At 68.7% G+C, this 113,061-nt stretch carries 100 protein-coding genes and 2 tRNA genes (2 of these 102 running past the window's edge); 65 read left to right on the top strand and 37 right to left on the bottom strand.

The genetic code is table 11. The features are described from left to right. From uvrB to iscX, 11 genes are all read left to right on the top strand, one after another. Positions 1 to 1,891 carry the 3' portion of an excinuclease ABC subunit UvrB gene (gene uvrB, locus K7G19_RS21710; RefSeq protein WP_149319316.1) on the top strand. Its footprint begins 206 nt before the window's first position, so the window shows 1,891 of its 2,097 coding nt (coding positions 207-2,097); the start codon falls outside the window, past its left edge; its stop codon occupies positions 1,889 to 1,891. An 11-nt stretch (positions 1,892 to 1,902) separates the two neighbouring features. Beyond that, a complete protein-coding gene (locus K7G19_RS21705) occupies positions 1,903 to 2,379 on the top strand; it encodes a low molecular weight protein-tyrosine-phosphatase (RefSeq protein ID WP_149319315.1) in 477 nt (158 codons plus the stop codon). An 88-nt stretch (positions 2,380 to 2,467) separates the two neighbouring features. After that, the gene (locus tag K7G19_RS21700; RefSeq protein WP_226109118.1) at positions 2,468 to 4,741 is read left to right on the top strand and encodes a site-specific recombinase; all 2,274 of its coding nucleotides are present in this window, start codon (positions 2,468 to 2,470) and stop codon (positions 4,739 to 4,741) included. Between the two features lie 129 nt (positions 4,742 to 4,870). Further along, a complete protein-coding gene (gene iscR / locus K7G19_RS21695) occupies positions 4,871 to 5,440 on the top strand; it encodes a Fe-S cluster assembly transcriptional regulator IscR (RefSeq protein WP_150081799.1) in 570 nt (189 codons plus the stop codon). A gap of 64 nt (positions 5,441 to 5,504) precedes the next feature. After that, the gene (locus tag K7G19_RS21690) at positions 5,505 to 6,722 is read left to right on the top strand and encodes an IscS subfamily cysteine desulfurase (RefSeq protein WP_149319312.1); all 1,218 of its coding nucleotides are present in this window, start codon (positions 5,505 to 5,507) and stop codon (positions 6,720 to 6,722) included. A gap of 48 nt (positions 6,723 to 6,770) precedes the next feature. Further along, entirely contained in the window at positions 6,771 to 7,175 is a 405-nt protein-coding gene (gene iscU / locus K7G19_RS21685; protein WP_053821503.1) for a Fe-S cluster assembly scaffold IscU, read from the top strand. 23 nt (positions 7,176 to 7,198) lie between these two features. After that, complete coding sequence (gene iscA, locus K7G19_RS21680) at positions 7,199 to 7,519, top strand: iron-sulfur cluster assembly protein IscA (RefSeq protein WP_023263777.1); 321 nt, start codon at positions 7,199 to 7,201, stop codon at positions 7,517 to 7,519. Between the two features lie 114 nt (positions 7,520 to 7,633). Continuing rightward, positions 7,634 to 8,152, top strand: coding sequence for a Fe-S protein assembly co-chaperone HscB (gene hscB, locus K7G19_RS21675; RefSeq protein ID WP_149319311.1), 519 nt, complete (start codon positions 7,634 to 7,636; stop codon positions 8,150 to 8,152). A gap of 126 nt (positions 8,153 to 8,278) precedes the next feature. Next, positions 8,279 to 10,144: a Fe-S protein assembly chaperone HscA gene (gene hscA / locus K7G19_RS21670; protein ID WP_150081805.1), complete on the top strand. Its 1,866-nt coding sequence runs from the start codon at positions 8,279 to 8,281 to the stop codon at positions 10,142 to 10,144. A gap of 54 nt (positions 10,145 to 10,198) precedes the next feature. Further along, the gene (gene fdx / locus K7G19_RS21665; protein WP_053821506.1) at positions 10,199 to 10,537 is read left to right on the top strand and encodes an ISC system 2Fe-2S type ferredoxin; all 339 of its coding nucleotides are present in this window, start codon (positions 10,199 to 10,201) and stop codon (positions 10,535 to 10,537) included. A 66-nt stretch (positions 10,538 to 10,603) separates the two neighbouring features. Beyond that, on the top strand, positions 10,604 to 10,798 hold the full coding sequence (gene iscX / locus K7G19_RS21660) for a Fe-S cluster assembly protein IscX (RefSeq protein ID WP_149319309.1): 195 nt from the start codon (positions 10,604 to 10,606) through the stop codon (positions 10,796 to 10,798). 162 nt (positions 10,799 to 10,960) lie between these two features. On the opposite strand, the gene lysS is transcribed toward iscX, so the two are convergent. From lysS to prfB, 3 genes are all read right to left on the bottom strand, one after another. Further along, positions 10,961 to 12,493: a lysine--tRNA ligase gene (lysS, locus tag K7G19_RS21655; RefSeq protein WP_149319308.1), complete on the bottom strand. Its 1,533-nt coding sequence runs from the start codon at positions 12,491 to 12,493 to the stop codon at positions 10,961 to 10,963. 40 nt (positions 12,494 to 12,533) lie between these two features. After that, complete coding sequence (locus tag K7G19_RS21650; protein WP_226109116.1) at positions 12,534 to 13,328, bottom strand: SDR family oxidoreductase; 795 nt, start codon at positions 13,326 to 13,328, stop codon at positions 12,534 to 12,536. A 109-nt stretch (positions 13,329 to 13,437) separates the two neighbouring features. Continuing rightward, positions 13,438 to 14,542, bottom strand: a protein-coding gene (prfB, locus tag K7G19_RS21645; protein ID WP_149319307.1) for a peptide chain release factor 2 whose coding sequence is annotated in 2 segments (ribosomal slippage) — positions 13,438 to 14,460 and positions 14,462 to 14,542 — 1,104 coding nt in all. Because the reading frame shifts where the segments join, the coding sequence is not laid out codon by codon here. A 330-nt stretch (positions 14,543 to 14,872) separates the two neighbouring features. Here prfB and K7G19_RS21640 point away from each other — a divergent pair. Continuing rightward, the gene (locus tag K7G19_RS21640) at positions 14,873 to 15,619 is read left to right on the top strand and encodes a M23 family metallopeptidase (protein WP_226109114.1); all 747 of its coding nucleotides are present in this window, start codon (positions 14,873 to 14,875) and stop codon (positions 15,617 to 15,619) included. Positions 15,620 to 15,735: 116 nt separating this feature from the next. Here K7G19_RS21640 and recJ read toward each other — a convergent pair whose 3' ends face one another. Then, positions 15,736 to 17,433, bottom strand: coding sequence for a single-stranded-DNA-specific exonuclease RecJ (gene recJ, locus K7G19_RS21635; RefSeq protein WP_149319305.1), 1,698 nt, complete (start codon positions 17,431 to 17,433; stop codon positions 15,736 to 15,738). 262 nt (positions 17,434 to 17,695) lie between these two features. Next, complete coding sequence (locus K7G19_RS21630) at positions 17,696 to 18,865, bottom strand: hypothetical protein (RefSeq protein WP_226109112.1); 1,170 nt, start codon at positions 18,863 to 18,865, stop codon at positions 17,696 to 17,698. A 213-nt stretch (positions 18,866 to 19,078) separates the two neighbouring features. Between K7G19_RS21630 and K7G19_RS21625 the strand changes: the two genes are divergently transcribed. The 4 genes from K7G19_RS21625 to K7G19_RS21610 all read left to right on the top strand — a co-directional run bounded on the left by K7G19_RS21625 (position 19,079) and on the right by K7G19_RS21610 (position 24,823). Continuing rightward, entirely contained in the window at positions 19,079 to 20,329 is a 1,251-nt protein-coding gene (locus K7G19_RS21625; protein WP_226109110.1) for a lipoprotein-releasing ABC transporter permease subunit, read from the top strand. After that, positions 20,322 to 21,068, top strand: coding sequence for a lipoprotein-releasing ABC transporter ATP-binding protein LolD (lolD, locus tag K7G19_RS21620; protein ID WP_149319301.1), 747 nt, complete (start codon positions 20,322 to 20,324; stop codon positions 21,066 to 21,068). The genes K7G19_RS21625 and lolD overlap by 8 nt, the downstream gene beginning before the upstream one ends. Positions 21,069 to 21,094: 26 nt before the next feature. Further along, positions 21,095 to 21,937 carry a TatD family hydrolase gene (locus K7G19_RS21615; RefSeq protein WP_226109109.1) on the top strand — a complete coding sequence of 281 codons (843 nt, stop codon included), beginning with the start codon at positions 21,095 to 21,097 and terminating at the stop codon, positions 21,935 to 21,937. Positions 21,938 to 22,153: 216 nt separating this feature from the next. Further along, entirely contained in the window at positions 22,154 to 24,823 is a 2,670-nt protein-coding gene (locus K7G19_RS21610; RefSeq protein ID WP_226109108.1) for a DNA internalization-related competence protein ComEC/Rec2, read from the top strand. Positions 24,824 to 24,950: 127 nt separating this feature from the next. Here the strand turns inward: K7G19_RS21610 and K7G19_RS21605 are convergent, their stop codons facing one another. Beyond that, positions 24,951 to 25,934, bottom strand: a complete 984-nt coding sequence (locus K7G19_RS21605; protein ID WP_226109107.1) for a MurR/RpiR family transcriptional regulator — start codon at positions 25,932 to 25,934, stop codon at positions 24,951 to 24,953. A gap of 295 nt (positions 25,935 to 26,229) precedes the next feature. Here K7G19_RS21605 and edd point away from each other — a divergent pair, with 295 nt between their 5' ends. The 11 genes from edd to ftsB all read left to right on the top strand — a co-directional run bounded on the left by edd (position 26,230) and on the right by ftsB (position 38,453). Then, on the top strand, positions 26,230 to 28,098 hold the full coding sequence (gene edd / locus K7G19_RS21600) for a phosphogluconate dehydratase (protein WP_149319296.1): 1,869 nt from the start codon (positions 26,230 to 26,232) through the stop codon (positions 28,096 to 28,098). A 230-nt stretch (positions 28,099 to 28,328) separates the two neighbouring features. Further along, on the top strand, positions 28,329 to 28,838 hold the full coding sequence (locus tag K7G19_RS21595) for a gluconokinase (protein ID WP_149319295.1): 510 nt from the start codon (positions 28,329 to 28,331) through the stop codon (positions 28,836 to 28,838). 210 nt (positions 28,839 to 29,048) lie between these two features. Continuing rightward, complete coding sequence (locus K7G19_RS21590) at positions 29,049 to 30,521, top strand: circularly permuted type 2 ATP-grasp protein (protein ID WP_226109106.1); 1,473 nt, start codon at positions 29,049 to 29,051, stop codon at positions 30,519 to 30,521. 98 nt (positions 30,522 to 30,619) lie between these two features. Further along, positions 30,620 to 31,573, top strand: coding sequence for an alpha-E domain-containing protein (locus tag K7G19_RS21585; protein WP_150081839.1), 954 nt, complete (start codon positions 30,620 to 30,622; stop codon positions 31,571 to 31,573). A 71-nt stretch (positions 31,574 to 31,644) separates the two neighbouring features. After that, positions 31,645 to 32,463 (top strand): transglutaminase family protein, encoded by an 819-nt coding sequence (locus tag K7G19_RS21580; RefSeq protein ID WP_187829265.1) that lies wholly within the window; start codon positions 31,645 to 31,647, stop codon positions 32,461 to 32,463. Between the two features lie 207 nt (positions 32,464 to 32,670). Continuing rightward, positions 32,671 to 33,492, top strand: a complete 822-nt coding sequence (locus K7G19_RS21575; protein ID WP_149319291.1) for a peptidase — start codon at positions 32,671 to 32,673, stop codon at positions 33,490 to 33,492. Between the two features lie 136 nt (positions 33,493 to 33,628). Next, on the top strand, positions 33,629 to 35,284 hold the full coding sequence (locus K7G19_RS21570; RefSeq protein WP_149319290.1) for a CTP synthase: 1,656 nt from the start codon (positions 33,629 to 33,631) through the stop codon (positions 35,282 to 35,284). Between the two features lie 24 nt (positions 35,285 to 35,308). After that, on the top strand, positions 35,309 to 36,178 hold the full coding sequence (gene kdsA / locus K7G19_RS21565; RefSeq protein ID WP_226109105.1) for a 3-deoxy-8-phosphooctulonate synthase: 870 nt from the start codon (positions 35,309 to 35,311) through the stop codon (positions 36,176 to 36,178). A gap of 147 nt (positions 36,179 to 36,325) precedes the next feature. Continuing rightward, entirely contained in the window at positions 36,326 to 36,616 is a 291-nt protein-coding gene (locus K7G19_RS21560) for a DUF1330 domain-containing protein (protein WP_006576078.1), read from the top strand. Positions 36,617 to 36,740: 124 nt separating this feature from the next. Then, positions 36,741 to 38,030, top strand: a complete 1,290-nt coding sequence (eno, locus tag K7G19_RS21555) for a phosphopyruvate hydratase (RefSeq protein WP_149319288.1) — start codon at positions 36,741 to 36,743, stop codon at positions 38,028 to 38,030. Between the two features lie 81 nt (positions 38,031 to 38,111). Then, entirely contained in the window at positions 38,112 to 38,453 is a 342-nt protein-coding gene (gene ftsB / locus K7G19_RS21550; RefSeq protein ID WP_149319287.1) for a cell division protein FtsB, read from the top strand. 166 nt (positions 38,454 to 38,619) lie between these two features. Here the strand turns inward: ftsB and K7G19_RS21545 are convergent, their stop codons facing one another. From K7G19_RS21545 to K7G19_RS21535, 3 genes are all read right to left on the bottom strand, one after another. Next, positions 38,620 to 39,024 (bottom strand): hypothetical protein, encoded by a 405-nt coding sequence (locus tag K7G19_RS21545; protein WP_150081843.1) that lies wholly within the window; start codon positions 39,022 to 39,024, stop codon positions 38,620 to 38,622. A 205-nt stretch (positions 39,025 to 39,229) separates the two neighbouring features. Continuing rightward, on the bottom strand, positions 39,230 to 40,258 hold the full coding sequence (locus tag K7G19_RS21540) for an Hsp33 family molecular chaperone HslO (RefSeq protein ID WP_150081846.1): 1,029 nt from the start codon (positions 40,256 to 40,258) through the stop codon (positions 39,230 to 39,232). 37 nt (positions 40,259 to 40,295) lie between these two features. Continuing rightward, positions 40,296 to 40,820, bottom strand: a complete 525-nt coding sequence (locus K7G19_RS21535; protein WP_149319284.1) for a gamma carbonic anhydrase family protein — start codon at positions 40,818 to 40,820, stop codon at positions 40,296 to 40,298. A gap of 189 nt (positions 40,821 to 41,009) precedes the next feature. On the opposite strand from K7G19_RS21535, the gene K7G19_RS21530 reads away from it, so the two are divergent. Next, positions 41,010 to 41,894 carry a ferritin-like domain-containing protein gene (locus K7G19_RS21530; protein ID WP_150081848.1) on the top strand — a complete coding sequence of 295 codons (885 nt, stop codon included), beginning with the start codon at positions 41,010 to 41,012 and terminating at the stop codon, positions 41,892 to 41,894. 110 nt (positions 41,895 to 42,004) lie between these two features. Here the strand turns inward: K7G19_RS21530 and K7G19_RS21525 are convergent, their stop codons facing one another. Next, complete coding sequence (locus K7G19_RS21525) at positions 42,005 to 43,759, bottom strand: acyl-CoA synthetase (RefSeq protein WP_226109104.1); 1,755 nt, start codon at positions 43,757 to 43,759, stop codon at positions 42,005 to 42,007. A 288-nt stretch (positions 43,760 to 44,047) separates the two neighbouring features. Here K7G19_RS21525 and K7G19_RS21520 point away from each other — a divergent pair, with 288 nt between their 5' ends. Continuing rightward, complete coding sequence (locus K7G19_RS21520) at positions 44,048 to 44,941, top strand: alpha/beta fold hydrolase (protein ID WP_226109103.1); 894 nt, start codon at positions 44,048 to 44,050, stop codon at positions 44,939 to 44,941. Positions 44,942 to 44,972: 31 nt separating this feature from the next. Here the strand turns inward: K7G19_RS21520 and K7G19_RS21515 are convergent, their stop codons facing one another. After that, positions 44,973 to 46,070, bottom strand: coding sequence for an NAD(P)/FAD-dependent oxidoreductase (locus K7G19_RS21515; RefSeq protein WP_370639588.1), 1,098 nt, complete (start codon positions 46,068 to 46,070; stop codon positions 44,973 to 44,975). Between the two features lie 319 nt (positions 46,071 to 46,389). Between K7G19_RS21515 and K7G19_RS21510 the strand changes: the two genes are divergently transcribed. From K7G19_RS21510 to K7G19_RS21475, 8 genes are all read left to right on the top strand, one after another. Then, positions 46,390 to 47,235, top strand: a complete 846-nt coding sequence (locus tag K7G19_RS21510; protein WP_226109100.1) for a 3',5'-nucleoside bisphosphate phosphatase — start codon at positions 46,390 to 46,392, stop codon at positions 47,233 to 47,235. A 16-nt stretch (positions 47,236 to 47,251) separates the two neighbouring features. Beyond that, positions 47,252 to 47,875, top strand: coding sequence for an L-threonylcarbamoyladenylate synthase (locus K7G19_RS21505; RefSeq protein WP_150081858.1), 624 nt, complete (start codon positions 47,252 to 47,254; stop codon positions 47,873 to 47,875). A gap of 82 nt (positions 47,876 to 47,957) precedes the next feature. After that, the gene (locus K7G19_RS21500) at positions 47,958 to 48,623 is read left to right on the top strand and encodes a site-2 protease family protein (protein WP_149319278.1); all 666 of its coding nucleotides are present in this window, start codon (positions 47,958 to 47,960) and stop codon (positions 48,621 to 48,623) included. 40 nt (positions 48,624 to 48,663) lie between these two features. Next, the gene (locus tag K7G19_RS21495; protein ID WP_149319277.1) at positions 48,664 to 49,866 is read left to right on the top strand and encodes a tryptophan--tRNA ligase; all 1,203 of its coding nucleotides are present in this window, start codon (positions 48,664 to 48,666) and stop codon (positions 49,864 to 49,866) included. A gap of 44 nt (positions 49,867 to 49,910) precedes the next feature. Further along, a complete protein-coding gene (locus K7G19_RS21490; protein ID WP_226109098.1) occupies positions 49,911 to 50,504 on the top strand; it encodes a bifunctional 2-polyprenyl-6-hydroxyphenol methylase/3-demethylubiquinol 3-O-methyltransferase UbiG in 594 nt (197 codons plus the stop codon). A 160-nt stretch (positions 50,505 to 50,664) separates the two neighbouring features. Next, positions 50,665 to 51,549: a 4-hydroxy-tetrahydrodipicolinate synthase gene (dapA, locus tag K7G19_RS21485; RefSeq protein ID WP_149319276.1), complete on the top strand. Its 885-nt coding sequence runs from the start codon at positions 50,665 to 50,667 to the stop codon at positions 51,547 to 51,549. 58 nt (positions 51,550 to 51,607) lie between these two features. After that, positions 51,608 to 52,843, top strand: coding sequence for an outer membrane protein assembly factor BamC (bamC, locus tag K7G19_RS21480; RefSeq protein ID WP_149319275.1), 1,236 nt, complete (start codon positions 51,608 to 51,610; stop codon positions 52,841 to 52,843). A 115-nt stretch (positions 52,844 to 52,958) separates the two neighbouring features. Beyond that, positions 52,959 to 53,747: an MBL fold metallo-hydrolase gene (locus tag K7G19_RS21475; protein WP_226109096.1), complete on the top strand. Its 789-nt coding sequence runs from the start codon at positions 52,959 to 52,961 to the stop codon at positions 53,745 to 53,747. 144 nt (positions 53,748 to 53,891) lie between these two features. Here the strand turns inward: K7G19_RS21475 and K7G19_RS21470 are convergent, their stop codons facing one another. After that, positions 53,892 to 54,128, bottom strand: a complete 237-nt coding sequence (locus tag K7G19_RS21470) for a hypothetical protein (RefSeq protein WP_043437644.1) — start codon at positions 54,126 to 54,128, stop codon at positions 53,892 to 53,894. Positions 54,129 to 54,327: 199 nt separating this feature from the next. Next, positions 54,328 to 55,536: a cupin domain-containing protein gene (locus tag K7G19_RS21465; protein ID WP_317845723.1), complete on the bottom strand. Its 1,209-nt coding sequence runs from the start codon at positions 55,534 to 55,536 to the stop codon at positions 54,328 to 54,330. An 11-nt stretch (positions 55,537 to 55,547) separates the two neighbouring features. On the opposite strand from K7G19_RS21465, the gene K7G19_RS21460 reads away from it, so the two are divergent. Then, positions 55,548 to 56,075 carry a peptidylprolyl isomerase gene (locus tag K7G19_RS21460; protein ID WP_006576455.1) on the top strand — a complete coding sequence of 176 codons (528 nt, stop codon included), beginning with the start codon at positions 55,548 to 55,550 and terminating at the stop codon, positions 56,073 to 56,075. A gap of 78 nt (positions 56,076 to 56,153) precedes the next feature. Here K7G19_RS21460 and K7G19_RS21455 read toward each other — a convergent pair whose 3' ends face one another. The 3 genes from K7G19_RS21455 to K7G19_RS21445 all read right to left on the bottom strand — a co-directional run bounded on the left by K7G19_RS21455 (position 56,154) and on the right by K7G19_RS21445 (position 60,943). Then, entirely contained in the window at positions 56,154 to 57,269 is a 1,116-nt protein-coding gene (locus tag K7G19_RS21455; protein ID WP_226109095.1) for a hypothetical protein, read from the bottom strand. Further along, positions 57,266 to 59,950 (bottom strand): DNA mismatch repair protein MutS, encoded by a 2,685-nt coding sequence (gene mutS, locus K7G19_RS21450; RefSeq protein ID WP_226109094.1) that lies wholly within the window; start codon positions 59,948 to 59,950, stop codon positions 57,266 to 57,268. Before mutS ends, K7G19_RS21455 begins: the two co-directional genes overlap by 4 nt. Positions 59,951 to 60,124: 174 nt before the next feature. Continuing rightward, a complete protein-coding gene (locus tag K7G19_RS21445; protein ID WP_149319271.1) occupies positions 60,125 to 60,943 on the bottom strand; it encodes an inositol monophosphatase family protein in 819 nt (272 codons plus the stop codon). 196 nt (positions 60,944 to 61,139) lie between these two features. Here K7G19_RS21445 and K7G19_RS21440 point away from each other — a divergent pair, with 196 nt between their 5' ends. Further along, positions 61,140 to 62,135, top strand: coding sequence for an RNA methyltransferase (locus K7G19_RS21440; RefSeq protein ID WP_226109093.1), 996 nt, complete (start codon positions 61,140 to 61,142; stop codon positions 62,133 to 62,135). A 387-nt stretch (positions 62,136 to 62,522) separates the two neighbouring features. Beyond that, entirely contained in the window at positions 62,523 to 63,266 is a 744-nt protein-coding gene (gene cysE, locus K7G19_RS21435; protein WP_149319424.1) for a serine O-acetyltransferase, read from the top strand. 62 nt (positions 63,267 to 63,328) lie between these two features. Here the strand turns inward: cysE and K7G19_RS21430 are convergent, their stop codons facing one another. The 4 genes from K7G19_RS21430 to K7G19_RS21415 all read right to left on the bottom strand — a co-directional run bounded on the left by K7G19_RS21430 (position 63,329) and on the right by K7G19_RS21415 (position 66,304). Next, positions 63,329 to 64,111: a UDP-2,3-diacylglucosamine diphosphatase gene (locus tag K7G19_RS21430; protein WP_149319268.1), complete on the bottom strand. Its 783-nt coding sequence runs from the start codon at positions 64,109 to 64,111 to the stop codon at positions 63,329 to 63,331. A 115-nt stretch (positions 64,112 to 64,226) separates the two neighbouring features. Continuing rightward, positions 64,227 to 64,727, bottom strand: a complete 501-nt coding sequence (locus tag K7G19_RS21425) for a peptidylprolyl isomerase (RefSeq protein WP_023264649.1) — start codon at positions 64,725 to 64,727, stop codon at positions 64,227 to 64,229. A 12-nt stretch (positions 64,728 to 64,739) separates the two neighbouring features. Next, positions 64,740 to 65,348 carry a peptidylprolyl isomerase gene (locus K7G19_RS21420; protein ID WP_283949977.1) on the bottom strand — a complete coding sequence of 203 codons (609 nt, stop codon included), beginning with the start codon at positions 65,346 to 65,348 and terminating at the stop codon, positions 64,740 to 64,742. A 152-nt stretch (positions 65,349 to 65,500) separates the two neighbouring features. After that, on the bottom strand, positions 65,501 to 66,304 hold the full coding sequence (locus K7G19_RS21415) for a tetratricopeptide repeat protein (protein WP_226109092.1): 804 nt from the start codon (positions 66,302 to 66,304) through the stop codon (positions 65,501 to 65,503). A gap of 239 nt (positions 66,305 to 66,543) precedes the next feature. Between K7G19_RS21415 and cysS the strand changes: the two genes are divergently transcribed. The 6 genes from cysS to K7G19_RS21385 all read left to right on the top strand — a co-directional run bounded on the left by cysS (position 66,544) and on the right by K7G19_RS21385 (position 73,203). Beyond that, entirely contained in the window at positions 66,544 to 67,932 is a 1,389-nt protein-coding gene (cysS, locus tag K7G19_RS21410) for a cysteine--tRNA ligase (RefSeq protein WP_226109091.1), read from the top strand. Further along, positions 67,917 to 68,825 (top strand): DNA-3-methyladenine glycosylase, encoded by a 909-nt coding sequence (locus tag K7G19_RS21405; RefSeq protein WP_149319264.1) that lies wholly within the window; start codon positions 67,917 to 67,919, stop codon positions 68,823 to 68,825. The genes cysS and K7G19_RS21405 overlap by 16 nt, the downstream gene beginning before the upstream one ends. 146 nt (positions 68,826 to 68,971) lie before the next feature. Further along, positions 68,972 to 69,943, top strand: coding sequence for an acetyl-CoA carboxylase carboxyltransferase subunit alpha (locus K7G19_RS21400; RefSeq protein ID WP_023264370.1), 972 nt, complete (start codon positions 68,972 to 68,974; stop codon positions 69,941 to 69,943). Then, positions 69,909 to 71,417: a tRNA lysidine(34) synthetase TilS gene (gene tilS / locus K7G19_RS21395; protein ID WP_255650874.1), complete on the top strand. Its 1,509-nt coding sequence runs from the start codon at positions 69,909 to 69,911 to the stop codon at positions 71,415 to 71,417. The genes K7G19_RS21400 and tilS overlap by 35 nt, the downstream gene beginning before the upstream one ends. A gap of 306 nt (positions 71,418 to 71,723) precedes the next feature. Then, positions 71,724 to 72,974: an aspartate kinase gene (locus tag K7G19_RS21390; protein ID WP_149319263.1), complete on the top strand. Its 1,251-nt coding sequence runs from the start codon at positions 71,724 to 71,726 to the stop codon at positions 72,972 to 72,974. Between the two features lie 135 nt (positions 72,975 to 73,109). Then, positions 73,110 to 73,203, top strand: a tRNA-Ser gene (locus tag K7G19_RS21385). A gap of 120 nt (positions 73,204 to 73,323) precedes the next feature. On the opposite strand, the gene K7G19_RS21380 is transcribed toward K7G19_RS21385, so the two are convergent. After that, positions 73,324 to 74,481 (bottom strand): mechanosensitive ion channel family protein, encoded by a 1,158-nt coding sequence (locus K7G19_RS21380; RefSeq protein WP_226109090.1) that lies wholly within the window; start codon positions 74,479 to 74,481, stop codon positions 73,324 to 73,326. A 342-nt stretch (positions 74,482 to 74,823) separates the two neighbouring features. Here K7G19_RS21380 and K7G19_RS21375 point away from each other — a divergent pair, with 342 nt between their 5' ends. Both K7G19_RS21375 and K7G19_RS21370 read left to right on the top strand, forming a co-directional pair. Then, positions 74,824 to 76,017: an acyl-CoA dehydrogenase family protein gene (locus K7G19_RS21375; RefSeq protein WP_226109089.1), complete on the top strand. Its 1,194-nt coding sequence runs from the start codon at positions 74,824 to 74,826 to the stop codon at positions 76,015 to 76,017. A gap of 10 nt (positions 76,018 to 76,027) precedes the next feature. Beyond that, a complete protein-coding gene (locus K7G19_RS21370) occupies positions 76,028 to 76,876 on the top strand; it encodes an IclR family transcriptional regulator (protein WP_226109087.1) in 849 nt (282 codons plus the stop codon). Here the strand turns inward: K7G19_RS21370 and K7G19_RS21365 are convergent. From K7G19_RS21365 to wrbA, 8 genes are all read right to left on the bottom strand, one after another. Then, positions 76,844 to 77,194: a hypothetical protein gene (locus tag K7G19_RS21365; protein WP_149319259.1), complete on the bottom strand. Its 351-nt coding sequence runs from the start codon at positions 77,192 to 77,194 to the stop codon at positions 76,844 to 76,846. The genes K7G19_RS21370 and K7G19_RS21365 overlap by 33 nt on opposite strands. A 9-nt stretch (positions 77,195 to 77,203) precedes the next feature. Beyond that, positions 77,204 to 78,559 carry an acyclic terpene utilization AtuA family protein gene (locus K7G19_RS21360; RefSeq protein ID WP_226109199.1) on the bottom strand — a complete coding sequence of 452 codons (1,356 nt, stop codon included), beginning with the start codon at positions 78,557 to 78,559 and terminating at the stop codon, positions 77,204 to 77,206. A 121-nt stretch (positions 78,560 to 78,680) separates the two neighbouring features. Continuing rightward, entirely contained in the window at positions 78,681 to 79,676 is a 996-nt protein-coding gene (locus tag K7G19_RS21355) for a tripartite tricarboxylate transporter substrate binding protein (RefSeq protein WP_226109085.1), read from the bottom strand. Positions 79,677 to 79,871: 195 nt separating this feature from the next. Continuing rightward, positions 79,872 to 80,528, bottom strand: a complete 657-nt coding sequence (locus K7G19_RS21350; RefSeq protein ID WP_226109083.1) for a hypothetical protein — start codon at positions 80,526 to 80,528, stop codon at positions 79,872 to 79,874. After that, the gene (locus K7G19_RS21345; protein ID WP_226109081.1) at positions 80,525 to 81,934 is read right to left on the bottom strand and encodes a selenium-binding family protein; all 1,410 of its coding nucleotides are present in this window, start codon (positions 81,932 to 81,934) and stop codon (positions 80,525 to 80,527) included. The genes K7G19_RS21350 and K7G19_RS21345 overlap by 4 nt, the downstream gene beginning before the upstream one ends. Before the next feature lie 162 nt (positions 81,935 to 82,096). After that, entirely contained in the window at positions 82,097 to 83,530 is a 1,434-nt protein-coding gene (locus K7G19_RS21340; RefSeq protein ID WP_149319255.1) for an FAD-binding oxidoreductase, read from the bottom strand. Positions 83,531 to 83,578: 48 nt separating this feature from the next. Further along, positions 83,579 to 84,034 (bottom strand): DUF2069 domain-containing protein, encoded by a 456-nt coding sequence (locus K7G19_RS21335; protein WP_149319254.1) that lies wholly within the window; start codon positions 84,032 to 84,034, stop codon positions 83,579 to 83,581. After that, the gene (gene wrbA, locus K7G19_RS21330) at positions 84,031 to 84,651 is read right to left on the bottom strand and encodes an NAD(P)H:quinone oxidoreductase (protein WP_149319253.1); all 621 of its coding nucleotides are present in this window, start codon (positions 84,649 to 84,651) and stop codon (positions 84,031 to 84,033) included. Before wrbA ends, K7G19_RS21335 begins: the two co-directional genes overlap by 4 nt. A 232-nt stretch (positions 84,652 to 84,883) precedes the next feature. Between wrbA and K7G19_RS21325 the strand changes: the two genes are divergently transcribed. Beyond that, complete coding sequence (locus K7G19_RS21325; RefSeq protein ID WP_149319252.1) at positions 84,884 to 86,254, top strand: YihY family inner membrane protein; 1,371 nt, start codon at positions 84,884 to 84,886, stop codon at positions 86,252 to 86,254. Between the two features lie 122 nt (positions 86,255 to 86,376). Here the strand turns inward: K7G19_RS21325 and K7G19_RS21320 are convergent, their stop codons facing one another. Both K7G19_RS21320 and K7G19_RS21315 read right to left on the bottom strand, forming a co-directional pair. Then, positions 86,377 to 87,204: an alpha/beta fold hydrolase gene (locus K7G19_RS21320; RefSeq protein ID WP_149319251.1), complete on the bottom strand. Its 828-nt coding sequence runs from the start codon at positions 87,202 to 87,204 to the stop codon at positions 86,377 to 86,379. Next, the gene (locus K7G19_RS21315; protein ID WP_226109078.1) at positions 87,204 to 88,550 is read right to left on the bottom strand and encodes an O-acetylhomoserine aminocarboxypropyltransferase; all 1,347 of its coding nucleotides are present in this window, start codon (positions 88,548 to 88,550) and stop codon (positions 87,204 to 87,206) included. Before K7G19_RS21315 ends, K7G19_RS21320 begins: the two co-directional genes overlap by 1 nt. 297 nt (positions 88,551 to 88,847) lie before the next feature. Here K7G19_RS21315 and K7G19_RS21310 point away from each other — a divergent pair, with 297 nt between their 5' ends. From K7G19_RS21310 to aroC, 3 genes are all read left to right on the top strand, one after another. Then, positions 88,848 to 89,294 carry a CBS domain-containing protein gene (locus K7G19_RS21310; RefSeq protein ID WP_149319249.1) on the top strand — a complete coding sequence of 149 codons (447 nt, stop codon included), beginning with the start codon at positions 88,848 to 88,850 and terminating at the stop codon, positions 89,292 to 89,294. Positions 89,295 to 89,513: 219 nt separating this feature from the next. Then, positions 89,514 to 91,421, top strand: coding sequence for an MFS transporter (locus K7G19_RS21305; RefSeq protein ID WP_226109076.1), 1,908 nt, complete (start codon positions 89,514 to 89,516; stop codon positions 91,419 to 91,421). 124 nt (positions 91,422 to 91,545) lie between these two features. Further along, positions 91,546 to 92,658, top strand: coding sequence for a chorismate synthase (aroC, locus tag K7G19_RS21300; protein ID WP_149319247.1), 1,113 nt, complete (start codon positions 91,546 to 91,548; stop codon positions 92,656 to 92,658). Positions 92,659 to 92,771: 113 nt separating this feature from the next. Here the strand turns inward: aroC and K7G19_RS21295 are convergent, their stop codons facing one another. Both K7G19_RS21295 and K7G19_RS21290 read right to left on the bottom strand, forming a co-directional pair. Continuing rightward, positions 92,772 to 93,992 carry an NAD(P)/FAD-dependent oxidoreductase gene (locus K7G19_RS21295; protein WP_226109197.1) on the bottom strand — a complete coding sequence of 407 codons (1,221 nt, stop codon included), beginning with the start codon at positions 93,990 to 93,992 and terminating at the stop codon, positions 92,772 to 92,774. After that, positions 93,988 to 94,707, bottom strand: coding sequence for a FadR/GntR family transcriptional regulator (locus K7G19_RS21290; protein ID WP_226109074.1), 720 nt, complete (start codon positions 94,705 to 94,707; stop codon positions 93,988 to 93,990). Before K7G19_RS21290 ends, K7G19_RS21295 begins: the two co-directional genes overlap by 5 nt. Positions 94,708 to 95,207: 500 nt before the next feature. Here K7G19_RS21290 and K7G19_RS21285 point away from each other — a divergent pair, with 500 nt between their 5' ends. Continuing rightward, entirely contained in the window at positions 95,208 to 96,083 is an 876-nt protein-coding gene (locus K7G19_RS21285; RefSeq protein ID WP_150082188.1) for a flagellar brake protein, read from the top strand. Between the two features lie 159 nt (positions 96,084 to 96,242). On the opposite strand, the gene K7G19_RS21280 is transcribed toward K7G19_RS21285, so the two are convergent. After that, positions 96,243 to 97,931 carry an electron transfer flavoprotein-ubiquinone oxidoreductase gene (locus K7G19_RS21280; protein ID WP_226109072.1) on the bottom strand — a complete coding sequence of 563 codons (1,689 nt, stop codon included), beginning with the start codon at positions 97,929 to 97,931 and terminating at the stop codon, positions 96,243 to 96,245. A 420-nt stretch (positions 97,932 to 98,351) separates the two neighbouring features. Between K7G19_RS21280 and K7G19_RS21275 the strand changes: the two genes are divergently transcribed. The 5 genes from K7G19_RS21275 to K7G19_RS21255 all read left to right on the top strand — a co-directional run bounded on the left by K7G19_RS21275 (position 98,352) and on the right by K7G19_RS21255 (position 103,108). Continuing rightward, entirely contained in the window at positions 98,352 to 99,137 is a 786-nt protein-coding gene (locus K7G19_RS21275) for an SDR family oxidoreductase (protein WP_006578585.1), read from the top strand. A gap of 407 nt (positions 99,138 to 99,544) precedes the next feature. Further along, positions 99,545 to 100,150 (top strand): TRAP transporter small permease, encoded by a 606-nt coding sequence (locus K7G19_RS21270; protein ID WP_149319242.1) that lies wholly within the window; start codon positions 99,545 to 99,547, stop codon positions 100,148 to 100,150. Continuing rightward, complete coding sequence (locus K7G19_RS21265; protein ID WP_226109070.1) at positions 100,147 to 101,451, top strand: TRAP transporter large permease; 1,305 nt, start codon at positions 100,147 to 100,149, stop codon at positions 101,449 to 101,451. Before K7G19_RS21270 ends, K7G19_RS21265 begins: the two co-directional genes overlap by 4 nt. An 88-nt stretch (positions 101,452 to 101,539) precedes the next feature. Then, a complete protein-coding gene (locus K7G19_RS21260) occupies positions 101,540 to 102,568 on the top strand; it encodes a DctP family TRAP transporter solute-binding subunit (RefSeq protein WP_149319241.1) in 1,029 nt (342 codons plus the stop codon). Positions 102,569 to 102,694: 126 nt separating this feature from the next. Beyond that, complete coding sequence (locus K7G19_RS21255; protein ID WP_149319240.1) at positions 102,695 to 103,108, top strand: thioesterase family protein; 414 nt, start codon at positions 102,695 to 102,697, stop codon at positions 103,106 to 103,108. A gap of 58 nt (positions 103,109 to 103,166) precedes the next feature. Here K7G19_RS21255 and K7G19_RS21250 read toward each other — a convergent pair whose 3' ends face one another. After that, positions 103,167 to 103,712, bottom strand: a complete 546-nt coding sequence (locus K7G19_RS21250; RefSeq protein ID WP_226109068.1) for a PAS and helix-turn-helix domain-containing protein — start codon at positions 103,710 to 103,712, stop codon at positions 103,167 to 103,169. 173 nt (positions 103,713 to 103,885) lie between these two features. Between K7G19_RS21250 and K7G19_RS21245 the strand changes: the two genes are divergently transcribed. The 3 genes from K7G19_RS21245 (at position 103,886) to K7G19_RS21235 (ending at position 107,782) form a co-directional block, all read left to right on the top strand. After that, the gene (locus tag K7G19_RS21245; RefSeq protein WP_226109066.1) at positions 103,886 to 104,587 is read left to right on the top strand and encodes a CoA transferase subunit A; all 702 of its coding nucleotides are present in this window, start codon (positions 103,886 to 103,888) and stop codon (positions 104,585 to 104,587) included. A gap of 18 nt (positions 104,588 to 104,605) precedes the next feature. Continuing rightward, entirely contained in the window at positions 104,606 to 105,244 is a 639-nt protein-coding gene (locus K7G19_RS21240; protein ID WP_149319238.1) for a CoA transferase subunit B, read from the top strand. A 477-nt stretch (positions 105,245 to 105,721) separates the two neighbouring features. Next, entirely contained in the window at positions 105,722 to 107,782 is a 2,061-nt protein-coding gene (locus K7G19_RS21235; RefSeq protein ID WP_226109064.1) for a hypothetical protein, read from the top strand. 22 nt (positions 107,783 to 107,804) lie between these two features. Here the strand turns inward: K7G19_RS21235 and K7G19_RS21230 are convergent, their stop codons facing one another. Together K7G19_RS21230 and K7G19_RS21225 are read right to left on the bottom strand one after the other, a co-directional pair. After that, a complete protein-coding gene (locus K7G19_RS21230) occupies positions 107,805 to 108,323 on the bottom strand; it encodes a DUF411 domain-containing protein (RefSeq protein WP_226109061.1) in 519 nt (172 codons plus the stop codon). A 22-nt stretch (positions 108,324 to 108,345) separates the two neighbouring features. Continuing rightward, entirely contained in the window at positions 108,346 to 109,122 is a 777-nt protein-coding gene (locus K7G19_RS21225; protein WP_149319234.1) for a 3-hydroxybutyrate dehydrogenase, read from the bottom strand. A gap of 205 nt (positions 109,123 to 109,327) precedes the next feature. Between K7G19_RS21225 and K7G19_RS21220 the strand changes: the two genes are divergently transcribed. From K7G19_RS21220 to K7G19_RS21205, 4 genes are all read left to right on the top strand, one after another. After that, complete coding sequence (locus K7G19_RS21220) at positions 109,328 to 110,218, top strand: alpha/beta fold hydrolase (protein ID WP_150082172.1); 891 nt, start codon at positions 109,328 to 109,330, stop codon at positions 110,216 to 110,218. Positions 110,219 to 110,274: 56 nt separating this feature from the next. Further along, on the top strand, positions 110,275 to 110,637 hold the full coding sequence (locus K7G19_RS21215; RefSeq protein WP_149319232.1) for a RidA family protein: 363 nt from the start codon (positions 110,275 to 110,277) through the stop codon (positions 110,635 to 110,637). Positions 110,638 to 110,736: 99 nt separating this feature from the next. Further along, positions 110,737 to 112,965: a bifunctional (p)ppGpp synthetase/guanosine-3',5'-bis(diphosphate) 3'-pyrophosphohydrolase gene (locus K7G19_RS21210; RefSeq protein WP_226109059.1), complete on the top strand. Its 2,229-nt coding sequence runs from the start codon at positions 110,737 to 110,739 to the stop codon at positions 112,963 to 112,965. Positions 112,966 to 112,986: 21 nt separating this feature from the next. Beyond that, positions 112,987 to 113,061 (top strand) — tRNA-Val (locus K7G19_RS21205); it runs 2 nt beyond the window's last position.

Raw genomic sequence — 113,061 nt, 5'->3', positions numbered from 1 at the left:
CTTCACGATGGCCAATGTGATCGCCCGGATGGGGCGGCCGGCCATCGTCTTTGCCCCGAACAAGACGCTGGCCGCCCAGCTCTACTCCGAATTCCGCGAGTTCTTTCCGCGCAACGCGGTCGAGTACTTCGTCAGCTACTACGACTACTACCAGCCGGAAGCCTACGTCCCGCAACGCGATCTGTTCATCGAGAAGGACTCGTCGATCAACGAGCATATCGAGCAGATGCGGCTGTCGGCGACCAAGAGCCTGCTGGAGCGGCGCGACACGATCATCGTGGCGACGGTGTCAGCGATCTATGGTATCGGCAACCCGAACGAATACCATCAGATGATTCTGACTCTGCGGGCCGGCGACCGCATCAGCCAGCGCGACGTGATCGGGCGGCTGATCGCGATGCAGTACACCCGCAACGACACCGATTTCCAGCGCGGCACCTTCCGCGTGCGCGGCGACACCGTCGACATCTTCCCGGCCGAACACGCCGAGGTGGCGGTGCGGGTGGAGCTGTTCGACGACGAGATCGAGTCGCTGCAGTACTTCGATCCGCTGACCGGCAAGGTGCGGCAGAAGATTCCGCGCTTCACGGTCTATCCGTCGAGCCACTACGTGACGCCGCGCGAGACGGTGCTGCGCGCCATCGAGGCGATCAAGGCGGAGCTGCGCGAGCGGCTCGATTTCTTCTACAAGGAAAACAAGCTGGTCGAGGCGCAGCGGCTGGAGCAGCGCACGCGCTTTGACCTCGAAATGCTGGCCGAGCTGGGCTTCTGCAAGGGCATCGAGAACTATTCGCGCCATCTGTCCGGCGCCCGTCCCGGCGACCCGCCGCCGACGCTGGTCGACTATCTGCCGCCCGACGCGCTGATGTTCCTGGACGAATCGCACGTGCTGATCGGCCAGCTCAACGCGATGTACAACGGCGACCGCTCGCGCAAGACCACGCTGGTCGAATACGGCTTCCGGCTGCCGTCCGCGATGGACAACCGGCCGCTGAAGTTCGAGGAGTTCGAGCGCAAGATGCGGCAGGCGATATTCGTCACCGCCACGCCGGCCGACTACGAGCGCGCCCATGCGGGCCAGGTGGTCGAGCAGGTGGTGCGGCCCACGGGCCTGGTCGATCCGATCATCACCGTGCGTCCCGCCGTGTCGCAGGTCGACGATCTGCTGTCGGAAATCCATTTGCGGATCCAGGCGGGCGAGCGCGTGCTGGTGACCACGCTGACCAAGCGGATGGCCGAGCAGCTGACCGAATTCCTGTCCGAGAACGGCATCAAGGTCCGCTACCTGCATTCGGACATCGACACGGTGGAACGGGTCGAGATCATCCGCGACCTGCGCCTGGGCGCCTTCGACGTGCTGGTCGGCATCAACCTGCTGCGCGAGGGCCTGGATATCCCCGAGGTCTCGCTGGTGGCGATCCTCGATGCCGACAAGGAAGGCTTCCTGCGCGCCGAGCGCTCGCTGATCCAGACCATCGGCCGCGCCGCGCGCAACGTCAACGGCACCGCGATCCTGTACGCCGACCGCATCACCGATTCGATGCGCAAGGCCATCGACGAGACCGAGCGCCGCCGCAACAAGCAGATCGCCTTCAATACCGCCAACGGCATCACGCCGCGAGGCGTGGTCAAGCGGATCAAGGACATCATCGACGGCGTCTACGATCCGAACGAGGTCAAGGCCGAGCTGATGGCCGCCGAGGAGCGCGCCCGCTACGAGGACATGAGCGAGAAGCAGGTCGCCAAGGAAATCAAGCGCCTCGAGAAGAAGATGCTCGACCATGCCAAGAACCTGGAGTTCGAGCAAGCCGCGCAGGTCCGCGACCAGCTGAGCAAGCTCAAGCAGCAGGTGTTCGGCGCGGCGGGCGAGGGCGGGGCGCTGCCGGCGTGAGATTGGAAACCATGAAACGCTTTGCCATTTTGATGTGTTGCATGGGCAACATATGCCGCTCGCCGACCGCGGAAGGCGTGCTGCGCGCCAAACTCGCCCAGGCCGGCCTGGCCGACGCCGTCGAGGTCGATTCGGCCGGCACCCACAGCTATCACCTGGGCCATGCGCCCGACCGCCGCGCGCAGCAGCATGCGCTGGCGCGCGGCTATGACCTCGCCGGGCAGCGGGCGCGGCTGGCCGCGGTCGAGGACTTCGCCCGCTTCGACCTGGTGCTGGCGATGGACCGCGACAATCTCGCGCGGCTGCAGGCCCTGTGCCCGCCCGAGCATCGCCACAAGGTCAAGCTGCTGATGCACTTCGCCACCCGGCACGATGCCGACGAGGTGCCCGATCCCTACTACGGCGAGGGCGACGGCTTCGAGCGCGTGCTCGATTACGTCGAGGACGCCTGCGAGGGCATCGTCGCAATGCTGCGCCAGCGACAATGACCGCGGGGGCCGCGCCGCGGCCCGTCTGCCTGCCTGATCACCGGCGTGCGTCCGACCCGATTCGCGCCAGTCTTTCCCTTCCTTCCCGATGTTCCGAACCCTGCTTCGCAAATGGCGCGAGTCGCGCAATGCCAGCCTGCAGCTGGACGCCATCCTGTCCGCGGCCAATCCCGACGGCGCGCTGGCCGAGCGCAACGGCTGGCTGATCGAATTGGGCTATTGGCTGCGCCGCGATGGCTGGCCGGCTACGGGCGCTGCCCCGGCCGCCGGGCCGACCTCGGGCGACGACGTCTGGCCCGAGCACGTCCGGCTGCGCTATCTGCTGCAGGTGCTCGAACGCAATCCTGACCTGGCCGCACGCTTTGCCCGTACGGTCCGCACGATCCTGCGTGACAACGATCCGACCGGGCTCTTCTGCGACACCGGCGTGGCCTCGCACCCGGGCTTCTGGGGCGAGATGATGGACCGCCTGCAGGCGCGCTTCCTGTCGCCGCCGCCGAACCGCGGCGACATGGCCGATCTGTTCGCGCTGCTGTTCGTCGGCGAGCGCGACGCCGACTGGGTGGCGGCGCTCGATGCGGAGCTGCTCGAACGGCTCGGCGCGCTGCTGATGTTTGCGCCGGACGAGGCCGCCGGCGAAGGCCCGGCTGACGGCGCGGGTGAAGGGGTGGATGAAGGGGCGGCTGACGGCGCGGGTGAAGGCGCGGGTGAAGCGGCGGCTGAAGGCGCAGACGCAGTGGGGATTGCAGGCACAGGCGCAGGCGAAGGCCCGGTCGAAGGCACGCGCGATGGCCAAGCCGCCGCCGCACGCCAGACCCTGCCCGCCCGCTACTGGGACCATCTCGAGCGCACGCTGGCCAGCAGCATCCAGGTGCTGGCCAGCCAGGTGCGCGCCACCGGGCTCAGCCAGGCGATCCGCGCGCGGCTGCCGGGCCGGGTCGACGACACGCCGTTCTTCCGGCTCGGCCCCGCCGTGGCGGCGCTGTGCGAGGAAGGGCTGGTGCGCGACAGCGATGTCTTCCTGCACCGCCTGAACTACTGCCGTGCGCTGCTCGACGGCTGCCACGACGCCGCGCGCCATGTCTACGCGGATCTCGAGGAGAACGGCGTCTCCGTCGAAGTGGTGTTCCAGATCGAGCGGATGAAGGTGCGGCTCGCCCGTATCGACATGCTGCTCGCCGCCTGGGCCGACCCCGCGCGCCGCGGCAAGGTCGCGCAGCTGGCCGGCGAACTGATCCGTTCGACGCAGGCGCGCCGCAGCGTCAAGCATCTGGCCGCGGAATCGTTCTCGCATCTGGCGCGCAAGGTGGTCGAGCGCTCGGCCGAGACCGGCGAGCACTACATCACGCGCGACCGCAAGGAGTACGGCGAGCTGGTGCGGGCCGCGGCCGGCGGTGGGCTGATCACCGTGGCCACGGTCTATCTGAAGTTCCTGATCTATGGCTTGCACCTGGACAAGTTCATCGAGGGGCTGCTGGCGTCGCTGAACTATGCCGGCAGCTTCCTGGCGATCCATTTCGCGCATTTCACGCTGGCGACCAAGCAGCCGGCGATGACCGGTCCGGCCCTGGCGCATCGGCTCGATGCGGTGGGGCGGCCGGAGGGCAGGGAGGCCTTCGTCGACGATACCGTCGCGATGATCCGCTCGAACGCGGCGGCCATCGTCGGCAATCTGGCGGTGGTGTTTCCGGTGGCGCTGGCGATCCAGTGGCTGGCCGGCAAGCTGCTGTCGGTCAACCTGATCACCCCGGCCAAGGCGATCGCCACCATCGAGTCGTTCTCGATCCTGGGTCCGACGCCGCTGTACGCGATCTTCACCGGCGTGCTGCTGTGGCTGTCGAGCCTGATTTCGGGGTGGGCGGACAACTGGTTCGCGCTGCACCGCGTGCACGACGTGCTCGCCTACCATCGACGGCTGCGCTATGTGCTGGGCGAGCGGGGCGCCATGCGGCTGGCCGACTTCTGGAAGCGCAACCTGTCCGGCATCGCGGGCAATGTGTCGCTGGGCTTTCTGCTCGGGCTGGGGCCCGAGATCCTGAGCTTCTTCGGTCCGCATATGGAGGTGCGCCACGTAACGCTGTCGACAGGCTCGGTCGGTACCGCGATCGGCGTGCTGGGCCTCGATGCGCTGCGGATGCCGGCGCTGTGGCTGGCGGTGGCCGGCATCGCGCTGATGGGCCTGTTGAACGTTGCGGTCAGCTTCGCGCTGGCCTTTTACATGGCACTGCGCTCGCGCAATCTGCGCCGGGTGGACCGGCGTGCGCTTAGCGCCGCGGTGCGGGGGCGCATCCTGCGCCATCCGCTGTCGCTGATCGTGCCGCCGCGCCAGGCGCCGGCTGACGCGGAGGCAGGCCGAGCCTGACCGTCCCCGACTGCGGCAATGCCCTTGCCATCACCAGGGGATCTGCCGAAGAAGTGACATGGGGTAGTTGACCGATTTAGTCGGGAAATTTATACTTGACGAAATTCATCAGGTATTACCCCCGCAATCATGAGATTGACGACCAAAGGCCGCTTCGCGGTCACCGCCATGATCGACCTGGCCATGCGCCAGGACCAGGGTCCGGTGACGCTGGCCGGCATCAGCCAGCGCCAGAAGATCTCCCTGTCCTATCTGGAACAGCTGTTCGCCAAGCTGCGCCGGCATCAGATCGTCGAGAGCGTGCGCGGCCCGGGCGGCGGATACAGCCTGGCGCGCAAGTCCGAGGACGTGACGGTGGCCGACATCATCATCGCGGTGGACGAGCCGCTCGATGCCACCCAGTGCGGCGGCAAGGGCAATTGCAATGGCGACGAGAATACCGGCCGCTGCATGACCCACGAACTGTGGGCGACCCTGAACCAGAAGATGGTCGAGTATCTGGACTCGGTCTCGCTGAAGGATCTGGTCGAACAGCAGCGCGCCCGCCAGCCCGGCGTGCTGCGCGACATGCGCGAGGAGGGCGGTGTCCGCCAGAGCGCCCCGGCGGCGCGGACGGCGCAGCCCGGCGCGGCGGAAAAGGCGGACAAGCCCGCCCGGCCCAAGATGGTGAATTCGGTTTTCAGCCTGGCGCAGTCCTGAGCGGGACTCCAGCCAGGCGACGCACAGTGTCCCACCAGGCAGTCAAAACAAGGCAGTGACAACGATGAGCACCCCACATTTCCCGATCTACATGGATTATTCGGCCACCACGCCGGTGGACCCGCGCGTGGCGGACAAGATGATTCCGTATCTGCGCGAGCAGTTCGGCAATCCCGCGTCGCGCAGTCACGCCTACGGCTGGGAAGCCGAGAAGGCCGTCGAGGAAGCGCGCGAGCAGGTGGCCGCGCTGGTCGGCGCCGATCCGCGCGAGATCGTCTGGACTTCCGGCGCGACCGAGTCCGACAACCTCGCCATCAAGGGCGCGGCCAATTTCTACTCGGGCAAGGGCAAGCACATCATCACGGTCAAGACCGAGCACAAGGCGGTACTCGACACCACGCGCGAACTGGAGCGCCAGGGTTTCGAGGTCACCTACCTGGACGTGCAGGAAAACGGCCTGATCGACATCGAGGTGTTCAAGCAGGCGCTGCGCCCGGACACCATCCTGGTCTCGGTGATGCTGGTCAACAACGAGATCGGCGTGATCCAGGACATCGAGCAGATCGGCGAGATCTGCCGCGAGAAGGGCATCATCTTCCATTGCGACGCTGCGCAGGCCACCGGCAAGGTCGCGATCGACCTGTCGAAGCTGAAGGTCGACCTGATGTCGTTCTCGGCGCACAAGACCTATGGCCCGAAGGGCATCGGCGCGCTGTACGTCCGCCGCAAGCCGCGCGTGCGCATCGAGGCGCAGATGCACGGCGGCGGCCACGAGCGCGGCATGCGTTCGGGGACGCTGGCGACGCACCAGATCGTCGGCATGGGCGAGGCCTTCCGCATCGCCCGCGAGGAAATGGCGACCGAGAACGAGCGCATCCGCATGCTGCGCGACCGCCTGTGGAACGGCCTGTCGGGCATGGAAGAGGTCTATCTGAACGGCGATTTCGAGCGCCGCGTGCCGCACAACCTGAACGTCAGCTTCAACTTCGTCGAAGGCGAGTCGCTGATCATGGCGATCAAGGACGTCGCGGTGTCGTCGGGCTCCGCCTGCACCTCGGCCTCGCTGGAGCCGTCCTACGTGCTGCGCGCGCTGGGCCGCAACGACGAACTGGCGCACAGCTCGATCCGCTTCACCGTCGGTCGCTTCACCACCGAACAGGAGATCGATTACACGGTCGAACTGTTGAAGAGCAAGATCGGCAAGCTGCGCGACCTGTCCCCGCTGTGGGAGATGTACAAGGACGGCGTGGACCTGAATTCGATTCAATGGGCGGCGCATTGAACGCTGTCCAACCGACCCCATAAAAGATACGTCACAGAGGTAGCCAACATGTCTTACTCCAACAAGGTACTCGACCACTACGAAAACCCCCGTAACGTCGGTTCGTTCGACAAGAACGACGACGCCGTCGGCACCGGCATGGTGGGCGCGCCCGCTTGCGGCGACGTGATGAAGCTGCAGATCAAGGTCAACGAGCAGGGCGTGATCGAAGACGCGAAGTTCAAGACCTACGGTTGCGGCTCGGCGATCGCCTCGTCGTCGCTGGTGACCGAGTGGGTCAAGGGCAAGACCGTGGACCAGGCGCTGGAGATCAAGAACACCCAGATCGCCGAGGAACTGGCGCTGCCGCCGGTCAAGATCCACTGCTCGATCCTGGCCGAGGACGCGATCAAGGCCGCGGTCGAGGACTACAAGAAGAAGCACGCGGGCGCCCCGACGCAACAGGCCGCCTGAGCGATCGAAGGGAAGTGGTAGCGATGATCACATTGACCGAAAAAGCCGCGAAGCACGTTTCGCGCTATCTGGACCGCCGGGGCAAGGGCATCGGCCTGCGGCTCGGCGTCAAGACGACCGGCTGTTCCGGCCTGGCGTACAAGCTCGAGTATGTCGACGAGCTGCAGCCGGAGGACCAGGTGTTCGAGTCGCACGGCGTCAAGGTGGTGGTCGATCCCAAGAGCCTGCCGTACATCGACGGCACCGAGCTCGACTTCGCCCGCGAAGGGTTGAACGAAGGCTTCCGCTTCAACAACCCGAACGTCAAGGACGAGTGCGGGTGCGGCGAATCGTTCCGCGTTTAAGGCCGGCGGCCTGAGCGTGTGCCTCTCCCGCTGGCGGGAGAGGGCCGGGCACGGCGGTGGCGCCTCACGGACGAGGCACCGCCGCCTCCGCCATAGCCTTCCAGCAGGACTACCTTGAAAGACGATTACTTCGCCCTGTTCGGGCTGCCGGCCCGCTTCACCGTCGACGAGGCAGCGCTCGACGCCGCCTACCGCACGGTGCAATCGCAGGCCCATCCGGACCGCTTCGCCCATGCCGGCGACGCCGAGCGGCGCGTCGCGATGCAATGGGCCGCGCATGCGAACGAGGCCTACCGGACCTTGCGCCAGCCGCTCAAGCGCGCGATCTATCTGCTGTCGCTGCGCGGCATCGATATCCAGGCCGAGAACAATACGGCCATGGCGCCCGACTTCCTGATGCAGCAGATGGAGTGGCGCGAGGCGCTGCAGGACGCGGTACAGCAGCGCGACGCCGCGGCGCTGGACGCGCTGCTGCGCTCGCTGCGCCAGGAGAAGCGCGAACGCCAGAGCGCGCTCGGCGGCCTGCTCGATGCCGGCGACGACGAGGCCGCGGCCGCCGCGGCGCGCCAGCTGATGTTCGTCGAGAAGATCGAGCACGACGCGAGCGAGGCGATCGACCGCCTCGAAAGCTAGCGCGGCAGGCACCATCGCGGGGGCCATGACACAATGGCGCCCCGGCAAAAGCGGGTAATCCGGCGGCGCGCGCCCAGGACCTTCGCCCGGCCATCGCGCCGCTCGCCCCGACAACAGAAGATTGACATGGCACTGCTTCAGATTTCCGAACCCGGCATGTCGCCGGCACCCCACCAGCGACGGCTTGCGGTCGGTATCGACCTCGGCACCACCAACTCGCTGGTGGCGGCCGTTCGCAACAGCATTCCCGAGGTGCTGGCCGACGAGAGCGGCCGTACGCTGCTGCCGTCGGTGGTGCGCTATCTGCCGAACCAGACCGCGCAGATCGGCTTCCGCGCCCAGGAAGAGGCGGTGCGCGATCCCAAGAACACCATCGTCTCGGTCAAGCGCTTCATGGGCCGTGGCCTGCACGACGTCGCGCATATCGAGCACAGCCCGTACGACTTCGTCGACGCGCCCGGCATGCTGCAGATCAAGACCGTCGCCGGCATCAAGAGCCCGGTCGAGGTCTCGGCCGAGATCCTGGCCACGCTGCGCCAGCGCGCCGAGGATGCGCTGGGCGACGACCTGGTCGGCGCGGTGATCACCGTGCCCGCCTATTTCGACGACGCGCAGCGCCAGGCGACCAAGGACGCGGCGCGCCTGGCCGGCCTCGAAGTGCTGCGCCTGCTGAACGAGCCGACCGCGGCGGCGATCGCCTACGGGCTCGACAACGCCTCGGAAGGCATCTACGCGGTCTACGACCTCGGCGGCGGCACCTTCGACATCTCGGTGCTGAAGCTGACCAAGGGCGTCTTCGAGGTGATGGCGACCGGCGGCGATTCCGCGCTGGGCGGCGACGACTTCGACCAGCGGCTGGTCTGCTGGATCGTCGAGCAGGCCGGCCTGCAGCCGCTGTCGGCCGAGGACACCCGCCTGCTGATGGTGCGCGCGCGCGCCGCCAAGGAAGCGCTGTCGGAAGCCGACAGCACGGTGATCGACGCGGTGCTGACCACCGGCGAGATCGTCCATCTGCCGCTCACCGCCGAGCAGTTCCGCGAGATGACCGCGCATCTGGTGCAGAAGACGCTGGCGCCGGTGCGCAAGGCGCTGCGCGATGCCGGCGTGGCGCCCGACGAGGTCAAGGGCGTGGTGCTGGTCGGCGGCGCCACGCGCATGCCGTCGATCCGCAAGGCGGTCGCCGATTTCTTCGGCCAGCCGCCGCTGACCAATCTCGATCCGGACAAGGTGGTCGCGCTGGGCGCGGCGATGCAGGCCAATCTGCTGGCCGGCAACAACGCGCCGGGCGATGACTGGCTGCTGCTCGACGTGATTCCGCTGTCGCTGGGCGTCGAAACCATGGGCGGCCTGGTCGAGAAGATCATCCCGCGCAACAGCACGATCCCGGTCGCGCGCGCGCAGGAGTTCACCACCTTCAAGGACGGCCAGACCGCGATGGCGATCCACGTGCTGCAGGGCGAGCGCGAACTGGCCAGCGACTGCCGTTCGCTGGCGCGCTTCGAGCTGCGCGGCATTCCGCCGATGGTGGCCGGCGCGGCCCGTATCCGCGTGACCTACCAGGTCGACGCCGACGGGCTGCTGTCGGTGTCGGCGCGCGAGACGCAGTCGGGCGTGGAGGCCTCGATCGCCGTCAAGCCCTCGTACGGTCTCGGCGACGACGATATCGCGCGGATGCTGCAGGACAGCTTCCGCGAGGCCGAGCACGACATGAAGAGCCGCGCGCTCGCCGAGGAGCGTGTCGAGGCCGAGCGGCTGCTCGAGGCCACGCGCAGCGCGCTGCAGGCCGACGGCGACCTGCTGTCGGACGACGAGCGCGCCGAGGTCGAAGCCCTGATGACGAGCGTGCGCGAGACCGCCGCCGGCGACGACCATCTGGCGATCAAGGCGGCCATCGAAGCGCTGTCGCGGGGCACCGACGAGTTCGCGGCCCGCCGCATGGACCGCTCGATCAAGCAAGCGCTGGCCGGCCGCAAGGTGCAGGAGCTCGGCTGAGGCGCTCCATTTCACCTGCCGCGTCGCCCGCCATCCCCAATATCAGGACCCCATATGCCACAGATTGTCGTACTGCCCCACGCCGAATACTGCCCCGAGGGCGCCGTGATCGAAGCCAGGAAGGGCACCAGCATCTGCGACGTGCTGCTCGAGCATGACATCGAGATCGAGCATGCCTGCGAGAAGTCGTGCGCCTGCACCACCTGCCACGTGGTGGTGCGGGAGGGCTTCGATTCGCTGAACGAAGCCGAAGAGAAAGAGGAAGACCTGCTCGACAAGGCCTGGGGCCTCGAGCCGAATTCCCGGCTGTCCTGCCAGGCCATCGTCGCCGACGAAGACCTGACCATCGAGATTCCCAAATACACCATCAACCACGCCAAGGAAGGCCACTGAGGCCCGTGTTGCCTGCCCCGGCGGCATGGCGATTCCATGGCGAACGAAGACCTTGGAGAACCCCTGATGAAATGGACGGATACCTTTGACATCGCGGCAGCGCTGTACGACAAGTACCCCGATGTCGATCCGCTGACGGTGCGCTTCACCGACCTGCGCCGCTGGGTGCTGGAGCTGGACGGCTTCGACGACCTGCCCGAGCGGTCCGGCGAAAAGATCCTCGAGGCCATCCAGGCCGCGTGGATCGAGGAAGCCCAGTAGGGCGGCAGGGCGGTCATGCAGTAGTGCAGCAGCGGTACGAACGTCGGGCCTGACCGGCCGGATCATGGTCTGTGCCATCGGCCGGCGGTGCGGACAAAAAAAGCGCGCTCCAGGGGCGCGCTTTTTCATGGCTCGAGCCCGCGCCCGTCGGCGCGGCCCGGCTCAGTCTTCCCGCCGCAGGTGCGGGAACAGGATGACGTCGCGGATGTTCGGGCTGTCGGTCAGCAGCATCACCAGCCGGTCGATGCCGATGCCGCAGCCGCCCGTCGGGGGCATGCCGTATTCCAGCGCGCGGATGTAGTCCGCGTCGAAATACATCGCCTCCTCGTCGCCCGCGTCCTTCTGCTCGACCTGCTTGCGGAAGCGCTCGGCCTGGTCCTCGGCGTCGTTGAGCTCCGAGAAGCCGTTGGCGATCTCGCGGCCGGTGATGAACAGCTCGAAGCGCTCGGTGATGCCGGGCACCGTATCGGAGGCGCGCGCCAGCGGCGACACCTCGACCGGATAGTCGACGATGAAGGTCGGCTCCCACAGCTGGCTCTCGGCAGTCTCCTCGAACAGCACCAGTTGCAGCGTGCCCAGGCCCGCGTTGAGGAATTGCGGCGCGCCGGTGTTGACGCCGAACTTCTTCAGCTCCGCGCGCAGGAAGTCCGCATCGGCCAGCTGCGCATCGGTGTATTGCGGCGCGTACTTCTGGATGGCCTGCGTGATGGTCAGCCGGTGGAAGGGCTTCGACAGGTCCAGCTCGCGTCCCTGATAGGTCAGCGTCGCGCTGCCGCGCGCGTCGATCGCCGCCTTGCGGATCAGGTCCTCGGTGAAGTCCATCAGCCACCGGTAATCGGTATAGGCCGCGTAGAACTCCATCATCGTGAACTCGGGGTTGTGGCGCGGGCTGACCCCCTCGTTGCGGAAGTTGCGGTTGATCTCGAACACGCGCTCGAAGCCGCCGACGATCAGCCGCTTCAGATAGAGCTCGGGCGCGATGCGCAGGAACATCTGCATGTCCAGCGCGTTGTGGTGCGTGATGAAGGGCTTGGCCGCGGCGCCGCCGGGAATCGGATGCAGCATCGGCGTCTCGACTTCCATGAAGCCGGCCTCGGCCATATGACGGCGCAGCGACGAGATGGCCTCGGTGCGGGCGCGGAAGGTCGCGCGCGTCTCCGGCGAGACGATCAGGTCGACATAGCGCTGGCGGTACTTCATCTCCTGGTCGGCCAGGCCGTGGAACTTGTCCGGCAGCGGCCGCAGCGACTTCGACAGCAGGCGCAGCTCCTGCACCTGCACCGACAGTTCACCCTTGTTGGTGCGGAACAGCAGCCCGCGCGCGCTGACGATGTCGCCCAGGTCCCAGTGCTTGAAGTTGGCGTAGACCTCTTCGCCGACCTTGTCGCGCGTGATGTAGAACTGGATCTGGCCGCTGCCGTCCTGCACCGTGGCGAAACTGGCCTTGCCCATTACCCGCTTGAGCATCATGCGGCCGGCTACCGCGACCTCGACCGGATTGGCCTCGAGCGCGGCCTGGTCGGCGTCGCCGTATTGCGCGTGCAGGCTGGCGGCCTGATGGGTCGGACGGAAGTCGTTGGGGAAGGCGACGCCTTGCTGACGCAGCGCCTGCAGCTTCTCGCGCCGCTCGGCAATGATCTTGTTTTCGTCGACGGCGGGGGCCTGCTCGGCAGGCGCGCGGGTGGGTTCGGTCATGATGTCGTCAAAGGGCGGGGCACGGGGCCGCGCGGGAAAGTCAGGTATTGCGGATATCGTCGAGTTCGGTGCTGCCGAAGTCGGCGCGCTGCAGATAGGTGGCGATGCGGGCGGCGGCCTCGTCGGGGCTGGTCAGCTGCGCGTTGGCCTTCAGCGAGCGGAAGCGTTCGACCTGCGCGAAGTCGGCCTCGCGGATCGCGGCCTGCATGCCGGTATCGACCACGCCCGGGGCCAGCGCCACTGCGCGCACGCCGCGCTCGGCCGGCACCGACGCGTACTCGGCATTGACCGAGCGCACGAACATGTCGAGCGCGGCCTTGCCGGCGCAGTAGGCGCTCCAGCCCTCGACCGGCCGGCGCGCGGCGCCGGACGAGATCGCCAGCACCTTGCGCGGGCAGCCGAAGCGCTCGCTGCGCGCCAGGAAGGCCGCGGTCAGCGTCATCGGCGACACGAGGTTGGTCATCAAGTGCGGCACCAGCGTGGCCTCCTGCAGCTCGGCGATCGGCGCGATCGGCTCGATCACGCCGGCGTTCAGCACCAGCGTCGCGCTGGCGGGGGCGTCGACGCTGTCGAGCACGCTCGCCAGCCAGCTCGCCGCCTGCGCCGGCTTCGACAGGTCCTGCAGGTGCCAGGCGATCGGCACGCCGCTGGCCTGCGCCGCCTGCTCCAGTTCCGCATTGCGGCTGCGCGCCACGCACACCAGCCGGTTGCCCGGGACCATCAGCGCCCGCACCAGCGCGGCGCCGAGGCCGCGCGAGGCGCCGGTGACGATGATCAGATGGGATGCGTCGGTCGATGCGGCGGTCGATGCGTCAGTCGATGCGGCTGTGGTCATGGATATCGCCCTGGCGGAGAGAGGTCGGACCCCGCGGCACGGCCGCGCCGCGGGATGGGTGGCGCGAGCTGGCGCCGGTCCTGCTGGTGCTGCAACGCTCGGCCTGCGCTTACAGGCCCTGTTTCAGGCTCGCCTCGATGAAGGTGTCCAGGTCGCCGTCCAGCACCTTCTGCGTGTTGGACATTTCGACGTTGGTGCGCAGGTCCTTGATGCGGCTCTGGTCCAGCACATACGAGCGGATCTGGTGGCCCCAGCCCACATCGGTCTTGGTCGATTCGAGCTTGTCGGCCTCGGCCTGGCGCTTGCGCATCTCGTGCTCGTACAGGCGCGACTTCAGCATCGACATCGCCTCGGCACGGTTGCGGTGCTGCGAGCGGTCGTTCTGGCACTGCACGACGATGCCGGTCGGGATATGCGTGATCCGCACGGCCGAATCGGTCTTGTTGATGTGCTGGCCGCCCGCGCCCGAGGCGCGATAGGTATCGACGCGCAGGTCCGCCGGATTGATCTCGACCTCGAACGAGTCGTCGACCTCCGGATAGACGAACACCGACGAGAACGACGTATGCCGGCCGCCCGACGAGTCGAACGGCGACTTGCGCACCAGGCGGTGCACGCCGGTCTCGGTGCGCAGATAGCCGAACGCGTATTCGCCCTCGACCTTGATCGTGGCGCTCTTGATGCCGGCGACATCGCCCTCGGATTCTTCCAGCACCTCGGCCTTGAAGCCCTTGCGCTCGCAGTACTTCAGGTACTGGCGCAGCAGCATCGAGGCCCAGTCGCACGCCTCGGTACCGCCGGCGCCGGCCTGGATGTCGATGAAGGCATTGGCCTGATCGAGCTGGCCGGAGAACATGCGGCGGAACTCCATGTCGGCGACCGCCGCCTCAAAGCCCTTGACGTCCTCTTCGATCGACACCAGCGTGTCGTCGTCGCCCTCTTCACGCGCGAGCTCGAACAGCTCCTGCGCGCTTTCCAGATCCTCGGTCAGCTTGCCCAGTACCTGGACCACGCCTTCGAGCATCTTCTTTTCCTTGCCGAGGTCCTGGGCCCGCTTCGGGTTGTTCCAGACCTCGGGGTCCTCCAGTTCGCCGTTGACTTCGGCCAGACGTCCTACCTTGACGTCGTAGTCAAAGATACCCCCGTAGATCTTCCGTCCGGGAACGGAGATCGGAGATGGCGCCGGAGATGGCGTTGAGGCGTTCTGCTTCCATGGTGTTCTTGCGCTTTGAAAACCGTGAATTATAGCGGAACGGGACGGCATTCCCCGGGTAATGACGGATAATGCGCCGCGCGGACGGCCACGCTTTGGCGATGCCGGGGCCGCGGCGGCTCGGGTCCTGCCCGGGTCACTGCTGGGCGATTCCGGGCGGCGCGTCGAACTGTGGCCGTGACCGATGGTCTACAGTTGCGGGTGCGTCAACCGTTACATCGCTGGCGCCGCCTCCGTTTCCATTCCGCCGTACCGTCCGCCGTTCATTCCGCCGCTCCGGCCCGCCAGGGCGACATGGCGGCGGGCCCAGATTCCCGACGCAGCCATGACGATGCCAGCCATTTCGACCCTCCCGACCGCGACCGCACCGACCGCCCCGGCCATCGGCCGCCGGCGCGCCATTGCCGCGCTGGCCGCCACGATGCTGGCGACGCTGGCCGGCTGCGGCACCGTGGGCGAGGGCGGCCCCGCGCCGGACGGCTTCTACCGGGTGCGCTCCGGCGACACGCTGTATTCGATCGCGCGCCGCCACCGCCGCTCGGTGCGCGACCTGGTGCGCTGGAACGCGTTGCCGAGCGCCGATCGCATCGAGGTCGGCCAGCTGATCCGGGTGCGGCCACCGGCCGGGGCCGCGGCCGCCGCCGCCAGCAACCCCAGCGGCCCGGCCACGGTCGAGGAGACCCCGCGCGCGGCCACGCCGTCGAGCCGGCCGCCGTCCAGCCGCATCGCGCTGCAATGGCCGGCCGACGGCACGGTCACGCACGGCTATTCGCCACCGTCCAGCAAAGGCCTGCGCATCGCGGTGCCGGCCAATGGCACCGTACGTGCCGCCGCGGCCGGCTGGGCGATCCACGTCGGCGCGCTGCGCGGCTACGGCACGCTGGTGATCGTCAAGCACAACGACGACTGGCTGACCGTCTACGGCAATCTCGATCAGCCGATGGTCAAGGAAGGCGCCCACGTCGACGCGGGCCAGGTGGTGGGCCGCATGGGCGCCGCGGCCAGCGAACTGCACTTCGAGGTGCGCGGCAACGGCAAGCCGGTCGATCCGGCCACGATGCTGCCGGCGCGGGGGTAAGGCCGGGTCCTGCCTTCGCATCGGCGTCGTCTCCGCGCATGCGGGACGCAGCGCCCTTCGGCAGCCGCTTGGCCCCTGCTTTCACGGGGCGAACTATCGGCTGGCAGAGCCTGTCCCTACTGCGCGTGCTCGATCACCATCTGCACGCGCGTGACGCCGTTGAACGTGTTGTTGTCGAGCCGGTAGGCCACCATCGCGCTGGCACCCAGCGTGTCGGCGTGGTTGAACCAGATCGCGTCGAACTGGCGCTTGCCGCGTCCGAGCTGCAGCTTCAGGTGCTTGCCCTTGAGCACGGTCTGGCGCAGCACGTCGAATTCCCCGCAGAAGGTCGGCGGCGGAAAGCCCTGGCCCCATACCTGCTGCTCCAGCAGCGAGACGAAGGCCGGATCGAAGCAGTGGTCCTCGATCTCGCCGTCGGTCTCGATCACGCGGGCGAGGTGGTCGTCGGTCAGCCATTCGCGGCCGATGCCCTCGAACGCATCCATGAAGCGCTCGAAATCGCCAGCGCGCAGCGTCAGGCCGGCCGCCATCGCATGGCCGCCGAACTTGACCAGCAGGCCGGGATGGCGCTTGGACACCAGATCGAGCGCGTCGCGCAGATGAAAGCCCGGAATCGAGCGGCCCGAGCCCTTGATGGTGGCCTCGTCGCCCGGCGCGAAGGTGATGGTCGGGCGATGGAACTTCTCCTTGAGCCGCGACGCGACGATGCCGATCACGCCCTGGTGCCACGTGTCGTTGAACACGCTGACGGTAAAGCGCGACGACGGGTCGAGCCCGTCGAGCGGACGCTCGAGGATCTGCAGCGCCTCCTGCTGCATGCCGGCCTCGATATCGCGCCGCTCGCGGTTCATCGCGTCGAGCTGCTGCGCGATCTCCCACGCGCGCTCGGCGTCGTCGCTGAGCAGGCATTCGATGCCGAGCGACATGTCGGCGAGCCGTCCGGCGGCGTTCAGCCGCGGTCCCAGGCCGAAGCCCAGGTCGAAGGTGGTGGCGCGGCTGGCCTCGCGTCCGGCCGCGCGGAACAGCGCGGCGACGCCCGCATGCATGCGGCCGGCGCGCATGCGCTTGAGCCCCTGCGCGACCAGGATGCGGTTGTTGGTGTCGAGCTTGACCACGTCGGCCACGGTGCCCAGCGCGACCAGGTCGAGCAGTGTGTCGAGGCGCGGCTGATTGGCCGGCGTGAACACGCCGCGCTGGCGCAATTCCGCGCGCAGCGCCAGCAGCACGTAGAACATCACGCCGACGCCCGCCAGGTTCTTGCTGGGAAAGCCGCAGCCCGGCTGGTTCGGATTGACGATCACCGCCGCGTCGGGCAGCTGGTCGCCAGGGAGATGGTGGTCGGTGACCACCACGTCGATGCCGCGCGCATTGGCCGCGGCCACGCCATCGACGCTCGCGATGCCGTTGTCGACGGTGACGATCACGTCCGGGTTGCGCTGCGCCGCCAACGCGACGATCTCCGGCGTCAGGCCGTAGCCGTATTCGAAACGGTTCGGCACGATGTAGTCGACCTGGGCACCCAGCATGCGCAGGCCGCGCACGCCCACCGCGCAGGCGGTGGCGCCGTCGCAGTCGTAGTCGGCGACGATCAGCAGCCGGCGGCGCGCGGCGATCGCATCGGCGAGATAGACCGCGGCGCGGTCGATGCCCTTCATCGCCTGCGGGGCCATCAGCTCGGGCAGGTCGGTGGCCAGCTCGCGCGCATGGGTGACGCCGCGCGCCGACAGGATGCGCGCCAGCGTCGGATGCAGGCCCAGCGCCGCGAGGGCGCTGGCGTGGTCGGGCTGGTGGGGGCGGATCGCGATGCGGGTCATGGGGTCGGAACGATAGCGGGGCAGGGGCCGGGGCGGCGGCAAAGCGGGCGAAGCAGCCGCAGCGGACGAAGCAGACGCAGCGGCCGCAGCAGGGGAAGCGGACGCGGCAGACGAAGCGGACGCGGCAGACGAAGCGGATGCGACAGACCAAGCGGGTGCGACAGACCAAGCGGGTGCGACAGACCAAGCGGGTGTGACAGACCAAGCGGGCGCGGCGCGGCAAGTGGATGAGGCGGACGAAGCGGCGTTGGCATGGTCGCCCTCATGCGGCCAGCGCGAGATCGGACAGCAGCGCGCGCCAGTCGCCGCGAATGCCCAGGCCGCGCCAGAACTTGCGCAGGTCGCCGCGGCGCACGGTGAATTCGGCGTGATGGTCGTCGCCGCCGAGCACCAGCGTCAGCGCCTGCAGCCGGCCCGACTCGAGCGCGGCCAGCGCCGGCGCGAACCAGTCGGCCTCGAGCGCATGCAGCCGTTCGATCCAGCTGCCCCAGTCCTCGGCGAGATAGGCCGAGGCGCAGGCATCGAGCAGCGCCATGGCGCTGCCCTCGGCCTTAAGCGATGCGAGCGATTCAAGCGATGCCAGCGAAGGCGGCAAGGGCAGGCATTCCGCGCCGCCGGCCAGCGCGAGCCCACGCAGCAGCGGATCGTCGGCCAGCACCGTATCGGCCAGCCGCGGCACCGGCCGCAGCGCGCCGCCGCCATGCAGCCAGACCGAGTTGACGGGCAGCGCGCCGCGGGCCTCGCGCGCCTGGTTGACCGGATGGTCGAACCAGGTCATCTGGATCTCGTTCTGCAGCCGGCGCCAGTCGCGCTCGCGCGGGCCGGACTGCATCCAGACGTCGATATTGCGGCCGGCCGCGCGCAGCGGCGGGGTCGCGTCCAGCGGGCCGAACACGGCTTCGGGCAGATACCAGCGGCCGGGGTGCGGCGCATCCAGCGCGATGCCCGAATCGCTCAACAGCGGCGCGATGGCCTCGCGCAGCGCGGCCGATTCGGCGGCGTCCAGCGTCAGCAGCGCCGGGTCCATCAGCACCAGGTGATCGCGCGCGGCATGGATGTGGACCGGCTGCAGGCAGACCCAGGACTGCGGGTCGGTGCCGGACCGCAGGTCGTGATCGGCGTCGGCGCCGCCATGGTCGGCCAGCCGCATGTAGGGCGCGGTCGGCACGCGCGCGGTGTCCAGGCCGGCGCGCGCGGCCAGCCAGCGCTCATGGGCGAGCGAGCGCAGCGCGATCGGATCGTAGCCGGCGCCGTGGCGCTCGCGCGCAGTCGTGCCGGCGCGCGTCAGCAACTTTCCCAGCGCCGGCAACTCCAACTGGCGCAGCAGGGCGCCGGCAATGCCGCCGCCGGCGCCGTTCGGTTCGTCCAGGCCCTCGGTATCCGCGCCGGGCGGGACCGAAAAGGGCACAATCAGGGTCAGGTGCGTCGTCATGGTTGGCGAGATTGTAAACTCGCGGGTGGCCGGCGCGTCCCGATTCACCCGATTCGGATGAATTCGCGCCGGATTTGCGCCGAACTGGCGCCGGACTTGCGCCGGATTTACGCCCGATCAGCACGCGCCCGGGGGCGCGATTGCGGCCCGGCCGGGCCATCGATCCGGCCTCACGGGCGCCATCGCGCGTTGGCAACGAACACAGGAACCGTCTTGAACTTTCCCTACGAGTGGCAGATCGGCTGGCGCTATACCCGCGCCAGCAAACGCGCCAGCCGCAATACCTTCATCTCCTTCATCTCGATGATCTCGATGCTCGGCATCGCGCTCGGCGTGGCCGCGCTGATCGTCGTGCTGTCGGTGATGAACGGCTTCCAGAAGGAGGTACGCGACCGCATGCTGTCGGTGCTGGCGCATATCGAGGTGATCGGCCCATCCACGCTGCCCGACTGGCGCCGCACCGCCGCCGAGGCGATGCGCAACAAGGAGGTAGTCGGCGCCGCGCCCTATGTCGCCGCGCAGGCGATGCTGACGCGCGACGACACCGTGCGCGGCGTGCTGCTGCGCGGCGTCGATCCGGCCGAGGAGCCCAAGGTCTCGGACATCGGCAGGCAGTTCAAGGCCGGCAGCCTGACCGAGCTGCAGCCCGGCGGCTTCGGCATCGTGCTCGGCGGCGAGCTGGCCGCGGCGATGGGCGTGCGCGTGGGCGACAAGGTCACGCTGGTGGCGCCGCAGGGCACCATCACGCCGGCGGGCGTGCTGCCGCGGCTCAAGCAGTTCACCGTGGTCGGCGTGTTCTCGTCGGGGCATTACGAGTTCGACAGCGCGCTGGCGCTGATCGACATCCAGGACGCGCAGACGCTGTTCCGGCTCGACGGTCCCAACGGCCTGCGGCTGAAGCTGTCCGACATGCAGCGCGCCCCGCAGGTCGCCGACGCGCTCGCCGGCACGCTGTCCGGCGAGCTCTATCTGCGCGACTGGTCCAAGCAGAACCGCAACTGGTTCGCCGCGGTGCAGACCGAGAAACGGATGATGTTCATCATCCTGACGCTGATCATCGCGGTGGCGGCCTTCAACCTGGTGTCGACGCTGGTGATGACGGTGACCGACAAGCAGGCCGATATCGCGATCCTGCGCACCATGGGCGCGCAGCCCGGCTCGATCATGCGCATCTTCATCGTGCAGGGCGTAGCCATCGGCTTTATCGGCACCGTGCTCGGCGTGCTCGGCGGCACGCTGATCGCGACCAATATCGACGTGATCGTGCCCTTCATCGAGCGGATCCTGCAGGTCCAGTTCCTGCCCCGCGACATCTACTTCATCAGCGAATTGCCCTCGGACCCGCGCGTGAACGACATCGCCACCATCGGCACCATTTCCTTCGTGCTGGCCATCCTGGCCACGCTCTATCCCAGCTGGCGTGCCGCCCGCGTGAACCCCGCGGAGGCGCTGCGCTATGAATGAGGCCATGCTGAACCGCACCGCCGCGCCCGAGGCCACGCCGGCGGGCGCCACCGCCGCCGCGCAGCCGATCCTGACCGCGCAGGGGCTGTGCAAGCGTTTCCGCCAGGGCGGGCTCGACGTCGAGGTGCTGCGCGGCGTCGATCTGCGCATCGATGCCGGCGAGAAGGTCGCCATCGTCGGCGCCTCCGGCTCGGGCAAAAGCACGCTGCTGCATGTGCTGGGCGGGCTCGACAATCCCGATTCGGGCAGCGTCGCGCTGCTCGGCAAGCCCTTCACCGACCTGCGCGAGACCGAGCGCAACCTGGTGCGCAACCGCTCGCTCGGCTTCGTCTACCAGTTCCACCATCTGCTGCCGGAGTTCACCGCGCTGGACAACGTCGCGATGCCGATGCGCATCCGCGGCCTGCGCCAGGGCGAGGCGCGCGAGGCCGCGCAAGCGATGCTGGCGCGCGTCGGCCTCGGCGAGCGCGCGAAGCACCGTCCCGGCGAGCTGTCCGGCGGCGAGCGGCAGCGCGTGGCGATCGCGCGCGCGCTGGTGGGGCAGCCGGCGTGCGTGCTGGCCGACGAGCCGACCGGCAACCTCGACGACCACACCGCCGGCGGCGTCTACGACCTGATGCTGGAGCTGTCGCGCACGCTGGGCACCAGCTTCGTGATCGTCACGCACGATCTCGATCTGGCGAACCGCTGCGACCGCGTGCTGCGGCTGCGCGACGGCCATCTGCATCGCGAACGCTGATCCGCGGCGCGCCGGAGCTTGCCCCGATGTGGATCGACACCCATTGCCACCTCGACGCGGCCGAGTTCGATGACGACCGCGACGCGGTGGTGGCGGCCGCGGCCGCGGCCGGCGTCGCCGGCATCGTGCTGCCCGCGGTGGCGGTGTCGAACTTCGCCGCCGTGCGCGCGCTGGCGCATCGCCATCCGGCCTGCGTCTACGCGCTCGGCATCCATCCGCTGTGTACCCCCGGAGCGGGGCAGCCCGACCTCGACGCGCTGCGGCGCGAGGTAGAGGCCGCGCTGCCCGATCCCCGCTTCGTCGGCATCGGCGAGATCGGCCTGGACTTCTTCGTGCCGGGGCTCGATGCGCAGCACCAGACCTGGCTCTACGTCGAGCAGCTGAAGATCGCGCGCGAGTTCGATCTGCCGGTGCTGCTGCATGTCCGCAAGTCGCAGGACCAGGTCGCCGCGCAATTGCGGCGCGTCGGCGTGCGGCGCGGGATCGCGCACGCCTTCAACGGCAGCGCGCAGCAGGCGCAGCGCTTCGTCGAGCAGGGCTTCAAGCTCGGCTTCGGCGGCAACGTGACCTTCAGCCGCGCGCGGCAGATCCGGCGGCTGGCGGTGGAGTTGCCGCTGGACGCGCTGGTGCTGGAAACCGATGCGCCCGATATCGCGCCGGCATGGCTGACCGACGATCAGTTCGGCGAACAGCGCAAGGTGCGCAACACACCGGCCGAGGTCGCAGGCGTCGCGCGGGTGCTGACCGAACTGCGCGGCATCGATGCCCCAACCCTGGCCCAGGCGACCTGGCGCAATGCGGTCGAGGCGCTGCCCCGGCTGGCCGCCTTTGCCGCGACGATGGCGCCACCCTCCGCCGTGACGGACTGACACGTTCTGGGCCGCTGCCCGGCGGTATAAACGCAGGCATCGTGATCGTCGAACGAGGGCGGGCATGTCTGCGGTACTTGCGGACCTTAGGCTTTCTGCGGTTTCTACGATTTGCCCGGCGGCAGATGGACATGCTGCGGGCGTATCGGGCCCGGCGTTCGTTGCTGTCCCTGCTGTTCCTGCTGTTCCTGTAGTTCCTGCGTTGCCGGCGCCGCGATGCGCCTGACCCTGTGCGCCTTCGTGGCGGGTTGCTGGCTGGTGCAGCAGCTGCCGGCGCTGCCTTCCGCGGGCACCAGCATGACCGCGGGGCTGGCTTCGTTCGGCGTGGTGCTCGTGCTGTCGCCGCTTGCCGGACGACACCGCCGAACGGTGCCGGCGCGCCCGCGTTCTTCCTCCCTTGTCTTCCATGCCCGCTGGCTGGCCACCGTGCTGGTGACCGCGCTCGCCGCGCTGACCGCTGGCGCGGCATGGACGGCCTGGCGCGCCGAGCGCCGGCTGTCCCAACGGCTCGCCGCCGAGCTCGAAGGCGTGACGCTGTCGCTGACCGGCGTGGTGTCCAGCTTGCCGACCGGCAACGGCGAGGGCCTGCGGTTCAACCTGAGCGTCGACGGCAAGCGGCCGGCGGGCTTGCCGGCGCTGCTGTCGCTCGGCTGGCAACAGGCGCCGCCCGCTCTGCTGCCCGGCACGCGGCTGGCGCTGACCGTGCGGCTGAAGCGGCCGCACGGGCTCGCCAACCCGCATGGCTTCGACTACGAATACTGGCTGCTGCAGCGAGGCATCGGCGCGACCGGCTACGTGCTGGCGGCCGGCCCGGCATCGCCGGTGGCGCTGCGGCCCGCCTGGCGCATTGCACGCTGGCGCGCGCGGATGCGGGCGCGAATGCTGGCGGCGATGCCGGCCGATGCGCCGTTCGCCGGCGTGCTGGTGGCGCTGGCGATCGGCGACCAAAGCAATATTGCCGCCGAGCAGTGGCGCTGGTTCACGCGCACCGGCATCGGCCATCTGGTCAGCATCTCGGGACTGCACATCACGATGATTTCCGGACTGGCCGCCGCGCTGGCGCGGGCACTGTGGCGGCGCTCGTTCGGCCTGGCCAGATGGATGCGCAGGCCGCTGCCGTTGCGCTGTCCGGCGCAGCGTGCGGCGGCGGTGGTGGCGACGGTGTCGGCCCTGGCCTATGGGTTGCTGGCCGGCATGGAAGTCCCGGCGCAGCGCACCGTGGCGATGGTCGCCGTGGCCGCCCTGGCGCTGTGGTGGCAGCGTCGGCCGCCGGCCTCGCTGGTGCTGGCCTGGGCTGCCGCGGTGGCACTCGCGCTCGATCCCTGGGCGGTGCGGGCGGCGGGGTTCTGGCTGTCGTTCGGCGCGGTGGCGGCGATCTTTCTGGCGGCGTCGCAGCGCACCGTCGCCGCAGCCGGGCCCGGGCCGCCACCGCCTTCGCTCTGGCAGGCGCGCTGGCATGGCCTGCGCCGGCATCTGGCGGAAGGCGTGCGCACGCAATGGGCCGTGACCGTCGGACTGCTGCCGCCGACGCTGCTGTTGTTCCAGCAGGTGTCGGTGGTGTCGCCGCTGGCCAATGCGCTGGCGATTCCGGTCGTCAGCCTGCTGGTGACGCCGCTGGCCCTTAGCGCGGCGCTGCTGGCGGCGTGGCCCGCGGACTGGCCGCTCGGCGGCGCCATCGCGATGGCGGCCACGCTGCTGCTGACGGTGGCGCATCAGGCGATGGCATGGCTGGGGGCCGTGCTGGTCCGGCTATCGGCGCCGAACTGGGCCGTCTGGCAGGCGGCACGGCCCGATACCATCGAGCTCGCCTTCGCGCTGCTTGGCACGGCGGTGCTGCTCGCCCCGCGCGCCTTTGGCTGGGGCTGGCGCGTGCATGGCCTGGTGCTGCTGATTCCGATGCTGTCGAGCGGCCGTGCACCGCTGCCCGCCGCGGCGTTCCGCGCCACGGCACTCGATGTCGGGCAGGGCGCGGCGGTGCTGATCGAAACCCGCAGCCACCGGCTGCTGTACGACACCGGGCCGGCCTATGGCCCGACCAACGGTTCGGCCAGCGGTTCGGCCAGAGGTTCGGACAGAGGTTCGGACAGAGGTTCGGACAGAGGTTGGGACAGAGGTTCGGACAGACGTTCGGACAGAGGTTCGGTCAACGGCCCGGCTGACGCGGCGCGGCCCAGCGCCGGCGAACGCGTGGTGGTGCCGTTCCTGCGCGCGGTCGGCATCCATTCGCTCGATGCGCTGGTGATCAGCCACGAGGACGCCGACCATGCCGGCGGCGCACGCGACGTGATGGCGGCGCTGCCGGTCCGGCGCATGTGGGCGGCGTTGCCGCGCGGCCATCCGCTATGGCGCTTGCCGGCCGGTGTCGGCCCGGATGTCAGCGAGGTGTGTGCGGCGGGTATCGCCTGGCAATGGGACGGCGTGCGCTTCGAGCTGCTGCATCCGCTGCCGGGACAGGGCGACGACGCCACGATCGGCAGCAATGCGCGCAGCTGCGTGCTGCGGATCTCGAGCCCGTACGCCACGATGCTGCTGACCGGCGATATCGATCGCGCCGCCGAACGGGCGATGGTGGCGCGCCTGCCGCCCGATGCGCTGCGTGCCGACCTGCTGCTGGTGCCGCACCATGGCAGCCGCACCTCGTCCAGCGACGAATGGCTCGATGCGGTGCAGCCCACCGCCGCGGTGTTCCAGCTCGGCTATCGCAACCGCTACCGGCATCCGCATGCACAGGTATGGGCGCGCTATGGGCGCCGCGGGATTGCGCGCTATCGCAGCGATCGCACGGGCGCGGTAGAAGTCGTCGCGGATCGCGGCGGCATCGCGATCGCGTCGTTCCGGCAGCAGGCGCGGCGCTACTGGCGGCCGGCGCCGGACGCGCCGGAATGAGAGGTGGGTTCCTGTTGAGGATTTATTGGCCGCGGTTGGCAGTAGCTGATGCGCCGCTGCGCCGCTGCGCCGATGCGCCGATGCGCCGCTGCGCCGCTGCGCCGCTGCGCCGATGCGCAAGCACCGGCTAATCCTTGGCCGCGCGGCGCGCCGCCGGCCTTTGGGCCGATCTTGTGGCCGATTTGGCCGCCGATTTCCCCGTGGACTTCCCAGCAGGCCGCGCGTTGCGGCGCGCCTTGCCGCGCGGCAGCGCCTCCAGCGCATGGCTCGGCTCGGCGCTGGCGATGCGCCGTTCGCGCAGATGGGCCTTGGCCCGTTGCAGCCGGCCCGCCATCGTATCGGCCCGCGCCAGCGCGACGCCCGCGGCCAGCACATCGCCGAGCACCAGATGGCTGATGCGCGAGGTCATCGGCGTATAGACCTCGCTGTCCTCCTCGACATCGGAGAACACGCAGACGTCGGCCAGCGCGGCCAGCGGCGAGCCGCTGTGCGTCAGCGCCAGCACGCTGGCGCCCGCGCTGCGCGCCAGCGTGGCGGCGGTCAGCATGTCCCAGGTACGGCCGCTGTTGGACACCAGTACCGCGACATCGCCCGGCGCCAGCAGCGCCGCGGACATGCTGAACACATGCGGATCCGAATACGCGACGGTCGGCATGCCGAGGCGGAAGAACTTGTGCTGGATATCGAGGGCGACGATGCCGGAGTTGCCGCAGCCGTAGAACTCGATGCGGCGCGCGCCGGCCAGCAGCGCGATGCCGTGCTCGATCTGGTCGGCCGACAGTGCGTTGCGCACCGACATCAGGGTCGCGATGGTGCGGTCGAACACCTTGCCCGCGATATCGGCCGGCTGGTCCTGCGGATTGACGTCCTGATGCACGAAGGGCGTACCGGCACCGACGGTCTGCGCGAACTGCAGCTTGAACTCGCGAAAGCCGTCGTAGCCCAGCGCCGCGCAGAAGCGCGCGATGGTTGGCTGCGACACGCCCGCACGGCGCGCCAGCTCCGGCATCGACAGCCGGATCACGCTGGCGCCGTGGCGCGCGACGTAGTCGGCGAGGCGCCGTTCGGAGGGGCGAAGGGAGTCGTAGACGGCGAGGATGCGATCGCGCATGAGGGCGGCAAGGGTCGGATTGGATCGTTGTATGTAGAGATTCTACTTCGCGGGCCGAATGATCGGGCCGATCGCCGTTCGCCGCAGTCGGGAATAACCCTGAGGTTCGGCGATGGAAAGGCCATTTTCCAAGGGGATTTCCCGCATTGTCGGCACATTGGCGCGAATCGGGGCTTCTGGAACCGACCTGTCTTCCGGTAGAATGTAGAAATTCTACACAAAACGACCCCGCCGGGATGGACCCCAGCTCCCGGTTCATCGACTGCCCATCTTCCCGTTCGCCTCTCCATACCGCATGTCACAGACTCTCGATCCCGCGGTGCGCGACGTCACCGAGCGCATCGTCGAACGCAGCCGCGCCAGCCGTGCCGCCTACCTGGAACGCTGTGCCCGCGCGCAGCGCGACCAGGGGCCGGCGCAGGGACTGTCCTGTGCCAATCTGGCCCACGGCTACGCCGCGCTGCCGGCCGCCGACAAGCTGAAGCTGCGCGTCGAACATGCGCTCAATCTCGGCATCGTCACCGCGTACAACGACATGCTGTCGGCGCACCAGCCCTATGAGCGCTATCCCGCGCTGATTCGCGCGGCTGCGCGCGAAGTGGGGGCGGTGGCCCAGGTCGCCGGCGGCGTGCCGGCGATGTGCGACGGCATCACGCAAGGCAATCCCGGCATGGAGCTGTCGCTGTTCTCGCGCGATGCGATCGCGATGGGCACGGCGATCGCGCTGTCGCACAACACCTTCGACGCGGTGGTGATGCTCGGCGTCTGCGACAAGATCGTGCCGGGGCTGGTGATGGGCGCGCTGCAGTTCGGCCATCTGCCGGTGGTGATGGTGCCGGCCGGACCGATGGCCAGCGGCCTGCCCAACAAGGAGAAGGCGCGCGTGCGCCAGCTCTATGCGACCGGCCAGGTCGGCCGCGACGCGCTGCTCGAGGCCGAGTGCCAGGCCTATCACGGCGCGGGTACCTGCACCTTCTATGGCACCGCCAACAGCAATCAGCTGCTGATGGAAATCATGGGCCTGCATCTGCCGGGCGCGGCCTTCGTGCCGCCCGAGGGCGGCCTGCGCGATGCGCTGACGGCCGCCGCGGCACAGCGCGCGCTGGCGCTGTCGGCGCGGGGCGACGGCTATCTGCCGATCTGCCGCATCGTCGACGAACGCGCGGTGGTCAACGGCATCGTCGGGCTGCTGGCGACCGGCGGCTCGACCAACCACACCATTCATCTGGTGGCGATGGCGCGCGCCGCCGGCATCGTGATCGACTGGGACGACTTCGACCGGTTGTCGCGCGTGACGCCGCTGCTGGCGCGCGTCTATCCGAACGGCGCGGCCGACGTCAATCACTTCCATGCGGCGGGGGGCGTCGGCTTCGTGATTCGCCAGTTGCTGAACGCCGGACTGCTGCATGAGGACGTCGAGACCGTGGCCGGCCCGGGGCTGGCGCGCTATGCGCAGGAGCCGGTGCTGCACGACGGCGCGTTGCAGTGGCGCGAAGCCCCGGCGCAAAGCGGCGACGCGCAGGTGCTCGCGCCGATCGACGCGCCGTTCGATCCGGAAGGCGGGTTGCGGCTGATGTCCGGCAATCTTGGTCGCGGCGTGATCAAGGTGTCGGCGGTCGCGCCGGAGCACCGGATCGTCGAGGCGCCGGCGCGCGTGTTCGATTCGCAGCAGGCGCTGCAGGACGCGTTCACGCGCGGCGAGCTCGATCGCGACGTGATCGTCGTGGTGCGTTTCCAGGGCCCGAACGCCAACGGCATGCCCGAGCTGCATCGGCTGACGCCGCCGCTGGGCGCGCTGCAGGATGCCGGCCATCGCGTCGCGCTGGTGACCGACGGCCGCATGTCGGGCGCCTCGGGCAAGGTGCCGGCGGTGATCCACGTCGGACCGGAAGCGAGCGCCGGCGGTCCGCTGGCGCGCGTGCGCGACGGCGACCGGCTGCGCGTCGACGCGGTCGCCGGCACGCTGGCGTGGCTCGGCGACCCGGCCGAGTTTGCGGCCCGCGCGCCTGCTGCACCGCCGCAGGACGCGTTCGCCGACTACAGCCTGGGGCGCGGCCTGTTCGGGCTGTTCCGCCGCCACGCGCGCGGCGCGGAGCAGGGCGGCAGCGCGCTGGACCTCAGCGAGGCCGATGCGATGGCGGCGCCGGCACCGCGCGCACTATAGTCGTGCTGTAGGGCGTACTTTCGGCAGGCGATCCGGCAACCGATACGGCAACCGATACGGCAACCGATACGGCAGGCGACACGCAACCCCGGACCGAACCCCGGACCAATCAATCCTCAAGCCGGCCGGACCCCGCGTCCGGCCTCGACCGCACGCGCGCGAACCCGCCGCCGCGCGGTCAGACCAACAAGGGCGGCTTCGACCGTCCGATCCTGATCGATGGAGCAGACATGATCTATATCCTGATGGGCGTCTCCGGCAGCGGCAAGACCACGGTCGGCTCGCTGCTGGCGCAGGCCCTGCACTGCGGCTTCCATGACGCCGACGAATTCCACAGCGCCGCCAACAAGGCCAAGATGGCCGCCGGCATTCCGCTGACCGACGAGGACCGCTGGCCCTGGCTGGACGCGATGCGCGCCGCCATCGACCAGGCCCGCGCCGAGGGCCGCCCGCACGTCTTCACCTGCTCCGCGCTGCGCCAGATCTATCGCGACCGCCTGACGCCGCCCGACGGCGGGGTCAGCTTCATCTACCTGAAGGGCGATATCGACGTGCTGCGCACGCGCCTGGCCGGCCGCAGCGGGCATTTCTTCGATCCCAAGCTGCTGCAGAGCCAGCTCGATACGCTCGAGGAGCCGCGCGACGCGCTGGTGCTCGATATCCGCAAGCCCCCGGAGGAACTGGTGCGCCAGATCCTGGCCGAGCGTCCGCCCGTCCGCGGCAGCCAGCCCGTGCACTGAAATGGTGTGCGGGGCGGCGTCCCCGCGCCATTGCGTGGCGCCACGCCGCGCCAACACGCCGTTCGCGGCCCGTCTTCCATTGGCAGGCATCTTGCTTGAATGTCTGCCAAGGCACTTGGCCTCCTTCTCGGGGGCGGCGGCCGGACGTATGCTGTAGAAGTCAACGATGCGCGGCGGCCGGTCGGGCGCCCGGTACTGGGGGAGGGCATCATGGCGGCGCGGTTTTTCGATGAAATGCTGGACTGGCGCGGCGATGCGCCCCCGAACATCGCCGCCGGGCAGGCGTTGTCGCCGGACGCGATCCGGCCGCACTACCGCCAGTTCGCCGACTGGCTGGCGCGCCAGTCGGGCGCGACCATGGCCAACAAGCGTGCCGAGGCCGACCTGGTGTTCCGGCGCGTGGGCATCACCTTCGCCGTCTATGGCGACAAGGACGAGGCCAACAGCGGCACCGAGCGCACCATCCCCTTCGACGTGATTCCGCGCATCTTCCCGGCCGGCGAATGGGCGCTGCTGGAGAAGGGCCTGCGCCAGCGCGTCGCCGCGCTGAACCGCTTCATCCACGACATCTATCACGGCCAGGACATCATCCGCGCCGGCGTGATCCCGCCCGAGCAGGTCTACGACAACGCGCAATACCGGCCCGAGATGCTGGGCATCGACGTGCCGCGCGACATCTATGCGCATGTCGCGGGCATCGACGTGGTGCGCGCGGGAGAGGGCGAGTTCTATGTGCTCGAGGACAATCTGCGGGTGCCTTCAGGGGTCTCCTACATGCTCGAGAACCGCAAGATGATGATGCGCTTGTTCCCCGAGCTGTTCGCGCGCAACCGCGTCGCGCCGGTGGCCCACTATCCCGACCTGCTGCTCGACATGCTGCGCAGCGTGTCGCCGCAGGGCGTGGCCGATCCGACCGTGGTGGTGCTGACGCCGGGCATGTACAACTCCGCCTACTTCGAGCACGCGTTCCTCGCGCAGCAGATGGGCATCGAACTGGTCGAGGGCAGCGACCTGTTCGTGCAGGACGACCATCTGTACATGCGCACCACGCAGGGGCCGCAGCGCGTCGACGTGATCTACCGCCGCGTCGACGACGACTTTCTCGATCCGCTGGTGTTCCGGCCCGATTCGACGCTGGGCGCGGCCGGCCTGCTGGCGGTCTATCGCGCCGGCAATGTCACGGTCTGCAATGCGATCGGCACCGGCGTCGCCGACGACAAGTCGATCTATCCCTATGTGCCCGAGATGATCCGCTTCTATCTGGGCGAGGAACCTCTGCTGGCCAACGTGCCGACCTGGATGTGCCGGCGCCCGGACGACCTGCAGTACGTGCTCGACCATATGGACGAGCTGGTGGTCAAGGAAACGCACGGGGCCGGCGGCTACGGCATGCTGGTCGGGCCGGCGGCGACGCGCGCCGAGATCGACGCCTTCCGCGAGGTGGTCAAGGCGCGGCCGGATCAGTACATCGCGCAGCCGACGCTGGCGCTGTCGACCTGTCCGACCTATGTGGAGGCCGGCATCGCGCCGCGCCATATCGATCTGCGGCCGTTCGTGCTGTCGGGCAAGGAGGTGCGCATGGTGCCGGGCGGGCTGACGCGCGTCGCGCTGCGCGAGGGGTCGCTGGTGGTCAATTCCTCGCAGGGCGGCGGCACCAAGGACACCTGGGTGCTGGAGCGCTGAGCCGACGAACCTTCGAGCCATCGAGCCTTCAAGCCTTCGCACCTTTCCGCAGCCATTGCCGACCCCGCGATCTTCCGACCGGACCACGGAGAGCCATCATGCTGAGCCGCACCGCCGACCACCTGTTCTGGATGGCGCGCTACACCGAGCGCGCCGAGAACACCGCGCGCATGCTCGACGTCAATTACCAGACCTCGCTGCTGCCCCAATCGCTCGAGGTGGCCGAGCAGGGCTGGTGGGCGATGCTCGATATCTCCGAGCTGACGCACGCGTTCGACCACAAGTACGGCCTGCTGTCGCGCGAGGACGTGATCGACTTCATGGTGCGCGACATGACCAACCCGTCGTCGATCATGAGCTGCCTGCGCGCGGCGCGCGAGAACGCGCGGGCCGTGCGCGGTTCGTTGACGACCGAGGTGTGGGAGACGCTGAACACCACCTGGCTGGACGTGCAGCGGATGATCTCGGACGGCGTGCTGCGCGACGATCCGTCGCAATTCTTCGAATGGGTCAAGTTCCGCTCGCACCTGGCGCGCGGCGTGCAGTTCGGCACCATGCTCAAGGACGACGCCTTCCACTTCATGCGGCTGGGCACCTTCCTGGAGCGCGCCGACAACACCGCGCGGATCCTCGACGTCAAGTTCCAGGCCACCGGCAGCGAGAACGGCGGCACCGAACGGACCGAGCAGGACTTCTATCACTGGGCCGCGGTGCTGCGCTCGGTGTCGGGCTTCGAGGTCTACCGCAAGATCTACCGCACGGTGATCACGCCGGTGCGCGTCGCCGAACTGCTGATCCTGCGGCCCGACATGCCGCGCTCGCTGGTGTCGAGCATGGACGAGGTGGTGGCGATCCTGGCGCTGGTGCGCAACCAGCAGTCGGCCGAGACCGAGCGGCAGGCTGGTAAACTGCATGCCGACCTCAAATACGCGCGCATCGACGACATCTTCGCGGTCGGACTGCACGCTTTCCTGACCAGCTTCCTGGAACGCATCGGCGATCTGGGCAGCGGCATCAGCCGGGACTTCCTGGTGCCGCCGCTGGCAGCCTGACCGATGGATTCGCCCACCGACGCGCCAGGCGTACCTGCCGGGCGGATCTGGCGGCGCAGCGCAACATGACCGTGAAATACCAGATCCACCATCGCACCGTTTACCGCTATGCCGAGCCGGTGATCCGCAGCGTTCACGAGCTGCGGCTGGCGCCGCGCTCCGGCCCGCTGCAGCGCGTGCACCAGTGGCAGCTGTCGGTGCCGGGCAATCTGTCCGAGGCGCTCGACGGCTTCGGCAATATCGTCCATCAGTTCACGCTGGCGCGGCCGGCCGACACCATCACGATCGCCGCGAGCGGCGAGGTCGAGATCACGCCGGCCTCCGATGCCGACGGCTGCTTCAGCGACGCGCCGCCGCCGGGGGAGGCGCGCGTGTCGCCGCTGTACTTCCGCAGCGGCACGCCGCTGACCAGCGCGCCCGACGAGCTGAGGACGTTCGCCGCCCCGTATCTGGCCGCCGGCCATGATCCCGCCGCGCTGCTGGCGCTGGCCCAGGGCATCGGCGAGCGCGTGCGCTACCAGCCCAATGCCACCGATGTCGGCACCAGCGCCGCCGAGGCCTTCGCGCTAGGCGCGGGCGTGTGCCAGGACCAGGCGCAGGTGATGGTGGCCGCCTGCCGCGCCTTCGGCATTCCGGCGCGCTATGTCAGCGGCTATTTCCACGACCCCGCGGCCACCGAGCTGGCCAGCCACGCCTGGGCCGACCTGTGTGTCGATACCGGGCGCGAGCGCTGGTGCAGCATCGACGTGACGCACGGCTGCTTCACCGATACCCGCCATATCCGCCTCGCGGTGGGGCGCGACTACCGCTCGGCGGCGCCGATCCGCGGCGTGCGCGAGGGCGGCGGCACCGAATCGCTGTCGGTGCAGATCCTGATCGAGCCGGCCTGAGTCCTGCATTGCGCCGCAGCGTGCCGCTACGTGCGGCTACGTGTCGCCGTGGGGCCCGGGGTCGCCGCGGGTCGCCACGGCTCGCTGTGGGGCCGATAAGGGGCCGATAAGGGGCCGTGACAGGGGACGCCCGGCGAGGGCGCTAGAATGCCGGGATGCTCCCCGCGCGTTCCGCCGCGCGCCATGTCACCACAATAAGACAACACCATGACGTACTGTGTAGCCATGCGGCTCGATGCCGGCCTGGTATTCCTGTCCGACTCGCGCACCAATGCGGGCGTCGACGCGATCTCGACGGCCCGCAAGATGACGGTGTTCGAGGAGCCCGGCGACCGCGTCATGGTGCTGATGACCGCCGGCAATCTCGCCATCAGCCAGTCGATCCGCCAGATCCTGATGGAAAGCCGCGACAGCAAACGCTCGCTGTGGACCGCGCGCGATATGTTCGAGGCCGCCTCGATCGTCGGCGACGCGGTGCGCCAGGTGCACCGCCGCGATGCCGATGCGCTGCGCGATGCCGGCATCGAGTTCAACGTCAGCCTGATCTTCGGCGGCCAGATCGGCCGCGAGCGGGTGCGGTTGTTCAATGTCTATGCGGCCGGCAATTTCGTCGAGGCGACGCCGGAGAACTGCTACTTCCAGATTGGCGAGGCCAAGTACGGCAAGCCGATCATCGACCGCGTGGTGCATCCTTCGTTGCCGCTGGCCGAAGGGGCCAAGTGCGCGCTGATCTCGATGGACTCGACGCTCAAGTCCAATATCTCGGTGGGCCTGCCGCTGGACCTGCTGGTCTACGAAGCCGATTCGCTGCACGTCACGCGCTTTGCCACCATCGACGACCGCAATCCGTATTTCTGCATGATCCGCGAGACCTGGGGCCAGCGCCTGCGCCAGGTGTTCGGCGAGATCGACAACCCGGAATGGGACGCCGCCGCGCCGGCCCAGCATCCGCTGACGCGGCAGGGCGAGGGCGACCGCTGGGGGCAGCCGGTGCGGGCCCGGCGCGAGCGTCCGCGCGAACCGCAGTGAACGGGGCGGCGAGGGCTCGCGCGAGGCCGGGTCCGCCGCCGAAACGGCACGCGAGCGGACAGTCCGGCACGCCGATTCCGCCCGTCCATCCGGCCTCGCTCATGTATAATCCCGATTTCCCCGGCAAGCTCGGTTTATGACCAAATTCGTCTTCGTCACCGGTGGCGTCGTCTCTTCCCTCGGCAAGGGCATCGCTGCCGCCTCGCTCGCGGCTATTCTCGAGTCGCGCGGCCTCAAAGTCACCCTCCTCAAGCTCGATCCCTACATCAACGTCGATCCCGGCACGATGAGCCCCTTCCAGCATGGCGAAGTATTCGTCACGGAAGACGGCGCGGAGACCGACCTGGATCTTGGCCACTACGAGCGCTTCGTCTCGGCCAAGATGCGCAAGTCGAACAACTTCACCACGGGCCAGATCTACGAATCGGTGATCCGCAAGGAGCGGCGCGGCGAATACCTGGGCAAGACCGTGCAGGTGATTCCGCATATCACCAACGAGATCCAGGCCTTCATCGAGAAGGGCGCGGCCGCCTCGCACGAAGGCAAGGCCGACGTGGCGCTGGTCGAGATCGGCGGAACCGTCGGCGATATCGAATCGCTGCCGTTCCTCGAGGCCGCCCGCCAGATGAGCCTGCGCATGGGCCGCAACCACGCGGCCTTCGTCCATCTGACGCTGGTGCCGTTCATCGCCAGCGCCGGCGAGCTCAAGACCAAGCCCACCCAGCACTCGGTGCAGAAGCTGCGCGAGATCGGCATCTCGCCGACGGCGCTGCTGTGCCGCGCCGACCGTCCGATTCCGGACGACGAGCGCGCCAAGATCTCGCTGTTCGCCAATATCCCGCAGGAAGCGGTGATCTCGGTGTGGGACGTCGACAGCATCTACAAGATCCCCCAGATGCTCAACGAGCAGGGCCTGGACCGGCTGATCTGCGAGGAGCTGCGCCTGGATCCGAAGCCGGCCGATCTGTCGATGTGGCAGAAGCTGGTCAACGCGCAGGAAAACCCCGAACACGAAGTGACGATCGGCATGGTCGGCAAGTACGTCGATCTGACCGAGTCGTACAAGTCGCTGATCGAGGCGCTGCGCCACGCGGGCATGCATACCGCGACCCGCGTCAATATCGAATACATCGATTCCGAGGAACTGGAATCGGGCCATCTCGAAGTGCTCAAGCCCCTGGACGCGATCCTGGTGCCGGGCGGCTTCGGCAAGCGCGGCACCGAGGGCAAGATCCGCGCGATCCAGTACGCGCGCGAGAACAAGGTGCCGTACCTGGGCATCTGCCTGGGCATGCAGCTGGCGGTGATCGAGTTCGCCCGCCATGTGGCCGGCATGCGCGATGCCAATTCGACCGAGTTCAGCCTCGAGACCGAACACCCGGTGGTCGCCTTGATCACCGAATGGGTTGACCGCGACGGCAAGGTCGAGCAGCGCTCGGCCGATTCGGACCTGGGCGGCACCATGCGCCTGGGCGCGCAGCGCGTGCCGGTCAAGCCGGACACCAAGGCGGCGCAGATCTACGGTGCCGAGGTCAACGAGCGGCATCGCCACCGCTACGAGGTCAACAATCACTACGTGCCGCAGCTGGAGCAGGCCGGCATGGTGATTTCGGCCCGCACCCCGACCGAGAACCTGCCCGAGATGATGGAACTGCCGGCCCAACTGCATCCGTGGTTCGTCGGCGTGCAGTTCCACCCGGAATTCACCTCGACGCCGCGCGAAGGCCATCCGCTGTTCAAGGCCTACGTGGAAGCGGCGCTGGCCGGCCAACAGCGGCGCAAGGGCGCCTGAAGCGGCCGATAGCAGGAGAGCAAGATGAAATTGTGTGGATTCGATGTCGGCCTGAACCAGCCGTTTTTCCTGATCGCCGGTCCCTGCGTGATCGAGTCGGAGCAGATGGCGCTCGATACCGCGGGCGCGCTGAAGACGATCACCAGCGAACTGGGCATCCCCTTCATCTACAAGTCGTCGTTCGACAAGGCGAACCGCTCGTCGGGCAAGTCCTTCCGCGGACTGGGCATGGAGAAGGGGCTGGAGATCCTGGCCACGGTCAAGCGCGAGATCGGCGTGCCGGTGCTGACCGACATCCACGAGATCGACGAGATCGCGCCGGTGGCCGCGGTGGTCGACGTGCTGCAGACGCCGGCTTTCCTGTGCCGGCAGACCGATTTCATCCGCGCCTGCGCGCAGAGCGGCAAGCCGGTCAATATCAAGAAGGGCCAGTTCCTGGCCCCGGGCGACATGAAGAACGTCATCGACAAGGCCCGCGACGCCGCGCGCGAAGCCGGCCTGCCCGAGGACAGCTTCATGGCCTGCGAGCGCGGCGTGTCGTTCGGCTATAACAACCTGGTATCCGACATGCGCTCGCTGGCGATCATGCGCGAGACCGGCGCGCCGGTGGTGTTCGACGCGACCCACTCGGTGCAGCTGCCGGGCGGGCAGGGCACCAGCTCGGGCGGCCAGCGCGAGTTCGTGCCGGTGCTGGCGCGCGCCGCGGTGGCGGTCGGCATCGCGGGCCTCTTCATGGAGACCCACCCCGATCCGAGCAAGGCGATGTCGGACGGTCCCAATGCCGTGCCGCTGTCGCGCATGCGAGAACTGCTGGTCGTGCTGAAGGATCTGGACGCGCTGACCAAGCGCGCCGGCTTCCTCGAAGACAATTTCGGCTGGCCGGCCTGCGCCTGAGCGCGCAGCGCCAACCGTCAATCGTTCAATCGTTCAATCGTTCAATCGTCAGCTGCAACGGCCCTCGCGCCGATCACCGATTCCGCACGTTGCCGCCGTCATCGGGCGGCAACGTTGACAACCATAAGATTCATCCTGGAGATACGCATGGCCGCCGGCTACATCATCGCCTACGTCGACGTCACCGATCCGCAGCAGTACGAGCAGTACAAGGTCCTGTCCAGCAAGGCCATGCAGGAGCATGGCGCCGAGGTGCTGGTGCGCGGCGGCCGCACGGTCCCGCTCGAAGGCGAATGGGCGCCCACCCGCGTGGTGCTGCTGAAGTTCCCCAGCGTCGAGGCGGCCCAGGCGTTCCATGACGGCGAGACCTATCGCGCGGCCCGCAAGGCGCGCGAGCATGCGGCCCGGATGAACATGATCGTGGTCGAGGGCGTTTGAGCCTCGACCGGGGCGTTGCCTGACGCGGGTCTCCACGCGGAGCGCCTGGCGCGCGGTGCAACGCCGTACCAGACGCAGTGCATCGACATACCGAGCTTCACCAGATCTAGATCAAGAGGAATCCATGAGTGCAATCGTAGATATCATCGGTCGCGAGGTTCTCGACTCGCGCGGCAACCCGACCGTCGAATGCGACGTTCTGCTCGAATCGGGCGTGATGGGTCGCGCCGCGGTGCCGTCGGGCGCGTCGACCGGCTCGCGTGAGGCGATCGAACTGCGCGATGGCGACAAGTCGCGCTATCTGGGCAAGGGCGTGCTGAAGGCCGTCGAGCACATCAACACCGAGATCTCCGAAGCCATCATGGGCCTGGACGCCGCCGAGCAGGCCTTCCTGGACCGCACGCTGATCGATCTGGACGGCACCGAGAACAAGAGCCGCCTGGGCGCCAACGCGATGCTGGCCGTGTCGATGGCGGTGGCCAAGGCCGCCGCCGAGGAAGCCGGCCTGCCGCTGTACCGCTACTTCGGCGGTTCGGGCGCGATGCAGATGCCGGTGCCGATGATGAACATCGTCAATGGCGGCGCGCACGCCAACAACAGCCTGGACATCCAGGAATTCATGATCATGCCGGTGTCGCAGAAGAGCTTCCGTGAAGCGCTGCGCTGCGGCGCGGAGGTGTTCCACGCGCTGAAGAAGATCCTGGCCGACAAGGGCATGTCGACCGCGGTCGGCGACGAAGGCGGCTTCGCGCCGAACTTCGCCTCGAACGAGGAATGCCTGAACACCATCCTGCAGGCGATCGAGAAGGCCGGCTATCGCGCCGGCGAGGACGTGCTGCTGGCGCTGGACTGCGCCTCGAGCGAGTTCTTCCGCGAAGGCGAGGACCTGTATCACCTGGAAGGCGAAGGCCTGACGCTGAATTCGACCCAATGGGCCGACTACCTGGCCAATCTGTGCGACAAGTTCCCGATCGTGTCGATCGAGGACGGCATGGCCGAAGGCGACTGGGACGGCTGGAAGGTGCTGACCGACAAGCTCGGCAAGCGCGTGCAGCTGGTCGGCGACGATCTGTTTGTCACCAACACCAAGATCCTGAAGGAAGGCATCGACAAGGGCATCGGCAACTCGATCCTGATCAAGATCAACCAGATCGGCACGCTGACCGAAACCTTCGCGGCGATCGAGATGGCCAAGCGCGCCGGTTACACGGCCGTGATCTCGCACCGTTCGGGCGAGACCGAGGACAGCACCATCGCCGATATCGCGGTGGGCACCAACGCCGGCCAGATCAAGACCGGCTCGCTGTCGCGTTCGGACCGCATCGCCAAGTACAACCAGCTGCTGCGCATCGAGGAAGACCTGGGCGACATCGCCAGCTACCCCGGCAAGAGCGCGTTCTACAATCTGCGCTAAGCCCGGGAGTCGGCAGGCGCCCGGCGGCCTCGGCCGCCGGCGCCTGCGGCCACCGCCCAGTCGTCCGTTTCCTGAATGCCCATGCGCCTGATTACGCTGCTGTTGTTCGTGGTGCTGCTCGCGATCCAGTATCCCCTGTGGCTGGGCAAGGGCGGCTGGTTGCGCGTGTGGGAATTGAACAAGCAGGTCGGCGAGCAGACCGCCCGCAACGAACAGCTCAAGCGCCGCAATGCCAAGCTCGAGGGCGAGGTGCTGGACCTGCAGGACGGCACCGGCGCGGTCGAGGAACGGGCGCGCTACGAGCTCGGCATGGTCAAGGACGGCGAGGTGTTCATCCAGTTCGTCGCACCGGCCCCCAAGGTCAGCGCCACGCCGCCGCTGCCCCCGCCTCCGGCGGCCAAGCCGGGTTCCGGCGGGCACTGAGCGGGCGACCGAGAAACGACCGAGCATCAGGCTGTCGCCGGCTCGGCGCTCACACCAGCCGCTTCACCGCCCCCGCTTCACCGCCGCCCACTTCAGCACGGCCGGCTTCACCACGGCGCGATTCACACGGACCGCTTCACCGCAGTCCGCCTCAACGCAGCCCGCTTCACCACCACCAGTACGGGTAGCCGCCCCAGCCCCAATAGCCGGGCGACCCGATGCTGACCCCGCCGCCCCAGCGGCCGCGGCCCCATCCCCCGTAGTACAAACTCCAGCTCGACAGCGGATACGCCGGATAGGCGTAGGTCGATGCGCGCGCCCAGGCCTGGGCCTGCTGATCGCGGGCGATCGCGGCCTCCTGCTCGCGCAGCACCTGCTTGTTCAGTGCGTCCAGCCGCTTGCGTTCCTCGGCGCTGAGCGGCGCGGCAGGTGCGCGGGACGCGGTATCCGGCGCCAGCCGGGCGGTCGGCGGCGAGCCGTTGATGTCGCGCGGCAGATTGGCGGCGCACCCCGCGGCCAGCAGCGGCGCGGCCAGCAATGCAAGACGGATCGACGAAGGGATGGCCGGCATGATGACCTCCAGGCGGTGCGCGGATGTCGGGGAGACTTTGTTGACTTTGATTTTAGTGAGCCAGCAAAGTTTGCGGCCCGCGGGGCACCACAGGGTTTTTCCCCTCTCCCGCTGAGGGCAGAGGGAGAACAGACCGGGGGAACCGGTCAGCCTGGCCGGCAGAGCTCAGCGCTGCTCGGTGTCACTCCGTGCTGCTCAGCGCCGCTCAGTGCCGATGTCCCGCGCCCTCGCCGACCCCCGCCGGCATCGCCGCGCCGCTGAACAGCTGCGCGCAGTCGACCGGGTCGAAGCGGTACTCCTGGCCGCAGAAGTCGCAGTGGATCTCCACCGAGCCGCGCTCGGCGACGATGTCGTCGACCTCGGCCTGGCCCAGCGACTGCAGCATGTTCGCCACCTTGGTGCGCGAGCACGAGCAGCGGAAGTGCGGCGTGCCCGGTTCGAACACGCGTAGCCCGGCGTCCTGCAGGTCTTCCCAGAACAGCCGCCGCAGCAGCGTATCCGGCTGTTCGGCCAGCAGTTCCTCGGTCTTGAGCGTGGCGCCGAGCTGGCAGGCGCGGTCCCAGGTATCGAGATCCTGCGCGCGGCCGTGGGCCGACAGCGGCGCGCCGGTCTCGCCGACCTGCGCGGGCGGGCGGCCGGGCTTGCCTTCCATCGTGCCGCCGTAGGACGGCAGCTTCTGCAGCAGCATGCCGGCCGCGACGCGGTCGTCGGCAGCCAGCCACAGCCGCGTGTCGAGCTGCTCGGAGGCCTGCATATAGTGCTCGAGCACGGCGCTGATCGACGTCAGCGGACCATGGGCGTCGGCCAGCGGCACGATGCCCTGGTAGGGCTGCTGGCCCGGCAGCTTGTCGTGCGGGTCCAGCGTGATGGCAAAGCGCCCCTGGCCGTGCTGGTTGACCAGCTCGGCCAGCGTGGCATCGTCGGCGATCTCGACGCCTTCGGCCAGCTTCGCGGTGCCGCGCAGCGACAGGTCGGACAGGCATTCGACCACCAGCATGCGCACCGGGCCGTCGCCATGCAGCTGCATCACCAGCGCGCCGTTGAACTTCAGGTTGGCCGACAGCAGCGCGGCCGCGGCCATCATCTCGCCGAGCAGCCGGCGTACCGGGGCCGGATAGTGGTGGCGCTCCAGCGCTTCCTGCCAGGTCGATTGCAGCCGCACCAGCTCGCCGCGCACCGGGGCGGCGTCGAACAGGAATTTCTGCAGGGTGTCCGGGGTTTGGGTTTCAGTCACGATCATCCATCGGTGGGATCGGCCGGCGCGCGGGCGCTCAGCCGATGCGTTTCAATTCCTTCTTGTAGACGGCCTGGCGTGCCGCATACGTGTCGGTGTTGCGGTACAGGCCGGCCACTTCCTCGTCGCTCAGTTCGCGTACCGCCTTGGCGGGGGCGCCCAGGATCAGCGTGCGGTCGGGGAACACCTTGCCTTCGGTGACGATGGCGCCGGCGCCGACCAGGCATTCCTTGCCGATCACCGCGCGGTTCAGCACCACCGCCTGAATGCCGATCAGCGCGCCTTCGCCGATCGTGCAGCCGTGCAGCATCGCCTGGTGGCCGATGGTGACGCGGTCGCCGATCGTCAGCGGGCAGCCCGGGTCGGTGTGCAGCACGGCGCCTTCCTGCACGTTGGTCGCTTCGCCGACGACGATGGGCTCGTTGTCGCCCCGGATCACCGCGCCCGGCCAGACGCTGGCTCGCGCCTTGAGCGTCACGTTGCCGATGACGGTGGCTTCGGCAGCCACGTAGGCGTCGGCATCGATGGAAGGGGCGGTATCGCCGAGCTGGTAAAGCGACATGAGGTCTCCTGTACGGGGTTCGTTTCTAGATGGGGATGGCCGCCGGGCCTTAAAGGGCGGAACCCCGGGCGCAACACCCGGGCGCAACACCCGGGCGCAACACCGGGGCGCAACACCGGGGCGTAGGTCGTATGAGGCCGGGCGGCGCCGGCAAGGCTCTACAATCGCGGCAGACCGGATTTTACGCCCATGCCCGCCTACGCTGCCGAACCCGCCCCAGATCGCAATGCCACGGCGCCGATCGATCCAGATGCGGCCTCCTCGCCGCTTTCCCTGCGCCATCGGGCGCTCGCCGTGCTGGCGGAGCCCGATCCCGCCGCCAAGGCCGCCGCGGCCCGTGCATTGCGCGCCGCCTCACTGGAAGCCGGCGATGATGCCATCGGCGCCGCCCTGACGCTCGCCGCCGCCGGCCCGGTGCCTGGCCGCCCGGCGCGTCCGGAGCTGGTGCCGCCGCAGAAGGTCGAGCGGCGCGGCTCGCTGCAGAATCCGGCGGGGCGCGCGGTGCTGATCCACGCGCTGGCGCATATCGAGTTCAACGCGATCAACCTGGCGCTCGATGCGGTCTGGCGCTTCGCCGGCATGCCGGCGGGGTATTACCGCGACTGGCTGCAGGTGGCCGACGAGGAGGCGCTGCACTTCACGCTGCTGGCCGCGCACCTGCGCAAGCTGGGCTTCGCCTACGGCGATTTCCCGGCGCACAACAGCCTGTGGGAGATGGCGGACCGCACCGCCGGCGACGTGCTGGCGCGCATGGCGCTGGTGCCGCGCACGCTGGAGGCACGCGGGCTGGACGCCTCGCCGGTGGTCCGCACGCGGCTGGCCGACGCCGGCGATGCCGAGGCCGCGGCGATCATCGACATCATCCTGCGCGACGAGGTCGGCCACGTGGCGATCGGCAACCGCTGGTATCGCTGGCTATGCGCCGAGCGGGGCCTCGACCCGGTGACCACCTACGCGGAACTGGCCGAGCGCCACCAGGCGCCGCGGCTGCGGCCGCCGTTCAATCTGGCGGCGCGCCGCGCGGCCGGCTTCGACGAGGACGAACTGGCCTGGCTGACCGGCAGCGCCGGATAACGGCAAACCGGTGAAGGACCAACCGGCTGGCCCAACCGGCTGGCCCAACCGGCTGGCCCAACCGGCTGCCCCAACCAGCGGACTCGACCGGCTCCCCGACGGCTGACCGTCTAGCCGTTGCCCACGCGTGGGGCCGCCGCACGCTGCCGCGCCGCCTCTTCCTCCTGCAAGCGCAACACGCGGCGCTGGATCTTCCCGGTGGTCGTCATCGGCAGCTGGTCGATGAAGGCGATCGCCTTCGGATACTCGTACGGCGCCAGCTGTCCCCGCACGTGCTGCTGCAGTTCGGCGACCAGCGCGGCCTCGGCCTCGGCCGAGCGCTGCACGCCCGGCGTCAGCACGATGAAGGCCTTGACGATCGCGCCGCGCTCGGGGTCCGGCGACGGCACCACCGCGCAGTTCGACACCGCCGGATGCTTGAGCAGGCAGTTCTCGATCTCGCTCGGGCCGATGCGATAGCCCGAGGACTTGAAGACGTCGTCGGCGCGGCCCTGGTACCACAGGTAGCCGTCTTCATCGACGCGGGCGAGGTCGCCGGTGCGGCACCAGCGCAGGCCATCGTGCTCGACGAACTTGCCCTCGGTCGCCGCCTCGTTCTTCCAGTAGCCGAGGAAGAACACCGGATCGGGATGGCCGTGGATGTCGGTGGTGCAGACCGCCACCTCGCCGTCCTCGCCGGGCGGGCAGGGGCGGCCTTCGTCGTCGACCACGGCGACGCGGTGGCCGGGGTAGGGCCGTCCCATCGAACCGGGCCGCGCCGGCCAGCCGAGCTGATCGTCGTCATATTGCGCGGTGCAGTTGCCGACGATGTAGTTGATCTCGGTCTGGCCGAACATCTCGTTGACGATCACGCCGAAGGCCTCGCGGCACCAGTCGAATACGGTCTGGCCGACCGCCTCGCCGGCGCTCATCAGCGCGCGCAGCCGCAGGTCGTAGCGCTCGCGCGGGGCCGGGCAGGTCTTCATCATCTGCTTGAGCGCGGTCGGGAACAGGAAGGTGTTGGTGACGCGGTAGCGCTCCATCAGGCCGAAGGCGACCTCGGGCGAGAAGCGGCCCTGGTAGCCGACGATCGTCTTGCCGAAGTACAGCGCCGGCATCAGCGCGTCCCACAGGCCGCCGGTCCAGGCCCAGTCGGCGGGGCTCCAGAACACATCGTCCTCGCGCGGATACCAGTTCTGCGAGCAGACGAAGCCGGTCAGGTTGCCGATCAGCGCGCGGTGCGGCAGCAGCGCGCCCTTGGGCGGCCCGGTGGTGCCGCTGGTGTAGATCAGCACGGCGGCCTCGTCGGCCTTGGTCTGCTCGGCGGTGAAGTCGTCGGCCTGGTCCGCCAGCGCCGCGTCCCAGTCGCGGTCGCCGCGGCCCGCCGCTTCGCCGACGGCGATCACCGCCTGCAGCGCGGGGCAGTCGCCGCGCGCGGCGAGCAGATTGTCGATCGAGGTCTCGTCGGCGATCGCCACGCAGGCCTCGCTGTGCTGCAGGCGATAGCCCAGCGCCTCGGGGCCGAACAGCATCGACAGCGGCATCGCGATCGCGCCGAGCTGATAGACCGCCATATGCGCGACCACGGTTTCGATGCGTTGCGGCAGCACGATCGCCACCCGGTCGCCGCGCCGGACGCCCAGCTCGCGCAGCGCGTGCGACAACCGATTGGCGTCGCGCTGGATCTCGCCGTAGCGATGCGACGCACGCCGGCCATCCTCATGCTCCGTATGGACGGCGATCCGGTCGCGCGTGGCCGGATCGCGTGCCCAGCGGCCGCAGCACGCTTCGGCGAGATTGAAGGTTTCGGGTACGTGCCAGTGGAAGTCGCGGTAGAGCGCGGGATAGTCGTCGCGCCGGCTGTCCGGCAGCGAGGATGCGGCCATGGTGGTCTCCGTTCTTGTGTCCGCGGCGTCGGGCGCCGCGGATCTTGTTGGCATGCTGGCTGGCGTCGCGGACTCGCTTGTGGCTACAATCGCGGTAAATCGAACGAGCGTTCGATTTTGTCGGACTGAGGGCGTGGTGGCCATCGACGGCCCTCGCGGCAATCCTTGGCACGACCATCGTGACGATCGTGACCATCGCGATCAACGTGATCATCACGATCGCAATCATCACCACAGGCAGAGCAATCGCCGCAACCACACAGCCGACAAGGCGGGACAGGGCAGACCATGACGATCCGCGACACATCGCGCTCCGAATGTATCACGGTGCGTGGCCTCGATTACCACGTGCGCCACTGGGGCGAACCGGGCGCGCCGAAGCTGTTCCTGCTGCATGGCTGGATGGACGTGGCGGCCTCGTTCCAGTTCCTGGTCGACGCGCTGCAGGGCCGCTGGCACGCGATCGCGCCGGACTGGCGCGGCTTCGGCCAGACCGGCTGGCCGACCCGCCATCCGGGCACGGCCTCGTACTGGTTTCCCGACTATCTGGCCGACCTCGAAGTCCTGCTCGACCACTATCAGCCGGACGGCGCGGTGGACCTGGTCGGCCACAGCATGGGCGCCAATATCGCGTGCTTCTATGCCGGCGTGCGTCCCGAGCGGGTACGCCGCGTGGTGGACCTGGAGGGCTTCGGCATGACGGCCACTCGGCCAGAGCAGGCGCCGCGGCGCTTCGCCCGTTGGCTCGACGAATTGCGCGACCCGCCGGCGCTGAAGACCTACGACAGCGTCGAGGCGGTCGCCGCGCGGCTGAAGAAGACCAATCCCCGGCTGCGCGACGACCGCGCGGCGTTTCTCGCCGAACACTGGTCGCGGCGCAACGAGGACGGTCGCTGGGAGATCCTCGGCGATCCCGCGCACAAGCTGATCAATCCGGTGCTGTATCGCGTGGACGAGGCGATGGCGATCTGGGCCGCGGCGACCGCGCCGGTGCTGCACGTCGAGGCGCGCGACTCGGAGACGCTGCGCCATATCGCCCACAAGCAGAGCATCGCCGAATTCAAGCAGCGCTTCGCCGCGTTCCGCGATTTCCGCGAGGTGATTCTCGACGACGCCGGCCACATGCTGCATCACGACCAGCCCGAGGCGGTCGCCGGGCTGATCGAGTCGTTCTGCGGCTGAGTCGCCCCGGGGCACGGCGTGAGCCTCGGCCTCAGTCCGTGCCGTGCGTCAGCGCTTCCTTCAGCGCGGCGTTGTTGCTGGTGTGCACGTGGACCAGCGCCTTGTCGGGGAACGCGTAGTGGTAGGCGCGGCGCAGCGCCAGCGCGGCCTCGTGGAAGCCCGACAGGATCAGCTTCTGCTTGTTCGGATAGAAGGCGATGTCGCCGGCGGCGAAGATGCCGCGGCGCGAGCTCTCGTAGGTGGTGGTATCGACCAGGATGCGGCCGGCGCGCATGTCGAGGTCCCAATGCGCGATCGGACCCGGTTCGGACACCAGCCCGTACAGCGCGACCAGTTCATCGGCCGGCAGCGTCAGCGTGTCCTCGCGCGTGCGCACCTGCGCGGCGACCAGCGCGTCGCCCTCGGTCTGCAGCGCGCCCAGCATGCCGACGACGAAATCCATCTCGCCCGCCGCCACCGCGGCGCGCATCTCGGCGACCGTATGGTCGGCCGCGCGGAAGCCCTCGCGCCGATGCAGCAGCGTGACGCGCGCGGCCACCTTGCGCAGCGCCAGCGCCCAGTCCAGCGCCGAGTCGCCGCCGCCGGCGACGATCACGCGCTTGCCGGCGAAGCGCGACACGTCGCGCACCGCATAGTGCAAATGCCGGCCCTCCAGCGCCGCCGCCTCGGGCAGCGACACGCGCTGCGGCGCGAACGCGCCGGCGCCGGCGCAGATCAGCACCGCCGCCACCTCGAAACGCTTGCCGGCATCGGTGGCGACCAGCAGCCGCTGCGGCTCGCCGGGCAGTTCCTGCACGCCCTCGACGCGCTGGCCGAAATGCATCGGCACCGCGAACGGTGCGCACTGCTCCAGCAGCCGGTCGACCAGGTCCTGGGCCAGGCAGCCGGGCACGGCGGGGATGTCGTAGATCGGCTTCTCGGGATAGAGCTCGGTGCACTGGCCGCCGGCGCGGTCCAGCACGTCGACGATCTCGCATTGCAGGCCCAGCACCCGGGCCTGGAAGGCCGCGAACAGGCCGACCGGACCGGCGCCGACGATCAGCACGTCGGTGCGGACCGGTTCGGTATTGGTCGCGGCGGGCGGGATGGAAACGTCTTGGGAGGGGGAGGCCGGATGGGTGTTCTGCATGATCGGATCGTTGCGGCCGGCGTGCGCCATGGCGGCACGCCGCGCGGAAAGACTGGGGAGGCGTCCACTATACCCCGGCCCCGCCGCGGTTCCGGCTACGCCAGCGTTGGCGGCATGGCTATGCGCCGCCGTGGACCGCAGTGGCCCCCATTGGCCGCAGTAGCTGCCGTCGACCGCAGTAGCCACCATTGACAGCAGTGGCCGCCGTCCACCGCAGTGGCCACCGTGGGCCGCAGGGGACCGCCGGGGCGGCCATGCCCCGCGGTGCAGCGGCGCCCGGCTTCTGCGGACACGGAAGGCGCGGGAGTAGAATGACGGAATGCACGCTTCCCACGCCATCAACGCCGACCTGCATTGCCACTCGACCATCTCGGACGGCACGCTGCCACCCGCGGTCGTGGCCGAGCGGGCGCACGCCAACGGCGTCGAGATCTGGTCGCTGACCGACCATGACGAACTGGGCGGCCAGCTGATCGCGCGCGAGACCGCCGAGGCGCTGGGCATGCGCTATGTGCCGGGCGTCGAGATCTCGGTGACCTGGGCGGGCCAGACGGTCCATATCGTCGGCCTGCAGATCGATCCGCTGTGCCCCGAACTGATCGACGGCCTGACCGCGACGCGCTCGGGCCGCGCCCGCCGCGCGCAGGACATCGGCGATGCGCTGCAGGCGGTCGGCATCGAGGGCGCCTACGAAGGCGCGCTGCGCTATGTCGGCAACCCGGACCTGATCTCGCGCACGCACTTCGCCCGGTGGATGGTCGACGAGGGTATCTGCGGCAATATCTCCGAGGTGTTCGACCGCTATCTGACCGAGGGCCGCCCCGGCTATGTCGGCCATCGCTGGGCCACGCTCGGCGAGGCGGTCAAGTGGATCCGCGCCGCCGGCGGCATCGCCGTGATGGCGCACCCGGGCCGCTACGACTACACCGATACCCAGCACGACGCGCTCTTCGACGAATTCACCGCGCTCGGCGGCGGCGCCGTCGAGGTCGTGACCGGCAGCCATACGCCGGACCAGTATCGCCGCTATGCCGACGTCGCGCGGCACTACGGGCTGCTGGCCTCGCGCGGCTCGGACTTCCACGGGCCGGGCGAAGGGCGGGTCGAGATCGGCTCGCTGCCGCCGCTGCCGTCGTCGCTGACGCCGGTCTGGCACGACTGGTAAGCCGCCGGACCGCCCCATGTCGCAGTTCTTCGATATCCATCCGGTCGATCCGCAATCGCGCCTGATCAAGCAGGCCGCCCAGATCGTCGGCAAGGGCGGCCTGATCGCGCTGCCCACCGATTCGAGCTATGCGCTCGCCTGCCGGCTCGACGACAAGGGTGCGGTCGAGCGCCTGCGCCGGCTGCGCGGCATCGACGACAAGCACCACCTGACGCTGATGTGCCGCGACCTGTCCGAACTCGGCAATTTCGCGCGGGTCGACAATCGGCAGTACCGCTGGATCAAGGGCGCCACGCCCGGGCCCTATGTGTTCATCCTCGAGGCCACCAAGGAAGTGCCGCGGCGGCTGTCCCACCCGGCCCGCAAGACCATCGGCGTGCGCGTGCCCGACCATGCCATCCCGCAGGCGCTGTTGAACGAACTGGGCCAGCCGATGATCAGTTCGACGCTGCAGCTGCCCGGCGATGCCGCGCCGCTGGACGATCCTCTCGAAATTCGCGAGCGCCTGCAGAAGCAGCTCGACCTGGTGATCTGCGGCGGCACCGCGCCCGCGCATGCCTGTACGGTGATCGACCTGACCAGCGGCGAACCGGTGCTGGTGCGCGCCGGCCGCGGCGATGTCACCCGCTTCGGGCTGTGAGCGCGGCATCATGCCGCTGCCCGGCGCAGACCGCCCCACGAATCGGCGTGGCGGCCGGTGCCCGCCGTTACAATAGCGCCCCATGGACGCCTCTCTGATTCAGACCTTCGCGGTCTACGCGCTGCCCGTGCTGTTCGCCATCACGCTGCACGAGGCCGCGCATGGCTATGTGGCCAAGCTGTTCGGTGACAACACCGCCTATATGCTCGGCCGGGTCAGCCTCAACCCGGTCCGCCATATCGATCCGATCGGCACCATCGCCGTGCCGCTGCTGCTGTACCTGGTCACCAGCGGCCAGTTCGTGTTCGGCTATGCCAAGCCGGTGCCGGTCGCCTTCGGCCGGCTGCGCAACCCGCGCTGGCACAGCATGTGGGTCGCGCTGGCCGGGCCGGGCGCGAACCTGGTGCAGGCCTTCGCCTGGGCGCTGGTCGCGCTGGGGCTGGTGCTGGCGCAGGTCGACGAACCGTTCTTCGCGCAGATGGCGCGCGCCGGCGTGCTGGTCAACCTGGTGGTGGCGGCGTTCAACCTGTTTCCGATTCCGCCGCTCGATGGCGGGCGCGTGCTCAGCGCCTTGCTGCCGCAGCGCATGGCCTACGCGCTGTCGAAGATCGAGCCGTACGGCATCTTCGTCGTGCTGGCGCTGGTCGCCGCCGGCGTCATCACCCGGGTCTGGATGCAGCCGGTGATGAGCCTGCTGGGCTCGCTGGTCCAGCTGCTGCTGGCGCCGATCCTGGCGCTGGTGCAGTGACGCTGGTGCAATGATTTCCTGAAAGACTGATTACAACGACATGTTCCCCGATCGCGTTCTCTCCGGCATGCGGCCTACCGGCGCGCTGCATCTTGGCCACTACCATGGCGTGCTGAAAAACTGGGTCAAGCTGCAGTCGGAGCACCCGTGCTTCTTCTTCGTGGCCGACTGGCACGCGCTGACGACGCACTACGAGTCGCCCGAGGTGATCGGCCAATCGGTCTGGGAAATGCTGACCGACTGGCTGGCCGCCGGCGTCGATCCGGAGCAGGCCACGCTGTTCATCCAGAGCCGCGTGCCCGAGCACGCCGAACTGTTCACGCTGCTGTCGATGGGCACGCCGCTGGGCTGGCTCGAACGCGTGCCGACCTACAAGGACCAGATCGAGAAGCTCAAGGACAAGGACCTGGCAACCTACGGCTTCCTCGGCTATCCGCTGCTGCAGGCGGCCGACATCCTGATCTATCGCGCCGACAAGGTGCCGGTGGGCGAGGACCAGGTGCCGCACGTCGAGATCACGCGCGAGATCGCTCGCCGCTTCAACTTCCTGTACGGCCGCCAGCCGGGCTTCGAGGAGAAGGCGCAGGAGGCCGCGAAGAAGCTGGGCGGCAAGCGGACCCGCGTGTTCCTCGACCTGCGCAAGACCTTCCAGGAGCAGGGCACCGACAGCGCGCTGGAAGAGGGCCGCGCGCTGGTCGCGCAGTCCCAGAGCCTGTCCAATGACGACCGCGAGCTGCTGCTGGGCTATCTGGCCGGTTCGCGCAAGACCATCCTGGTCGAGCCGCAAGCGCTGCTGACGGCCGCGTCGCGGATGCCCGGGCTCGACGGCCAGAAGATGTCGAAGTCCTATGGCAACACGATCCGCATGCGCGAGGACAAGGACTCGGTCGAGAAGAAGGTCCGCACGATGCCGACCGATCCGGCACGGGTGCGCCGCACCGATCCGGGCGAGCCGGCCCGCTGCCCGGTGTGGCAGCTGCACCAGGTGTATTCCGACGAGCCCACGAAGGAATGGGTGCTCAAGGGCTGCCGCAGCGCCGGCATCGGCTGCATCGAATGCAAGCAGCCGGTGATCGAGGGCATCCTGCGCGAGCAGCAGCCGATGCTCGAGCGCGCCCAGCCGTACATGGACAATCCGGCCCTGCTGCGCGACATCGTCGACCACGGCTGCGCCAAGGCCAGCGCGGTCGCGCAGGAGACCATGCGCGACGTGCGCGAGGCCATGGGGCTGGGATACCGTTGATGGGCTCGCTGCCGTCGTCGATGCCGTCTCCCATGCCGTCCTCCATGCCGTCGTCCATGCCCGCCGGCGCGCCACATGCCGCGCTCGGCGAGCCCTCGCCCTGGGTGGTGCGCTGGACGCCGTTGCTGCGCGCCGGCGGCCGCGTGCTGGACCTGGCCTGCGGCAGCGGACGCCATGCGCGCTGGCTGGCCGAGCGCGGCTTCGACGTGCTGGGCGTCGACCGCGATGCCGCCGCGCTGGCCGGCCTGCCGAGCCCCGTGCGGACCCGGCAGGCGGACCTGGAGCAGGGCGCCTGGCCGCTGGCCGACGAGGCGCCGTTCGACGCGGTGATCGTCACCAACTATCTGCATCGCCCCTTGTGGCCGCATCTGATCGATGCGCTGGCGCCCGGCGGCGTGCTGATCTACGAAACCTTTGCGGTGGGGAACGAGACGGTCGGCAAGCCGTCCAATCCCGATTTCCTGCTGCGGCCGGGCGAATTGCTCGAGGCGGTACGCGGGAGCCTGCGGGTCGTCGCCTACGAGGACGGCGTGATCGAAGTGCCCCGGACGGCGTTCGTGCAGCGCATATGCGCCGTGCGCGAGGCACTGCAGGCCGCGGGAGCGGCGCCGCCGCCACGCTATCGCCTGGACGGGTGATTTGCGCCAGGTGATGCCGGCGCGATGTCAGCGTGCAAGCGGGCCGATGCGTTGATCCACTTGGTGTTTGCCCGGGTAGGCAGGGTTGCCGGTGTGCTTCGGCGGCCAATTCGTATCCGGTACAATCCCGCTATTCGAAATCTCGAAAACCATACCAGCTATGACACAGATTACCGGCAGCATCGTCGCCATCGTGACGCCGATGCAGGAGGATGGCAGCCTGGATTACGCCGCGCTGCGCAGCCTGATCGACTGGCACGTCGCCGAAGGCACCGATGGCATCGTGATCGTCGGTACCACGGGGGAATCGCCCACGGTGTCGGTCGAGGAGCATTGCGAGCTGATCCGGGTCGCGGTCGAGCAGGCCGCCAAACGCATCCCCATCATCGCCGGGACCGGCGGCAACTCGACCCGCGAGGCGATCGAGCTGACCGCCTTCGCCAAGCAGGTCGGCGCCGATGCGTCGCTGCAGGTCGTGCCCTACTACAACAAGCCGACGCAGGAAGGGATGTACCGGCATTTCCGCACCATCGCGGAAGCGGTCGATCTGCCGGTGCTGCTGTACAACGTGCCGGGACGCACTGTCGCCGACATGAGCAACGACACCATCCTGCGCCTGGCCCAGGTGCCGGGCGTGGTCGGCGTCAAGGAGGCCACCGGCAATATCGACCGCGCGGCCCAGCTGATCAAGGACGCGCCGGAAGGCTTTGCCATCTACAGCGGCGACGATCCCACCGCGGTCGCGCTGATGCTGCTGGGCGGCCACGGCAATATCTCGGTGACCGCCAACGTGGCCCCGCGCAAGATGCACGAGCTGTGCGTCGCGGCGCTCAAGGGCGATGCGATCACCGCCCGCCGCCTCCATATGGAGTTGATCGCGCTGAACAAGGCGCTGTTCATCGAGGCCAACCCGATCCCCGTCAAGTGGGCGCTGCAACAGATGGGCAAGATGGCCGGCGGCATCCGCCTGCCGCTGACGCCGCTGTCGCCCGAGCACCACGAGACCGTGCGCCGCGCGCTGGCCGGCGCCGGGCTGCTCGCCTGATCGATCCGATTTTTCTTTCGCGCCAAGCGGTCATTCCCTTCACTAGGATTGCGTGTCAATGAAACTCAAGCTTAACCGCCATGGCGTGCCGCAAGGCCGCCGTGCCGCCCTGGTCTTGCCGCTGCTCGCGCTCGGCATGACCGCTGGCTGCAGCACCGTCAACGACATGATGCAGGCCGACAAGATCGACTACAAGTCGGCCGCCGCGGCCAAGCGCACCTCGACGCTCGAGGTGCCGCCGGACCTGACCAAGCTCGACGGCGATCGCCGCTATTCGGTCCCCGAGCAGGCCGGCGCGACGTTGTCCGGCTACCAGCAGGCCACCAGCACCCAGCCCAAGGTCGCCGGCACCAACGTGCTGCCGTCGGCGGAAGGCATCCGCGTCGAACGCGACGGCAACCAGCGCTGGCTCGTCATCAGCAACGGCATGGCGCCCGACCAGCTGTGGCAGACCATGCGCGAGTTCTGGCAGGAGAACGGCTTCCTGCTGGTACAGGACTCGCCCGAGACCGGCATCATGGAAACGGACTGGGCCGAGAACCGCGCCAAGATTCCGCAGGACTTCATCCGCAACACGATCGGCAAGGTGTTCGACAGCCTGTATTCGACCTCGGAGCGCGACAAGTTCCGCAGCCGGGTCGAGAAGGGCCAGAACGGCAACCTGGAAGTCTTCATCAGCCATCGCGGCGCCAAGGAAGAGCTGACCGGCCTGGACAAGTCGCAGACGGTGTGGACTCCGCGCCCGGCCGATCCCGAGCTGGAAGCCGAATTCCTGTCCCGCCTGGCGCAGCGGCTGGGCGTGCAGAAGGAACAGGCCGACCGCATGGCGAAGAACGGCACGCTGCCCGCACCGGCGGGCGCCGCCAAGCCGGCCGCACCGGCCGACGCCGGCGCCGGCAAGACGGCGGCGGCCGCCGCTTCGGCGACCTATCTGACGCAGGTCAACGGCGCGCAGGCGCTGCAGCTACCCGAGCCGTTCGACCGCGCCTGGCGCTCGGTCGGCCTCGCGCTGGACCGCGTCAACTTCACGGTGGAAGACCGCGACCGCGGCCAGGGCCTGTACTACGTCCGTTATGTCGACACGCGCGACACGGTCAACGACAACCGCGGCTTCTTCTCCAAGCTGTTCACGCGCAGCGGTGGCGATGCCGCCCGTCAGGCGAAGAAGTACCGCGTGGCGCTGAAGGGCAGCGGTTCGGGCACCACCGTGACCGTGCTGAACGACGCCGGCCAACCGGAGTCGACCGAGATCGCCAAGCGCATCCTGACGCTGCTCGACGAGCAGCTGCATTGAACGCTGCATTGAGCGCTGCATTGAGCCCGGCATTGCACGGACCCGCGATGCCGGGTGCTCGCGCTGCGGTCCGGCCCACCGCCGCGGTTCCGCCCGGCATGGGGTGGGCGCGGCGATGATGCGGTTCGGCTTTCTCGGCAGCGGCAGCGAGGGCAATTCGCTGCTGATCGAATCCCGTGATGGCGCCAGCGTGACCCGCGTGCTGCTCGACTGCGGCTTCGGCCTGCGCGAGACCGCGCGGCGGCTCGAGCGGCTGGGCGTCACGCCCGACGGGCTCGACGCGGTGCTGGTTACCCACGAACACGGCGACCATATCGGCTCGGCCTACGCCTTTGCCGCCCGGCATGGGCTGCCGGTCTTCACCACGCATGGCACCTGGCTGGCGACCTCGCATCTGCGCGGCGCCGACAAGGCCGATGTGCGGGTGATCGGCGCCGACTACGCGTTCGAGATCGGCAACCTGCAGGTGCTGCCTTACACCGTGCCGCACGACGCGCGCGAGCCGGTGCAGTTCGTGCTGTCGGACGGCGATGCGCGGCTGGGCGTGCTGACCGACGCGGGAATGGAAACGCCTTACCTGGTGGCCCGTCTCGCCGGCGTCGACGCGCTGGTCCTCGAGTGCAATCACGATCGCGAGATGCTGCGCAACTCGGTGTATCCGCCATCGTTGAAACGGCGCATCGGTGGCGACTTCGGTCATCTGGCCAACGAGGTGGCCGCCGCGATCCTGGCGCGCGTCGCGCACAGCGGCCTTGGCCGCGTGGTGGCGGCCCATCTGAGTCAGCAGAACAATACGCCGGCCCTGGCGACCGGCGCGCTGGCAGCGGCGCTCGGCACGGTGGCCGACGATATCCTGGTGGCGGATCAGTACGAAGGTCTGGGCTGGCAGACGGTGAAGGGATGAATCAGTACGAACGGCCGGCCGGCAGGCGGTGAAGGGATGAATCGGACGCGATAAATGGCCAGGCCCCGGACGTGCAATCCCTGCCTGGCGAGCGCCCATAAAAAAACCGGCCCGAAGGCCGGTTTTTTTCGTTCGGGCGAACGCTTACTTGGCTTCTGCAGCCGAAGCGTCAGCGGCCGGAGCCGAAGCGTCAGCAGCCGGGGCCGAAGCGTCGGCAGCCGGAGCAGCAGCGGTGTCAGCAGCCGGAGCCGAAGCTTCGGTAGCCGGAGCGGTAGCAGCCGGAGCAGCGGTGTCAGCTGCGGGAGCGGCTTCTTCCTTCTTGCCGCAAGCGGCGACGGCAACAGCAGCCAGCAGGGAAGCGATCAGGAGAGACTTCTTCATTGTTCGTCCTTTAACTTGTAATAGAAAGAAAAACAGGCGATGAATAATTACCGGTAATTATCGCTCGTGAACTTCAATTTAATGGCTCTCCCCGGTGCCGTAAATGCATTGGTCCACAGTACGAGCCAGCTGGCGATTATATCCACGTTTTCCCGGCTTGTGTAGCGCCGTCATTTGCTGACCACACTGTTACGCATTATTACACCGCGGCCGGCGCGAGCTGCAGCCAGCCCTCCAGGGTCCAATGGTGAAATGTCTCCATCAGCTCCGGCAGCTCCGCGCATTGGCCGACCTCGGCGGCGGTCAAATGGCGCCGATCGGCCAGCCGCCGCAGCCAGCCGGCCAGTTCGCCGGGGACCTCGTAAGCTTCGCCATTGAGGAAGAAATGGCTGCGGTCGTATAGCGCGATCGAAGCCGGCGCCAACACAATGCCGTGCGTTCTTGCCAGTTTCGCGTATTTTCCCGCGGCGATTTGCGGAACCTCGGCGAACTCCACGCCGGGCTTCGGTTCGGACAGATGGGTGCCGATAAACTCGGACACCATGTCATTGGACCAGCGCAACGCCTGCAGCCGTTGCGCAACGGTTCGGGCGAGATCCGCGGGCAGTTGCGCGGGACGCGATGTGGCCGCTTGTCCGGGATCGGCATAACGTCCGGACAGCGCCTCGTTGTCCTCCACGGTTTCCGACAGCCACGCCAGAAAATGCCCCGCCAGCTCGCGGTAGGCCGGCGCGCGGAAACCGATCGAGCAGGTCATGCACTCGCCCTCGGCGACGCCGTCGTGGGCGTATTGCGGCGGCAGGTACAGCATGTCGCCGGGCTCGAGCACGAACTCCTGTTCCGCTTCGAATTCGGCCAGTATCTTTAAAGGAAGATCCGGCACCAGCTCGAGCCGGTCTTGCGACGAGATGCGCCAGCGGCGCCGGCCCGAAACTTGCAGCAGGAACACGTCATAGGAGTCGAAGTGCGGGCCGACACCGCCGCCGTCGGTGGCATAGCTGACCATCACGTCGTCCAGGCGCGCATCCGGGATGAAGCGGAATTGCCCCATCAGCGCGGCCGCCGCGCTATTGTGGAGATTCACGCCCTGGACCAGCAGCGTCCATTGGCGCGCCTTGGTCGATGGCAGATTGTCGGCGGCAAAGGGGCCGTGCGCCAGTTTCCAGCGGTTGCGGAAGTGGGTGACCAGCCGCGATTCGACGTCGTCGCGGTCGGCCAGCTCGAAAAGCGCTTCCCGCGAGACAGGGGGCACGATATCGGAGATGGCTTGTCGAACCAGCAGGGGTTTGCGGTGCCAGATATCACGCATGAATGCGGCGGGCGTCATGCCCCCGAGCAGCTGAAGTGGCGCATCCGGATCCACCGGGCCGCGGGGCAGGGCCTGCGCGTATAATGCGGAATCGTTCATGGAGTGAAGAATTGAAAATCGCGAAGAACACGGTTGTGTCCGTGGTGTACAAGCTGTCGGATGCGCAGGGCAATCTGATCGAAGAATCGGATGAGCCGATGGTCTACTTGCACGGCGGCTATGATGGCACGTTCCCCAAGATCGAGGAAGCACTCGACGGTCATGCCGCAGGCTTCGAGACGCAGTTGCAGCTCGAGCCCGAGGACGCCTTCGGCGACTACGACGCCGAACTGGTCAAGGTCGAGCCGCGCGATCGTTTTCCCGAACCGCTCGAAGTCGGCATGCAGTTCGAAGGCGTGCCCGAGGACGGCGACGAAGAGGATTCGGTGATCTATACCGTCACCGACGTCGCCGAGGACAAGGTGGTGCTCGACGGCAACCATCCGCTGGCCGGCATGGCGCTGCGTTTCTGGCTGAAGGTCTCCGAGGTCCGCGAAGCGACCGCCGAGGAAGTCGAGCATGGCCACGCGCATGGCGCATCGGGCATCGAAGTGGTCGACGAGGACGAGGACGACGACAGCCCGCGCACGCTGCACTGATCGACGTATGCATCCATCGAACGGAAAAGCCGGCATTGCCGGCTTTTTCGCTTTCTGGGCTCGATAGTGGTAAGCAGGCTAGTTCTTGCCTGCGCCGTCCTGCAGCGCAACCGAAAACAGCGAACGCGAATCCGGCGAGATCGTCAGCTCGGTCCACTGCTTCGGCGAGCCCACCGGCAGCGCGACGCGCGTGAAGCTGCGGATCGTCTTGCCCTTGGCATCGCGCAGCGGCGTATCGATGCCGAAGCCGCCGATGCTGCTGTGGATCAGCAGCACCTGCCCGCGATAGTCGCTGACCAGCTCGCGCAGCTGCCGCTTGAATTCGAGATAGCCATCGCGCTGGCGATGGCGCAGAAAACCGTCGAGCAGCGTCGGCTTGCCGCGCTTCTCCCATCCGTTGCCGAACTGCGGGTCGCCGTGGATCACCAGCACGATGCCATCGAGCGATTCCTGCTCGGCGGCCGAGAACGCGCGCGCCAGCCATTGCCGGTTGGCCTCGCGGCGGTCTTCGAATTCTCCGTTGCGCCCCGCCTCGGTGCGATAGTGGTTGTTGTCGTCGGGCACGTTCATGCCGACCAGCAGCGCCTTGCCCGCCGTCCAGCGGACGTTCTCGCGATAGCTGCGAAACTTGGCCTGGTCCGATTGCCGGATCAGCCGGAGCCTGCGCTGGCCCAGCGAATCGTCGTCCGGAAAGGCCAGCTCGCGCAGCCGCGCCAGCCGCTCGTCGGGATCGAAGCTGCCATTGACCGCCTGCTCGCATTCGGCCCAGTCGGTTTCGCCCGGGATATAGACCAGCGGCAGCGGCGACTGGTCCAGCAGCCGCAGCCGGCCGGCCAGCATCGCATCGGCGCACGACTCGGTGTCGCCCTTGATGCCGCCGGCATGGATCACGAAGGCGAGCTTGCGTTGCGCGAGGTTGTCCAGCAGTTGCTGCGTCGGTGCCTCGGCGTCGGGCCATTGCGGCAGGTCGGCGATCAGCGCGATGCGTACGAGCCGCGAGTCGGCGGCCTTGCCGCTCGCTTTGTCACCGGTCTTGCCGCCAGGCTTGCCTTCCGCCGACAGCGCCTTGGCCGCGACCGGCAGCACGGTGGCGGCGCTCTGCGTGGCCCACGCGCCCAGCAGCGCCGCCGCCAGCCCGAGGGCCAGCAGCGGTCGGCACCACGGTGCCCGGCGGCGCGCGCTTGCCATCGTCATGCCGGCTGCCCGGATTCCTCGGCCAGCGCCTTGAGCCGGTACAGCGCGTCGAGCGCCTGCCGCGGCGTCATGCTGTCGGGGTCGAGATCGCGCATCGCCTCGCCGAGCGCATCGTTGGCGGGGGCGAGGGAAGCGGGGCCATTGTGGCGGCCATCGTCGCCGTCATCGTCCGCATCGGGCACGGTCGGCGCCGCGAACAGATCCAGTTGGGGCGTCGGCGTGGCGTCGGTCGATTGCTGCTCGAGCCAGGCCAGATGCTTGCGCGCCGCGCGGATGACCGGCTGCGGCACGCCCGCCAGCTGCGCGACCTGCAGGCCGTAGCTCTGGCTGGCCGGGCCGTCCTGCACGGCGTGCAGGAAGACGATGCCGTCGCCGTGCTCGACCGCGGACAGGTGCACGTTGGCCGCCTGCGGAAACTCCTGCGGCAGCTGCGTCAGCTCGAAATAGTGCGTGGCGAACAGCGTGTGGCTGCGGTTGTGCGCCAGCAGATGACGGGCGATGGCCCACGCCAGCGCGAGTCCGTCGAAGGTCGAGGTGCCGCGGCCGATCTCGTCCATCAGCACCAGGCTGTGCGGCGTCGCATTGTGCAGGATCGCGGCCGCCTCGGTCATCTCCACCATGAAGGTCGAGCGGCCGCCGGCCAGATCGTCGGCGGCGCCGATGCGCGTGAAGATCCGGTCGATCGGCCCGACGGTCGCGCGCCGCGCCGGCACGTAGGCACCGACGCAGGCCAGCAGCACGATCAGCGCGGTCTGCCGCATGAAGGTCGATTTACCGCCCATGTTCGGGCCGGTGATCAGCAGCAGCTTGCGCGCCTCGGTCAGGTGACAGTCGTTGGCGATGAACGGCGTCGACTCCGCGGCCAGCTGGCCCTCGACCACCGGATGGCGGCCCTGCACGATGTCGATCACGTTCTCGTCGACGCGCTCGGGACACGACCAGTCCAGCGTGCGGGCGCGTTCGGCGAGGGCGGCCAGCACGTCCAGGCGCGACAGTGCCGCCGCGACCCGGCGCAGCTCGCCGATATGCGGCAACAGCAGTTGCAGCAGTGCTTCGTACAGCTGCTTCTCGCGCGCCAGCGCGCGGTCCTGCGCCGACAGCGCCTTGTCCTCGAAGGCCTTCAGCTCCGGCGTGATATAGCGCTCGGCGTTCTTCAGCGTCTGGCGCCGGCGATAGTCGTCGGGCACCTTGTCGGCTTGCCCGTTGGTGACTTCGATATAGAAGCCGTGCACGCGGTTGTATTCGACGCGCAGGTTGGCGATGCCGGTGCGCGTGCGCTCGCGCGCCTCCAGGTCGATCAGGAACTGGCCGCAGTTCTCCGAGATGTCGCGCAGCTCGTCGAGCGCGGCGTCGTAGCCGCGGGCGATCACGCCGCCATCGCGCACGGCTGTCGACGGCTCCGGCGCGATCGCGCGCGACAGCAGGTCCAGGCACTCCTGCGGCACCGCCAGCTCGGTCAGCGTCTGCGCCAGCAGCGGGGCGGTGTCGTCCGGCGCCACGCAGGCCTGCACGTCCGGCAGCGCCGCGAGCGTATCCCTGAGGGACGACAGGTCGCGCGGACGCGCGCTCAGCAGCGCCAGCCGGGCGGTGATGCGCTCGACATCGGCGAGCCGGCGCAGGCGGGCGCGCAGCGTATCGAGATCCTGCGCCAGCAGCGCGCCGATGGCCTGCTGCCGCGCCTGCGGAATCGCGCGTTCGCGCAAGGGATGGTGGAGCCAATGGCGCAGCAGCCGGCTGCCCATTGCCGTGGCACAGGTATCGAGCAGCGAGAACAGCGTCGGCGATTCGCCGCCGCGCAGCGTCTCGGTCAGTTCGAGATTGCGGCGCGTGGCGGTGTCCAGGCCCACGAACTCGGTTTCATGCTCGACCGTGACGCCCTGCACATGGCGCAGCGATTGGCCCTGCGTGCTGGCCGCGTAGTTCAGCAGCGCGCCGGCCGCGCCGAGCGCCGCGCCCAGCGCGCGGCAGCCAAACGGATCGAGACTGGCGACGCCCAGTTGCTCGCGCAGGCGGCGCGCGCCGGCGTCCTGATCGAAGTGCCACTCGGGCAGCCGGGTACGCGCGCACGGATGCGCGGGCAGTTCGATGCCATCGGTGTGCAGCAACTCGGCGGGGCGGATGCGTTCGAGTTCGCGCGCCAGTTGCGCGGCCTCGCATTCCATCAGCCGCAGCTCGCCGCTGGCCAGGTTCAGCCAGGCCAGCCCGGTCTTGCTGACGCCCCGCCGCGTGGTCTGCTGGTGCACCGCCATCAGGAAGGTATCGGCCTTGTCGGGCAGCAGCGCCGCGTCGGTCAGCGTGCCGGGCGTGACGATGCGGACGACCTTGCGCTCGACCGGTCCCTTGCTCGTGGCCGGATCGCCGATCTGCTCGCAGATCGCGACCGATTCGCCGAGCTTGACCAGCCGGGCCAGGTATTGATCGACCGAATGAAAGGGAATGCCGGCCATGCGGATCGGCACACCGTTGGAGCTGCCGCGCGCGGTCAGCGTGATATCGAGCAGCCGAGCGGCCTTCTCGGCGTCGTCGTGGAACAGCTCGTAGAAATCGCCCATCCGGTAGAACAGCAAGGTGTCCGGATGGTCCGCCTTGATGCGCAAATACTGCTGCATCATCGGCGTGTGTTTTTCCGTGGCACCAGCCGATGCGCTGGCGGCCGCGGTAGTTGGCAGGTCTTCGGACATGCAATCCTCTCGGCGGGCCGCTGCGCATGGGCAGCGGCCGGGTTCGGAGCGTGCGCGAGGCCGTGGGCATCGGACGCAAACGCGCATTTTACTGCGCGTTGCGGCGGGGTACGGAGAGGAATTGGATGAAAAAGGGGGGAGGGCGCCGCGATGGGTTGGGCGCTTCCCCGCCCCTCAGGCGGCCGGGCCGCCGTTATCCAGCGAGTACGGCGTCAGCAGGCGCACCATCTGCGCGAAGGCCTTCGGGTTGCCGGCCAGCACCTCGCCCTGTTCGAGCTGGCGCGCTTCGCCCGCGTAGTTGCCGACCAGGCCGCCGGCTTCGGTGATCAGGAGCATGCCGGCCGCCATGTCCCAGGGCTTCAGGCCGGTCTCGAAGAAGCCGTCCAGGCGGCCGCAGGCGACATAGGCCAGGTCCAGCGCGGCGGCGCCCGGGCGGCGCAGGCCGGCGCAGCTGCGCGTCATCAGCGCGAACACTTCGACATAGGCCTCGAGGCCGTCCAGATCGCGGAACGGGAAGCCGGTGCCGATCAGGCAGTCGGCCAGCTTGTCGCGGCGGCTGACGCGGATGCGGCGGTTGTTCAGGAAGGCGCCGGCGCCCTTGGTGGCGGTAAACAGCTCGTCGCGGGTCGGGTCGTAGACCACCGCCTGCACCGGCGAACCCTTGTGCAGCTGGGCGATCGACACGCAGTACTGCGGGAAGCCGTGGATGAAATTGGTGGTGCCGTCGAGCGGGTCGATCACCCAGGTGTACTCGTGGCCTTCCTCGTCCTCGCGCCAGGACTGGCCGGACTCTTCCGCTAGAATGCCGTGTTCCGGGTAGGCGGTGCGGATGATCTCGATGATCGCGGCCTCGGCGGCGCGGTCGACCTCGGTGACGAAATCGTTGTGCTGCTTGCGGGAAACCCGCAGGAGATCCACGTCCATCGACGCGCGGTTGATGATGGAACCCGCCTTGCGAGCGGCCTTGATGGCGATATTGAGCATCGGATGCATGAATCTCTCCAGCCGCCGAAAAGCGGGCAGCGCTGCGGACGGCATGGCGCGCGCGGCTCCCGGCGGACAACACAACGGATTGTAGAAGAACGGGCGCGTCGACCTTGTCTCCGCTGGCCGGCATCGAAGCCTTGGCCAGGGCGGCGGAGCGGCGCGCCAAATAAATTGGAACCCTGCATTGTATAGGAACCCGGCAATGGACACGAGCGAGCACGCAAACGCAGCCCCAGGCGCGCCACAGACCGCCCTGGACGCCGCCTTTGCCCGCGTGCGCTTCGTGCTGGTCGAAACCAGCCATCCCGGCAACGTCGGCTCGGTGGCGCGCGCCATCAAGACCATGGGCTTCGGCGCCCGGCCCGGCACGCTGGTGCTGGTGTCGCCGCGGGAGCCGGCGGTGCGCGAGCATCCGGAGGCCGTCGCGCTGGCCAGCGGTGCCGACGACGTGCTGCGCGCCGCCCGCGTGGTCGACGATCTGGAAACGGCGCTGGCGGGCGCCTCCTATACCGTCGCGATGACGGCGCGCCAGCGCGAGTTCGGGCCGCCGCGGCTGCTGCCGCGCGAGGCGACGGCGCGGGCGCGCGGGCATCTGCTGGCGGCCGCGGCCGGCTTCGGCTCGGCATCCACCGCCGAAGCCACCCTGGAACGCACCCAGGGATCGACCCAGGGATCCACCCAGGAACCCACCGCGGAATTCAGCCCCGAAGCGGCCGATGTCGCCTTCGTCTTCGGCAACGAACGCTTCGGCTTGCCCAACGAGGCCGTCGACCGCTGCTCGGTGGTGACCCATATCCCCGCCAATCCCGCCTACGCCTCGTTGAATCTTGCCCAGGCCGTGCAGCTGATCGCCTACGAGATGCGGCTGGCGTTGCTGCAGGACCGCGCGGCGCCGCCGAGCGATATCGGCTATGCTGGGCAGGCCGCCACGGCCGAGCAGATCGAGGCGATGTTCGCGCATCTGCAGCAGGGCCTGGAGGCGATCGGCTTTCTCGATCCGGCCCATCCGAAGAAGCTGATGCCGCGACTGCGCCGGCTGTTCGCGCGCAGCGGGCTGGAGCAGGAGGAGGTCAATCTGCTGCGCGGCATCGCCAAGCAGATGGCGCTGGCCGGGCGCGGGCCGCGCAGCGGCGAACGCAGTGACGACCGCGGCGGTGTCGGCAGTGACCACCGCAGTGGCGACAGCATGGAGACATGACCTTGGCGCGAATTGCCGCCTGCTTCTGCTGCATCGGTCCCTGGTGCATCGAACCCTGGCGCACCGAAGCGCTTCACGCACGTCGCGAGCGGGCCGGCCGTCCGTCGCTCGTGCGACGCGAGCGCGCCATCCGCACCGCTGCCCACGCTGCCCACGCCTTCCACCGCGAGCGATGTTGACGCCCGCGCCGCGCACGCCCGGGCTTCCCCCGCGCGTGTCGACGTAGCGGCGGGGCAGGTGCGGCGCCCGATGCCCATGACGGCATCAGGGTGCCAAATCTCTTACACTCCCTGCTTCCGTTTCCCCAGGGCCTTGCCCGGACACGACCCCGGCGGCATGCGCGCTCCGATGGCGCGCGGCACGGCGGGGCAATCGCACACGACCAAGATGTTCTCTCGCCTCAAGGAAGATATCGACACCATCATGCAGCGCGACCCCGCCGCGCGCAGCCGGCTGGAGGTGCTGACGTGTTACCCGGGCCTGCATGCCGTGGTGTTTCATCGCTTCGCGCACGCCTGCTGGAATGCGGGGATGCATTGGCTGGGCCGCTGGATCTCGCACTGGTCGCGCTTCCTGACCGGCATCGAGATCCACCCGGCCGTCAAGATGGGCCGGCGCGTGTTCATCGATCACGGCATGGGCGTGGTGATCGGCGAGACCGCCGAGATCGGCGACGACTGCACGATCTATCAGGGCGTGACGCTCGGCGGCACCTCGCTGTACAAGGGCCAGAAGCGGCATCCGACGCTGGGCACCGGCGTGGTGGTCAGCGCCGGCGCCAAGGTGCTGGGCGGCTTCACCATCGGCGATGGCGCGCGCGTGGGCTCCAATGCCGTGGTGCTCAAGCCGGTGCCGCCGGGCGCCACCGCGGTGGGCGTGCCGGCCCGCATCATCCTGCCGGACGCGCCGACTTCGCAGCAGGGCGCGCGGCAGGAGTTCTCCGCTTACGGCATCACGCCGAATGCCGACGATCCGGTGTCGCTGGCGCTCAAGAGCCTGATCGACCATGCGGCCAGCCAGCAGGAAAAGCTCGAGGCGGTGCAGGCCGCATTGGACCGGCTCGGCGAGCATCTGGAGAACACGCCGAACGATCGCTTCGATGCCAGCGAACTGCGCAAGCTGATGAAGTAACGCGATGGCGTGAACGAGGAAGGGCGGAGGTGCGGCCGCGTCGGCCTTTGCCTGCGCCGCGATCAATCGAGCTGCGGCAATTCGCGAAAGCCCTCGGCATCGAGCTGCAATGCCGCCGCGCGCGGATGCGGACCATCGAGGTCCCAGTCGGTCAGCACCCAGCGCAGGCCATGCGGCTCGTCATGCCGGGCCGGCCGGTGCGTGTGTCCATGCACCATCGCCGCCGTGCCGCTGTCGCGCAGCAGCGCCGCGACCGCGGCCGGCGCGACATCGCCATAGTCGCGCGGCGGCCCGGGGCGCTGGCGGCCCGCCTCGCTGTCGCTGCGCAGCTTGCGCGCGATACCCAGGCGCCACGACAGCGGCAGCGCCAGGAATAGCCGCTGGATCCAGGGTTTGCGCGTCCAGTGGCGGAAGCGCATATAGCGCGTGTCGTTTGTGCACAGCATGTCGCCATGGGTCAGTACCACGCGATGGCCCGCGCAATCGATCACGGTCGGATCGGGCAGCAGCGTCGCGCCGGCCTCGCGCGCAAAGCGCGGGCCGAGCAGGAAGTCGCGATTGCCGTGCATCAGATAGACCGGCACGCCACGCGCGGCCAGGCGCGCCAGCGCCGCGGCGACGGCGCGCGGAAACGGTGCCTCGCTTTCCTCGTCGCCGATCCAGAATTCGAAGAAGTCGCCGAGGATGAAGAGCGTGCGCGCCTGTTCGGCGGCGCGTTCGAGCACGCGTTCGAAGGCCGCCAGCGTGCGCGGCATCCCCGGGGTCAGATGCAGGTCGGAAATGAACCACGCCGGCGCTTCCACCGCGAGGGTGGAGGCAGCCGGCGTGCTGGCGGCAGGGCTCATCGATTGGGAACGATTTCCATGGGCGAGGGCATGCCGCCGTGATTGGCGCGGGCGCAGCGCACGTGTTGTGCCGCGTGCCGTGCCGCGCGCTGTGCCGAGTAAATCCAGTGCACGATTACTCGAGCACCACCGCCTTCTCGATCACGACGTCCTCGAGCGGCACGTCCTGATGGAAGCCGGCGCTGCCGGTACGCACGCCCTTGATCTTGTCGACCACATCGGTGCCTTCGACGACCTTGCCGAACACCGCATAGCCGAAGCCCTGCGGCGTCGGCGAGGTGAAGTTCAGGAAGTCGTTGTCGACCACGTTGATGAAGAACTGCGCGGTGGCCGAGTGCGGCGCATTGGTGCGCGCCATCGCCACGGTGTAGCGGTCGTTCTTCAGGCCGTTGCCGGCCTCGTTGTCGATCGGATCGTCGGTGGGCTTCTGCTTCATGCCCGGCTCGAAGCCGCCGCCCTGGATCATGAAGTTCTTGATGACGCGGTGGAAGATCGTGTTGTCGTAGTGACCCTTGCGGACATACGACAGGAAGTTCTCCACCGTCTTGGGCGCCTTGTCGGCGTCGAGTTCGATGACGATGGCGCCGTGATTCGTTTGGAGCTGGACCTTGGACATGGCTTTCCTCTGTTACTTGACGATGGTGGCCGACTCGATGACGATCGGCGTGGCTGGCACATTGCGCATGGGGCCGTAGGCGGTGGTAGGCGTCTTCTTGATGCGGTCGACGGTATCCATGCCTTCGACCACCTTGCCGAATACGGCATAGCCGTTACCGTCCGGCTGCGGATAGTCGAGACTCGGATTATCTACCACATTGATGAAGAACTGCGCCGTGGCGGAGTTCGGATCGCCAGTGCGGGCCATGGCCACGGTGCCGGCCTTGTTCTTCAGGCCGTTCTGCGCCTCCAGCGGAATCGGCGCGCGCGTCGGCTTCTGCTTCATGTCGCGGTCGAAGCCGCCGCCCTGCACCATGAAGCCGTTGATCACCCGGTGGAAGATCGTGCCGCTGTAGAAGCCGCTGTTCACGTATTCCAGGAAGTTGGCGACGGTCTTCGGCGCGGCCTCGGGATAGACCTCGATGGTGAAGTTGCCGGCGCTGGTGGCAAAGCGCACGCGCTCCGCAGTCGTGGCGGGGGCGGAGGCCGGCGCCTGCGCGTGGGCCGCACCGTAGCTCAGGGTGCCGGCCATCAGCGCGGCCAGCATGGCGCCGAGGGCGCCGCGTCGGGTCAGGGACATGGGGATCTCCAGGGAGTGGGCGAGGGCGATCGGCGGATACCGGCGGTCGATGGACGCGCCGTCCCGGCAGTCGCCCCGCATGGATAACGATCACGCCCGCTCGCTACGCCTTGCACAGCGCAGGGCGCGAGCGGGGCAGTGCTGCGGACCGGTCAGTCCAGGTCTTCGCGATCCGGGCCGGGCGGCCGGGGCAGCGGCGGCGCCGCGACCGGTGCCTGGGGCTCGGCGGCGGGCTGGCGCGTACGCGGCTGCGGGCTGGCGGGCGGATTTGCCGACGTATTGGCCGGCGCCTTGGTGCCGACCGCGGCCAGGCCGCTGCGGGCGCGCGCATCGCCGGGATTGCGCTTGAGCGCTTCGGCGTAGGAGCGCTCGGCGAGCTGGCGATAGACGTCGCCCAGATTGGTATAGCCGATCGCAAAGCCGGGCTTGGCTTCGAGCGCCGCCAGCAGCTCGGCCTCGGCGCGCTTCAGATCGCCCCGGCGCGCATAGATCAGCGCCAGATTGTTGTGCGGCTCGGGCAGTTCGGGATATTCCTGTGCGATCTCGTGGAAGGCCTGCACCGCCTCGTCCTCGCGTCCGGCCTGCGACAGCGCCCACGCACGCTCGAAGCGGGCCTGCACATTGCGCGGGTTGGCGGCGATCACACGGTCGAAGCGTTCGATCGCCTCGGCATAGCGGCGCTGCTGCGCGGCCTTCTCGGCCTCGGCCATGCCCGGATCGCCGGAGGGCTGGAAGCCCTTCGCGCCGGCCGTGCCGCCGCCGGGAAAGCCGACGGATTGCGCCAGGGCCGGCGCGGCGGGCAGGGCGCACAGCAGCGCGGCAGCGCTCGCCACGGCGATGGCGCACGCGCGCACGCTGCGTACGGTGGCTGCGGCGGCGCGCCGCCGCACGGTCATGATGCCGGGCGTGACGTGATGCATGGCGTCGGTCGCGACGTTGGGCAATGGCAAGCTCATGTAGGTGCGGTCCTTTATACTTCGCGGCATTCTAGCAAAGCGCGGCATCGACGCCGACGCGCGAAGGCTTCCGGTAAGATATGGCCTCGCTCGGCGAACCGATGTCCACGCCGCCGCGGCACTGGTCGAGACGCATCGCCCGGTCACGCTGTCCGGCAAGTCGACCGATGCGCGGCCGGCCAGTCGGCACGGTCTCGCGCGCGGCAGGCGCCACGCATTCTCTTCGAACACCTCGTTTCATGCATCCACTGAACATCTACAACACGCTCGCGCGCGAGAAACAGCCCTTCGTGCCCATCGAACCCGGCAAGGTCCGCATGTATGTCTGCGGCATGACGGTGTACGACTACTGCCACGTCGGGCATGCGCGCGTGATGGTGGTGTTCGACATGGTGCAGCGCTGGCTGCGCGCCGCGGGCTACGAGGTCACCTATGTGCAGAACATCACCGACATCGACGACAAGATCATCCGCCGCGCCGCCGAGAACGGCGAGACCATCGGCGAGCTGACCGAGCGGTTCATCGGCTATATGCACGAGGACGCGGCCGCGCTGGGCATCCAGCGCCCGGACCACGAGCCACGCGCGACGCAATACGTGCCGCAGATGCTCGACATCATCGGCAAGCTCGAAGCGAAGGGCCTGGCCTATCAGGCCAGCGACGGCGACGTCAATTACGCGGTGCGCAAGTTCGCCGGCTACGGCAAGCTGTCGGGCAAGTCGCTGGAGGACCTGCGCGCCGGCGAGCGCGTGGCGGCCAACGATGCCAAGCACGACCCGCTCGACTTCGTGCTGTGGAAGTCGGCCAAGGACAGCGAACCGGCCGAAAGCAAGTGGTCGTCGAAGTGGGGCATGGGCCGTCCGGGCTGGCATATCGAATGCTCGGCGATGAGCTGCGCGCTGCTGGGCGAGCATTTCGACATCCATGGCGGCGGGGCCGACCTGCAGTTCCCGCACCACGAGAACGAGATCGCGCAGTCGGAAGGCGCCAGCGGCAAGCCCTTCGTCAACGTATGGATGCATAACGGCTTCGTGCGCATCAACGACGAGAAGATGTCGAAGTCGCTCGGCAACTTCTTCACGATCCGCGAGGTGCTCAAGCAGTACGACGCCGAGGTCGTGCGCTTCTTCATCCTGCGCGCGCACTACCGCAGCCCGCTGAACTACAGCGACGCGCACCTGGACGACGCGCGCCACGGCCTGACCCGTCTCTACACGGCGCTCAAGGACGTGCAGCCCGACACGCAGCCGCTCGATTGGGACGAGCCGCACGCGCGCCGCTTCGCCGAGGCGATGGGCGACGACTTCAATACGCCGATCGCGGTCTCGGTGCTGTTCGACCTGGCCGGCGAAGTCAATCGCAGCGGCTCCCCCGCCGCGGCACGGCAATTGAAAGGCCTGGCCGCGACGCTCGGCCTGCTCGGGCGCGACGCGCACGCCTTCCTGCAGGGCGGCGCCGACGCGGCCGGCATCGCGCCGGAGCAGATCGAGGAGCGCATCGCCGCGCGCAAGCAGGCCAAGGCCGAGCGCAATTTCGCCGAGGCCGACCGCATCCGCGCCGAGCTGCTCGAGGCCGGCATCGTGCTCGAGGACAAGCCGGGCGGCGTGACCGAATGGAGGCGTGCTTGAACGCTGCCGTGCGCAAGACGCCCGGCACGGCGGCCAAGGCCGCCAAGCCGGCGCGGCCCACCGGAGAGCCGGCCCTGAAGGTGACCAAGGCGGCCAAGGCGACCAAGGCAGCGAAGGTCGCCAAGGCGCCGGCCGCCGGCGGCGTGGCCGCGCCCAAGGCCCGCACCGTCACCAAGGCCGACGGCAAGCCGGTCCTGAAGACCGCGCGCGCCGCCAAGGCAACGCTGCCCGAGGCCGCGGCGATCCCGCTGCCGGTCGAGACGGTCGAGGGCGCGGTCCGTCCCGCCTACTGGGACGAGGCCTGCGCCGACCTGATGAAGCGCGACCGCATCCTGCGCAAGATGATCCCGACCTACGGGCCGGCCCATCTGATTTCGCGCGGCGACCCCTTCATCACGCTGGCCCGTTCGATCGTCGGCCAGCAGATCTCGGTCAAGGCCGCGCAATCGGTGTGGGACCGGCTGGCCGCCGCCTGCCCGAAGCTGACGCCGGCGCAGCTGCTGCGGGCCGGCGTCGACAAGCTGGCCGCCTGCGGCCTGTCGCGCCGCAAGGCCGAGTACATCGTCGATCTCGCCGAGCACTTCAAGGCGGGGCGGGTCCATGTCGACAAATGGGCCGAGATGGACGACGAGGCGGTCATTGCCGAGTTGACGCAGATCCGCGGCATCGGCCGCTGGACCGCCGAGATGTTCCTGATGTTCAACCTGATGCGGCCGAACGTGCTGCCGCTGGACGACATCGGCCTGATCAACGCGATCTCGGCCAACTATTTCAGCGGCGAACCGGTCACGCGCAGCGAGGCGCGCGAGGTCGCCGCCAACTGGGAGCCATGGCGCACCGTGGCGACCTGGTACATGTGGCGCAGCCTTGATCCGCTGCCTGTCACTTACTAGTCTGGCATTCGATAGCCGGGGCACGAAAGTGCTCCTTTCACCATCTTCACGCGGCGCATGCGGCGCATCCGGCGCGATTTCAGCGCCCGGAGCGCAAGGAAATTCCGGTAGAATGCGCCCCTTCACAGACAGGTACGTGTGATTCAATGAAAACCACCTTCCTGGATTTCGAACAGCCGATCGCCGAACTCGAGGCAAAAATCGAAGAACTGCGCTTCGTGCAGGACGACTCGGCCGTCGACATTTCCGAAGAGATTTCGCGGCTGGCCGGCAAGAGCCAGCAGCTGACCAAGGACATCTACGCCAACCTGACCCCGTGGCAGGTGGCCCAGATCGCGCGCCATCCCCAGCGTCCCTACACGCTGGACTACGTGCGCGAGATCTTCACCGACTTCCACGAACTGCATGGCGACCGCGCCTTCGCCGACGATCTGTCGATCGTGGGCGGGCTGGCCCGCTTCAACGGCCAGGCCTGCATGGTGATCGGCCACCAGAAGGGCCGGGACACCAAGGAGCGCGCGCTGCGCAACTTCGGCATGTCCAAGCCCGAGGGCTATCGCAAGGCCAAGCGGCTGATGGAACTGGCCGACAAGTTCGGCCTGCCGATCTTCACCTTCGTCGACACGCCGGGCGCCTTCCCGGGCATCGACGCCGAGGAGCGCGGCCAGTCGGAGGCGATCGGCCACAACCTGTACGTGATGGCCGGCCTGAAGGTGCCCCTGATCGCCACCATCATCGGTGAGGGCGGTTCGGGTGGCGCGCTGGCGATCGCCGTGGGCGACGTGGTGCAGATGCTGCAATTCGCCACCTATGCGGTGATCTCGCCGGAAGGCTGCGCGTCGATCCTGTGGAAGACCGCCGAGAAGGCGCCCGAGGCCGCCGAGGCGCTGGGCCTGACCGCGCATCGCCTGAAGGCGCTGGGCCTGATCGACAAGATCGTCAACGAGCCGCTGGGCGGCGCGCACCGCGATCCGAAGGCCATGGCCGCGATGCTCAAGCGTTCGCTGGCCGAGTCGCTGCGCCAGTTCCAGGGCATCAGCGTCAAGGAACTGCAGGCGCGCCGCCACGAGCGCCTGATGGCCTATGGCAAGTTCAAGGAAACCGGCGCACAAGGCTGATCCCGCCGCGCCCGATTTGCGCGACCCGACCGCCACGCTGACCGACAAGGTCGCACAGGCCCTGCAGGCCGGTGCGGCCTTTGTCGTTTCCGGGGCCGGCCAACATGGCCCGCGCGCGGTGGCGGTGGCGCTGTCGGGCGGCCGCGATTCGGTCGCGCTGCTGCATGCCACGCGCGCCGCGCTTGCCGCCACCCGTGTCGGCGAGGCCGGGCCGGCGCCCCTGCTGGCGCTGCATGTCCACCACGGCCTGCAGGCCCAGGCCGACGAATGGGACCGCTTCTGCGCCGGGTTGTGCCAGGACTGGCGTGTCGAATACCGAGCCGCCCGGGTCACGGTCGTTCCCGCGCACGGAGAAGGGCTCGAAGCCGCCGCCCGCCGCGTTCGCTACCAGGCGCTGACCGAGCTCTGCGAGCAGCACAACGTCGGCTGGCTGCTGTTCGGCCACCATCTGGACGACCAGGTCGAAACGGTGCTGATGCGGCTGTTCCGCGGCAGCGGCGTGCATGGCCTGGCCGGCATGCCGGCGCTGCGGCGCCTGGCCGAACGCCGCGACATCGCGCTGCTGCGGCCGTGGCTCGAGATCGAACGGCGCGACATCGAGGCCTATTGCGACGCGCACGGCCTGCGCTGGATCGACGACCCCTCCAACGACGACACCCGCTTCGCCCGCAACGCGCTGCGCCAGCAGTTGCCCGGATTGCTCGCCGCCTTCCCGGCGCTGCGCGCCAACGTCGCCCAGGCCGCCGCGCATCTGGCCGAAGCCGCCCACGCGCTCGATGCGCTGGCGGCGCGGCATCTGGCGACGCTGGCGCATCCCGGGCGCGACGCCGCCACGCTCGCCGAACTCGATCTCGACGGCCTGCGCGCCCTGCCGGCCGCGCAGGGCGATGCCGTGCTGCGGCTGTGGCTGCGCGACCTCGGCGTGCGCGCACCGTCGGTGGCCCGGCTGGCGGCGATGCGGGCGCAACTGATCGACCATCACGGCGGCGAACCGGCGCTGCCGCATGACGGCCTGGTGCTGCGGCGTTTCCGCTCCCGTGTGCTGGCCTGCATACCGTCGGGTGCCCCGCCGACGGAGGCGGTCGCGCTGCAGTGGGGCGGGCAGGGCCGACTGCCGGTTCCCGCCTGGCGCGGCGAGCTGCGCTTCACGCGCGACGACACCTTCGGCGTGCCCGAGGCCGTGCTGCGGCAGCCGCTGACGCTGGGGCCCCGCACCGGCGGCGAGCGCATCGTGCTGCGGCCGGGCGGCCCCGCCCGGGCGCTGAAGCAGGCGTATCAGGAGGCGGCCGTGCCGGCCTGGCGCCGTCCCTATCTGCCGCTGCTGCGGGCGGGAGAGGCTGGGGGCACAGGGGAGCAGATCGTGCTGGCCGCCGGACTGGGCATGCACCGCCGCTGGCCCGACGCCGCGCCGGCCCCGCGTTGGCGGGTTGAATGGGAGGCCTGGGGTCCGGACGCAGCCGGGCCGCCGCAGTGACCGGTGCATAACCCCGGCCCCCATGGCCCAGCCCGGGGCCCATGGCCCGGCCTCAGGCCCGGAACTCAGGCCTGGAACTCAGGCCTGGAACTCAGGCCCGGCGCTCGGGCTCCCGCCCTCATGGGACGGCCCTCATTGGGGCGGCTCATGGCAGCGGTCCCCGCGGCGCCCGCCACGCCGCCTACCGCACGAGACGTCGCTCCGGCAAGGCTTGACAAGGCCAAACGCCCGCTATTCCGCCTTGCCGGGCGCCGGTGCTTGGTGTATTTTCAGTGGTTTTGCACAATCGCTGGCGTCGACAAGAAGATGGCTCTCATCGTTCACAAATACGGCGGCACTTCGATGGGTTCCACGGAACGCATCAAGAATGTCGCCAAGCGCGTGGCCAAGTGGCACCGCGCCGGTCACCGCGTAGTCGTGGTGCCTTCGGCCATGTCGGGCGAGACCAATCGCCTGCTGGGACTCGCCAAGGAGATTTCGCCGCAGCCGGACCCGCGCGAGCTCGACATGCTGGCCTCGACCGGCGAGCAGGCCAGCGTCGCGCTGCTGGCCATCGCGCTGCACGGCGAGGGCATCGACGCGATCAGCTATACCGGCTGGCAGGTCCCGGTCAAGACAGACTCGTCATACACCAAGGCACGCATCGAGTCGATCGACGATGAGCGCATCCTGGGCGATCTCGACGCGGGCCGCGTGGTGATCGTCACCGGCTTCCAGGGCATCGACGCGCTGGGCAACATCACCACGCTTGGCCGCGGCGGCTCGGATACCTCGGCCGTCGCCATCGCCGCCGCGATCGAGGCCGACGAGTGCCTGATCTATACGGACGTGGACGGGGTCTACACCACCGACCCGCGCGTGGTCGAAGACGCGCGCCGGCTGGACCGCATCACCTTCGAGGAAATGCTGGAAATGGCCAGCCTCGGTTCCAAGGTGCTGCAGATCCGCTCGGTGGAATTCGCCGGCAAATACCGCGTCAAGACGCGCGTGCTGTCGTCGCTGACCGACCCCCTGATGCCGCTCGAGCAGGAAATGCATTCGGGCACGCTGATTACTTTTGAGGAAGACCCTGACATGGAAGCAGCCGTCATCTCCGGCATCGCCTTTGCCCGTGACGAAGCCAAGATCACCGTTCTCGGCGTGCCCGACAAGCCCGGCATCGCCTACCAGATCCTGGGCCCGATCGCCGACGCCAATATCGACGTCGACATGATCATCCAGAACCAGTCCGTCGAGGGCAAGACCGACTTCACCTTCACCGTGCCGCGCGGCGACTACCAGCGCTCGCTGGCGATCCTGAACGACGCGGTCAAGGGCCATATCGGCGCGGCCAGCGTGTCGGGCGATCCGAAGGTGTCGAAGGTCTCGGTGGTCGGCGTGGGCATGCGCTCGCATGTCGGCATCGCCAGCAAGATGTTCCGCACGCTGTCGGAAGAGGGCATCAATATCCAGATGATCTCGACCTCGGAAATCAAGATCTCGGTGCTGATCGACGAGAAGTACATGGAGCTGGCCGTGCGCGCGCTGCACAAGGCGTTCGAGCTGGAACAGGCCTGAATTCCGGCGCATTCGCGCGCCGGCCCTGGCGAGGGCAGGCAAGTGCGGTGTCATCGATTCGTCGTTGACCAATTGCCACACCCTCGCTAGAATACGCGCTTCGTTGTGCGGCCTCCCTCGCACAACGCAAGTTTGGGAGACGTGGCCGAGAGGTCGAAGGCACTCCCCTGCTAAGGGAGCATCCGGGCCAAAACCTGGATCGAGGGTTCGAATCCCTCCGTCTCCGCCAGTACATCGGTACATGGCGGCGGAACCCCGGAAGATCGCGGTCTTCCGGGGTTTTGTTTCTTGGGCCTGTTTTCCTTGCGCATTTCTGGCTCGCGGGCGCTGGCTTTCCACCTTGAGGCGGTCACGCATGGCGCCGACCGAGCTGCTGTCCCGCCCATCCACGCTCGCGCTCGCCGGCATCGCGCCGCCCGCTGCGAGCGGCCTCGGCTTCTTCCTTCGCGCCTCCCTGCGCTTCCACCACCTGCACCTTCCGCACCGGCACCCCAAACTCCACGCCAAGCTTCGCCAGCTCCGTCACCATCGCCAGATTGATCGACTGCTGGATATCCATGTACAGGTTGTAGTCCGGATCGGTGACGAAGTAGACGACCTCGAACTCCAGCGCGCTTTCGCCGAAGCCCTTGAAATGCGCGCGGTCGAAGCGCGTGCGGCCAGCGGCGACGACGGCCGCCTTGACGATCTCCGGGATGCGCCGCAGCGTTTCCGGCGGCGTCTGGTATGTCACGCGGAAATTGAACTGGATGCGGCGTTCCGCCATGCGCTTGTAGTTGTGGATCGTCGTCTTCAGCAGCTCGGTATTGCTGCAGACGATCTGCTCGCCGCTCAGCGCGCGCAGCCGCGTGGTCTTCAGGCCGATGCGTTCGACGCTGCCGGCGATGTCGCCGAACACGATGAAATCGCCGTTCTCGAACGGCTTGTCCAGGCCGATGGCCAGCGACGCGAACAGGTCGCTGAGGATGTTCTGCACGGCCAGCGCCACGGCCACGCCGCCGACGCCCAGACTCGCCACGAAGGCCGTGATATTGACGCCCATATTGGCCAGCACCGCCAGCAGCAGCACCGACCACAGCATCACGCGCATGCCCCACGCCATCACCGTGGTGAACACGGGATTGTGGGCGGTCGGCCCGGTGCCGGTCAGCCTGTCGTACGTCCATAGCGTCACGGCATGATTGATCCAGATCGCGATCTGCAGCCCGATCAGCAGGAACCACAGATGGCCGATGCGGCTGGCCCATTTCGGCGGCAGATCGAGGAAGTCGACGGCGATCAGCAGCGCGGCCAGCAGCAGCACGAAGCGCGAGGTATGCCGCAGCATGTCCGCCATGCGGTCGATGATCACCGGCTTTGTCCGGGCCGCGAGCCGGTCGAGGCGTGCGCAGGTGAAGCGCAGCAGCGTGACCAGCACCAGATAGCTGACGACGGCGGCGATGCCGGCATGCAGCCAGTTGAGCGCGGGGATGCCCAAGAAGACGTTCAGATCGAGCCATTCCTTCATGCCTTACCTCCTGTGCCGGGACGGACGCATGGGGCAGGGGCTTGCAGGATTGATGCCACGGTGCGACGGGAGATTCGTGCATAGCGGCGCAAGCCGCGGAATGGGTCCGTTCAACGGATTGCGGGTCATCGTGCCTGGGCGAGGCGCGCGTGCACGGAGATGACCGCAGGCAATCGTTCGTCGAAAATTCAAACGAGGGCAACGCTGACAAGGTGGCGATGGTCCGCGGCCAGTGAGTGGGAATCCCATACAATCGGGTCACACAAGCGACCACCATCGGCGGCGGGCACGCAGCATGCAAAGCCATCTGCGAGCGCGACCGACCCCAAGGAGACACCCAGCATGTTCACCCCGTGCCCCACCGAACGCAGCCGCGTCATTGCCGATCGCGTCGAGCGATTTGTCCGCGATGTCGTCGTCCCCTATGAAGCCGATCCCCGCTGCACGGCGCACGGGCCGACCAGCGAGCTGATCGACGAGATGCGCGCAAAAGCCCGCGCCGCGGGCGTGATGACGCCGCATATCCTGCCCGACGGTTCGCACCTGACGCAACTGGAAACCGCGGCCGTGCTCAAGCGCTCGGGGTTGTCGCCGCTGGGACCGGTTGCAGTCAATACGATGGCGCCGGACGAGGGCAATATGTTCCTGCTCGGCAAGGTCGGCACGCCGGCGCAGAAGCAGCGCTTTCTGGAGCCGCTGGTGCGCGGCGAGGCCCGCTCCGCCTTCTTCATGACCGAGCCGGCCGAGGAGGGCGGGGCCGGTTCCGATCCTTCGATGCTGCAGACCACGGCGACGCAGGACGGCGGCGACTGGATCATCCGCGGCCGCAAGAAGTTCATCACCGGCGCCGAAGGGGCCCAGGTGGGCATCGTGATGGCGCGCACCGGCGACGGCGAACATGCGCAGGCGACGATGTTCCTGGTGGACCTGCCGCATCCGGCCATCCGCATCGAGCGCGTGATCGACACCATCGACAGCTCGATGCCCGGCGGCCATGCGCAGATCCTGCTCGACGACCTGCGCGTGCCGGCCGACCAGGTGCTCGGCGAGGTCAACGAGGGCTTCCGTTATGCGCAGGTGCGCCTGTCGCCGGCGCGGCTGTCGCACTGCATGCGCTGGTTTGGCGGCACTGTCCGGGCCGACGAGATCGCGCGCGCGTATGCCACCACGCGCAAGGCCTTCGGCAAGCTGCTGATCGACCATGAGGGCGTGGGCTTCATGCTGGCGGAGAACCTGATCGACCTGCAGCAGGCCGCGCTGATGATCGACTGGTGCGCCGGCGTGCTCGACGGGGGCGCGGCGGGCACGGCGGAGAGCTCGATGGCCAAGGTCGCGGTGTCGGAGGCGCTGTACCGCGTGGCCGACCGCTGCGTGCAGATCATGGGCGGCCTGGGCGTGTCGCGCGACACCATCGTCGAGCAGATCCTGCGCGAGGTGCGGGCCTTTCGCATCTACGACGGTCCCACCGAGGTCCACAAGTGGTCGCTGGCGAAGAAGATCAAGCGCGATACGCTGGCCGGCACGCCGGCGCGCTGAACGTCGCGCCATGCCGTCGCGTCCCTCACCGGTGCAGCGCGCCCTTGCCGTGCTGCGCGCGCTGTCCGATCCCGAAGTGCGCCGCATGAGCGATGTCGCGCGCGCGACCGGGCTCGATCCCGCCACCGCGTCGCGCATGCTGGACCTGCTGGTGCAGGAGGGCTTCGCCACGCGCGACGAGATGCGCCGCTACGGCATCGGTCCGGAGATCTTCCAACTGGCCGACGTCGCGCAGCGCCGGGCCGAACTGCGCAAGCTGGCGCGCCCGGCCTTGCAGCGATTGGTCGAGGAATTCGGCGATACCGCCGTGCTGACCGAGGCCAGCCGCGGCGAGGCGCTCTGCTCGGACGTGGAGCCGGGTACGGCTGCACTCAGCGCGAACTACGTCTCGGTCGGCACGCGCCGGCCGCTCGGCGTGGGGGCGGGCAGCCTGGCGGTGCTGGCGTGGCTGCCGGCGCCGGAACGGGCGCGCCGCCTGCAGCAGACCTCGCGCAAGCTGGCGAACTATCCGCGGCTCGACGCCGCCGCCATCGCCGCCGAGATCGAGGCGGCCCGCCTGCGCGGGCACGTACTGTTTCTCGACTGGGTGGTCGAGGGCATGGGCGGCATCGCGGTGCCGATTCTCGACGACCAGGGCAGGCCCATCGGCGCGCTCAGCGTCGCGGCCCAGACGGTACGCTTGCGCGCGCGCGAGGCGGTCCTTGCGCGGCGCCTGCGGGCGGAGGCAAGCCACATCGCCAGCGCGTGGACGGGCTCGGCGCTGTCGCCGCAGGGCGAAGCAGGCCGCGTTACAACGCGCGGGACAGCGCGCGTGACGGCGGTGCGCCTATCGCGCCGGCCCGCGCAGCAACGGCGCTAGTTCGTCCGGGATCTCGACCTCGAAGCGCAGCACCGCACTGGCCAGCGCCTTGCCATAGTTGTCGATCGCCAGGCTGCGCGACACGCCGCCGCCGAGCGCGCCCTCGGCGACGAAGTTCAGCACCTGCAGCCCATCGACCTCGTGGCGGGTCACCTCGCCGGCGATCAGCGTGCCATACAGCGACTTGAACGCGGCCGCCGTCAGTTGCGCCTTGATATGCGGATAGAACTCGGGCGCGTAGGCGATCACGGCCGTGTTCGAGGTGTTGCCCTTGTCGCCGGAGCGGCTATGGGCCAGACGCCGCAGGGGTACACGCATGACGCTTCCTCACAGATAGTGGATCTCGGACCGGATCAGCGCGCGCGGCACCAGCGCCGACCAGACGCCGATGATCTCGCGGGTCCGGTCCTGATGCGGCACGCGCTTGCCGGTGGACGCCAGCCCGCAGACCGCCATGCTGTCGATCTCGCGGCCGACCTTGGCCGCCTCCTCGCGCGTGCGCGTGCGCGCCGCCACGCGCACCGCGATCTCGTTCGGCTCGCACGCCGGTTCGGGCGAGGCGGCCCCATGCACGGCGTTGACGCCGAGAAAGTCGATGCGCAGCTCGTCGGCCTGCAGCTTCGCGATGGCGAAGCGTTCCTCGAGGATGCGCCTTGCCAGCTTCGCCTTGTCCAGGCAGCCCGGGCCCGCATAGAAGAACATGTCCTCGCCGATATGGCCCTCGGTACAGCCCAGCGACACCTTCAGCGTGTCGGTGGCCGGCAGTCCGGACACCCCGTCGATGCGCACGCGGTCCGGCCCCACCTGTTCCAGCACCGCGGTCGAGAAGTCGACGATGACGTCCGGCGTGATATAGCGGCGCGGATCGTGTACCTCGTAGAACATCTGCTCCTTGACGGTCTGCAGATCGATGCGTCCGCCGCTGCCTTCGACCTTCGCGATCACCGCGCTGCCGTCGGCCTCGACCTCCGCGATCGGGAAGGCGAGATTCCACGGCTCGGGCACGTCCTTGTAGCCCGGATCGCCGAAGTAGCCGCCGGTCACCTGCGCGCCGCATTCGAGCAGATGGCCGATGGCGCTGCCGCGCGCGAGACGCGTCACGTCGTCGGGGGACCAGCCGAAATGCGCGATCATCGGCGCGAGGAACAGCGAGGGATCGGCGACGCGGGCCGTGATGACGATCTGCGCGCCGGCGCGCAAGGCCTCGACGATCGGCGCGGCACCCTCGTAAGGCTCGGCGCTGATCAGCGTGCCGCGCAGCGAGGACACCGGCGCGCCGCTCTCCAGCAGCGTCAGGTCGAGCTCGCAGATGCTGCCGGTCAAATCGGTGGTCGTGATCGCCGCGATCCTGACGCCGGGTAGCCCCAGCTCCTCGCACAGCTCGGCCACGCGCCTGGCGGCACCGAGCGGATGGATCCATCCCTGATTGCTGACGATGCGCGTGCCGTTGGCGATGCAGTGCGGCAGCACCGCGCGCATGCGCTCGTCGAGATAGGTGTCGTAGCCGGCGAAGGCCGGGTCGCGCCGCTTGCGGACCTGCGCGGCCGAGACCGTGGCCTCGGCCATCGTCTCGAAGCACAGATAGTCGAGCTTGCCGAGGCGTGCCGAGCGTTCCGCGGGTTCGACGCGATCGCCCCACCAGCCCGATCCCGAGCCGATGCGAAGGGTGCTGCTGCGAGTCATGGTATCCGTCATGCCTGGGTCCTTCTCTCCTGCGGTACGTGTCGTGCGTGCCATACGAGCCGTACGTGCACGACGTGCGGTACGTGCAGTACGTGCGGTACGTCCGATACGTGCAGCACGCTCATTGCGCCTTGATCCCCGCGCTGCGAATCACGCGCGACCACTTGTCGGTATCCGCCTTGATCTGCGCCGCGAAGGCCGCCGAGCCCTCGCCGCCGGGTTCGGCGCCGAGTTCCTGGATGCGCTTGCGCACGTCCGGCATCGCCAGCACCTTGTCGACGGCCTGCTGCAGCTGGCGCACACGCTCGGTCGGCGTGCCTGCCGGCGCCAGCAGGCCGAACCACGAATTGACCTCGTAGTCCGGCAACCCCGATTCGCGCACCGTCGGTACCGATGGCAGCACCGAGGCACGCTTGACGCCGGTGACGGCCAGCGCCTTGATCTTGCCGCCCTGGATCTGCGCCAGCGCGGACGGCAGGTTGTCGAACATCAGGTTGACCTGACCGGCCAGCAGGTCCGTCATCGCGGGCGCCGCGCCCTTGTACGGCACATGCTGCATCCTGACGCCGGCCATCATGTTCAGCAGCTCGCCGGACAGATGCGGCGAGCCGCCGGTGCTGGTCGACGCGTAATTGATCTTGCCGGGCTCGCGCTTTGCCAGCGCGATCAGCTCGCCGATGGAGTTGGCCGGCAGCGTGCCGTTGACCAGCAGCACGTTCGGCGAATTGGCGACCAGCGTCACCGGTGCGAAGTCCTTGGCGCTGTCATACGGCATGCGCGGATAGATGAACTGGTTGGTGACCTGCGTGCCGAGCGTGCCCATCAGCAGCGTGTAGCCGTCGGCGGCGCTGCGCGCGGCCGCCTCCGCGCCGATGTTGCCGCCCGCACCGGGACGGTTCTCGACCACCATCGGCTGCCCCAGTACCTCGCCGGCCTTCTGCGCGACGAGCCGCGCCAGGATGTCCGTGGTGCCGCCCGGCGTGAACGGCACGATCAGGCGAATGGGCCGGCTGGGGAAGGCCTCGGCCGCGATGGCCGACATCGCGGGAACGGCCGCGCCGCATAGCACCGCCATCGCGGCGAGCAGGGCGCGCCGCGCAGGGGAATGACGCTTCATCGGGTTGTCTCCTCGGCGCCAAGGCGCACTGGTTTCGTCAATGGAAACTCTGTGCGGCACAGGGTAGGGCGGCGCCGAAAGCAGCGTCAAACGAAGCGATCAGATTTTCATTGGATGAAAATTCTGGTGTGGGAAGCGGACCCCGTTGCGCTACACCTTTCGGCTGCGCTGGGCGCGTTCGGCATGCAGGTACGTTCAGCGCGCCGTCGCCGCCATCAGCGACATCCCACCCACCAGCACGAGACTCAACGCCCAGGCGGCGTCGGTATTGAGCCAGCTGCGCGATACCAGCGCGAGGCCGACGTGGCGATAGGCGACCCACGCCATCGCGCCGCCGCCCGCGATCATCGCCGCGGTGTGGACCAGCGCGACGAGCACGGCCATGCCGGCGTTGCCGAAGGCGAGCGAGGCCGCGGCCTGATGGCCCGTGCCGGCCGCGGTGCCGCAGAGGCCGAGATAGAGCGGCACCAGCATCAGCCCCGCCCCATGGGCCAGCGCGATCGCGAAGGACCACAGCGCCAGCCGCGACGGCGGGATGCGGGCGAGCGCGCGCGCATGGCGCCGCCGCGCCAGCAGCGCGATGCCATAGCCGATCACGAGGGCGGCGGCGACGAAGCGGATCTCGCGCTGCCAGGCCGCCAGCGACGCGAGCAGGCCGAACGGCAGGGTCAGGGCCATCACCGCGCCGGCGTGACCGAGGCCCAGATAGCCGAGCGCGGCGAACACGGCGTCGTCGCGCCGCGCCATCAGCCCGTTCGACACGGCGAGCGGCCAGCCCATCGCGGGGCTCAGGCCGTGATACAAGCCGCTGACCAGCACGCCGGTCCACAGGCCGGCCTGTTCCCACGTCATCGCGGGCCGACGGAGGGATAGCAGAACGAATCGGTCGAGCAGTCGCCGCCTTCGAGGCGGATCTGATGGGCGCGGTAGCCCGCGGGGAACTCGACCCAGAAGTGGTCGGCCAGCGTCAGGCCGCCGTCGGGATCGGCATGCGCCATGACCTGGGCCCCTGGCACGCCGTCGGGATAGAACTGGTTGTCCCAGCTCGAATAGAGCGAATTGGACCAGTAGACGCGGCGGCCGTCGCGGCTGATTTCGACCATCTGCGGTCCCGCCGCGAACGCCTTGCCGTTCGGATGCGGCGTGCGGCGCGCGATGCCGCCGAGATGAACGGATCCGGTCAGCTTCGGCTTGCGCGGATCGGTGACGTCGTACTGGCGCATCTCGCCGGTGCCCCAGCAGGAAACGTAGAGGAAGCGGTCGTCGAGCGACAGGTCGATGTCGGTCACCAGCGGCGGCACCGCGCCGAACGCCTGCAGCAGCGGCGGCAGCAGATCCGCCGCGGCCGGTTCGGCCGGAATCGTCGCGGTCTTCTCGACGTGGAATTGCCCGTCCTCGCGCCACCACGTCCAGATCGATCCTTCCAGATTGGTGGTGTCGACCACCACGCCGACGAAGCCGTATTCGCGCACCGGGTCGTGGGCGGGGCGCACTTCGAGCGCCATCTGATGCTGGGCGCCGAGGTCGATGGTCTGCACGTTGCGCCGCGCGCGCAGGTCCCAGAAATGCAGGCGGTGGCCGTAGCGATTGGACAGCAGGTCCTCGGGCACCAGGCCGTTCTCGAACTGCGGCGGCAGCGCCCATTCGCTCGACACCATGTAGTCGCGCGGCAGGTTCCACCAGAAGTCGTAGTGCTTGTCCTGCGGGCCGCGGTCGATCTCCCAGCGCCCCAGCACGTCGAAGGTCTCGCAATCCATGATGAAGATGCCGGGCGCGCCGTCCGTTCCGTCCTGGCCGCCGCCGCCGAGCGTGCTCACGTAGATCCCCTCGGGACCGCAGTGCACGGTGTGCGGCCGCGAATAGCCGGTCTTGCGGAAGATCTCGTCCGGTTCGATCACGCGGTGGATCGCCGCCTGGGTCGGATGCGGCTTGGTATCGACGATATAGATGCGCGACGAGCGCATGCCGGGGATGATCAGGAAGCGCCGTTCGAGAAACGCGTGCCCCGTCAGCGGGGACAGCGCCGACGAGCAGGCATTCCAGCCGAAGTGGTGCAGTTCGTCGCCGCGGTGGGTCATCGGCACCGTATGCACCACCTGGCTGTAGGTCGGCGAGCCAGGCTTGACGTCGATGACGGCCAGCGCATCGGGCTGCGAGGCATCCGGGCTGAGCATCACCGTGTAGGCGTACTCCTCGGGCGGCGCCTGCATCGCCAGTGCCGGCGAGGCGTGGAATGTGGGATCTGGCCGCAGGCTCATGGAATGCCCCTCCTGGCACGGATATGCCGCGCGAACCTATCTACACTAGGTCGCGGCGAAAGGGGCGTCAACGAAAGGCGGGCCTGCCGCTACGAACGATTTCGAATGAGCTTATGTGTCTTCTGCAGCGTCTGACGCGGGCAAGCCGATCGCCGCCGGGCCTCACACCACCTTGCCCGGATTCATCAGCCCGAGCGGGTCCAGCGCCTGCTTGATTGCCCGCATCATCGCCAGCTCGACCTCGCTCTTGTAGCGCCGATTCTCCTCGCGCTTGAGCTGGCCGAGGCCATGCTCGGCCGAGATCGAGCCGCCGTGCGCATGCACGCTGTCGTGGACGATGCGGTTGATCGCGTCCTGGTGAGCCAGGAAGGCATCGTGGTCCTGTCCCGCCGGGGGCGACACGTTGTAGTGCAGGTTGCCGTCGCCCAGATGGCCGAAGGTCACCATGCGCACGCCCGGGAATGCGGCCTGCAGCTGCGCGTCGGTGCTGGCGATGAAGTCGCCGATGCGCGAGATCGGCACCGCGATGTCGTGCTTGATGTTCTTGCCTTCCTCGACCTGCGCCAGCGGAATGTGCTCGCGCAGATTCCAGAAGTCGCGCGACTGCTGCACCGATTCGGCCACCACGGCATCGGCGACGATGCCGGCCTCGAAGGCCGCTTCCATCAGCGTCTCGAAGGTGGCGCGCGCATGCTCGGCGCTTTCGCTGTCCGACAGCTCCAGCAGCACCACCTGCGGATGCGGCCGGTCGAACGGATAGCGCAGTTGCGGATAGTGGCGCGTCACCAGCGCCAGGCACATCGCCGACATCAGCTCGAAGCCTGTCAGCATCGCGCCGGCGTGGCGCTGCGCCAGCGCCAGCAGCGCCAGCGCGGCGCGCGGGTCCTCGACGGCGGCCAGCGCGGTCACGCGCGCCCGAGGCGCGGGGTACAGCTTCATCACGGCCGCGGTGATCACGCCGAGCGTGCCTTCCGCGCCGATGAACAGGTCGCGCAGGTCGTATCCGGTGTTGTCCTTGCGCAGGCCGCGCAGGCCGTTCCAGACCTCGCCGCTGGCGGTCACGACCTCGAGCCCCAGGCACAGCTCGCGCGTATTGCCATAGCGCAGCACGCCGGTGCCGCCGGCATTGGTGGCCAGATTGCCGCCGATGGTGCAGCTGCCTTCCGCGGCCAGGCTCAGCGGGAACAGGCGGTCGTGCTCGCTGGCCGCCTGCTGGACCTGCTGCAGGATCGCGCCGGCCTCGACGGTGATCGTGTTGTTCAGCGGATCGACCTGCCGGATGCGGTTCAGGCGCTTGAGCGACAGCACCACCGACGGCTGCGACGCGTCCGGCGTGGCGCCGCCGCACAGGCCGGTGTTGCCGCCCTGCGGCACGATCGCGATCTGGTGCGCATGGCAGGCGCGCACCGCCGCGGCCACTTCCTCGGTGGTGCCCGGCAGCAGCACGGCCAGGGCTTCGCCGGTATAGCGGCGGCGCCAGTCGGTCAGGTAGGCCGCCGTGTCCTCGGCTTCGGTCAGCACATGTGTCGGCCCCAGCGCGGCGCGGCACAGCGACAGGAAGGAGTGGAGGCGGGCGTCGGTCGGGGCTTGCGTCATGGCGTGCGATGGATTCGGAGGAGACGTCGAAAGGGAAGGCGTGGCGCTTCAGCGCCGCGTTGGCGGGGAGGCCGCCGCGTCGGCATTGGCCTTGTTCCGGGCAGACTCGGGCGCGCCGGTCTGAGCCCGCGCGCGGCGCTTGTACGGGCGCAGATAGAAGATGGTCGCGAAGAAGAACAGCAGCGTCAGCGCCACCTCGCACCATGCCAGCCACGACGACGGCGCGCGGTCGCTGGTGGCGCGCACGACCCCTTCGGTGAAATACAGCAGGATCAGCATCGACGACCACTGCATCGTATAGCGGTTGCGCGTCAGCATGCCGCGCAACGGCAGCAGCAGCGGCAGGAACTTGATAATCAGCCAGGAGCCGCCCGGCCGCAGCGGCGCCAGGAACCACTCCCAGGCGATCGACAGCACGATCAGCGCGAGCAGGCTGGCGATGCTCAGGCGGTACAGCAGCGGGCTGTGCAGCGCGGCATCGTCGCGGGCGTCGGTGGCGCTCATCGCGCGGCTCCGTTGGCAGGGGCGTTCTGCGCAAGCCGCAGCGCGGTCTGCGCCAGCCGCTTGCCCATCGCGATCGCCAGCGCCGATTCGTCTTCGCTGACCGGCCGGCTGTTGTCGCCAAGCGCGTGGTGGCTAGGACCATAGGGCGTGCCGCCGCCCACGGTGGTCATCAGGCCGCGCTCGCTGTAGGGCAGCCCCATCACCAGCATGCCGTGATGCAGCAGCGGCAGCATCATCGACAGCAGCGTGGTCTCCTGGCCGCCATGCAGGCTACCGGTCGACGTGAACACGCAGGCAGGCTTGCCGGTCAGCGTGCCAGACAGCCACTCGGCGATGGTGCCGTCGAGGAAGTACTTCATCGGCGCGGCCATGTTGCCGAAGCGGGTCGGGCTGCCGAGCGCCAGGCCGATGCACTCGTGCAGGTCGCGCAGCTCGACATAGGGCGGGCCGTCGGCCGGGATATCCGGCGCGGTGGCCTCGCACACCGTCGACACCGGCGGCACCGTGCGCAGCCGCGCGTGGGCGCCGGGCACGCTGTCGATGCCGGTCGCGATCAGCTCGGCGAGCTTGCGGGTGCTGCCGTGGCGGCTGTAGTAGAGGACCAGGATGTCGGACATAGGGGCGCGGGAGGAAGGCGACAAAGGAGCGGCAGGGAGCGGGCAGCGGAGCCGGCCAGGGCGCGTGTCAGGCGTGGGTCAAGGCACGGGTCTAGCCACGGGTCTAGCCACGAAAGGGCCTCGGCTCGCGGGGCCGTGGCCGCTTTGCTCTGGCGGCTCGAGCATCGCGTGCGATGCAACCGGCGTATTATAGTGGCGGGCTCGGCGCCCGCCGCCCTGGAGTTTGCCTCGCATGTCCCATCCCAGCCTGCTGTCCCGCTGCACCAACCGTATCGCGCGCCTGCGCCGCGAATGGAACTGGCAGAAGCTGCGCGCGCTGCTGCGCTATGCCGCGCGGCGCGCCGGCGAGGACCGTCTGCCGCAGGTCGCGGCCAGCCTGACCTTCACCACCGTGCTGTCGGTGGTGCCGGTGCTGACGGTCGCGTTCGCGCTGCTCGCCGCCTTTCCGATGTTCGCGAACTTCCGCAACGCGATCGAAGGCTTCCTGTTCCAGAACCTGATTCCGGGCAACCTCACCGATTCGATCACCGGCTATGTCAGCCAGTTCGCGCGCAATGCCAAGGGCCTGACCGCGGTGGGTCTCGTCGGCCTGATGGTCACCGCGGTGCTGACCATGCTGACGGTGGAGGACGCGCTCAACGCGATCTGGCGCGTCAAGCAGAAGCGGCGCTTCGCACAGCGCGTGCTGGTGTTCTGGGCGGTGCTGACCTGCGGCCCTGTGCTGATCGGCGGCAGCCTGTCGATCAGCTCGTACCTGATCTCGATCTCCGCCGGCTATGTCGGCACGATGCCGTTCGGCGTCGGCTTTGCCGTCAGTCTTGCGCCGGTGCTGCTGTCGGCGATCGCCTTCGCGCTGCTCTATACGGCGGTGCCGAATGCCTATGTCGAATGGCGCGACGCGATCGCCGCGGGGCTGGTGGCGGCGCTTGCCTTCGAGCTGTCCAAGCGCGGCTTCGGCTATTTCATCACGCGTTTCCCCACCTATACCGCGGTCTACGGCACCTTTGCCGCGCTGCCGATCTTCCTGCTATGGATCTACCTGAGCTGGCTGGTGACGCTGCTGGGCGCCACCATCGCCGCCAACCTGCCGGTGGTGCGACAGGGCTACTGGCGCCGCCGCACCTTTGCCGGCAGCGAGTTCTACGATGCGCTCGGCGTGCTGTACGTGCTGTACCGCGCGCGCGAACAGGCGCCGCGCAGCGTCGGTGAACTGGATCTCGGCCGCAAGCTGCGGGTCGAGGCCGACTACCTGGCCGTGCTGCTGGGCAAGCTCGATGCGATGCATCTGGTCGGCAAGCTGCAACACCATCGCGGCCAGGCGCACTGGGCGCTGCTGTGCGACCCGGCGCGCGTGCCGCTGCGCCTGCTGCACGACCGGCTGGTGCTGAACCTGCCGCGCCTGCCACGCACCGCGGTGGCGCAGCTGCTCAATGGCGCGGACGCGTTGCGCGGCGTGCTGGAGAATCCGATGCTCGACAAGACGCTGCAGGAGATCTTCGAGCCCGGCGCCGCATCGCCGCCGCAGACCCCGCAAACTCCAGCGCCGGAGGGGCAGCGCCGCACGCTGGAGGTGGTCCCGCCCGGCTGGCACGGGCAGGTCTGAGCGGCGCTTCGGCGCGCCGAAGCGGGGGGCGCCGGCGACCGCGTCATTACCGCGAGAGCGGGAAGCCAGCGTCTTTTGAAGCCACTGGCTCACCGCTCCCGCTGGCCGCAGCGCGAGCGCGCTTAGTCGCGATTCGCCATCACGCGCCGCGCAAAGCCCGCCAGCGCGTCCAGCACCTCATCGGGCTTTTCCCCCATGATCGCGTGGCCGCACGGCACTTCCACCACGCTGGCGCGCGGCATGCTCGCCGCCAGTGCGCGGGCCGAGCGGGCCGGCGTCATCATGTCCTTGCTGCCGATCACGACCAGCGCCGGACATTGCAGGCCCGCCGCGGCGCGCTCGCCGTTGGCGTAGGCGTTGCAGGCAGCGAAGTCGGTATGGAAGACCTGGGCCTGCGGATTGCGGCGCCCGACCCGTTCCATCAGGCGCTGGCCGACGCCATGCATCCAGAAGCCCGGACCCGGCGCCGAGGGCTTGTTGGCCAGGCTCGAATGCGACCACGCATTGACCATCGCGATGGCCTCGTGCTCGCGGTTCTGCGCGGCATCGAGCAGCGCGTCCGAGACCTTCATCGGATAGGCGGTCGCCAGCAGGCCGATCGCGCGCACCGCCTCGGCATGGCGCGCCGCGCATTCGAGCGCGATCAGCGAGCCCATGCTGTGGCCGAACACCAGCGCGGGTGCCGTGACGCCGGCCGCGCGCAGCAGCGCGGCGACCCAGTCGGCCATCTGCTCGACGCTCGCCAGCGGCGGCCCCTCGCTGCGGTTGTGGCCGGGCAGGTCCACCGCCAGCACGGAGAAGCCGTGATGCGCGAACCAGCGCGTCTGCAGGCCCCAGACGCTGTGGTCGTTCTGCGCGCCATGCACGAACACGGCGCAGGGCAGGGCGGGATCGAAGGGTTTGCCGCCGGTATAGGCGTAGGCCCGCTGGCCATCGATGTTCAGATACATCAGGCTTTCCCTCCGTTGCTCTTGTTGGCGGCGGCGTTGCTGCTGCCTCCGCCTTTCTCCATCGACTTCTGCGCCGCCTTCAGCCCGCGCTTCAGATCGTCGATCAGGTCGTTCGGGTCCTCCAGGCCGATCGACAGGCGGATCGTGCCCTCGGCGATGCCGGCCGAGCGCAGCGCCGCGGCATCCATGCGGAAGTGCGTGGTGGAGGCGGGATGGATCACCAGCGAGCGCGCGTCGCCGACATTGGCCAGATGCGAGAACAGCGTCAGGCTCTCGATGAAGCGCTGGCCGGCGGCGCGGTCGCCCTTCAGATTGAAGCTGAATACCGCGCCGCAGCCGCGCGGCAGCAGCCGCCTGGCGAGCGCGTGGTCGGGGTGCGACTCGAGCTCGGGGTAGGCCACCGACTCGACCATCGGATGCGAGACCAGGAACTGCACCACGCGGCGCGCGTTGTCGACATGGCGTGCCATCCGCAGCGGCAGCGTCTCGATGCCCTGCAGCAGCTGCCACGCGGCCATCGGATTCATGCAGGCGCCGAAGTCGCGCAGGCCCTCGCGGCGCGCGCGCAGCAGGAAGGGCGCGACGGTGCTTTCCTCGGTGAAGACCATGTTGTGGAAGCCCGCATACGGCTCGGACAGCTCGGGAAAACGCCCGGATGCCTCGAAATCGAAGTTGCCGCCCTCGGCCAGCACGCCGCCGATGGTGGTGCCATGGCCGCCGAGGAACTTGGTCGCCGAGTGGTAGAGCAGCGCCGCGCCATGTGCGAACGGCTGCAGCAGATAAGGCGTGGTGAAGGTCGAGTCGACCAGCAGCGGAATGCCATGTTCGTCGCCGAGCTGGGCCAGCGTGGGGATGTCGAGCACGTCCAGGCCCGGATTGCCCAGCGTCTCGCCGAACAGAAGGCGGGTCTCCGGGCGGATCGCGGCGCGCCACGCGTCGATGTCGCGCGCCTGCACGAAGGTGGTCTCGATGCCGAAACGGCGCAGCGTGTAGTGCAGCAGGTTGTGCGAGCCGCCGTACAGCGCCGACGAGGCGACGATATGCGAGCCGCTGCCCATCAGCGTGGCAATCGCCAGATGCAGCGCGGCCTGGCCCGAGGCCGTGGCGATCGCGCCGACGCCGTTCTCCAGCGCGGCCACGCGCTCCTCGAACACGGCCACGGTCGGATTCGAGATGCGCGAATACACATGGCCGGCGCGTTCCATATTGAACAGCGAGGCCGCGTGCTCGCTGTCGCGGAACACGAAGGAGGTGGTCAGGTGGATCGGCGTGGCGCGCGCCCCGGTGGCGGGGTCGGGCGCGGCGCCAGCGTGCAGCGCGAGGGTATCGAAACGGGTATCGGACATGGTCTCTATCGAATCGTGGTTCCAGCGAAGCGGTCTGACAGCGGCCGGCAACGGCACGGTTCCGCAGTGCGGGCGTGCGGCGGCATGCGGATGTGCCGGCCTGCATCGTAGCATTGGGCTGCTCGCGGCGGACCGCATCGCCGCAGGGCCCCGGCTTTACTTGGGCGCCCGCTTTCGGCTAGCATCGGCCCATCTATCGCGGATGGCGCGCAAGGCCTGCGCCGCCACGCGGTTCGGGCGCCTGGGGCAGGCGATGCCCGCCGCCCGCCGCACCGGCATCATCGAGGGGAGACCATTATGAAAGTCAGCGACATCCTGCAGATCAAGGGCAATACGCTCTATACCGTCAAGCCGGACACGTCACTGCTGGAGGCGGTCACCACGATGGCCGAGCGCGACATCGGCTCGCTGGTGGTGATGGAGTACGGCGAGCTGGTCGGCATGCTGACCTTCCGCGAGATCATCCAGACGCTGGCCTCGAACAACGGCAATGTCGGCAACACGACGATCCGCCGCGTGATGGACGACGCGCCGCTGACCTGCACGCCCGAGACCGACGTCAACGAGGTCCGCCGCATGATGCTGGAGCGCCATGCCCGCTATATGCCGGTGCTCGACAGCCGCACGCTGATGGGCGTGATTTCGTTCTACGACGTGGCCAAGGCGGTGGTCGAGGAGCAGAGCTTCGAGAACCGCATGCTGAAGGCCTATATCCGCGACTGGCCGGAAGAGAAGGCCAGCTGAGCCAGAGCCATCTCGCGGAGCGCGGGCGGACCGTGACGGTGCCGCCCGCCGGATTCCAGCCGCCCCCGATTCCGATCCCCGCGTCCGCGGAGTCGATCGCGCTTGCCGCGCTGCCCCTTGCGCCGTCCCCGGCGCGGCCTTTCGCGCCGCCCTTCGCGCCCTCTTCGCGCAGTCTGTCGTACCATTTCCCCGCGCCATTCCCGCACCCCAGCCCGTTCCATGAGCCAATCGAGCCAGTCCCGCCTGCTGCGCGAGCGCCGCTTTGCGCCGTTCTTCTGGACCCAGTTCCTGGGCGCGATGAACGACAACGTGTTCAAGGTCGCGTTCACCTCGCTGGTGACCTACCAGACCGCGCGCTTCGAGGGCGTGGACGGCGCCAGCGCGGCCTTCCTGATCTCGGCGATCTTCATCGCGCCGTTCGTGCTGTTCTCGGCGACCAGCGGGCAGATCGCCGACAAGATCGAGAAGTCGCGGCTGATCCGCTTCGTCAAATCGCTGGAGATCGCCATCATGCTGGTCGGACTGGCGGGCTTCGCGTTGTTTAGCGCGCCGCTGCTGTACCTGACCACCTTCCTGATGGGCCTGCATTCGACGCTGTTCGGCCCGGTCAAGTACGCCTACCTGCCGCAGCATCTGCAGGAGAGCGAGCTGGTCGGCGGCAACGGGCTGGTCGAGATGGGGACCTTCGTCGCGATCCTGCTCGGCACCGTGCTCGGCGGGGAGCTCGCGGCGGTGGGTGGGTCGGCGGCACGGCAAGGCATCCCCGCCACGCTCTATATCGGTGCGGCGTGCGTGGCGCTGGCCGTCGCCGGCCGTGTGGCCGCCTCGCGCGTGCCGCTGTCGCCCGCGCCCCAGCCGGACCTGCGGCTGAACTGGAATCCGGTCACCGAGACCTGGCGCAACCTGATGCTGGCGCGCGAGAGCCGCACGGTGTTCCTGAGCCTGCTGGGCATCTCCTGGCTGTGGTTCCTCGGCGCGACCTTCCTGACCTCGTTCTTCGCCTTCGCCAAGACCGTGCTCGGCGGCGACCAGAGCGTGGTGACGCTGCTGCTGGCGGTGTTCTCGGTCGGCATCGGCGTCGGCTCGCTGCTGTGCGAGCGGCTGTCGGGCCGGCATGTGGAAGTCGGGCTGGTGCCGTTCGGCTCGATCGGCATGACGGTGTTCGCGATCGACCTGTACTTCGCCAGCCGAGGCCAGGCGCCGGCCACGCTGAGCGGCGTCGCGGCCTTCATCGCCGAGCCCGCGCACTGGCGCGTGCTGGCCGACCTGTTCCTGCTGGCGATGTTCGGCGGCTTCTACAGCGTGCCGCTCTACGCGCTGATCCAGAGCCGCAGCGCGCCGACGCATCGCGCGCGCATCATCGCCGCCAACAACATCCTGAACAGCCTGTTCATGATCGCCTCGGCGCTGCTGGCGATGGCGATGACCGGCGCCGGCTACAGCATTCCCGAGCTGTTCCTGGCGGTGGGGCTGCTCAATGCGGTGGTGGCGATCTACATCTATTCGGTGGTGCCGGAATTCCTGCTGCGCTTCGTCGCCTGGATCCTGGTGCATACGGTGTACCGGCTCAAGCGGATCCACGCCGACCGGATTCCCGCCGAGGGGCCGGCGGTGCTGGTCTGCAATCACGTCAGCTTCGCCGATGCGGTGGTGCTGATGGCGGCCAGCCCGCGGCCCGTGCGCTTCGTGATGGACCATCGCATCTTCCAGGTACCGCTGCTGTCCTGGTTCTTCCGGCAGGCGCGCGCGATTCCGATCGCGCCCGCGCACGAAGACCCGCAGACGCTGAAGCAGGCCTACGACGAGGTCGCGCGCGCGCTCGCCGGGGGCGAGCTGGTCTGCATCTTCCCGGAGGGCAAGATCACCGCCAGCGGCGACATCAATCCGTTCAAGCAGGGCGTGCAGCAGATCGTGCGGCGCACGCCGGTACCGGTGGTGCCGATGGCGCTGCGCGGCCTGTGGGGCAGCTTTTTCTCGCGCAAGGGCGGGGCGGCGATGACGCGGCCGTTCCGGCGCGGCATCCTCAGCCGGCTCGAACTGGTGGTCGGCGAGCCGATCGACCCGACGCAGGCCACGCCGGAAGGCCTGCAGCAGGTGGTGCAGGGCCTGCGCGGCGAATGGCGGTAGGCGGCGCGGCCTCACAAGCAGCGGGGTAGCGGAAAAGCGGGGCGGCGGGGCAGCGGGGCGGCGCCGTGGCGCGACGCCAGGCCGTACAATGTAGGCCTTTCCCAATTCCTGCGTGGTTTTCATCATGTCCGGCAATACCCTCGGCCTGCTCTTCACAGTCACCACCTTCGGCGAGTCGCACGGACCCGCCATCGGCGCGGTGGTCGATGGCTGCCCGCCGGGCATGAGCCTGTGCGAGGCCGATATCCAGGGCGACCTGGACCGCCGCAAGCCGGGCACGTCGCGCCACGTCACGCAGCGCAAGGAGCCGGACCAGGTCGAGATCCTGTCGGGCGTGTTCGAGGGCAAGACCACCGGCACGCCGATCTGCCTGCTGATCCGCAATACCGACCAGCGCAGCAAGGACTACGGCAATATCGTCGAGACGTTCCGCCCCGGCCACGCCGATTACACCTACTGGCAGAAATACGGCATCCGCGACCATCGCGGCGGCGGCCGTTCGTCGGCCCGGCTGACCGCGCCGGTGGTGGCCGCCGCGGCGGTCGCGCGCAAATGGCTGCGCGAGCAGTACGGCACCGAGATCCGGGGCTATATGTCGCAGCTGGGCGAGATCCAGGTGCCGTTCACCGACTGGGCCGAGGTGCCGCGCAATCCGTTCTTCGCCGCCGACGCCAATATCGTCCCCGAGCTGGAAACGTATATGGATGCGCTGCGCCGCGACGGCGATTCCGTCGGCGCCCGCATCGAGGTGGTGGCCAGCGGCGTGCCGGTGGGCCTGGGCGAGCCGCTGTTCGACAAGCTCGACGCCGATATCGCGCACGCGATGATGGGCATCAATGCGGTCAAGGGCGTCGAGATCGGCGCCGGCTTCGCCAGCGTGGCGCAGCGCGGCAGCGTCCATGGCGACGAGCTGACCGCGGCGGGTTTCCGCACCAACAATGCCGGCGGCGTGCTGGGCGGCATCTCGACGGGGCAGGACATCACCGTGTCGCTGGCGATCAAGCCGACCTCCAGCATCCGCACCCCGCGCGAATCGATCGACAAGGCCGGACAGGCCGCCACGGTCGAGACCTTCGGCCGCCACGATCCATGCGTGGGCATCCGTGCCACGCCGATCGCCGAGGCGATGCTGGCGCTGGTGCTGATGGACCATGCGCTGCGTCATCGCGCGCAATGCGGCGACGTGCGAGTGGAGACGCCGCGCATTCCGGCGCAGGCGCCGAAGGGGCAGGGCTGAGCGGCAGGGTTCCCCCGTCTCCCGCTGGGAGACAGTCCGAAGGCGCAGGGCTGAGCGGGAGGTTTCTCCCTCTCCCGCTTGCGGGGGAGGGAAGCCGATATCTGGCGCGTCCGTTATTCCGCGATCGCCGCCACTGCCTCCCCGATCGCCAGCGACGCCGTGAGCCCCGGCGATTCGATCCCGAACAGGTGCACCAGCCCCGGCACGCCATGCGTGGCCGGGCCGTCGATGCGGAAGTCCGCGGCCGGCTCGCCCGGGCCGCTGATCTTCGGGCGGATGCCGGCATAGCCCGGCTGCAGGGCGCCGTCCGCCAGCGCCGGCCAATAGCGCCGCACCTCGTCATAGAAGCTGTCGGCATCGTGCGGATCGACCCCATATTCGATTTCGTCAATCCATCGCACATTCGGGCCGAAGCGAGCCTGGCCGCCCAGGTCCAGCGTCAGATGCACGCCCAGGCCGGCCGCCTCGGGCACCGGGTAGATCAGCCGCGAGAACGGCGCGCGGCCGGCCAGCGTGAAATAGCAGCCCTTGGCGTAGAACTGCGGCGGGATATGCGCCGCCGGCATGCCTTCGATCCGGCGCGCCAGCTCGGGCGCAGTCAGCCCCGCGGCATTGACGACGGTGCGCGCCAGCAGCGTGGTCGCGGTGTCGCCGCCGACTTCCAGCACGATGCCGTCGGGAGTCACCGCACCCGTCAGCACCGGCGAACATACCGCCAGCATCGCGCCGGCCTGCTCGGCATCGCCCAGCAGCGCCAGCATCAGCCCGTGGCTGTCGACGATGCCGGTCGACGGCGACAGCAGCGCGGCCTCGCATTGCAGATTCGGTTCCAGTTCCAGCGCCTCGTCGCGCGACAGCAGGCGCAGATCGTCGACGCCGTTGGCGGCCGCCTTCGCGCGAATGCCTTCGAGCGTGGCGACCTGCGCCGCGCTGGTGGCGACGATCAGCTTGCCGCAACGCTGATGGGCGATCTGGTGGCTCCGGCAATAGTCGTACAGCATCGCCTTGCCCTGCACGCACAGCCGCGCCTTCAGCGAGCCGGCCGGGTAGTAGATGCCCGCGTGGATCACCTCGCTGTTGCGCGCGCTGGTGATCGTGCCGAAGGCGTTCTCCGCCTCCAGGATCACCACCTCGCGCCCTTGCCGGGCGAGCGCCCGTGCGACCGCCAGGCCCACCACGCCGGCGCCGATCACCACGCAATCCACTGATTCCATGCCTTGCTTTCCTTGTTCTGCCTTGCGTTGCTTTGAGTTGCTTTGCCTTGTGTCTCGAGGCGCGCCGGTGCGGGACAGAGACTGTGGTCGCGCACCGGCTCGCTCGTCTCGTCGGTCAATCCAGTTCGAGCCCCATGCGCGCCGCCGCCGCTTCCAGATGGCGGCGCGCGGCTTGCCGTGCCGCCCCGGCGTCGCCGGCCGCGATCGCCTCGGCCAGGGCGGTGTGCTCTTCCTCGGCCGCGCCGGGCCCGCCGCGATAGCGGGCGGCGTTTTCCCAGGCCAGCCGGCGCGCGGCGAGCAGCTGCTGGCCGACGAAATCGGTCAGCCCCGCCATGTACGGGTTGTGCGCCGCCTGCGCGATGGCCTGGTGGAATGCCACGTCGGCCGCCGCCGCGCTGGCCGGGTCGTCGCGCTGCGCGCGCATCGCGGCCAGCGCGCCGTGGATCGCGGCCAGATCGGCCTCGGTGCGGCGGCGCGCGGCCAGCTCCGCGCAGGCGGTCTCGGCCATCACGCGCAGTTCGAACAGCTGCGCCAGCGTCGGTGCGGCGCCCGGGCCGCCGTCCGCGCCGGCGCCATCGCCGCGCAGCCGCCAGACCTGTCCGCCCGGCGTGTCGGAGACGTAGGCCCCGGACCCCTTGCGCGTGACCAGCACGCCGTCGGCCTTCAGTTGCGCGATGGCCTCGCGCACGATCGGCCGGCTGACGCCGAACGCCGTCGCCAGCGCGGACTCGGCCGGCAGGCGGGCGCCGGCGACGAAGCGGCCGGCGCCGATATCGGCGCGGATCGCGTCGGCGATGCGCGAAGCCAGGGAGGAGGGGCGGGTCAGCGGTTCCAAGCGGAGCGTTCCGGCGGCTTGTGCGGGGCTTGTGAATACGGGAGGATCGGCGTCAAGCCGGCCCGTTGCATAAATCTGTAAGGCTGTCAGACAGCTTTGCGCGATTTTGGCCCGCCTTTGCGCCGACGTCAAGGCGCGGACGACGGGCCGCCGGTGCGCGCCGTGCCCGCTCCGTCCCGCCTTGCGCGCCGCTGTCGGCGCCGGCGTCAAGGTGCGGCGACGGGCCGCCGGTGCGTGCCGTGCCCCGCTCCGTCCCGCCTTGCGCGCCGCAGTCGGCGCCGGCGTCAAGGTGCGGTGACGGGCCGCCGGTTCCAGCCGTGCCGCCGTCCGCGCCGCCGCCATCCGCCCCGCCAATCGTTCCGCTATCCCCCTTAGGTAGGGGGTTGCTAAACCTTTGGGGCGTGGCGCCGATAGCTGTGGAATGGGGAAGGCGCGGCCGCGGCCCGGCGGCCGCCTCCGCACTGTCGCCCACGCCGGTGGGCATTGAGATTGGGATGCCCATGATTCCTCTGACACCGAACGACCTGCCGGTCGGCCAGCCCTTGCCCTGGTCGCTGCTGGACGGGCAGGGCAACCTGCTGCTCGGCAGCGGCAAGGTACTCGCCGACGGCCGCGACGTTGCGCTCGTCTTTCGCCACGGCTCGGTATGCCGGCCCGATCCGCTGCCCGTCTCGCTGCCGGCCGACGACGCCGCGCCGGCGGACGCGGTGCCCGCGCACGCGTCGGGCCCACTCGGGCTGCAGGTCGGCACGCTGCTGCAGATCAAGGCGCCCGACGATGGCGGCCGCGCCGCGGCGAGCCGGCTGATCGGCTTTATCGACCAGGGGCTGTTCGTCAGCTGGCCGCAGTTCGGCGGCAAGGATGCCACCTTCCAGGCGGGCGAGGAGGTGCTGCTGCGCGGCTTTACCGGGCGCTCGATCTACAGCTTCCACTGCACGGTGACCGCGGTGTGCCGCAGCCCGTTCCGCTATCTGGTGCTGTCCGTTCCGACCGAGGTGCAGCAGGTGCCGGTGCGCAGCAGTCCGCGCGTGCAGACCCGGCTGGCGGCACAGCTGATGCATCAGGACGGCGACACGGCGAGCCCGCCGCGGCTGGCGGTGCTGTCGGATCTGAGCGCCGGCGGCGCGCTGGTGCAGACCGCCGCGCCGCTGCCCGCGCCCGGCACGCGCCTGCAGCTGCGGTTCGTGCTGCGGACGGTGGGCACCGACAGCGAGATCACGGTCGACGCGTGGGCGCGCAATCCCGCGCGCGACGACGGCGACGCCGAGTTTCCGGCGTTCGGTGTGGCGTTCGACCTGCTGGGGGAAAGGGAGGCCGCGCTATTGCACTGCTATATCTACGAGCAGCTGCTGGCGGCGGCGAGGATGCCGGTGTAGGGAGGAATGGATCCTCTCCCATCGCGTGGGAGAGGGCTGGGGAGAGGGCCCGGCGCTCGCGGGATGGCGGCGTTCGCGATTGCGGAGGGTGTTTGCCCTCTCCCCCGACCCCTCTCCCACCGTGTGGGAGAGGGGGGAACGACAGCCGCGGAAGGCTGCTTACATCCCCACGTAGTTCGGACCGCCGCCGCCTTCCGGCGTCACCCAGACGATGTTCTGGGTCGGGTCCTTGATATCGCAGGTCTTGCAGTGGACGCAGTTTTGGGCGTTGATCTGCAGGCGCTGCCCGCCGCGTTCCTCGTCGGCGACGAACTCGTACACGCCCGCCGGGCAATAGCGGCTTTCGGGGCCAGCGTACTTGTCCAGGTTGATCTGCACCGGCACGCTCGCATCCTTCAGCGTCAGGTGAGCGGGCTGGTTTTCCTCATGGTTGGTGTTGCTGATGAACACCGAGCTGAGGCGATCGAAGGTCAGCTTGCCGTCCGGCTTCGGATAGACGATCTGCTGGCATTCGGCGGCCGGCTTCAGGTAGACGTGGTCCGGCTTCTCGCGGTGCAGCGTCCACGGCGGGTTGCGGATGCCGAGCTTGGGCAGCAGCCATTGCTCGATGCCGGTCATCAGCGTGGCGGTGGTGCGACCCTTCTTGAACCACTGCTTGAAGTTCTTCGCCTGCAGCAGCTCCTTGTACAGCCAGCTGTTCTCGAACGCGGCGGGATAGGCGGTCAGCTCGTCGTGCTGGCGGCCGGCCTGCAGCGCCTCGAAGGCGGCCTCGGCGGCCAGCATGCCGGTCTTGATCGCGGCGTGGCTGCCCTTGATGCGCGAGGCGTTCAGATAGCCCGCGTCGCAGCCCACCAGCGCGCCCCCCGAGAAGATCGTCTTGGGCAGCGACAGCAGGCCGCCCGCCGTGATCGCGCGCGCGCCGTAGCCGATCCGCTTGCCGCCCTCGAAGTACCGGCGGATCTCCGGATGGGTCTTGAAGCGCTGGAATTCCTCGAACGGCGACAGCCACGGGTTGGTGTAGTCCAGGCCCACGACGAAGCCCACCGCGACCTTGTTGTCCTCCATGTGATAGAGGAAGGAGCCGCCGTAGGTCGCCGGGTCCAGCGGCCAGCCCGCGGTATGGACCACCAGGCCGGGCTTGTGCTTGGCCGGGTCGATCTCCCACAGCTCCTTCAGGCCGATGCCGTAGCTCTGCGGGTCCTTGCCGGCGTCGAGGCGGAAACGTTCGATCAGCTGCTTGCCCAGATGGCCGCGCGAGCCTTCGGCGAAGATCGTGTACTTCGCGTGCAGCTCCATGCCGAGCTGGAAGTTGTCGGTGGGCTCGCCATCCTTGCCGATGCCGAGGTTGCCGGTGGCCACGCCCTTGACCGAGCCGTCCTCGTTGTACAGCACCTCGGCGGCCGGGAAGCCCGGGAAGATCTCCACGCCCAGCGCCTCGGCCTGCTGGCCGAGCCAGCGCACGAAGTTCGACAGGCTGACGATGTAGTTGCCTTCGTTATGGAAGCACTCGGGCAGCAGCGCCGGCGGCGTGCCGCGCGAGCCGGTCTCGTTCAGGAACAGGAACTGGTCCTCGGTGACCGGCTGGTTCAGCGGCGCGCCGAGTTCCTTCCAGTTCGGCAGCAGTTCGTTCAGCGCGCGCGGGTCCATGATCGCGCCCGACAGGATGTGGGCGCCGGGCTCCGAGCCCTTCTCCAGCACGCAGACATTGACTTCGCTGCCATTGTCCTGCGCCAGCTGTTTCAGGCGGATGGCCGTCGCCAGGCCGGCGGGACCGCCGCCGACGATGACGACATCGTATTCCATTGATTCGCGGGGGCCGAACTGCTCCACGAGCTGCTGCTGGTCCATTGTCTCTAACCCTCTTTTGTTGCTGCGTACTTGTGTATGGGGAAGCGGTGATCCGGGATGGCCTGTGTCGCCGGAACCGGGCGACGGCAAGGTCGGCAAGGATGGCATGGGGCCGGCAGGCGGGGGACGGAATGCTGCGGATTGACGCGTGGTCCGGCTGCTTGTGATCGGCTCTTCTGCTGGATCGCGATGGATCGGCGCGCGGTGTTTCGCTCGCACGCTGTCGCCTCGCTGTTTCCTTTTTGTGCCCGAGTTCTTAGAATCTCCGGCATTGTCCGGGACTCGACACCCACAGGCAAGCAATTTTTTGGAACGATCGTTCGTTTTTTAATATACTGCCTCCGTTTTCCCACGCAACGGGGCAGCCATCGAACGCGCATGACGGCGCCAGCCGCGGCGCGTTCCACTGCAGAGGTCCATATGGGTTTGTCGATCAATCTCGAAGGGAAGGTCGCGATGGTGACCGGTGCGTCGAGCGGACTGGGCATGCGCTTCGCGCAGGTCCTGTCGGCCGCCGGCGCCAAGGTGGTGCTGGCCTCGCGCCGCGCCGAACGGCTCAAGGAGCTGCGCGCGGCGATCGAAGCCGACGGCGGCAGCGCGCATGTGGTGCGGCTCGACGTGACCGACCCCGACAGCATTCGCGCCGCGGTGGCGCATGCCGAGACCGAGGCGGGGGCGATCGACATCGTCGTCAACAACTCGGGCGTGTCGACCACGCAGCGGCTGACCGATGTCACCGCCGAGGACTTCGACTTCGTCTTCGACACCAATACCCGCGGCGCCTTCTTCGTGGCGCAGGAAGTGGCCAAGCGGATGATCGCGCGGTCCAAGGGCGCCGAGCGCAACGGCACGCCGTTGCCGCAGTCGCGCATCATCAATATCGCCTCGGTGGCGGGGCTGAAGGTGCTGTCGCAGATCGGCGTCTACTGCATGAGCAAGGCCGCGGTGGTCCACATGACCAAGGCGATGGCGCTCGAGTGGGCCCGCTACGGCATCAACGTCAACGCGATCTGCCCGGGCTATATCGACACCGACATCAACCACCATCACTGGGACACCGATGCCGGCCAGAAGCTGATCCAGCTGCTGCCGCGCAAGCGGCTCGGCAAGCCGGAAGACCTCGACGGCCTGTTGCTGCTGCTGGCTTCGGACCAGTCGCAGTTCATCAACGGTGCCGTGATCACCGCCGACGACGGTATGGTATAAAGCCAGCCGCGCGCGCCGCCGATATCGAATCATCACGATTCGGCGAGCGCGCCCGGCGGCGTTCGCCTGTGCCCGACTCCCGCCAGAAGCGGGGCGGGCTTCCAGCCCGGGGCTTATCCGGTCCCCTCGGGCGCCACGGCCGACGCCTGGCCACCTGCATGCCGCTGCCGATCCCCTAGGGTATTGGAGGTGTCCGCCCATCGCCAGTGTGGGCATAATTCGCTGGTGCCGATTCCATAAGCCTTTAATTAGCTGCGCCCGATCGCTGCGACCATGCCCCGTGCGTGAGGGAACGCCAGCGACAGCGTCGGCGACGACAAGGCATTCACAAAAGTACGCCGCCAAGGCGTCATGCAGCAGCTGCCGCGGTCCTGCAGGCCCGGCAGACCGGACCGGAGGCCGGGGAGATGGAGCAGCAAGAGCAGGCACGGCGCGACGCCGCGCCACAGCACGCGGTCGATTCGGCCTTGATCACCGAACCCGTGGACCAGGCAGCGGATGCCGAATTCCGCATCAGCCCCCGCATCGAAGACTGGATCGGCATCGTCGTGATGATGCTGCTGGTGATCATCACGTTCGCCAACGTCGCGGTGCGCTATCTGACCGATGAGTCGTTCGCCTGGACCGAGGAATTCTCGGTCTTCCTGATGATCGTGCTGGCGCTGGTCGGCGGCAGCGCCGCGGTCGCGCGCGACCGGCATATCCGCATCGAATTCTTCTTCGAGCGCGGCAGCGAGGCACGCCAGCGCCGGCTGGCGGTGGTGTCGGCGGTCGCCGTCGCCATCATGTTCGTCGCGCTGGCGGTGCTCGGCGCGCGTATCACCTGGGACGAATACACCTACGGCGAGACCTCGCCGGGCATCGGCGTGCCCAGCTGGTGGTACTCGGTCTGGCTGCCGCTGCTGTCGGCCTGCATCGCGCTGCGTGCGCTGGCGCTGGCCGGCCGCAACCTGCGGGCGCTGAAGGCCCTGCATGCGCAGCGCGTGCAGGACGGCGGGGAGCGCCAGCCATGACGCTGATCGCCATCGTGCTGTTTGCCGTCTTCATCGTGCTGATGCTGCTCGGCGTGCCGATCGGCGTCGCGCTCGGCCTCGGCGGCCTGGCGGCGATCGGGCTGTCCAATCTCGACACGCAGATGTTCGGCCTGCTGGCGGTGCCGCAGAACTTCTACGCGGGCCTGGCCAAGTACCCGTTGCTGGCGATTCCGATGTTCGTGCTGGTCGGCTCGATCTTCGACCGCTCCGGCGTCGCGCAGCGGCTGGTCACGCTGGCGATCGCCGTGGTCGGACGCGGGCCCGGCATGCTGCCGCTGGTGGCGATCCTGGTGGCGATGTTCCTCGGCGGGATTTCCGGCTCGGGGCCGGCCAACGCCGCCGCGGTCGGCGGCGTGATGATCGCCGCGATGTCGCGCGCCGGCTATCCGGGCTCGTTCAGCGCCGCCGTGGTCGGCGCCGCCGCGGCCACCGACATCCTGATTCCGCCGTCGGTCGCCTTCATCGTCTACAGCGTGCTGGTGCCCGGTGCCTCGGTGCCGGCGCTGTTTGCCGCCGGCATGATTCCCGGCGTGCTGGCCGGCATCGCGCTGATCGTGCCCGCGGTCTGGCTGGCGCGCAAGCACAGGATGGGCGCGGCCGAGGCCTCGCTGCCGCGGCCGCCGTTCTGGCGAAGCCTGCGCGAGGCAGCCTGGGGACTGTTCGCGCCGGTGCTGATCCTGGGCGGCATGCGCGCGGGCTGGTTCACGCCAACCGAGGCCGCGGTTGTCGCGGTGGTCTACGGCCTGTTCGTCGGCATGGTGGTCTACCGCTCGATCGGCCTGCGGGACCTGTACGTGATCTTCCGCGAGGCCGCGGAGACCTCGTCGGTGATCCTGCTGGTGGTGGCGCTGGCCGGCATCTTCGCCTACGCGCTGTCGACGCTGGGCGTGATCGATCCCCTGGCGCATGCCATCGCCAATTCCGGTGTCGGCGAATACGGCGTGCTGGCGCTGATCGTGCTGCTGCTGATCACGGTCGGCATGTTCCTCGACGGCATCTCGATCTTCCTGATCTTCGTGCCGCTGCTGCTGCCGATCGCCAATGCCTTCCAGTGGGATCCGGTGTGGTTCGGCGTGGTGCTGACGCTCAAGGTCGCGCTCGGCCAGTTCACGCCGCCGCTGGCGGTGAACCTGATGGTATCTTGCCGGATCGCCCGCGTGCGCATGGAAGAGACCGTGCCCTGGGTGGTGTGGTTGCTGCTGGCGATGTTCGGCGCGATGCTGCTGGTGCTGGCGTTCCCGCCGCTGGCGACATGGCTGCCGGCGAAGCTCGGTTATTGAGTAGCGAGGTTCGCTGCCGCCCCCGTATTTCTGCTTGATCTTCGGTCCATTCAGTCCAAATAACGATTCCCGAGAGGAGAACTGACTCATGAAACGCCGTGTCCTGATGCTGTCGATGGCCGCCACCATCGCCGCCGCCGCGCTCGCGCCCGCCGGTGCGATGGCGCAGACCTACAAGTCCGAATACAAGATGTCGCTGGTGCTCGGCCCGGCCTTTCCCTGGGGCAAGGGCGGCGAGATCTGGGCCGACCTGGTCCGCCAGCGCACCAACGGCCGCATCAATATCAAGCTCTATCCGGGCACCTCGCTGGTGGCCGGCGACCAGACCCGCGAATTCTCGGCGATCCGCCAGGGCGTGATCGACATGGCGATCGGCTCGACCATCAATTGGTCGCCGCAGGTGCGCGAGCTGAACCTGTTCTCGCTGCCGTTCCTGATGCCCGACTACAAGGCGCTCGACGCGCTGACGCAGGGCGAGGTCGGCAAGCAGCTGTTCGCCACGCTGGAGAAGGCCGGCGTGGTGCCGCTGGCCTGGGGCGAGAACGGCTTCCGCGAGGTGTCGAACTCCAAGCGCGAGATCCGCAAGCCCGAGGACCTGAAGGGCCTGAAGCTGCGGGTCGTCGGCTCGCCGCTGTATATCGACACGTTCAACGCGCTGGGTGCCAATCCGACCCAGATGAGCTGGGCCGACGCGCAGCCGGCGATGGCCTCGGGCGCGGTCGATGGCCAGGAGAACCCGCAGTCGGTGTTTGCCGCCGCCAAGCTGTACACCGTTGGCCAGAAGTTCGTGACGACCTGGGGCTATGTCGCCGATCCGCTGATCTTCGTGGTCAACAAGCAGATCTGGGAAAGCTGGACGCCGGCCGATCGCGAGATCGTGCGGCAGGCGGCGATCGATGCCGGCAAGCAGGAAGTGGCGCTGGCCCGCAAGGGCCTGGCCGAGCCGGGCGCGCCGGCGTGGAAGGAGATGGAGGCCCACGGCGTCAAGGTCACGCACCTGAGCCCCGCCGAGCATGACGCCTTCCGCAAGGCGACCGCCAAGGTCTACGACAAGTGGAAGAAGCAGATCGGCGCCGACCTGGTCGGCAAGGCCGAGGCGGCCATCGCCAAGCGCTGATGCGGGCGTGAACCGTTCCCGCGCCCCGCGCGCGGGAACGGCCGGCTGCCGTGGGCGACGCGGCAACCCTGATCCACATTCCCGATCCACAATCCCGAACCACACGGCAACCCCGAACCACACGCGATGAAACACGTCTTCACGCTGCGCATGCCGATCCGCTGGGGCGACATGGACGCGATGGGCCACGTCAACAACACCGTCTATTTCCGCTACCTGGAGCAGGCGCGCATCTCGTGGTTCGAATCGCTGGGCTGCAACGGCCGCGACGAGAACGGGCAGGGGCCGGTGATCGTCAACGCCCATATGAATTTCCGCCGCCAGCTGCGCTATCCGGGCGAGATCGAATGCCGCGTCTTCGCCGGCGAACTGGGCCGCAGCAGCTTCGAGACGCGCACGGAAATCCGCCGCTGCGATGACGACGACACCAACGCCGACACCGTGTTCGCCGATGGCGGCGCCAAGGTGGTCTGGTGCGACTACGAGGCGGAGAAATCGGTGCCGCTGCCGGCGGCGATCCGGACGCTGCTGGAGAGCTGAGGGACCCGGCTACGGGGTCGGTTTTCTCCCATCCCGCTTGTCGGAGAGGGGAGCAACCTCAATGATTGACCAGCCGCTGCACCAGGTCCACCGCCGTATGCGCGCCGTATTTCTTCATCAGGCGCGCCCGGTAGATGTCGACGGTGCGCGGGCTGATCGATAGCGACTTGCCGATCTGCTTGCTGGTCTTGCCCTCGACCAGCTGGGCCGCGATATCGCGCTCGCGCGCCGTCAGTTGCGCGGTCACCGGGCGCTTCTGCGACAGGTCCTCGAAGCTCCAGATGCCGGCCCCCAGCGGCTGCTGCCGGTCCAGCGCGCGGCCGGTGACGTGGCACCAGAACAATTCCCCGTTGGCCCGCTTCATGATCCGTTCGTCGGAATAGAGCCCGCGCGCGTTCATGATCGGCACGATGCGCGCGCCGGTACGCGCGAACTCGTCGGCGGTCGGGTACAGTACCTGGAACGACTGGCCGATCAGCGCCTCCCGCGTCGTGCCGAAGATGCGGCAGACCTCGTCGTTGCAATCCTCGATCCTGCGCTCGCGCGAGAGCACGAGGCCGACCGGCGCCAGCTGGAAGGCGGTCTGATAGTCGATGGCAGGCATTGTCCTTATGTATTTCTACGTACTGGCGTCCGCCGCGGGGCTTGCGTATCCTTTGGAGCGCTGTCGACGGCCGGCGCGCGGGTCCCGCCCGGCGCGGCCGTAGCGATTGTAACGTTACCCGCGAGCGGCGTCGCCGCCTCGTCCGGGAACATCATCGAGGAAGGAGAGACGATATGAACAAGGTCTACGCCAGCGCCGCCGAGGCGCTTGCCGGCGTGGTCCGCGATGGACAGACCATCGCGGTCGGCGGCTTCGGCCTGTGCGGCATCCCGGAAGCCCTGATCGCAGCGTTGCGCGACAGCGGCGCGAAAGGGCTGACCTGCATCTCGAACAATGCCGGCGTCGACGGCTTCGGCCTGGGCCTGCTGCTGGCCACGCGGCAGATCCGCAAGATGATCTCGTCCTATGTCGGCGAGAACAAGGAATTCGAACGCCAGTACCTGGCCGGCGAACTCGAACTCGAATTCACGCCGCAGGGCACGCTGGCCGAGAAGTTGCGCGCCGGCGGCGCCGGCATCCCGGCCTTCTTCACCAAAACCGGCGTCGGCACCATCGTGGCCGAGGGCAAGGAGATCCGCGAATTCGACGGCGAGCAATACGTGATGGAGCGCTCCCTGACCGCCGACGTCGCGCTGGTCAAGGCCTTCAAGGCAGACAAGGCCGGCAACCTGATCTACCGCCGCACCGCGCGCAACTTCAACCCGATGTGCGCGATGGCGGGCAAGGTCACCGTCGCCGAGGTCGAGCAGATCGTCGAGATCGGCGAGCTCGATCCGGACGAGATCCACACCCCGGGCATCTTCGTGCAGCGCCTCGTGCTGAACGCCCATCCCGAGAAACGCATCGAGCAGCGCACCGTGCGTGCCGCGGCCTGACGATCAAGGAGACAGATCATGGCATGGACACGTGATGAAATGGCGGCGCGCGCCGCGCGCGAGCTGCAGGACGGCTTCTATGTGAACCTGGGCATCGGCCTGCCGACGCTGGTGGCCAACCATGTGCCGCCGGGCGTCGAGGTCTGGCTGCAGTCGGAGAACGGACTGCTGGGCATCGGTCCGTTCCCGACCGAGGAAGAGGTCGACGCGGACATGATCAATGCCGGCAAGCAAACCGTGACCACGCTGCCGGGCTCGTCGATCTTCTCGTCGGCGGACTCGTTCGCGATGATCCGCGGCGGCCATATCAACCTGGCCATCCTCGGCGCGATGCAGGTCAGCCAGAAGGGCGACCTCGCCAACTGGATGATCCCGGGCAAGATGGTCAAGGGCATGGGCGGCGCGATGGACCTGGTGGCCGGCGTCGGCCGCGTGGTGGTGCTGATGGAACATACCGCCAAGAAGAAGGACGGCAGCGAGGACCTGAAGATCCTGGAGGCCTGCACGCTGCCGCTGACCGGCGTGGGCGTGGTCGATCGGATCATCACCGACCTGGGCGTGATGGACGTCACGCCCGAAGGGCTGAAGTTGGTCGAGACCGCACCGGGCGTCAGCCGCGAGGAAATCCAGAGCAAGACCGGCGTGCCGCTGCTGTAAGGGCTCGGTCCACGCGACCGCGTCGGCGCGACCGGCGTCAGCCGGGCAGCAAGCCCCGCCTCGTATCGAGGCGGGGCTTTTTGTTTTTGGGCCGCGCGGGGGGGCGTGCCATCGGGGCCGGCGCGGACGCCATGGCGCTGCCGCCGAAAGCGAAAGGATTCTTGGGGACCAAAAGCGCGGGGAGGGGATCCGGACCACAGTGCGGCCGTGCCGCGTGCCGGCACGCCCAACGACTCCCGACTCCCGACTCCCGACTCTCGACTCCCGGCTCCCGGCTCCCGGCTCCCGGCTCCCGACTCCCGACTCCCGACTCCCGACTCCCGACTCCCGACTCCCGGTCCCGACTCCCACTCCCGACTCCCGGTCCCTGCCATCATGCCCCTGCAATCTTCCTCTGCCATTTCGCCCGCTGCTCCGGCAGCGCCCGGCGCCGATACCCGGACGGGTGCTGCGCATGCCGATCCATCCGTATCGGGCATGCTGCCGATCCCCACCCAGCCCGCGTCCGCTTCTCCATCTGCCGCCGCGCCCGACGCCACGGCATCCATCCGCCTGTTGCCCGGCGATTCCCTGATGCATATCGTGGGCCTTCTCGATGCGCCGTCGCGGCGCGCGCTTGCCGGCGCGGACCGGCACATGCGCGCCTTGCTGGCGCCACTGCGCCGGTTCGACCGCCTGTATGCCACGATCCGCTGGACCCATTCGAGCGAGCGGCTCGCCGGGCTGCTTGGCAGCCTCGCCGGCGAACCGGCGCAGCAACGCGGCATCCTGCTGCGCGGCGTGGTGGAGCGGATTCCGCGCTTCAGGAGCGTTTCGCGGTTGCTGTCGGTGCAACTGATCGATCAGATCGCGCGGTTGCCCGCCGCCGAGAAAGCCGGGCCGCTGGTCGCGCTGGCCGCGCAGCTCCCCCGCGATCCGGAACTGGAGCGACGCATGCTGGCGCTGGCCGAACAATTGCCATCAAGCATGCGTGGCCAGGTGCTGGGACAGTGTCTGAAGTCCTTCTGCCCGGCAACGACGCCCGCGGGCTTCGAGCAATGGATGGCGACCGCCGATGCCTTGCCGCCCCAGGGCGCGAGCCGCCTGTTGGAGGCGCTCGTTCATGTCGCCGCGCGGCATGGGCAACTGAGCGAAGGGTTGGCGCTAGCCGTGATCGAGCGGGTCCGCGCGCTGCGCACCAGCGACGGCATGCCGGCACCCTGCCAGGCATGGGTGCTGAACAAGCTGGTCGATGAACTGAATCTGGTGGTGGAGGCCGGGGGCGGGGCGAAGTCCCGTCTGGTGGTTTGGGATGCCATGCTCGAGACCGCTCGGGCCGCGCTCCAAGGCGGGCACTGGCCCCTGCTCGTGGCCGTGGTGCTGCACCGCTGGCTGCGCGGCGGGAACGTGCCATCGGCCGACCGGTCCCGCCGCATGGCGCAGCTGACAGCGCTCTATGCGGGGTTCAGGGCGGAGAAGCTGTTGGCAGCGGCAGCCGGGCAGGCGGGCCCGGTCATGCACCCGATGTGGTCGGTCCGGCAGGCGATCTCGATCGACCGATGCTTCGCCGAAGCCGCCGAACTGGACGCCGCGACCCAGGCGGCGCTATTCACCGAGTACTCCCATCTGTTCGTCACCATGCCAGGCGTCGAGCCCCACGATGACATCGCGCGCGATCGCTTCCTGCTGGGGCTGCAGCACATCGATGCGTTGAAGCCGGCGTCCTTGCGCGTCGGGCCGCTGACGAAGTGGGGGGAAGCGCTGCAGCTTTCGGAGGATGCGGCGCTGTGGATGCGCTTCACGGAAGCTGCCCATGCGCTGCCCGTCGAGGACCGCGCGACCGTGCTGATGCAAACGATATCGGCACCTCACTCGCGGACAGGGTTTTGGGTCCTGCTGGAGCAGACCGCGGTGCTGCCGCCCGCGCTCGGTGGGCCGCTGCTGGGCGGGCTTGCCTTCAGGGTGATGGGGGAAGACGCAGACGAGCAGCAGAGGCGGGCACAGGTGCTGATCGCGCTCGCATCGAAATGGCCGCCTCTCGCCTGCCCGGATTTCGTGGTGAACGCGATGTCCACCGCGGGGTTTCTGAAGGGGGACGCCAGCCGGATGCTGCGGCAGTTCGCGACGGACATCGTGCAGCGCCTGCCGCTGGCGCGGCGCGCAGGGGTCCTGGCGGTGATTGCCACGCATCGCAGCCCCGAGGCGAAGGGCTGGGTCCTCGAGCAGTTGCCCGCGCTGGCCGATGACCAGCAGCGCTTTGCGGTTCCCGGCGAGCCGTTGCAGCCCTATCGCGCCGAGATCGTGCGCAGAATGATTCTCGCGCTGGGCGTGGGCGACATACCGACGGAAACCCAGTTCCGCGCGCTGTGGCCATCGTTACGCGAGGCATTGGACGGATTGGAGGCGGAGGCGCGCGGCTCGGCCGTCGCCGCTTTGGGCAGCCTGCTGACAGCACTGCCAACCGCGTTGCGCGACGACGTGGAGCAAGCCCTGGCGACCCACCGTGCAGGGGACCGGCCGGCGCAGCCGCCATTGCCCGCCGGGGCGCCAGGCAGCTGAGCCGCGTGCTTGTCCAGGCGGTCTAGTGCTGCGCCGCCGGGCGAGCGGGATAACGCGCGAACACCGACGCGCCGCCGTCGGCGCGCACCAGCAGCACCGAGTAGGGATCGACCCGCGGTCCCTGCTCCATGCCCGGCGAGCCGATCGGCATGCCGGGCACCGCGAGGCCGACCGCCTTGGGGCGGGCCGCCAGCAGCTTGCGGATCTGCTCGGCGGGCACATGGCCTTCTATCGCATAACCCTCGACCACGCCGGTGTGGCAGGAGCCGAAACGCTCCGGCATGCCAAGGCGGGCGCGGTGCACGCCGGTGTCCTCGACGTCGTGCACCTTGACCGCGAAGCCATGCTCGCGCAGATGCGCGACCCAGCCGTCGCAGCAACCGCACAGCGGGCTCTTGTAGACCTCGATCGGGGTTTTTGCCGCTGCCGCCTTTGTGGTCGGCGCGGCGGGGGCGGGGGTGGCGGCCCGGGCCAGCGGTGCCAGGCCGGCCGACAGGGCGGCGCCGCCGATCAGGCCTTTCAGAACGTCTCTTCGCTTCATCGCTTGTCCGTAGGGCGCGCCATCACTGCGCGACCCAGCCTCCATCCATGTTCCAGATCGCGCCGCGCACCTGGCGCGCGGCATCGCTTGCCAGGAAGACCGCCAGCGCGCCCAGCTCGTCGGGCGTGACGAACTGCCCCGAGGGCTGTTTCTCCAGCACCAGCTCGCGCTTGGCCTGCTCGACGGGAATGCCCTCGCGCTCGGCGCGGGCCTCCACCTGCTTCTGCACCAGCGGCGTCAGCACCCAGCCCGGGCAGATCGCATTGGCGGTGACGCCGGTCTGCGCGGTTTCCAGCGCGGTGACCTTGGTCAGCCCGACGATGCCGTGCTTGGCGGCGACATAGGCCGATTTCTGCGCCGAGGCGACCAGGCCGTGGGTCGAGGCGACGTTGATCACGCGGCCCCAGTCCTTGCGCTTCATGCCGGGCAGCGCCAGCCGCGTGGTGTGGAAGGCCGAGGTCAGGTTGATGGCGATGATCGCGTCCCAGCGCTCGATGGGGAAGTCCTCGATATTGGCCACATGCTGGATGCCGGCGTTGTTGACGAGGATGTCGACGCCGCCGAACTCGCTGTCGGCATAGCGCATCATGTCCTCGATCTCGTCGGCCTTGCTCATGTCGGCGCCGTGATAGCCGACGCGGATGCCGCTGCCGGCCTGCTCGATCTGGCGCCTGGCGCCGTCGGCGTCGCCGAAACCGTTGACGATCAGATGCGCGCCCTGCGCGGCCAGCGCCTGGGCGATGCCCAGACCGATTCCGCTGGTCGAACCGGTCACCAGCGCCGTCTTGCCCTTCAGCATATGAGCCTCCGTGGAGAAATGGGGTGCAATGCGCCGTGCCGCCGCGGCACGGTCGTCGTTGCTGTCGCATTGTAGCGCTGGCGTACAATCGGGCTTTGCCCAGCCGGCGCCGCTGCCGCGGCGTCATGCGCGACGCTCATGTGTCGCGGTTTTCGTCGTGCGCCATTGCCGCGCCTTATTCGCGTTCCTCGCGCAGGGAGTCAAGATGTCAGCCAGTCCGCGCCTCGGCTTCGTGCAGTGCATCAGCCCCGCTGGCCTGCACCGCATGGCGTACCACGAGTGGGGCGACCCCACCAATCCGCGCGTGCTGATGTGCGTGCACGGCCTGACCCGCACCGGCCGCGATTTCGACGAGATCGCGCGCGCGTTCAGCGGCGAATACCGCGTGGTCTGCCCGGATGTGGCCGGCCGCGGCCGCTCCGACTGGCTCGCCGATCCGCGCCGCTACATCGTGCCGCAGTACGTGTCCGACATGGTGACGCTGATTGCGCGGCTGAACGTCGAGCAGGTGGACTGGTTCGGCACGTCGATGGGCGGACTGATCGGCATGGGCCTGGCCGCGCTGCCGAAGAGCCCGGTGCGCAAGCTGCTGCTCAACGACGTCGGTCCGCGCATCGCCGCCTCGGCGCTGGAGCGGATCGGCTCCTACCTGGGGCTGCCGGTCCGGTTCAAGACCTTCGAGGAAGGCCTGGCGTACCTGCAGACCATCAGCGCCTCGTTCGGCCGCCATACGCCGGAGCAGTGGCGCGAATTGAACGGCGCGATCCTGAAGCCGGTGCAGGGCGCCGAGGGCCTGGAATGGGGCCTGCACTACGATCCGGCGCTGGCGGTGCCGTTCCGCGAGACCACGCCCGAGATGGCCACCGCCGGGGAGGCCGCGATGTGGCGCATGTTCGAGTCGATCGCGGTGCCGGTGCTGGTGGTGCGCGGCGCGCAGTCCGACCTGCTGACGCGCGAGACCGTCGCCGAGATGGTGGCGCGCGGCAAGCAGGTGCGCTCGGTCGAAGTGCCGGACGTGGGCCATGCGCCGACCTTCGTCGATCCGGCGCAGATCGCGATCGCGCGCGAATTCTTTGTCGGCACGGCCGGGGCCTGAGCCCCGCGCCGCGCCAATAACCCAGAGCAGCGCAGGCTGCATCCATACAACGAACGATGAGCACGACCGCATTGAAACGCGCCCATGTGGGCAAACGTCTTTCCGAATATGCCGTCTACAACGGCGTGGTCTATCTGGCCGGCCAGGTGCCCGAGGTCGATCCGGAGGCCGATATCCGCGGCCAGACCCGCGAGGTGCTCGGCCATATCGACCGGCTGCTGGCCGAGGCGGGCAGCGACAAGACGCGCATCCTGTCGTGCCAGATCTTCCTGACCGATATCGCCGATATCGGCGCGATGAACGAGGTCTGGGACGAATGGGTGCCGCAGGGCAATACGCCGCCGCGCGCGACGGTCGAAGCGAAGCTGGCCAATCCGAAGTACCGGATCGAGGTGGTGGTCACCGCGGCGCTCAGTTGAGCGCCGCGCGGCAAGGCGTATTGATTCGCGTATTGAATCGCGCATTGATTTGCGCATTGATCTGAATGGCGTGGCAGGGGCAGCAGGGGAAGTGGTGACATGGTGACGTCCACCGACGCGACCGGGCAGATTGCCGGCACGCCGGACGCGGGCCTGGTCGAGCAGGCGCTGGCGTATGCGCGCGAGCATGGCGAGGCGGTGGCGCTGCCCACCGGCGAGAGCGTGCTGTCGCATGCCGAGGGGATGCTGCGCATCCTCGACGGCCTGCGCATCGACGACGCCGCGCGCGCCGCCGCCTGCCTGTTTCCGGTGGCGGCCTTCGTGCCGGAGACCGAGGGCGAGATCGCGGAGCGCTTCGGCGACGAGGTCGCGCGCCTGGTCAAGGACGTGCGCCAGCTGCTGCGCATCGGCGCGATCGCCGTCAATCGCGGCGACACCGTCGAAGCGCCGTCCTCGCGCAACGAGGCGCAGGCGCGCCACGAGCAGGTCGAGGCGCTGCGCAAGATGCTGCTGGCCTTCGCGCAGGACATCCGCGTGGTGCTGGTGCGCCTGGCCTCGCGGCTGCAGACGCTGCGCTGGCTCGCGCAGACCAAGAACGCGCCGCTGCCGGGCGTGGCGCGCGAAACGCTGGACATCTACGCGCCGCTGGCCAACCGGCTCGGCATCTGGCAGATGAAGTGGGAGCTGGAGGACCTGGCCTTCCGCTTCGAACAGCCGGACACCTACAAGCGCATCGCGCGGCTGCTCGACGAGAAGCGCATCGAGCGCGAGGGCTATATCTCGCAGGCCATCGAACGGCTGCAGCGCGAGCTGGCCGCGGCGGGCATCCGCGCGGAGGTCAGCGGCCGCCCCAAGCACATCTACAGCATCTGGAAGAAGATGCGCGGCAAGGATCTGGACTTCGCCGATCTCTACGATGTGCGCGCCTTCCGCGTGATCGTCGACGACATCAAGGACTGCTATGCGGTGCTCGGCATCGTGCACCACGTCTGGCAGCCGATTCCGCGCGAGTTCGACGACTACATCTCGCGCCCCAAGGCCAACGGCTACAAGTCGCTGCACACGGTGGTGATCGGCGACGACGGACGCGCTTTCGAGGTGCAGATCCGCACCCACGAGATGCACCACTTCGCCGAATACGGCGTGGCCGCGCACTGGCGCTACAAGGAGGCCGGGGGCAAGGGCTACAGCGGGCAGTTCGCCGCCAACGAGAGCTACGACGAGAAGATCGCCTGGCTGCGGCAGCTGCTGGCGTGGAAGGACGATGCCGACCACACGGTGGCGCACGACGAGTCGCCGTGGGAGCAGCTCAAGCATGCGGCAATCGACGACCATATCTACGTGCTGACGCCGCAGGCGCGCGTGGTGGCACTGCCGCAAGGTGCAACGCCGGTCGACTTCGCCTACTACCTGCATACCGACCTGGGGCATCGCTGCCGCGGCGCGCGCGTCGACGGCGCGATGGTGCCGCTGAACACGCCGCTGAAGAACGGCCAGACGGTCGAGATCGTCGCGGTCAAGCAGGGCGGGCCGTCGCGCGACTGGCTGAACGCGGATCTCGGCTACCTGGCCAGCTCGCGGGCGCGCGCCAAGGTGCGCGCCTGGTTCAACGCGCTCGATTCGCAGGAGACCATCGCGCAGGGCCGCGTGCTGATCGACAAGACGCTGCAGCGCGAGGGCAAGACCGCGGTCAACCTGGACGTGCTGGCGACGCGGCTGGGCTTCAAGACGCCCGACGAGCTGTACGCGGCGGTGGCCAAGGAGGAGTTCAGTCTGCGCCACGTGGAGCAGGCGCTGCGCCATCCGGAAGGCGAGGGCGCGCCGCAGGTCAGCGAGGAAGAGGCGGTCACCAAGAAGAGCCGCGCCACCAGCGTCGCGCGCGGCGCCAAGAGCGGCGTGCTGGTGGTCGGCGTCGATTCGCTGATGACGCAGATGTCGCGCTGCTGCAAGCCGGCGCCGCCCGACGACATCGTCGGCTTCGTCACGCGCGGACGCGGCGTGTCGATCCACCGGCGCCAGTGCCACACCTTCCAGCAGCTGGCGGCGCGCGCGCCCGAGCGCATCATCCAGACCGAATGGGGCAAGAAGAGCGACGCGGTCTATCCGGTCACGATCCACGTCGAGGCGATCGACCGCCAGGGGCTGCTGCGCGATATCTCCGAGGTGCTATCGCGCGAGAAGATCAACGTCACCGGGGTCAAGACGCTCAGCAGCAAGGGCGTGGCGCGGATGCAGTTCACCGCCGAGGTGGCGGAGGCCACGCAGCTGCAGCGCGCGCTGGGATTGATCGAAGAGGTGTCCGGGGTGTTGCAGGCTCAAAGAAAGTGATGCTATACTTGCGGCTTCGCTAGGCTCGTAGCTCAGCTGGTTAGAGCACCACCTTGACATGGTGGGGGTCGTTGGTTCGAGTCCAATCGAGCCTAC

This window comes from Cupriavidus sp. DB3, from assembly GCF_020418465.1.
Taxonomy (GTDB): domain Bacteria; phylum Pseudomonadota; class Gammaproteobacteria; order Burkholderiales; family Burkholderiaceae; genus Cupriavidus; species Cupriavidus cauae.
This window is presented reverse-complemented; position numbering and strand designations above follow the sequence as displayed.

Excerpts from the sequence above, each read along its gene's own strand:
- K7G19_RS21315 (WP_226109078.1), bottom strand. The coding sequence starts at position 88,550 with ATGTCCGATACCCGTTTCGATACCCTCGCGCTGCACGCTGGCGCCGCG.
- lolD (WP_149319301.1), top strand. The coding sequence starts at position 20,322 with ATGAATGAGGCCATGCTGAACCGCACCGCCGCGCCCGAGGCCACGCCG.
- K7G19_RS21640 (WP_226109114.1), top strand. The coding sequence starts at position 14,873 with ATGCCAGCCATTTCGACCCTCCCGACCGCGACCGCACCGACCGCCCCG.
- K7G19_RS21690 (WP_149319312.1), top strand. The coding sequence starts at position 5,505 with ATGAGCACCCCACATTTCCCGATCTACATGGATTATTCGGCCACCACG.
- K7G19_RS21245 (WP_226109066.1), top strand. The coding sequence starts at position 103,886 with ATGAACAAGGTCTACGCCAGCGCCGCCGAGGCGCTTGCCGGCGTGGTC.
- aroC (WP_149319247.1), top strand. The coding sequence starts at position 91,546 with ATGTCCGGCAATACCCTCGGCCTGCTCTTCACAGTCACCACCTTCGGC.
- iscA (WP_023263777.1), top strand. The coding sequence starts at position 7,199 with ATGATCACATTGACCGAAAAAGCCGCGAAGCACGTTTCGCGCTATCTG.
- K7G19_RS21255 (WP_149319240.1), top strand. The coding sequence starts at position 102,695 with ATGAAACACGTCTTCACGCTGCGCATGCCGATCCGCTGGGGCGACATG.
- K7G19_RS21405 (WP_149319264.1), top strand. The coding sequence starts at position 67,917 with ATGGAGGCGTGCTTGAACGCTGCCGTGCGCAAGACGCCCGGCACGGCG.
- wrbA (WP_149319253.1), bottom strand. The coding sequence starts at position 84,651 with ATGTCCGACATCCTGGTCCTCTACTACAGCCGCCACGGCAGCACCCGC.
- iscR (WP_150081799.1), top strand. The coding sequence starts at position 4,871 with ATGAGATTGACGACCAAAGGCCGCTTCGCGGTCACCGCCATGATCGAC.
- kdsA (WP_226109105.1), top strand. The coding sequence starts at position 35,309 with ATGAAATTGTGTGGATTCGATGTCGGCCTGAACCAGCCGTTTTTCCTG.
- K7G19_RS21535 (WP_149319284.1), bottom strand. The coding sequence starts at position 40,820 with ATGTCGCTTTACCAGCTCGGCGATACCGCCCCTTCCATCGATGCCGAC.
- K7G19_RS21595 (WP_149319295.1), top strand. The coding sequence starts at position 28,329 with ATGATCTATATCCTGATGGGCGTCTCCGGCAGCGGCAAGACCACGGTC.
- K7G19_RS21325 (WP_149319252.1), top strand. The coding sequence starts at position 84,884 with ATGTCCCATCCCAGCCTGCTGTCCCGCTGCACCAACCGTATCGCGCGC.
- dapA (WP_149319276.1), top strand. The coding sequence starts at position 50,665 with ATGACACAGATTACCGGCAGCATCGTCGCCATCGTGACGCCGATGCAG.
- K7G19_RS21280 (WP_226109072.1), bottom strand. The coding sequence starts at position 97,931 with ATGGACCAGCAGCAGCTCGTGGAGCAGTTCGGCCCCCGCGAATCAATG.
- K7G19_RS21560 (WP_006576078.1), top strand. The coding sequence starts at position 36,326 with ATGGCCGCCGGCTACATCATCGCCTACGTCGACGTCACCGATCCGCAG.
- K7G19_RS21320 (WP_149319251.1), bottom strand. The coding sequence starts at position 87,204 with ATGTATCTGAACATCGATGGCCAGCGGGCCTACGCCTATACCGGCGGC.
- recJ (WP_149319305.1), bottom strand. The coding sequence starts at position 17,433 with ATGACCCGCATCGCGATCCGCCCCCACCAGCCCGACCACGCCAGCGCC.
- K7G19_RS21210 (WP_226109059.1), top strand. The coding sequence starts at position 110,737 with ATGGTGACGTCCACCGACGCGACCGGGCAGATTGCCGGCACGCCGGAC.
- K7G19_RS21545 (WP_150081843.1), bottom strand. The coding sequence starts at position 39,024 with ATGCCGGCCATCCCTTCGTCGATCCGTCTTGCATTGCTGGCCGCGCCG.
- K7G19_RS21455 (WP_226109095.1), bottom strand. The coding sequence starts at position 57,269 with ATGACGATGGCAAGCGCGCGCCGCCGGGCACCGTGGTGCCGACCGCTG.
- K7G19_RS21585 (WP_150081839.1), top strand. The coding sequence starts at position 30,620 with ATGCTGAGCCGCACCGCCGACCACCTGTTCTGGATGGCGCGCTACACC.
- K7G19_RS21445 (WP_149319271.1), bottom strand. The coding sequence starts at position 60,943 with ATGCATCCGATGCTCAATATCGCCATCAAGGCCGCTCGCAAGGCGGGT.
- K7G19_RS21275 (WP_006578585.1), top strand. The coding sequence starts at position 98,352 with ATGGGTTTGTCGATCAATCTCGAAGGGAAGGTCGCGATGGTGACCGGT.
- K7G19_RS21375 (WP_226109089.1), top strand. The coding sequence starts at position 74,824 with ATGTTCACCCCGTGCCCCACCGAACGCAGCCGCGTCATTGCCGATCGC.
- hscA (WP_150081805.1), top strand. The coding sequence starts at position 8,279 with ATGGCACTGCTTCAGATTTCCGAACCCGGCATGTCGCCGGCACCCCAC.
- K7G19_RS21515 (WP_370639588.1), bottom strand. The coding sequence starts at position 46,070 with ATGCAGAACACCCATCCGGCCTCCCCCTCCCAAGACGTTTCCATCCCG.
- K7G19_RS21365 (WP_149319259.1), bottom strand. The coding sequence starts at position 77,194 with ATGCGTGTACCCCTGCGGCGTCTGGCCCATAGCCGCTCCGGCGACAAG.
- K7G19_RS21520 (WP_226109103.1), top strand. The coding sequence starts at position 44,048 with ATGACGATCCGCGACACATCGCGCTCCGAATGTATCACGGTGCGTGGC.
- eno (WP_149319288.1), top strand. The coding sequence starts at position 36,741 with ATGAGTGCAATCGTAGATATCATCGGTCGCGAGGTTCTCGACTCGCGC.
- K7G19_RS21270 (WP_149319242.1), top strand. The coding sequence starts at position 99,545 with ATGGAGCAGCAAGAGCAGGCACGGCGCGACGCCGCGCCACAGCACGCG.
- K7G19_RS21235 (WP_226109064.1), top strand. The coding sequence starts at position 105,722 with ATGCTGCCGATCCCCACCCAGCCCGCGTCCGCTTCTCCATCTGCCGCC.
- K7G19_RS21390 (WP_149319263.1), top strand. The coding sequence starts at position 71,724 with ATGGCTCTCATCGTTCACAAATACGGCGGCACTTCGATGGGTTCCACG.
- cysE (WP_149319424.1), top strand. The coding sequence starts at position 62,523 with ATGTTCTCTCGCCTCAAGGAAGATATCGACACCATCATGCAGCGCGAC.
- K7G19_RS21310 (WP_149319249.1), top strand. The coding sequence starts at position 88,848 with ATGAAAGTCAGCGACATCCTGCAGATCAAGGGCAATACGCTCTATACC.
- lysS (WP_149319308.1), bottom strand. The coding sequence starts at position 12,493 with ATGACCGAACCCACCCGCGCGCCTGCCGAGCAGGCCCCCGCCGTCGAC.
- K7G19_RS21355 (WP_226109085.1), bottom strand. The coding sequence starts at position 79,676 with ATGAAGCGTCATTCCCCTGCGCGGCGCGCCCTGCTCGCCGCGATGGCG.
- K7G19_RS21490 (WP_226109098.1), top strand. The coding sequence starts at position 49,911 with ATGCCGTCGTCCATGCCCGCCGGCGCGCCACATGCCGCGCTCGGCGAG.
- K7G19_RS21250 (WP_226109068.1), bottom strand. The coding sequence starts at position 103,712 with ATGCCTGCCATCGACTATCAGACCGCCTTCCAGCTGGCGCCGGTCGGC.
- K7G19_RS21285 (WP_150082188.1), top strand. The coding sequence starts at position 95,208 with ATGATTCCTCTGACACCGAACGACCTGCCGGTCGGCCAGCCCTTGCCC.
- K7G19_RS21465 (WP_317845723.1), bottom strand. The coding sequence starts at position 55,536 with ATGAACGATTCCGCATTATACGCGCAGGCCCTGCCCCGCGGCCCGGTG.
- K7G19_RS21525 (WP_226109104.1), bottom strand. The coding sequence starts at position 43,759 with ATGGCCGCATCCTCGCTGCCGGACAGCCGGCGCGACGACTATCCCGCG.
- tilS (WP_255650874.1), top strand. The coding sequence starts at position 69,909 with ATGGCAAGTTCAAGGAAACCGGCGCACAAGGCTGATCCCGCCGCGCCC.
- K7G19_RS21590 (WP_226109106.1), top strand. The coding sequence starts at position 29,049 with ATGGCGGCGCGGTTTTTCGATGAAATGCTGGACTGGCGCGGCGATGCG.
- K7G19_RS21705 (WP_149319315.1), top strand. The coding sequence starts at position 1,903 with ATGAAACGCTTTGCCATTTTGATGTGTTGCATGGGCAACATATGCCGC.
- K7G19_RS21605 (WP_226109107.1), bottom strand. The coding sequence starts at position 25,934 with ATGCGCGATCGCATCCTCGCCGTCTACGACTCCCTTCGCCCCTCCGAA.
- K7G19_RS21650 (WP_226109116.1), bottom strand. The coding sequence starts at position 13,328 with ATGACCACAGCCGCATCGACTGACGCATCGACCGCCGCATCGACCGAC.
- K7G19_RS21530 (WP_150081848.1), top strand. The coding sequence starts at position 41,010 with ATGCCCGCCTACGCTGCCGAACCCGCCCCAGATCGCAATGCCACGGCG.
- K7G19_RS21265 (WP_226109070.1), top strand. The coding sequence starts at position 100,147 with ATGACGCTGATCGCCATCGTGCTGTTTGCCGTCTTCATCGTGCTGATG.
- ftsB (WP_149319287.1), top strand. The coding sequence starts at position 38,112 with ATGCGCCTGATTACGCTGCTGTTGTTCGTGGTGCTGCTCGCGATCCAG.
- K7G19_RS21230 (WP_226109061.1), bottom strand. The coding sequence starts at position 108,323 with ATGAAGCGAAGAGACGTTCTGAAAGGCCTGATCGGCGGCGCCGCCCTG.
- fdx (WP_053821506.1), top strand. The coding sequence starts at position 10,199 with ATGCCACAGATTGTCGTACTGCCCCACGCCGAATACTGCCCCGAGGGC.
- K7G19_RS21335 (WP_149319254.1), bottom strand. The coding sequence starts at position 84,034 with ATGAGCGCCACCGACGCCCGCGACGATGCCGCGCTGCACAGCCCGCTG.
- K7G19_RS21475 (WP_226109096.1), top strand. The coding sequence starts at position 52,959 with ATGATGCGGTTCGGCTTTCTCGGCAGCGGCAGCGAGGGCAATTCGCTG.
- K7G19_RS21360 (WP_226109199.1), bottom strand. The coding sequence starts at position 78,559 with ATGACTCGCAGCAGCACCCTTCGCATCGGCTCGGGATCGGGCTGGTGG.
- K7G19_RS21225 (WP_149319234.1), bottom strand. The coding sequence starts at position 109,122 with ATGCTGAAGGGCAAGACGGCGCTGGTGACCGGTTCGACCAGCGGAATC.
- K7G19_RS21615 (WP_226109109.1), top strand. The coding sequence starts at position 21,095 with ATGTGGATCGACACCCATTGCCACCTCGACGCGGCCGAGTTCGATGAC.
- edd (WP_149319296.1), top strand. The coding sequence starts at position 26,230 with ATGTCACAGACTCTCGATCCCGCGGTGCGCGACGTCACCGAGCGCATC.
- K7G19_RS21400 (WP_023264370.1), top strand. The coding sequence starts at position 68,972 with ATGAAAACCACCTTCCTGGATTTCGAACAGCCGATCGCCGAACTCGAG.
- mutS (WP_226109094.1), bottom strand. The coding sequence starts at position 59,950 with ATGTCCGAAGACCTGCCAACTACCGCGGCCGCCAGCGCATCGGCTGGT.
- K7G19_RS21505 (WP_150081858.1), top strand. The coding sequence starts at position 47,252 with ATGTCGCAGTTCTTCGATATCCATCCGGTCGATCCGCAATCGCGCCTG.
- K7G19_RS21260 (WP_149319241.1), top strand. The coding sequence starts at position 101,540 with ATGAAACGCCGTGTCCTGATGCTGTCGATGGCCGCCACCATCGCCGCC.
- K7G19_RS21700 (WP_226109118.1), top strand. The coding sequence starts at position 2,468 with ATGTTCCGAACCCTGCTTCGCAAATGGCGCGAGTCGCGCAATGCCAGC.
- K7G19_RS21610 (WP_226109108.1), top strand. The coding sequence starts at position 22,154 with ATGCGCCTGACCCTGTGCGCCTTCGTGGCGGGTTGCTGGCTGGTGCAG.
- K7G19_RS21420 (WP_283949977.1), bottom strand. The coding sequence starts at position 65,348 with ATGTCCCTGACCCGACGCGGCGCCCTCGGCGCCATGCTGGCCGCGCTG.
- K7G19_RS21570 (WP_149319290.1), top strand. The coding sequence starts at position 33,629 with ATGACCAAATTCGTCTTCGTCACCGGTGGCGTCGTCTCTTCCCTCGGC.
- K7G19_RS21495 (WP_149319277.1), top strand. The coding sequence starts at position 48,664 with ATGTTCCCCGATCGCGTTCTCTCCGGCATGCGGCCTACCGGCGCGCTG.
- K7G19_RS21345 (WP_226109081.1), bottom strand. The coding sequence starts at position 81,934 with ATGAGCCTGCGGCCAGATCCCACATTCCACGCCTCGCCGGCACTGGCG.
- iscU (WP_053821503.1), top strand. The coding sequence starts at position 6,771 with ATGTCTTACTCCAACAAGGTACTCGACCACTACGAAAACCCCCGTAAC.
- iscX (WP_149319309.1), top strand. The coding sequence starts at position 10,604 with ATGAAATGGACGGATACCTTTGACATCGCGGCAGCGCTGTACGACAAG.
- K7G19_RS21370 (WP_226109087.1), top strand. The coding sequence starts at position 76,028 with ATGCCGTCGCGTCCCTCACCGGTGCAGCGCGCCCTTGCCGTGCTGCGC.
- K7G19_RS21500 (WP_149319278.1), top strand. The coding sequence starts at position 47,958 with ATGGACGCCTCTCTGATTCAGACCTTCGCGGTCTACGCGCTGCCCGTG.
- K7G19_RS21440 (WP_226109093.1), top strand. The coding sequence starts at position 61,140 with ATGGACACGAGCGAGCACGCAAACGCAGCCCCAGGCGCGCCACAGACC.
- K7G19_RS21630 (WP_226109112.1), bottom strand. The coding sequence starts at position 18,865 with ATGACGACGCACCTGACCCTGATTGTGCCCTTTTCGGTCCCGCCCGGC.
- K7G19_RS21575 (WP_149319291.1), top strand. The coding sequence starts at position 32,671 with ATGACGTACTGTGTAGCCATGCGGCTCGATGCCGGCCTGGTATTCCTG.
- K7G19_RS21430 (WP_149319268.1), bottom strand. The coding sequence starts at position 64,111 with ATGAGCCCTGCCGCCAGCACGCCGGCTGCCTCCACCCTCGCGGTGGAA.
- K7G19_RS21215 (WP_149319232.1), top strand. The coding sequence starts at position 110,275 with ATGAGCACGACCGCATTGAAACGCGCCCATGTGGGCAAACGTCTTTCC.
- K7G19_RS21510 (WP_226109100.1), top strand. The coding sequence starts at position 46,390 with ATGCACGCTTCCCACGCCATCAACGCCGACCTGCATTGCCACTCGACC.
- K7G19_RS21380 (WP_226109090.1), bottom strand. The coding sequence starts at position 74,481 with ATGAAGGAATGGCTCGATCTGAACGTCTTCTTGGGCATCCCCGCGCTC.
- K7G19_RS21470 (WP_043437644.1), bottom strand. The coding sequence starts at position 54,128 with ATGAAGAAGTCTCTCCTGATCGCTTCCCTGCTGGCTGCTGTTGCCGTC.
- K7G19_RS21415 (WP_226109092.1), bottom strand. The coding sequence starts at position 66,304 with ATGAGCTTGCCATTGCCCAACGTCGCGACCGACGCCATGCATCACGTC.
- K7G19_RS21425 (WP_023264649.1), bottom strand. The coding sequence starts at position 64,727 with ATGTCCAAGGTCCAGCTCCAAACGAATCACGGCGCCATCGTCATCGAA.
- K7G19_RS21240 (WP_149319238.1), top strand. The coding sequence starts at position 104,606 with ATGGCATGGACACGTGATGAAATGGCGGCGCGCGCCGCGCGCGAGCTG.
- K7G19_RS21220 (WP_150082172.1), top strand. The coding sequence starts at position 109,328 with ATGTCAGCCAGTCCGCGCCTCGGCTTCGTGCAGTGCATCAGCCCCGCT.
- bamC (WP_149319275.1), top strand. The coding sequence starts at position 51,608 with ATGAAACTCAAGCTTAACCGCCATGGCGTGCCGCAAGGCCGCCGTGCC.
- K7G19_RS21350 (WP_226109083.1), bottom strand. The coding sequence starts at position 80,528 with ATGACGTGGGAACAGGCCGGCCTGTGGACCGGCGTGCTGGTCAGCGGC.
- K7G19_RS21340 (WP_149319255.1), bottom strand. The coding sequence starts at position 83,530 with ATGACGCAAGCCCCGACCGACGCCCGCCTCCACTCCTTCCTGTCGCTG.
- K7G19_RS21305 (WP_226109076.1), top strand. The coding sequence starts at position 89,514 with ATGAGCCAATCGAGCCAGTCCCGCCTGCTGCGCGAGCGCCGCTTTGCG.
- cysS (WP_226109091.1), top strand. The coding sequence starts at position 66,544 with ATGCATCCACTGAACATCTACAACACGCTCGCGCGCGAGAAACAGCCC.